The following is a 111,381-nucleotide window of genomic DNA, read 5'->3' as shown; positions in this document are numbered from 1 at the left end:
TAGCGGCAAACCTCTTCATCGGATGATGGACGGACTCAAAGACCCTAAGATATGGCTGTTGAGCTTTATCTATCTGTTCTTCACCATGGGGCTGTATGGCGTCAGTTTCTGGCTTCCCACGCTTATTCAGGCCTCCGGCGTCACCGATTCAATGCATTTGGGACTGCTGACCGCGATCCCCTATGCGTGCGCGGTGGTCAGCATGATACTGGTAGGCAGGAGTTCGGATCGTTTGAAAGAGCGCCGCTGGCACCTCGCTGTACCTGGAGTACTCGCGGCGGTGGGTTTCCTGATCAGTGCTTCGTTCCAATCAGATATCCTGATCAGCCTTCCCGCGTTGTGTCTGGCGACAATGGGCGTAATGACCACGATCTCGCAGTTCTGGACATTACCGCCTGCTATCCTGACCGGCGCCGCCGCTGCTACAGGCATTGCATTGGCTAACTCCATAGGGAGTGCCTCGGGCTTTATCAGTCCCTTTATCATGGGCACAATCAACGCGGCGACACACAACACCAGCGCGGGAATCATTATGCTCTCGGTCGTGCTGGTTGGCGGCTGTTTGCTGGTGTTTCTGGTGCCGAAAAAATTGCTCACTTACAAATAGTCGCCAGAAGCCCTCTTTGCAGAGGGCTTCTTATTTTCCGGCGCTGTCAGCCGCACACTTGTGACGGTTATTCAGAGATCGAGTAGTAGAGTACCGCTCGCCGCACGGGATACACAGCAAGTCAGAAAATCAGGCCGCTCGCTGTCATCGAGTATAAAGTCCTGATGGTCGACTTCACCCGCCAGGTAGCGCACCTTGCAGGTTCCGCACAACCCGGATTGGCAGGATGTTTCCACGGGGTAGCCAGCGGTGTTCAGCGCCTCTGCCAGGCTCTGGCCGGGACCTACTTGCAATTTCTCACCCGTGCTGGCGATCTCGGCGATGAATCCGCCGGCAATCGAACACTCGTCAATTTCCTGCTTGATCGGCGCCTTGAAATGTTCGAAATGTACCGATCCGCCAGGCCAGTGCGCCGATGCCTCCTTGCAGGCCTGCATAAAGCCCGCTGGCCCACAGTAGTAAAGCTCGTATGCACCCTCGGGACGCTTCAGGATCGAAGGGATATCCAGCTTATTGCGAGGATCCCCGCCATCGAAATGGAAACTGATGCGGCCAGATTTTGCCAACCCTTCGAGCTCTGCTTGAAACGCCGCGTATTCCGGTCCTTTTGCGCAGTAATGCATTTCGTAGTCAATGTTTTGCGCCTCCAACTGATGGGCCATCGACTTCATCGGTGTCACCCCGATGCCGCCGGCTAGAAGCACGACTTTGCCAGAGCCTGGATGCAACTCGAAATTATTCCTAGGCACGCTGACGCGCACTTTATCGCCTACCTTGATGGTTTCATGAACAGCCGCTGATCCACCGCGACCGTTGGGATCCTTCAACACCGCAATCATGTAGCGATGGCGCTCCGATGGAGAGTTGCACAGCGAATATTGACGAATAACGCCAGGACCGACGTGAACATCAATGTGCGCGCCGGCAGTGAATGGAGGCAAATTTGAACCGTCCGCAGAGACGAATTCGTAGGAGTTTACTCCGCTGGCTTCCAGCCTGATTTGTTTGACTATCAGCTCCAGATGCATTGCGGCGGTGTTATCAACAATTGAGTTCATACCTCACCTCGGCATTGCGCTGACAACTGCCGAGATAAGGCCTATCTCGACAGTTGATGTGGACTTTTTGTTATTTTTTGAAGCTCTGCTCAAGTTGTTCAAGCCGCTCTTTGACGAATGTAGCCCGCTCCTGCCCTCTCAATGGATCGGCCTCGGTAAGAATCGCCACGGTCTCTTTGGCTAATCGGCGGCGGTTGGCAACTTCCTGTTCCACGGTGTCGGCAATTGGCATCGCAAAAACGTTACCTGTGCAATAGCTATTGGGCGCTCCATTCATTGCGCGCAACCATTCGGCGAAACTCTGCGCACCTGCCGCTGGATTGGTTCCGCGAACAGCGTCACGGAGCATTTTGCGAAATGCATAGACACCGGCATCGAACTTGGTGGGATTTTCGAGTTTGTGTATAGCGATAGGTCGTTGGGAAATGATCGCCTCGTAGTCGCCAGGCGCGTATTGAGCGTTCTTGTAGATCTCGCGTTCGCGGTGATTCGGTGGAATCGGAGGAAGGTCTTCAAGCTTGTATTTGCCGAAGCGCTCAGGTCTGCGCATCGCTACTTGTCCTTCAAGAAAGTCGATGGTCTCATAACCCACCTTGCTCTTATCACCGATGCCACGCGTATCGATACCTGGCCCCATCACCCGCCAACCCAACATTTTGCTGTTCTCGTCGTCGACCGGCACAGTCCACCGGACAATGTGGAATCGACTGAAGAGCTTCTTCGCCGAGCCATCTTCGGAGGTATACGCATGCAAACTCAGATTGGGCAGTACCTGATGCTGGATGCGCAGGAACATCTTGTCGTCGTTAACCCGCCGTGCACCGGCACAGGCAAGACTGCGGCCTTGATGCACGGGTATGAACTGCATGTCAGGCGCCACTTCCATGGACGCCGCGCCGACCTCATCGAAGGTGGTGCCCTGGAAATTTTTGTTCACCACGTTTTTGGCTGAGTGCAAGGCGGTGGGGTGGAAATTATCTGCCGCGTTGTCTTGGACTTGCACCCAATTGCAATGCTGAAAGTTGCTATAAGGAACCAGCTCATCCCCTTCAGCGACGGTGAAGTTCTCCTCCCACTCGGGGAACGGCGGCTCCTCCTCTGGAGGCCCCATGTACGCGAAGACCAGGCCATGTCGCTCGAACGCCTTGTACGCACCCTGGCGTATTGAGCAGGCGTATCTTTGCGCCTCTTTTTCCTCACCGACCGGGAAAGGCACGTGCAAACAGGCGCCGTCCACGTCAAACACCATACCGTGGTAGCAACACTTGATGCCGCGCTCTTGGATAGCGCCATATTCCAACGACGCTCCCCGATGGCAACAGTGGGCATGCAGAAGACCGATCTGGCCGCTGCCATCGCGGAAGGCAACTAATTCTTCACCCATGATTTTCAGGAAGCGAGGAGTATCTGTCAGCTCCAGCGCCATACAGACCGGGTGCCAGAAACGACGCAGATATTCTCCCATCGGAGTGCCGGGGCCAGTTTCGGTCAATTCCGGGTCATGACCCGGAACGTGATTGGTGTGATAGCCGCCGTAAGCGACGAGTTTCTTGGCAATGGATGCGCCCGCGCCGCTCGATTGTTGGGCTTGGTGCTGTTCGAATTTCTCGGTCATGACCATGTCTCCGTTCTTGTTTTATCGTTGGATTTCAGGCTACGGAACTCTGTATACAGATTTTTTGAATACAACAGCGCTATTTTGCTTAGCTCTGCGGGTAGGTTATTTCCTCATCAATCAGTTAGTTATAAGCCTCGTTCAGCAAAGCGAACATCCTCGCGGATGGCTGGCTCCACGTCATCGCTGCGAGCCATGACCAACAACCGCTACCCGCCTGCTTTCCGGCAAAGCCAGGCACGGATCTTTGTCGTGGAACACGCTCAGTGGAAATCCTATTTTGTCGCTCTATTATATATACTGTGTTCTGTATACAGATATGGCATTCTTGGCCTGGGTCCCAAGATTGTCAAGCCGCCCCGTTGGAATCATTTTGGAGAACGTGGACAATGCCCATCGCAATCAAGCCAACGAAGGCATCCCTGAACGTCATGACCAAAAAGCTGCAGAGAGTTCAAGCGCGCCCGGACTATGTTGATGAGGTCTACAAAGCGCTTGTAGACGCGATCAGTGATGGCACTATGGCTCCTGGTGTTCGATTTACCCAGGAAGAGATCGCCGAACAAATGCACGTTTCCCGATCCCCCGTCCTCCAAGCCATTCGTCTGCTAAAAAAGGATGGCTTGGTTCAGGATGCTCCGGGCAAAGGAGTGTTAGTCACGCCATTGACCGTTGCCTCTATCAGTAACCTGTATTTGATAAGAGGGGCTCTGGATAGTTTGGCGGCCAAAATGGCGGCTGAAAGACGTCACCGAATGGACCCCAACATCATTGAAAACGGTCGGCGCGTTGCCCAGGGTAAAGATCTCAAGGCAATGATCGATGCTGATGTGGCATTTCATCACGACATCTATGCGGCTTCGGGAAATCCGCTTATAGCCGAGAGTGCCCAGGTCTATTGGGTGCATCTTCGTCGGGCGATGGGGACCGTGCTGCAATCTTCTGCCTCCCAGCGTCAGTCAATCTGGGACGAACATGCGGCAATCGCCAATGCAATTGCCGAAGGCGATTCGAAACGGGCTGGCGAGCTTTCCGATATTCACACCACGAAAGCGCGCGAGTACCTTGCCTCACGACTTGATGAATATTTGGGGCAGCGAGAACTCCGATACCCATAGCAGTTTTTGCTAACACCCCCCGTTACCGCTGGACAAGATTTACCGGCTGGTTCTTCACCCGTTCGCCCGCCAGTTGCGCTGCTGCCGCCAAATCCATCAGGCCACGCCCGTAGGCTTCGCCCTTGGCATAAACGCCGCTGTTGTTGGCGCTATCGAGCAACACCTCACGCAGTTGCTGGGGCGCGAGTTCGGGAAAACGGCTCTGCAAGGCGGCGAGCGCACCGCTGACCAGTGCCACGGCAGGCGAAGTCCCGGCCGTTTCCGTGTAGCCACCCTTGGCGTTGGTGGTGAGTAAACCTTTGCCGACGCCCCCATCCCCGCCCGGCACCGCGATGCACCAGCGTTCGGCCACGCCACAATAGTTGGACTTCTGATTGATGACTGTGCCGTCATTGCTCAACGCCACCACAGCGATCCAGCCTCTTTCCAGCTTTGGCAAGGCCAGGGGCAGGCCGGGTTCGGCCAAGGGTTCGCGGCGTAGTTCATTGCCCGTGGGAAAAACAAACACGGCGCCGTCGGCCACCAACTGGCGAGCGACCAGCAAGGAATCGCCCATCACCTGTTTGTAACGTGCTTCGGTGATTTGCGTGACGGGAATAGCATTGGCCCACGAGTTACTGAGGATTCGCGCCCCGGCGGCGAAGCTGTCTTTCCAGGCGTGGGCGATCTGCTCGTCAAAAAAGAACGGTTCGTTGTTGTCGCCAATGCGCATGGCGATCAGCTTGGCATCGAAGGCGATGCCGTGCATACCTTGGCCATCGCGGTTGGCGGCGACAATGCCGGCCATCTGGGTACCATGGCCGTGGGGATCGATCAGTTCAGGCAGATTGCGCACATAATCGTGGCCGGATGTGTCCAGGCGGCCCTTGAATTCGGCGAGTTCGGTATTGAGGCCTGAGTCGATGATGGCTACGCTGACGCCTCTACCAGTGCCGCCCAGTGCATAAAGTGTCGACGCCTTGACCCGTGCCAGTGCGCGTTGTGCGTTGTATTCCGGGGTTTCGAAGCGGCTGGCAAGTGACTCGATCTTGGCCGCTTGCGGATTGAGCAAGCTAGAGTCCGGTCCAGGCAGGCAGCCGCTCAGCAGCAGAAGCGCGAGGAGCAGGCCGTGACGGGCCGGTAAAGAGAGGCTGCGAGGTACCGTGTTCAAGTGAAACTCCTGTGCAAACGACAATCGTTGAACAGTCCGTGTCAACGATCAAGGACTGGGCGTCAGTCATCAACGGTGTTTCGATGTCATCGATAATGTCATGGGTGCGTTCCTCTGGATGTGTATCCGGGTATTGGTCACTGCCCCGCTGACGGCTTTGCCTGCGCGCTCAGTCTGCCGTTGTTGACGAAACTGAAGGCGAGAGCGCTGTCGCCGGTCCGTCACTGAGCACGGCGTACTCGTCACCTTCCAAGATGAAACCGGCAACTTCGCGCATGCCCAGGCGTTCATGGGCTCGCAGCGAGGCGTCGTTGTCCCGGCGGATGAAAAGAATCGCTTCCCGACCCGGATAATGCTGCTGCAGTTGCGCGTAGAGTCGGGGCAGGAGGCCCTGGCCTCTTTCCGTGGTGGCAATACAGGCGGGGCCATACACGTAGGCGTCGGGCGTGCCCGGCCACGCGCGTAGCATGGCCTGGATCGATGGCGGGGCGGGGTGTATGTCCTTCGCCGCGCTGAACAGCACGCCAACGATTGTGTCGTCGCGGGAGGCAACCACCACGGGGGCGGCGCCAAGGGCCATCTGCCTGACCTTGTCGAGCGGGAACTCCCCGGTCAGCGATCCGCCCTGGGAGGGCGAGTTGGCCTGGAGCAGTTGGGCGATGCCTTCGATGTCCGCAGCGGTAGCGAGGTGGATCCTGTACATAAGTAGTCTCCTGAGGGGAGGTGAGCCTACTGCACGGATGGCGCCCAAGCAGTCATATTACGCCCGGATTGTCGAATGGGATAACTCCAGGCATCGGCGTTTGCCCAATAACTGTCTCAAGCGCCGATTATCCAGGGTCAGCACCGCTAAGTGGGTAGTCGCACAGCTCGCGGATCGTCACGGACTTGCCAAATGTCACTGTGCAGGCTGCGTGGGCGCCGGGTTCTGTCCGACCGCCAGTCCGGCGCGGATTGCCGCCAGGGCGGCCTGATAGTAGGCCCTGCCTTCGGCCGATTCGGCAAAGGTCGAGAACTCTTCCAGTTCCGGGTCGGACAGGTCGCGATAGACATAGAGCAGGGTGTTGTCCAAGTCGTTGCCGATCTGCTGTATCAGGCGCTCGCGCTGGCCATTGAGCAGGCCCTGGGCCGCGCCCGCGCCCAACAGGCCGGGAATCATCGAACTCAGGCTGTCGGCGGCGACGCCCGCGATGGCGAGGCTGACTTCGGCACCGGCTTCGCGGGCCGGCAGGGCATTGGCCAAGTGGTTGATCAGCAGTCGGCGGGTCGCGCTGGCTTCGATATGCGGCAGGCCCTGGGCATTCTTCGCCAGTTGGTCAGGGCGGGTGGCCAACAATTCCGCCGCGACGATCTTGCGTCCCAGTGGTGACTGGAAGAACGTCAGGGCTGGCTGAGGATTGTTCAGGTTCTGGCGCAACCGGGCCTCGGCCCGCTGGTCCATGGCCTGTGGCGCAAAGCGCTGATTGCTGTTGTTGACCAGTGCCTGATAGACGGCTGGTGGCAAACTGTTGCGATACTTTTGCTGGGCGGCGCCCAGAGCATCGTTGAAATGCGCGCGTTGTTCTGGCCAACCGGCGACCTTGTACAACTGGTCGTGGCTGTCTGCCCAGGCAGGCAAGGTGCAGAGCATCAATAGCGAAAAAAGCAAACGGCGCATAGGGACTCCTGTCTACAGCCGGCTATTGTCCCGACGAGCGCGGGACTTGTCGAGAATTCGTATTGTCCCGCCAGGTGGCTCTGTCGGATTTCCAGGCGTGTCGATACTATGCGCGCCATGCAAATACCCTCTGATCATCCGCTGCTGTTACGTATCGTCGACGACCTGGCCGAACGCGGCTGGTCGCAGCAGACGCTGTTCCTGCCTGCTGATCTGACCCGGGAGTTGGCTGCCGAGTGCCGTAAACGTGCGGCCGAAGGTGAGCTGGCGCCAGCGGCGGTCGGTCGCGGGCCGGCGCAACAGGTGCGCGAAGGCATCCGCGGCGACCATATCCAATGGCTGGAGCCCGGCCAGGCAGAGCCTTGCGATCAGTATCTGGGGATAATGGATTGCCTGCGCGAAGCACTGAATCGGGGGCTGTTCCTCGGCCTTGAGGATTTCGAGAGCCATTTTGCGCTGTACCCGCCCGCCGCTTTCTATCTCAAGCATGTGGATCGCTTTCGCGATGACGACCGGCGGATGGTTTCGGCGGTGATCTATCTGAACGAAGCCTGGCTGCCGGAGCAGGGTGGTCAGTTGCGGATGTACCTGGACGGCGGCGTGGAACATGACGTGGAGCCGACCGGCGGCAGCCTGGTGGTCTTCTTGTCCGGGGAAGTGCCCCATGAGGTGCTGCCGGCGACACGCGAGCGTTTGTCGCTGACCGGCTGGTTCCGGCGTCGCGGCGATGAGCCGTTCTGATGCGCCGCAAGATCCTGGTCAGTCGCTGCCTGCTGGGGCATCGGGTCCGCTATGACGGTGGTGCCAGCGGTCCTTACGCGCAATTGGTGGCCTGGCAGGCCGAGGGCCGGGTCGTGGCGGTGTGTCCGGAAGTCGCCGGTGGCCTGCCGACTCCGCGCGCGGCGGCGGAGATTCCGGGTGGGCAGGGCGGGCAGGTGCTGGAAGGGTTGGGCCGGGTCATCACTAGCGGGGGCGAGGATGTCAGCACGGCCTTTCTTGACGGCGCCCGGCAGGCACTGGAGCTGGTACGCCAGCATGGGATCTTGATCGCGGTGCTCAAGGCCAACAGCCCGTCCTGCGGCAATCTACTGACCTACGATGGCACCTTTCGCGGTGTGAAAGTACCGGGAGAGGGCGTCACCGCAGCCTTGCTGAAGCAATCCGGCGTCCAGGTATTCAACGAGGGGGAGCTACCCGAGGCGGTAGCTGCGCTGGCGCTGCTGGACGAGAGCTGATCACGCATCAGAGCTTCGGCGGCTCGCTCGCGTCCACTCCGAACCATTTTTCCGACAATGCCATCAATCGGCCATCGGCCTTGATCCGTTGCAAGGCCCGGTCGATACTGGCCTGGAACGCCGAGTTGCCTTTCTGGAACGGGATGGATAGGGTCACGGTCGGCCCCACGGACGGACCTTCCTTGACCGGCAGACGACTGTCGCGAATGGCAAAGGGAATCAGCAAGCGGTCGCTGATTGCCGCGTCGATCTGTTTGTCGGCGAGATCCTCGAGCGGCTGCTGGGCGTTCGGATAACTGCGCAGGTCCAGCCCTTCGACTGTCCGCGCTGCCTCGACGAACTGGCTGCCTTGAGCTACACCCACGGCATGGCCCTTCAACTGCTGCAGTGTGGCCGGTGGTCGTTGTTCTTCCTTGCGCACGATCAACTGGGCGCTGGTGTAGCTATAAGGCTCGCTGAAGTCGAAACGCTCCTTGAGTTCCGGGGTCAGTGCTATGTGGTTGATGGCGATGTCGTACTTGCCACTTTCGACACCTTGCAGCAGGTCGGCGGTGTCGGTGGTGATAAACGACGGATTGACCTCCAGTTCCCTGGCCAGTAGTTCGCCCAGTTCGACTTCGAAGCCGGTCAGGCGACCGTCTTCGTTGAAGCTGAAGGGACGCATGTCACCTTCCAGGGCAATGCGCAGCTCGCCTCGGTCGTTGACGTCATCGATCAGCTCAGCTTGGGCGAAAGAGCTTGCCAGGGGCAGTAACAGCAACAGGCCAGGCAAAAAACGCATGGTCACTCCTAAATAGTTTCGAGCGGGCAATGCGCAACCGCTGCTCGTTTTGCTTTATGTTGATTGGCAAATTTGGACAACGATTTGTCCCGAAGTTGTCATAACCACCACGAAATTTTGTGGAAAAAACCGGAGAAGTGAATGAAAACTTTAGTGTCTCGCGTCGCTTTAGCCACTGTTTTGTCGAGTGCTAGCCTGCTCGCCGTCGCCGCCGACGGTATTGCGCGCACCGCCGCCCCGGAGGGGGCCAAAGTCTTTATCGTGTCGCCGAAGGACGGGGCCACCGTCGACAAGACTTTCACGGTGAAATTCGGCATGGAAGGCCTCAAGCTGGCCCCGGCCACCGACCAGACCCCAGGCACCGGCCATCATCATCTTCTGGTCGACCAAAAAGAGCTGCCAGACGCCCGCGTGCCAGTGCCCACCACCGACACGGTGATCCACTATGGCAAGGCCCAGACCGAAACCCAATTGACCCTCACTCCGGGCAAGCACACCTTGCAATTGGTGGCAGGGGACAAGCTGCACATGCAGTTCAACCCGACTGTAGCCTCGAAAGTCATCACGGTTAACGTCAAGTAAGATTTGTTCAGATAAAAAAGGAGACCCGAGGGTCTCCTTTTTTATGAGCGCTTGAGCATTTAGAACAATACGCGGGACCGGATGGTGCCGTTGATGTGTTGCAGCTTCTGTTGCGCCAGGTCCGAGTACTCGGCATCGACGTCGATCACCACGTAACCGACCTTCTCGTTGGTCTGCAGGAACTGGCCGGAAATGTTGATGCCGTTTTCCGCGAAGACCTTGTTGATCTCGCTCATCACTCCCGGAATGTTCTCGTGGATGTGCAACAGGCGATGCTTGCCAGGGTGAGCCGGCAGCGCCACTTCCGGGAAGTTCACGGACGATATCGAGGTACCGTTGTCGCTGTACTTGACCAGCTTTTCCGCCACTTCCAGACCGATATTGGCCTGGGCCTCGGCGGTGGAGCCACCGATGTGCGGCGTCAGGATCACGTTGTCCAGGCCACGCAGCGGGCTTTCGAAGATGTCGTCGTTGGAGCGTGGCTCCACCGGGAAGACGTCGATAGCCGCGCCGATCAGGTGCTGGTCCTTGATCGCGTTCGCCAAGGCGTCCAACTCGACCACGGTACCGCGTGCGGCGTTGATCAGGATGCCGCCCTTCTTGATGGCGCGGATTTCCTTTTCGCCGATCATCCACTGGGTTTCAGCGGTTTCCGGAACGTGTAGCGTGACGATATCGGACATGCCCAGCAGGTCGGTCAGGCTGGCGACCTGGGTCGCGTTGCCCAGCGGCAGCTTGGTCAGGGTGTCGTAGAAGAACACTTGCATGCCCAGGCCTTCGGCCAGGACCGATAGCTGCGTGCCGATCGAGCCGTAACCGATGATCCCCAGCTTCTTGCCGCGGATCTCAAAGGAATTGGCCGCGCTCTTGATCCAGCCACCGCGATGGCAGGAAGCGTTCTTCTCGGGAATGCCGCGCAGCAACAGGATCGCTTCGGCCAGCACCAGCTCGGCAACGGAGCGGGTGTTGGAGTACGGCGCGTTGAACACGGCGATGCCGCGCTCGCGAGCCGCGTCGAGATCGACTTGGTTGGTGCCGATACAGAAGCAGCCCACGGCGACAAGTTTCTTCGCGTGATCGAAGAGCTCCTCGGTCAGTTGGGTGCGCGAGCGAATGCCGATGAAGTGAGCATCGGCGATCTTTTCCTTCAGCTCGGCATCCGGCAGGGATTTGGTGTGGTACTCGATATTGACGTACCCGGCGGCCTTGAGGACGTCGACTGCGGATTGGTGGACGCCTTCGAGAAGAAGGAACTTGATCTTGCTCTTATCGAGAGAAGTCTTGCTCATCTGCGTAAACCTGTGTCCCGGAGAAAAAATGGCAGGGAAATGGACAGCTCGAGCTGACCCCACGGCGTAATCGCCGGCACCGCAGATCGGCCTGATAGCACGCTTCTGCGGGGGGCGTATGCTAGCATATGCGACCCGCAAACACTCATTCTGCGACGTGAAGCGTTCTCAGGGTGACCATGAAATGTTCGAGAGTTCTGTCGATGACCAATCCTGCCCTGATTGATGAGCTGAAGACCCTGGTTGAGCCTGGCAAGGTGCTGACCGATGCTGACTCCCTGAATGCTTACGGCAAGGATTGGACCAAGCATTTCGCGCCCGCGCCGACGGCCATTGTGTTTCCGAAGACTATCGAACAAGTCCAGGCCATCGTGCGCTGGGCCAACCGGCACGGTGTCGCACTGGTGCCGTCAGGCGGGCGCACGGGGTTGTCCGCCGCCGCCGTGGCCGCCCATGGCGAAGTGGTCGTGTCGTTCGACTATATGAACCAGATTCTCGACATCAACCTGACCGACCGCACCGCGGTCTGCCAGCCGGGTGTGGTCACCGAACAGTTGCAGAACCAGGCCGAAGAGCACGGCCTGTACTATCCGGTGGACTTCGCCTCGGCGGGCTCCAGCCAGATCGGCGGTAATATCGGTACCAATGCCGGCGGGATCAAGGTGATTCGTTACGGCATGACCCGCAACTGGGTGGCTGGCATGAAGGTCGTCACCGGCAAGGGCGATGTGCTGGAGCTGAACAAGGACCTGATCAAGAACGCTACCGGTTATGATCTGCGCCAACTGTTCATCGGCGCCGAAGGTACCCTGGGTTTCGTGGTCGAGGCGACCATGCGCCTGGACCGTGCGCCGAAGAACTTGACTTGTATGGTCCTCGGCACGCCCGATTTCGATTCGATCATGCCGGTGCTGCACGCTTTCCATAGCAAACTGGATCTGACCGCCTTCGAGTTTTTCTCCGACAAGGCGTTGGCCAAAGTCCTCGCTCGTGGCGATGTGCCGGCGCCGTTCGAAAGCGACTGCCCGTTCTATGCGTTGCTGGAATTCGAAGCGACCAGCGAAGAGGTGGCCAACGATGCCCTGGCGACCTTCGAGCACTGCGTGGAACAGGGCTGGGTAGTCGATGGCGTGATGAGCCAGAGTGAGCAGCAGTTGCACAATCTCTGGAAATTACGCGAATACATCTCCGAAACCATTTCCCACTGGACGCCGTACAAGAACGACATTTCAGTCACCGTGTCGAAAGTGCCGGGATTCCTCAAGGAAATCGAGGCAATTGTCGGCGAACACTATCCGGACTTCGAAATCGTCTGGTTCGGTCACATCGGCGATGGCAATCTGCACCTGAACATCCTCAAGCCGGAAAACCTGAGTAAGGATGAGTTCTTCGCCAAGTGCGCCACCGTCAACAAATGGGTATTCGAAACCGTCGAGAAGTACAACGGCTCGATTTCCGCCGAGCACGGCGTGGGCATGACCAAGCGCGATTACCTGACCTACAGCCGTTCGCCGGCCGAAATCGAATACATGAAGGCGATCAAGGCGGTGTTCGATCCGAACGGAATCATGAATCCGGGTAAGATTTTCGCGGTTTGAACCTCACGTCACGACAATCAAGCAGATCAGGAGTCGGTCAATGAGCTATCAACACCAATATGTCGACGGTACCCGCATTCACTTTCCTCTCGGCAAGGTGGTCTGCATCGGTCGTAACTACGCCGAACACGCCAAGGAGCTGGATAATCCGGTGCCTAGCGAGCCGCTGCTGTTCATCAAACCGGGCAGTTGTGTGGTGCCGATCGAGGGCGGTTTCAGCATTCCCGCCGATCGTGGGTCGGTGCACTATGAGGCAGAAATTGCCGTCCTGATCGGCAAGCCGCTGTCGACCCAGCCGAGCGAGGAAGAAGTGCTCGACGCGATTTCCGGTTTTGCCCCGGCGTTGGACCTGACCCTGCGTGACAAACAGGCGGAGCTGAAGTCCAAGGGCCTGCCGTGGGAAATCGCCAAGTCGTTCGACGGCGCCTGCGTGCTCTCGCCTTTCGTGGTCGGCAGCACTTTTGCTGATCTGACCGAGATCGGTATTCGCCTGACCATCAATGGTCAGGTTCGCCAGGACGGGATCAGCAGCGATATGCTCAACCCGATCGTGCCGATGATTCAGCACATGGCTGCGTGCTTCTCGTTGCAGGCCGGTGACGTGATCCTGACGGGCACGCCGGTGGGTGTCGGTGCGCTCCATGTCGGTGATGAACTGGTACTGGAACTGCCGGACGTCAGCAGCTTCAGCAGCAGCGTCCGCTAAACAACGGTACACGCGAGCTTTAGTGTGGGCGCAGACTTCCTGAGTAGTGTTCCCCACAGAGCTGTCAGCGGCTTCGACGCCTTTTTGCTGACAAGCCGAACTCCCGCAGAGGTCTTGATCGTTCCCACGTTCTGCGTGTGACCTGATCTCTCATTTTCTGTCTTTTGCCGTTTTTTTCACATCCAGTCTGGATAATTTCCCGGATGGTCGTTGCGTCTTGCCTACCGCGTGTTATCCAAACGTCAAAGAACAGGAAAAAGCCCTTACATGGCCCCCCCATCGTCTCCCGCCTCGTCTTCCGCCATTCGGTCCCGTTTTGCGTTGCGTTGGTATTACTGGCTGTTGTTGGTGGTCGTGATCGGGGCAGGCGTGGCGGTGCCGATGCACTGGGACGATCGCGGCGTGCTGTGGGTCAAGGAGCGCTTCGAAGCCCCTGCCGAGCGCAGGGACAGTATCTGGCTGCCGGGCTATCACGCGGTGATCGATGCCAAGCTGCTGCCGGGCATGGAGGATGACGAAGCTTCCGATGTCAGCTACAACCCGCGTACTCGGACACTGTTCTCGGTCATGGGCAAGCATCCTTTCCTGGTCGAATTGACCCTGCAAGGCGATGTCCTGCGCAAAATTCCGCTGGTCGGTTGGAACAATCCCGAAGCCGTGACGGTGCTCGAAGGTGAGCGCCTGGCGATCGTTGACGAGCGCATGCATACCCTGACTATTGTCACGGTGGAGGCCAACACCCGTGAACTGAACATCAAGGATTTCCAACCCTACGATCTGGGCCCTTCGAAGAACCAGAACAAGGCCTTCGAGGCGGTGGTCTGGGACTCCCATAACCAGCGGATACTGTTGGGCGAGGAGCGTCCGCCGGCCTTGTTCAGCCTGAAAAGCGACGGCACCCAGGTGTTTGGCGAGAAGCAGAAGCTGGCGAGCGATCAACTGGACATGCGCAATCTTTCCGCATTGGCAATCGACCCGCGTACCGGCCATATGCTGGCGTTATCGGCGGATTCGCATCTGCTGTTGGAGCTGGACGAGAAGGGAGAGCAAGTTAGTTTCATGACCTTGCTCGGCGGTTTCAACGGTTTGAAAAACACCATCCCGCGTGCCGAGGGCGTGACCATGGACGAGGACGGGACCTTGTACATGGTCAGCGAGCCGAACCTGTTCTACGTCTTCAAGCGCACGCCGCAGTAAGCTCCCACTGCGCGCCGAGACACCGGACCACGGCTAAGGTTTTCAGGCCTTCAGGGTTTTCACCCCTTCGTGGGTGCCCAGCAGCAACAGGTCCGCTGGGCGCGCGGCGAACAGACCGTTGGTGACCACGCCGACAATGGCATTGATCTGCGCCTCCAGTTCCACCGGGTGGGTGATCTGCAGGTTGTGCACATCGAGAATGATGTTGCCGTTGTCGGTCAGCACCCCTTCGCGGTACACCGGATCGCCGCCCAGCTTCACCAGTTGGCGGGCCACGTGGCTGCGGGCCATCGGAATCACTTCCACCGGCAGCGCGAAGGCGCCGAGCACGGGCACCAGTTTGCTGGCGTCGGCGATGCAGATAAAAGTCTTGGCCACGGCCGCGACGATCTTTTCGCGGGTCAGGGCCGCGCCGCCGCCCTTGATCAGGTTCAAGTGCTCGTCGCTTTCGTCGGCACCGTCGACGTAGAACTCCAAATCGCTGACGGTATTGAGTTCGTACACCGCAATCCCGTGGCTCTTGAGGCGCACGGCGGTAGCTTCGGAGCTGGCGACTGCGCCATCGAAGGCGCCTTTATGCTGGGCCAGGGCGTCGATAAAACAGTTGGCGGTGGAGCCGGTGCCCACGCCGACGATGCTTTTGTCGTCCAGCTTGGGAAGGATGAGGTCGACAGCAGCTTGGGCCACGGCCTGTTTGAGTTGATCCTGGGTCATGCGGGCTCCGAAAACGGGCAGGGTAGGCGAAAGGCCGGCATTATAAGCCTGGGCCTCGCAAAGGGGTGATCAAAACCGTGGGAACTCTGTGGTCGTTGTCGCAAGCGCTGAGTTAGACTCCTCGGTCCCTGCTCAACCCGTCAGCGAAGCTTTCCGATGCTCGAACAGTACGTCAAGAAGATCCTCACCACGCGCGTTTACGACGTTGCCGTGGAAACCCCGTTGCAGACCGCCCGCCAGCTCTCCGAACGGCTGGGCAACCAGGTCTGGCTCAAGCGCGAAGACCTGCAGCCGGTGTTCTCTTTCAAGATTCGCGGGGCCTACAACAAGCTGACCCAGCTCAGTGACCAGGAGCGCGCGCGCGGCGTGGTCACCGCCTCAGCCGGTAATCACGCCCAGGGCCTGGCCCTGGCGGCCAAAGTATTGGGGGTCAAGGCGACGATTGTGATGCCCAAGACCACGCCGGAAATCAAGGTCGAAGGCGTGCGTTCCCGAGGCGCCAAGGTGGTGCTGCACGGTGACTCCTTCCCGGAAGCGCTGGCCTATTCGCTGAAGCTGGTCGAGGAAAAGGGCTACGTTTACATCCACCCTTACGATGATCCGCACACCATTGCTGGGCAGGGAACCGTGGCGATGGAAATCTTGCGCCAGCATCCGGGGCCGCTGGACGCGATCTTCGTTCCGGTCGGCGGCGGCGGTTTGATTGCCGGCATCGCGGCCTATGTGAAGTACCTGCGCCCACAGATCAAGATCATCGGTGTCGAACCGGACGACTCCAATTGCCTGCAACAGGCCATGGCCGCCGGTGAGCGGGTGGTGCTGCCTTCGGTGGGGATTTTTGCCGACGGCGTGGCAGTGGCGCAGATCGGCCAGCACACCTTCGATATTTGCAAGGATTACGTCGACGAAGTGATCACCGTCAACACCGACGAAATCTGCGCGGCGATCAAGGACATCTACGACGACACCCGCTCGATCACCGAGCCGGCCGGGGCCCTGGGCGTGGCCGGGATCAAGAAATACGTCGAGTTGCGCAAGGTGAGCGGGCAGACCCTAGTCGCCATCGACTCCGGGGCCAACGTCAACTTCGACCGCCTGCGCCATGTTGCCGAGCGCGCCGAGCTGGGCGAAGGCCGGGAAGCGATCATCGCCGTGACCATCCCCGAGCAGCCGGGCAGTTTCAAGGCTTTCTGCGAAGCCATCGGCAAGCGCCAGATCACCGAATTCAACTACCGCTATCACACCGGGCGCGAAGCGCATATTTTTGTCGGCGTGCAGACTCACCCGGATAACGATCCGCGCAGCGCCCTGATCGAGAGCCTGAGCGGACAGGGCTTCCCCGTACTCGATTTGACCGACAACGAGCTGGCCAAGCTGCATATCCGCCATATGGTCGGCGGCCATGCGATGCGGGTCAGCGATGAAATCGTCCTGCGCTTCGAATTTCCGGAGCGTCCGGGTGCGCTGTTCAACTTCCTCAACAAGCTGGGCGGGCGCTGGAACATCTCGATGTTCCACTACCGTAACCACGGCGCCGCCGATGGGCGGGTGGTCGCGGGCTTGCAGGTGCCGACCGAAGAGCGCCATCTGGTGCCAGCCGCCCTGGCGGAAATCGGCTATCCATACTGGGATGAAAGTGATAATCCGGCCTACCAGTTGTTTCTCGGCTGAAACCCGATGCTACGCTGATGGGCAACGCTTTAAGGAAAAGATGAAATGGAAACCTTCATGGCCCTGAAACTGCTTCACAGTGTGGTCACGGTATTGCTGCTGGGCAGTGCCCTGTTCGTGGCCATCGGGCTATGGCGTGGGCGCCGGACGGGGGATGCGACGATCCTGGGCCGGCAGTTGAGAATGCCCTGGGTCCTGGCATGGGGGTTGATGGCGCTGTGCCTGGTGGTACAGCCGATCAGCGGCTGGTGGTTGGTACACTTGGGTGGTATTCCACTGAGCCAGGCCTGGCTGCTGGGTTCCAGTGTGCTCTACACCGTCGGTTGCCTGGCCTGGGCATGGCTGGTGGTGCGGCTCAACCGCCTGCGTCGGGGCGAGGTGGGCGTCAACGCGACGTTCACCCTGGCGCTGGCGATCTTCAGTGCGCTGTGTTTTGTCGCGATTGCGGCGCTGATGGGCGCCAAACCGATCTGATCGCGGAACACGGCACCGCCGCGAAGCGGCCTTCAGCCGCGCAGACTGATGACCGGCCAGCCGCGCCGCTGGGCTTCGGCCCGCAAGTTCGGATCAGGATCCACCGCCACCGGATGGCTCACCTGGTCCAGCAGCGGCAGGTCATTCATCGAGTCACTGTAGAAGTAACTGTCGCGTAGGTTGTGCCCGGTTTCTTCCAGCCAGCGGTTCAAGCGCGTTACCTTGCCTTCGCGAAAGCACGGTACATCGGTGCTGCGGCCAGTATAACGACCGTCGATCATCTCGCATTCGGTGGCGATCAAGGTCTCGACGGCCAGGCGCGCGGCAATCGGTGCGGTCAGGAAACGGTTGGTCGCGGTGATAATGACCAGCTTGTCACCGGCATCGCGATGCCGGGCCAGCAGCTCCAGGGCCTTGGGCAGCACGATGGGTTCAATGCAGTCGCGCATATAGTCGCGATGCCATTCGTCCAGTTGGGCCATCTCGGTGCGGCCGAGGATTTCCAGGCAGAAGTTCAGATACTCGGCGTTGTCCAGCGTGCCGACCAGGTAATCCTGATAGAACTGGTCGTTGCGTGCCTTGTAGGCCACCGGGTCGAGAATCCCCCGTTCGCACAGGTAATCGCCCCAAGCGTGGTCGCTGTCGCCGCCCAAAAGTGTGTTGTCCAAGTCGAATAAAGCCAGACGCATTGCGGTTACTCGCTGAAAAGCCCGTAAAAGGCCACCAGAATACGGTCTTTTCACAAGAGTGCACATAAGGTAGGAAGGCTCGTTGCTGCTTTCACAACCTTTGTGGAACAATGCGACGACATGCGTTTGCGAGGTGGTTGCCGTGATCGACCCCGATGGTTTCCGTCCTAATGTCGGGATAATTCTGACGAATGATGCCGGCCAGGTCCTGTGGGCACGCCGGATCAATCAAGAGGCATGGCAGTTTCCGCAAGGCGGGATCAATCCGGATGAAACGCCTGAAGACGCTTTGTATCGCGAATTGAACGAAGAAGTCGGCCTGGAACGTGAGGATGTGCAAATTCTGGCCTGTACCCGGGGCTGGTTGCGTTATCGTTTGCCGCAACGCCTGGTGCGTACCCACAGCCAACCGCTGTGCATCGGCCAGAAACAGAAATGGTTTCTCCTGCGCCTGCTCTCCAACGAGCAGCGAGTGCGGATGGATTTGACCGGTAAACCGGAGTTCGATGGCTGGCGTTGGGTCAGCTATTGGTACCCGTTGGGCCAGGTGGTGACATTCAAGCGCGAAGTTTATCGTCGCGCGCTCAAAGAGCTTGCCCCGCGCCTTTTAGCGCGCGACTGACACGGAGTTCGACCCCGAGCCATGCTCAATACGCTGCGCAAGATCGTCCAGGAAGTTAACTCCGCCAAGGATCTCAAGGCGGCGTTGGGGATTATTGTATTGCGCGTCAAAGAGGCCATGGGCAGCCAAGTCTGTTCGGTCTACCTGCTGGACCCCGAGACCAATCGCTTTGTGCTGATGGCCACCGAAGGCTTGAACAAGCGCTCGATCGGCAAGGTCAGCATGGCGCCCAACGAGGGCCTGGTCGGTCTGGTCGGGACGCGCGAAGAACCCCTGAACCTGGAAAACGCCGCGGGCCACCCGCGCTACCGCTACTTCGCCGAAACCGGCGAGGAACGCTACGCTTCTTTCCTCGGCGCGCCGATCATTCACCACCGTCGCGTCGTGGGCGTGCTGGTCATCCAGCAGAAAGAGCGTCGCCAGTTCGACGAAGGTGAAGAAGCCTTCCTGGTGACGATGAGCGCTCAACTGGCCGGGGTGATCGCCCATGCCGAGGCCACAGGCTCGATCCGTGGTCTGGGACGCGAAGGCAAGGGCATCCAGGAAGCCAAGTTCATCGGTGTGCCAGGTTCGCCGGGCGCCGCGGTGGGTACGGCGGTGGTCATGCTGCCACCGGCGGACCTGGATGTGGTGCCGGATAAGGCTATCAGCGATATCGACGCCGAATTGGCGCTGTTCAAGACTGCCATCGAAGGCGTGCGCAGTGACATGCGTACCTTGTCGGCCAAGCTAGCGACCCAGTTACGTCCGGAAGAGCGTGCGTTATTCGATGTTTACCTGATGATGCTTGACGATGCCTCCTTGGGCAGTGAAGTCACCAACATCATCAAGACCGGCCAGTGGGCCCAAGGCGCGTTGCGTCAAGTAGTCACCGACCACGTCAACCGTTTCGAGTTGATGGACGACGCCTACCTGCGCGAGCGAGCTTCGGACGTCAAGGACCTTGGCCGCCGGCTGTTGGCCTACCTACAGTCGGAACGCCAGCAGGCATTGGTTTATCCGGACAACACCATCATGGTCAGCGAAGAACTGACGGCGGCCATGCTGGGTGAGGTGCCGGAAGGCAAGCTCAAGGGCCTGGTGTCGGTTCTCGGTTCTGGCAACTCCCATGTCGCGATCCTGGCCCGAGCCATGGGCATCCCGACGGTGATGGGCTTGGTGGACCTGCCGTATTCCAAGGTCGACGGTATCGAAATGATCGTCGATGGCGCACGCGGCGAGGTGTTTACCAACCCGAGCGAGCTGCTACGCAAGCAGTACGCCAGCGTCGTGGAAGAAGAACGCCAGCTTTCCCGCGGCCTCGACGCCCTGCGCGAACTGCCTTGCGTGACCCTTGATGGTCACCGCATGCCATTGTGGGTCAACACCGGCCTGTTGGCGGACGTGGCCCGTGCGCAACAACGTGGTGCTGAAGGTGTAGGGCTGTACCGCACCGAAGTGCCGTTCATGATCAACCAGCGCTTCCCGAGCGAAAAGGAACAGTTGGCGATCTATCGTGAACAGCTCTCGGCGTTCCATCCCCAGCCGGTGACCATGCGCAGCCTGGACATCGGTGGCGACAAGTCGCTGTCGTATTTCCCGATTGTCGAAGACAACCCGTTCCTTGGCTGGCGCGGTATCCGCGTGACCCTCGACCACCCGGAAATCTTCCTGGTGCAGACCCGGGCGATGCTCAAGGCCAGCGAAGGCCTGAACAACCTGCGGATCCTGCTGCCGATGATTTCCGGCACCCATGAAGTGGAAGAAGCGTTGCACCTGATTCACCGGGCCTGGGGCGAAGTCCGCGACGAAGGCACCGATGTACCGATGCCGCCGGTGGGGGTAATGGTCGAGATTCCGGCGGCGGTGTACCAGACCCGTGAGCTGGCCCGGCAGGTCGACTTCCTCTCGGTCGGTTCCAACGACCTGACCCAGTATCTGCTGGCCGTCGACCGTAACAACCCACGGGTTGCCGACCTGTATGACTATATGCACCCGGCGGTGTTGCAGGCTTTGCAGAACGTGGTGCGTGATGCCCACGCCGAAGGCAAGCCGGTGAGCATCTGCGGTGAAATGGCCGGTGATCCGGCGGCGGCGGTGCTGTTGATGGCGATGGGCTTCGACAGTCTGTCGATGAACGCCACCAACTTGCCGAAAGTGAAGTGGATGCTGCGTCAGATCAGCCTGAGCAAATCGCAAGAGTTACTGGCCCAGGTGATGACTATCGACAACCCGCAAGTTATCCACAGTACCTTGCAACTGGCGCTGAAGAACCTCGGACTGGCGCGGATGGCCAATCCGGTGGTCAAGCACTGAGCGTTGTGGGAGCGCCACGGCTCCCGTTCAGATCTTCAGTTCCACCTCTCCCAGATGCCCGCCATAAGGCCCGAAACTGCGCTCCAGCAGATGCCGCGTGCCATCGGCATTGACGATCAGCGCGGTACTGGCCCGAGTGCCATAGCTCGGGCTGGCAATAAACACGCTCGATAACAGGCTCTCTGTCGCCAACCCGACGCCAGTGTCCGGCAGTTCGACAAGGGACGCCGGCGCCGGATCGCTCAGTAGGGCGAGCAGGTTTGCCGGTCGGGGATCGTTCAGGGTCTGCGACAGTGCCGCCCTGGCTTTGAGCAACTTTGGCCACGGCGTATCGAGTCCCGCATTGGACAGGCCGTAAACGCCTTCTGTCAGTTGGCGCGGCTTAGCCTCATGGGAGTTGAAATGCCACAACTGGTCAGTTGTGCCTAACAACAGGTTGAAACCAGCATATTCCTGCGATTGTGCGCAGATTTCGGCGAGATAATCGGCAGCCGCCGTTTCCCCCATGAGGAACCGAGCCACCAGTTCGCCACGGGAACGCCGGGCCGGTGGTTGATGGGGATCGCGGATATTGGTCAGCGCGGCAAAGCGCTGGCCGACGCCGACGCCGAGCCAGGTACCGCCAGCCTCCAGGTCGCGCCCGGCATGAACCTGCGGTGCTTGTGGCCATTGCGCCAGCGCCAAGCTGGGGCGGGCATAGAATTCGTCACGGTTGGCCGCGACAATCAGCGGTTGGGCATGGCCTGGGCGCCAGGCGAAGACAATCAGGCACATCAGGTGGTTCCTCGGTATTTTTGCCCACTCTACGCAGGGTCTGCGCGCTCATCCAGTAGAGAGGAGCGGCATGCTTCCGTTACCATGGCGGTCTTGTTGCGGGGGCGCTCATGGAGTTTCGGCTCTATCGGGTACTCAAGCGCATGCGCGGGCGTGCTGGCCTTTCGCCCGCTTCGGCGTGCAACTGGCGCACAAGGTGTCGCGGTTGTTGCTCAAGCGGTTGTTTGCCGGGTTATTGTTCGGTGTCGGGATAAAATCCCCGACTTGAGTCTCAGGCCCGGTTCAGTCTTTCGGGCGCAATATTGGCTTAACACGCGAGCCGCAACATGGCACGCCGGCCCGGACGCCGAGAAACCGCGTGGGCCCTGAATTTTCTACTCTATCGAGGAGTCGCAATGCTGCCTTACCCGCAGATTGACCCGGTGGCCCTGGCCATCGGCCCGCTGAAAATCCACTGGTATGGCCTGATGTACCTGGTCGGTATCGGCGGGGCCTGGCTGCTGGCCTCCCGACGCATGAACCGTTTCGACCCGACCTGGACCAAGGAGAAACTCTCCGACATGGTGTTTTGGTTGGCCATGGGGGTGATCGTCGGTGGGCGCCTGGGTTATGTGCTGTTCTACGATCTGTCGGCTTATATCGCCAACCCCACGTTGATCTTCGAGGTCTGGAAGGGGGGCATGGCCTTCCATGGTGGCTTTATCGGTGTAATGTTGGCCGCCTGGTGGTTCGGTCGACGCAATGGCAAGTCGTTCTTCGAGTTGATGGACTTTGTCGCGCCGATGGTGCCGATTGGCCTGGGGGCCGGGCGTATCGGCAACTTCATCAATGCCGAACTGTGGGGCAAGCCCAGCGATGTGCCGTGGGCGATGGTCTTCCCGCCGTTCAGCGACCCGGCGCAACTGCCACGCCATCCGTCGCAGTTGTACCAGTTCGCCCTTGAAGGCGTGGCGCTGTTCGTGATCCTCTGGCTGTTCTCGCGCAAGCCACGGCCAACCATGGCAGTGTCCGGCATGTTCGCGTTGTTCTATGGGGTCTTCCGTTTTATCGTCGAGTTCGTCCGGGTGCCGGATGCGCAGCTTGGCTATCTGGCGTTCGGCTGGGTGACCATGGGGCAGGTTCTCAGTCTACCGATGATCCTCGGTGGCCTGGCGCTGTTGTGGTTCGCCTATCACCGCCAGCCGAGCACGCCGACCACGAAAGACGCCGCGCTTTAAATTCGGATCGGGGCCTGCGGGCCCTGTATTCAAGGATGCAATAATTCATGAAGCAATATCTCGATCTGGTTGCCCACGTCATCAACAACGGCACCAAACAGGCCAACCGCACCGGCGTGAACACCATCAGCTTGCCGGGGGCGATGCTGCGTTATGACTTGCAGGATGGTTTTCCGGCGATCACCACGCGCAAGATGGCCTTCAAATCCGCCATCGGCGAAATGTGTGGCTTCCTGCGTGGTGTCAACAATGCCGCCGGGTTCCGCGAGCTGGGCTGCAAGGTCTGGGACCAGAACGCCAACGAAAACGCCCAATGGCTGGCCAACCCGTTTCGCCGGGGTGACGATGACCTGGGCGAAATTTATGGCGTGCAATGGCGCCAGTGGCCGGCGTACAAGCAGATTGCGCTGAGCAATCGCGCGGCCATTGAGCAGACCTTGAACCAGGGCTACCGGCAGATTGCCGAAGGCGAAGAAAACGGCCAGGCCTATGTGGTGCTGTACAAGGCTATCGATCAGGTGCGCCAGTGCCTCGACACCATCATCAACGATCCTGGCAGTCGACGCATCCTGTTCCACGGCTGGAACTGCGCGCAACTGGATGAAATGGCCTTGCCGCCGTGCCACCTGCTGTATCAGTTCCACCCGAATGTGCAGACGCGGGAAATCTCCCTGACCCTCTATATCCGCTCCAACGATTTGGGCCTGGGCACACCGTTCAACCTGACCGAAGGCGCGGCGTTGCTGAGCCTGATCGGTCGCCTGAGCGGTTATACACCGCGCTGGTTCACCTACTTTATCGGCGATGCCCATGTGTATGAAAATCACCTGGACATGCTCAACGAACAACTCACCCGCGAGCCGTTCCCCATGCCGAAACTGGTCATTGCCGAGCGCGTGCCGGAGTTTGCCAAGACCGGCGTGTACCAACCGCAGTGGCTGGAGCTGGTGGAGCCGGGGGACTTCTCCCTGGAAGGCTACCAGCACCATGCGCCGATGACGGCACCGATGGCGGTTTAAGCCGGGCCGAGGGAGCCATTTGGCGGGTTGGCGGCTTTATCCACTCGCCACGGCTCAGTGTCCGTGACTCCTCGCGACATGCGAATGCTCTTCAGCCGGCAGCACGCTGCCGCTGACTTCCAAGCGTCGCAAAATCCCGCACTGGTCGACATTCGGTCCTTCGCCGCAGCGCTGGCGCAGGTCGAGCAGTTGCGCTTGCAACGCCAACAACCCATCGATGCGCGCCTTGACGTGATGGATGTGCTCGTCGATTAGCGCATTGACGTTTTCGCATTGGTCCTGCGGGCTGTCGCGCAGGCTCAGCAAGCTGCGGATTTCCTCCAGCGTCATGTCGAGGCTGCGGCAGTTGCGGATAAAAGTCAGGCGCTCCACATGCGCCTGGGTATACAGGCGATAGTTGCCCTCGCTACGTGCCGGTTCCGGCAGCAGGCTTTCTTTCTCGTAATAGCGGATGGTTTCCACCGGGCAGTCGGTGAGTTTCGCCAGCTCGCCAATTTTCATCGTTCGATCTCCCAGCAGGGTGCTTGACCCTATAGTGACTACAGGGTGTTCACTTGGCAACAAGCACCTTCAGGGACGTCCCCATGAACGACTCCATTCATAGCCATCGCAAGATCAACGCCGATCACGATCACTCTTGTTGTGACGGTCATGCCCATTCGTCGGTGAAGATGCCGCCTCAACAGGCCTCTTGTTGCTCGGGTGCCGCCGCGCCAACGCTGATCAAGCTCGGCACCGCCACCAGCGCCACGGCGCGCCTCAGTCGTTTCCGTATCGAAGCAATGGACTGCCCGACCGAGCAGACGTTGATTCAGGATAAGCTCGGCAAGTTGGCAGGGGTGCAGCAACTGGAGTTCAACCTGATCAACCGCATCCTCGGCGTGACCCATGATTTGGCTTCGACCGCACCGATTGTCGAGGTTATCAATTCACTGGGGATGCAGGCCGAGCCGCTGGAGAACGGCAGCGAAACCACGGACGTATCCGCGGCCAAAAAATCCTGGTGGCCGCTGGCAGTTTCCGGGCTGGGCGCGCTGGGCGCCGAAGTGCTCCATTTCACCAGCGTAGTGCCGACTTGGGTGGTGGCCATCATCGCCTTGGTGTCGATCTTCAGCGGAGGGCTGGGCACCTACAAGAAGGGTTGGATTGCCCTGAAGAACCGCAACCTGAATATCAACGCACTGATGAGCATCGCCGTCACCGGAGCCGTGTTGATCGGCCAGTGGCCGGAAGCGGCCATGGTGATGTTCCTGTTCACCCTGGCCGAATTGATCGAAGCGCGGTCGCTGGATCGGGCGCGCAACGCCATCGGCAGTCTGATGCAGATGGCCCCGGAGCAAGCCACCGTGCGCCAGGAAGATGGCAGTTGGCTTGAGCGCGAGGTTAAAAGTATCGAGCTGGGCGCCTTGGTGCGAGTGCGTCCGGGCGAGCGCATCGGCCTGGATGGCGAGGTGGTCTATGGCCGTTCCAGCGTCGATCAGGCGCCGATCACGGGTGAAAGCTTGCCCATCGAGAAGCACCCTGGCGATAAGGTCTTTGCTGGTACCATCAATCAGTCCGGTTCCCTGGACTATCGGGTCACGGCGGTCTCGGGTCATTCGATCCTGGCGCGGATTATCCATGCCGTCGAGCAAGCCCAAGGCGCACGGGCGCCAACCCAGCGCTTCGTCGATAGCTTCTCGAAGATCTACACCCCGGCGGTGTTTGCCTTCGCCCTGGTTGTGGCGGTGATTGCGCCGCTGTTTCTGGGTGGCCTGTGGTTTGACTGGATCTATCGGGCTTTGGTGTTGCTGGTGGTCGCTTGTCCTTGTGCATTGGTGATCTCGACGCCGGTAACGATTGTCAGCGGCCTGGCGGCGGCGGCGCGCCAAGGTATCCTGGTCAAAGGTGGGGTGTACCTGGAAGGCGGTCACAAGCTCGATTACCTGGCGTTGGATAAGACCGGCACTATCACCCATGGCAAGCCAGTACTGACCGACTTCCTGGCGCTGGAGCCACTGCTGAACGAGTCGGCCCCTGCCATTGCCGCCAGTTTGGCGGCCCGTTCCGATCACCCGGTGTCCCAGGCGATTGCCCAGGATGCGCGGGAGAAACAGCTTGCATTGCGGGAAGTCGAGGCCTTTGCCGCTCTGGCCGGGCGCGGCGTGCGCGGTGAAGTCGGCGGTCGGCTTTATCATCTGGGCAACCACCGCCTGGTGGAGGATCTGGGCCTGTGCTCGCCGGCACTGGAAGACAAACTCTTCGCCCTGGAGAGGCAGGGCAAGACTGTCGTGCTGCTGCTCGATAGTTCCGGCCCGCTGGCGTTGTTCGCCGTGGCCGATACGGTCAAGGCTTCCAGTCGCGAAGCCATCCTCCAGTTGCATGAGATGGGTATCAAGACCCTGATGTTGACCGGCGACAACCTGCACACCGCCAACGCGATTGCGGTCCAGGTGGGTATCGATGAGGCGCGTGGCGACCTGCTGCCGACCGACAAACTACAGGCTATCGAAGCGTTGTACGCCAAGGGGCATCGGGTCGGCATGGTTGGCGACGGTATCAACGATGCGCCGGCCCTGGCCCGCGCCGAGATCGGCTTTGCCATGGCGGCGGCCGGCACCGATACCGCCATCGAAACCGCCGATGTCGCCTTGATGGACGACGATTTGCGCAAAATTCCGGCTTTTATTGGCCTGTCACGACAGACCGCGGCTATCCTCAAACAGAATATCGTGCTGGCCTTGGTCATCAAGGCGATCTTTCTGGCGGTAACCTTCCAGGGCCTGGCGACCATGTGGATGGCGGTGTTCGCCGATATGGGCGTTAGCCTGCTGGTGGTATTCAACGGCCTGCGCCTATTGCGCAAATAGCCGATGAGAGGCTGATGTGTCGAATGCCGAGCGACAGGCTGGTCTAACCGGGCGGCATCACCCAGGCGACAAGAAATTTCGGCCTCAGCCAGCCCGCTCATCGCGGGCTCGGCTCGCCAACCGATTGGTTGGCTGAGGCTTATCAAGCCCTATCGCTCATTGGCAGCTTTGTGCCTTGTTGTCACATGGCCTACGCATTCGCCCCCTAACATGAGCCTCATCCATTTGATGAGGTCCGTCCATGGACCACTCGATCGCCGCCGCCTCGGCCAATCCAAGCACGCCGACGAGGGCGCGCGGTGTATTGCCGTGCCGCAGGGTTGGCTTCGAGTGCCGGGACGATGGCGGGCTGTGCCTCGGCAACCGCTGTCGTTGAGCCGCTTAGGTCGAGATGAATAGCGTTACTGTGTTGGGAGAGCGTTGATGAGCGGTATCGAACACGTGCTGGACGAAGTCTTTGACCTGTACCAGCGGTTTGGCAGCACCGATTATATTGGCGAACCGGTTTCGCAGTTGGAACACATGTCCCAGGCCCCGCAACTGGCGATGGCCGAAGGCTTCGACGATGAAGTGGTGTTGGCGGCCTTCTTCCACGATATCGGGCATATCTGCCCGTCCGTCGGGCAGCCGGTGAGGAATATGGGGGGGTATGGCGTCGTCGGTCATGAACGCCTGGGCGCGGATTATCTGCGTCGGGCCGGTTTCAGCGAACGGCTGGCTCAACTGGTCGAGTATCACGTGCAGGCCAAGCGTTATCTGACATTAACCGATCCCGGGTACTACGAGCGTTTGAGCGAGGCGAGTCGCCGTACATTGGAATACCAGGGCGGCGTGATGACGCTGCAAGAAGCTCAAGCTTTCGAGCTTGACCCCTTGTTCGGCGTGAGTCTGCGGATGCGCCAGTGGGACGAACAGGCCAAGCAGCTACGGGTTCCGGTGATTGATTTGCAGGTCTTGAGAGACAAGGCGCAACACTTGCTGAGCGAGACTGTGATTCATACTACAACGCACGACGCATAGTGCTGGCTGGCGTAGTGATTATTCGGGCGTGGGATGTTCGGTGGGTCTTATAGTTGCTTTCCTTGCTGGTTGAGAGAATGGCCGCGCACTCCGGCAATGCCTTCGGGCCTGCGGGGTGCGATGAAATTCAAGTCGGATAGCGTGTTCGGCCTGATGTGTTTTCATAACTCGATCAGTGAGGTATCCCGATGGACGATAAGCAACAAGACAATGCCCCTCAGGAAATGACCCTTGAGGAAACCATGGATATACGCGGAGCCGGTTGGTTCTCCGATGCGGGGGCGTGGATGGACGGTGCGGTCGAGACGGCCAACAAATTTTTCAAGATGATTGGTTCGGCAGTCAGCTGATAGCGATTACCGATACGCTACGGGTTGACGTAGTGGCACTGGACGGGGCAGGCCGATGGCCTTGCCCCGTTTGCTCGATGCCTGGTCAATGGCGAACCTCCCCTGTACGGATTTACTTATGCTCGAGTGGGGGACGGTGTCCCCGAGGTCAGCGACCCGGCCGCTGATTTTCGGTGGAGTAACGGGTGTCTTTTTGATCGCGGTACTGGTGCTGTTGTTGGCCGGCAGCTATGTGAGAAAGGAAGAAGTGCAAGGGCGGGTGATGACCCGCGATGTGGTTCGTATCGCCAGTGAGAGGGCGGCTCATGTCGACGAGATGCTGGTCGGTTCCGGCGAGTCGGTCAAGCGTGGCCAGCCGCTGATTCGCCTGCGCACGGTGGCTCCGGAAAACTTCGAGGCCGACGGCGATCAAGCCCTCTCGGTCAGCAATATCGAACGCTTGCACAAGCTGCTCGATGAGCTGGTGGCGGAGGAAAACCTGGCCCGATCCGCTCACGCCGCCCAGCAAGACCTTCTGCAACGTCAGCTTCGTCAACTGGATCAGGACCTGGCGCTCAACAGCCGGATCGGGCAATCGATCCAGCGCCGGGTCGGCGTTGCCTTGGATGAACGACAGCGCCATGCACAATTGGCCGGCCAGGGCGCGGTTTCCGGCTCTGCCTTGGATCAGGCGGTGGTGGCGCATGAGTCTGCCCTGGAAGACCAGGCCAGCAACGAGCTGGCGCGGGCCAGCACCCAGCAGCGCAGCCTGGAGTTGCAGCAGCGTGTCAGCCAGGCGGAGCAGGACCTGGCGGCGCGCCTGGGGCAGTTCGCCCGCCAGCGCAATGAGTGGCTGGAACGTCTGGAGTTGCTGGAACAGAACCAGGGACATGTATTGCTTTCTCCCGTGGCGGGTGTCGTGGATACGGTGGCGGTATTTGCTGGCGACAGGGTCGAGGTTGGGCAGCCAATGATGCTGTTGCGTGTGGTTCAGCCTCGCCATCCTCCGCTTCGGGTCATGCTCGACGTCAACTCGTCGGCCATTGGTTTCGCCACACCCGGTACCGAGGTGATCTTGCGTTTCGATGCTTTTCCATATGAGCGTTACGGCGTTGTCAAAGGCGCTATCGTTCATCGTTCTGCCAGCACCTACAAAGCAGCGGTTCCCGACGCGGCCCATGATGATTCGCGCGAAGTGCCCACGTATCTGGTGGAGGTAAAACCGGATTTCAGTGCCGCCCACACCCGTATCCGCGAGGACTGGCTCAAGGATGGCATGACCCTCAGGGGCTCGTTGAGTCTGGAGCGCACGAGCCTGATGGAGTGGTTGTTTCTGCCCCTGCGCAAGGGGCTTGAGCGCAATCCTGGCTTTTGGCGATCCGAGCGCGCCGGAGCACCGATCACGGACGAGTCGACATGAGCCACTTCAAGTCACTATTGCGCGATGCCATGGCACGTTCCGGACAGTGGCTGCGCAAGCGTGTGCCGGTGATCTTGCAGGACGAAATATCCGAGTGTGGCCTGGCCTCCATTGCCATGGTCGCCGGCTACCACGGCAAGCACTTGGCCTTGCGTCAACTGCGACGTGATTACAGCGTGGCACGGGACGGGATGTCGCTGTTCCAGGTCATCAAGGTATCCGACGAGTTGGGTTTTACCTGTCGCCCCTTGAAAACCTTGCTCGATGGGCTCAAACAGTTGCGCACACCGTCGATCCTATTCTGGAACAATCGGCATTTCGTGGTGTTGGAAGCGGTGGGGAGAAAAGGCCTGCACCTGGTCGACCCAGCCGTGGGGCGGCGTTTCTACACCTGGGAAGAAGCGCTACCGATGTTCAGCGGGGTCGCCCTGGAAATGCTGCCGGGCCTGACCTTCACCCTTCAAGCCGGTGTCAAGGCGCCGGCATCGCTGGGTTGTGCCAGCTTACTGCGCAAGAACCCCTGGCTCTTGCGCTATTTGATTCCCATGGGGTTGCTGTCGGTGGTGGGCTATATCGGCGGTATTGCCGCACCGAAGCTGTTTTCCTTGACGATCGATGAGGTGGTCGCCAAAAACGATGAGGATTTCCTATACCTGATCCTATACGTCTTCGGCGGGATTTTTCTGTTCAAGACCGTTGCCGCCTGGCTGCGGGCGGTGCTGGACGCCCAGCTCCGGGTCGCATTGACACAGGATCTGTCGACCGGTGTCGTGGCCTGGTTACTGCGCCTGCCCTTGGGCTATTTCGAGCGTCGTGCCCCAGGCGACATCCTGCGGCGCACCCAGGCTGCGGACAAGGTGTTTCTCCCTTTCACCTCGGGATGGATGGACTTGGGCATCGATAGCCTGTTTGGCCTGGTCTTCCTGATACTGATGGCGCTGATCAATCTCAAGCTGGCGGGTCTGTCCCTGGCGTTGTGCCTGCTGTTTTTTCTCTTTCGTGGTTTGACCTTGCCGTTGATGGAAATGCGCCACAAGGCCTCCATCGAGGCCGAGACGCGGCGCAATGTCACGCTGTTGGGTGTGCTCGGTGGTATCGAGTCGATGAAGCTCTATCGCTACGAAGCGGTGAAGTTGGCGTCTTGGAGCAATCGGCAGGCGGACACTGAAACGGCCCGCGCCGGGGTCCAGCGCATGCAGGCGATGAACCAGGTGGTGCATGACGGCTTGTCCCACGGTCACTCCTTGCTGGTCAGCGCGCTGGGCGCCCTGGCGGTGTTGAACGGCGAGAACAGCATCGGCGACCTGTTTGCCTTTGTGTTGTACAAGGACATGTTCATGGCGTGTTCCTTCAAGCTGGTGGATGGCTACATGAACCTGCGGCTGGTGAAGGTTGAGCTCGGACGGCTGGATGACATCGTCGACGAGCGCCCGGAACCGTTCGAGTCCTGTGCCTACAGCAGCAGCCCGCTTGGGCAGCGCGAGGCCATTACCTCCATTCGTATGCAGAGCGCACAATTCTGCTACAGCTCGTTCGAGCGTCCGACCTTCGACAAGGTGGATTTCACCCTTGAGGGGCAAGGGGCGAAGATCGCCATTCTCGGCCCCTCGGGCTGCGGCAAGAGCACCTTCCTGAAAGTCCTGGCCGGCTTCTATCCGCTGAGTGAAGGGTCGTTGCGCATCAACGGCCAGGCCATGCGCCATTTCGGCCTGCGCCGCTATCGCCAGGGCGTGGCGTATGTCATGGCCCAGGGCGAGATTGTCGACGGCAGCCTGGTTGACAATATCGTGATGGACGATGAACTCGACGGCCCCTGGTTGCAGGCGTGTGTCGAGCAAGTGGACCTGCTCCAGTGTGTATTGCAGCTGAGCAATGGTTTCAACACGCAACTGGGTTCGGTGGGCATTCAACTGTCCTCCGGGCAGCGGCAACGCTTGCTGATTGCCCGGGCCTTGTATCGACGGCCACAGTTGCTACTGCTCGACGAACCGACGGCCCATCTGGACCGAGCCTCGCGCGATGTGGTGATCGAGACGATTCGCAACTTGCCTTTGTCCTGTGTCGTGGTGACTCATGACCGGGAGGTAGCGGCTGCCTGTGCGACGATCCTGCAGATGTCCGAGGGCCGCCTGATACCGCTGGCGATAGCGGACGCATGATGGCTCGGGGCTTGAGTGGCCAGATGAAGCGCTGGTTGTTCTGGGCGCTGCTCAAGGCCAGGCTGCGCCGCCACGGGCTGATCGTCCTGGCCCAGCTCTTTCGGGTCAATGCACTGCGGGGAGTACTGGCGCGGGTGCCCGTCGTGCTGATGAGGCTACCCCGTCGCTGGCGGGGCGTGGGCTACAGTCGCAGCTATCAGAATCTGCAACTCTTTGATTTGTGTGCCGAGCGTTGCCGCATCCTGGCCTGCCAGCACAGCGCGATCCAGCTTCAACGTGGGCTTTACCAGCACCTTTATCAGAGTCATAAACCGGCACATTTGCGAGCCTGGATCAGGTCCATCGCGTGGTCCGATCCTGGCGATCACTGGCAACGCAGCCTCAGGCGGCGGACGATCATCGCCTTGCCCCATTGTGGCGAGTACTGGATGGCTGTGGCCGGCGTGGTCGAGCGACGGACTTCGCCTACGCGTTTCATTATCCCGATCTGGAACTTCAGGGACCCGTTTACCCATGGCTCGATCAAGCATCTCGAAGGCCTTGGGCACGTGATCGAGGTTCTCGACAGCAATGATCCGAGGACGGCGCTGGCCATTGCCCGAGGTGTGAAGCGGGGCGATCAGGTGATCATTTTCTGCGATTTGCCGGTCAGTCTCGGCGGCACCCGTTTTGGCGAGCCGATGGCGGGACGGTTTTTCGGGCGCGATGCGCAGTTTGTCAAAGGCCCGCTGTTCCTGGCCTCGAAACTGGGCTGCGACCTCCTGCTGGTGGGGCATCGCGTGCGCTTGGGGCAACGGGGCGAGTTGCGTGTGCTAGAACGGATCGCCCATGGCCCTCTGGACCAGATGCTGCCGCGTTGGGCCGAAGCGCTGGAAGGTTTCCTTCGCGAAGCTCCGCAGAACTGGTTGTACCTGCCTGAGATGGAGGCTTTTTATCAGCGCCAAGCGTCCTCAAGCGAGCAGCGGCAGACGGATCTATCCACAGCCATTCGCCGCCATTGAGCGACGCCGGGCAAGTGGGCGACAAGCGTTTGGCTCAAGTGGGTTTCAAGCTGGCGTATGGCGCCGGCTCTCGTGATGTGCCTGGGTTTCCCACGAGGTTACGGGAGTTGTCGGCTGGAGCCCTGGTTGGCAATGGCCTTAGGCTGAAGAAACATTCATCGACAGGAGTCGTTATGCGTTACTTGAAAGCCATTGCCCAGGACCTTGGTCAAACCGGAAAGGCCAATACCGTATTGCTCAAATTCTACAAGGACATGCTCTGCCATCCGGACCAACAGTTGGGTATTGCTGTTGCGGTCGATCAGACGGGCGATGCCCGTGTCGATTTCGCCATGGCTGGCGACATTGACCAGGACGGCCGGTTTTCCTTGCGCGATCAGCATCTGTTCCGCGCATTCGCGGATGTTTTCCTGCAACTGAACTGGTTCAACCGGGGCGGTAATGAACAGCGTTACCTCAAGGTATTTGCCGAAAACTATCACAATGACGGCTCGCCGAATGTCGTCCAGCTGGAGTTTTATAAGGATTGTGCCGCTTCGGGGGAGCAGACGCTGGTTTACCGGGCCGCCGGCTATGACGGTGATAACGACGGCGTCTTTGAATCCTTTACCAACGGTGACATCGATGGAAACGGTATTGCCAATAAAGCCGACAAAGAACTGATCCGGGCGCTGATCAAGAGTTTTCTGGCGTTTGAGGCTTGGAGTTCTCGCTCTCGCCGCGCATAGCAGATGCAGGCGCAGATCTAACCCCGGCGCGTCTGTTTATCCTTCATCGAGCTTTCGGAGAAGCTTTTCAAGCTGCTCCTGGCGTTCGGCCTGGCTCAGCTTCGACTGTGGATTGAGCGACGACCACTGCGAATGCGCCCGGGCTTTATACAGGGCCTCGGGCAACTTGCCTTCGCGCCAATGAGTATCGGCGGGCAAGCTCACCTGGATGCTATCCATCGCCGCATGCCCGCGCGCTTCCAGGGCTTGCAGCAGTTGTCGTTGGCGCAAGGCCAGCAGGCGCAGCACACTGTCGTCGACAGTCAGTTGCCGTTGGCCCTTGAGCTTGCCCAGCAGGCGGCTGCCATAGCCGCGAGCGGTTTGCAGGGCGCCGCCGGCGAGGGCTCCGGCCAGAGCGGCGGCACCGAGGGTCAGCCCGCCCACCAGCAGGTCGATGCCGGCACCCGCCGCCGCGCCAGCGGCAATCCCGCCACCGACTTTCACGCCTAGTTGCTTGAGGGTTTCGGGGTTGAACAGATCGTCGCCCCAACGCCCATCGAGCAGCGGCAGATCCGTTGCCGCCGCATCACTGGCACGAAAGGCGTAGAGCTTGAGCAAGGCCTCGACACAACGCTGTTCGCGCTGGCGGATGGCCTGGTGTAAATCGGCGATGGCGCGGTTTTCGGCATCGGCTTCGCCGGCCACCTGGCGCCGACAGGCGGCGCAGTCGATCAGCAGCTCGGCGATCAGCCTGTTGGCGCTCTGCCGGCGGGCTTGGCGCTGGGCCTGCTGGTCGAAAATCAGCCGCTCCAGTTGCGCACGGGAGCCTTCCAGCAACAGGGCGAGGCTTTCATAGAGGCGGCGCTCGCCATCCTCTGGCGGTGCGACGCTGTCGAAGCGCACCAGGGCATGCAGCCCCAGGCGGGCCAGGGCTTCACGCCAGTCGGGCTCGCGTTGGGCGGCGCTGCTGACGAAGTTGAGCACCGGCAGCAGCGGTTTGCCGCAACGGGCGAGCACCGACAGCTCGTCGCGGTATTTGGCCAGAACCGGTTCGCGGGCATCGATCACATACAGCCCGGCATCCGACGCCAACAACTGGCGCAACACCTTGGCCTCCTGTTCGAAGCGTTGTCGGGCTTCGCTGCTGGCCAGGAAGCGGGCCACCCGCGCCGGACCGTCCAAGCGCTCACCGGGGCGGTCCAGGCGTTCGAGATAGTCGAGCAGGGCGATGGCATCTTCCAGGCCGGGCGTGTCGTACAGCTCCAGCAGGGCATCGCCGTCCACCGACAGGCGCGCACCCTCTACATGGCGGGTGGTGCTGGGACGATGGGAGACCTCGCCGAATCCCACGTCGCGGGTCAGGGTGCGCAGCAGCGAGGTCTTGCCGACATTGGTGTGGCCGACCACGGCCAGTTTCAGCGGCTTAGTCATGGCCGGTCTCCAACCAGGTGAGCGGAGCGCAGTCGGCGAAGGCCAGGTCGAGTTGGCGCAGAGCGCTGTGCCAGTCGCCGAGGCGGTCGGCATCTAGCGCTTGACCAAGCGGTGCCTGCAACAGCCAAATGCGCGTTTCAGTGGCGCTACGGGCCAGCTCGGCGATCAGCCCGAGGCTGCCGCGGTCTGGCGAGCGGCGCGGATCGCAGGCAATCGCCAAGCGGGCCGGCGGGAAGCGAGTCAGTTGTTCCAGGAGTTTTTGCCGCGACTCGCGACTGTCGAGAATACCGGCGTCCCGCACGCCCTTGGGCAGTAAGGGTGGCCAGGCGTGTTGATCGTCCAGCTCGATGGCTACCAGCAAGGCCCCGTCGCTGTCGAGCGCAGTGACCCCAGTGGTGGCGTTGTGCAATTGTTCGGGAGCGGCATCGCTGACGCCGAGGCGTTCGCTGCTGGGCATCAAGCGTTCGCGCAGGTGGGCGTAGCCGGGCAGGTTCGGATCCAGTCGCAGCGTGCGGCTGCCACTGTTCCAGCGCCACAGGCAAAATAGTCCCAGCAGCAGGCGCGGTAGCACGCCGTAGACCACCAACACCCCAACCAGCCAGCCGGCCCAGGCCTGGCGGGCGCCTTCAAGGTCGAGGGCGCCGTTGCCGCTGGCGCGAATCATCGCTTCGTTGGGCATGTCGAAGCCCAGCAGGGTCGGCAGAGCGCCGAGACCCTGGGTCAGGCTGACGAAGGTATCGCTGCCGAGGAGGGTGGTCTCCCAGACAAACCCGTAGCGGCGGGTCGCCATCAGCATCAACAGGATCACCAGTGCGCAGAGCAGGGCCAGTAGCCACAGGCCATGGACGAGCATGCCGATGGCCCAGCGGTTCAGGCGTTGGCGTTGCAGCAGCAGCGCCAGTGCCGGCACCAGTTGTACTGCCTGGGCGTCACGGGCGAGCTTTTCGCTGAGCCAGAGCCACAGCCGCCCCAGGCCAGCACCGTGTCCGCCTGCCAGCCACAGCCCCGCGAGCCAACTCGCCAACAGCAGCAGGTTCAAGCCGAGCAGGCTGCCCAAGGCCCAGAACACATTGACCGGGGCTTGCCCGTTACCCAGCGCGGCGAAGGCCAGGCCGCCGCCGCTGAACATCACCGCCACGGCGAGTACCCACAGGGCCAGGCGCGCCCCTTGCAGCCAGTGCCGCAGGGCGCGGAGCTGGCCGTCCCGTTCGGCGAGCCAGAGGGCGCGGTGTTGGATACGGGTCGCCAGGTCACCGCCGGCCATCCGGGCGCGGCGGTTGGCCTCCAGATCTTCCAGGGGGCCGGCCTGCTCTTCGCGCAGGCGCACAGTCTCGGTCAGCCAGAGACGTTGCAGGGGAGTCGGTTCAGTCACGCGCCATCCTGTTGCGGGGTTGAGCCTGAAGCATACTAGTGCCTGCCCCAGGCTGTCAGGTATCCTCGTCGCCATGAAAAATACACTCCCCCTCAGCTTGATCGCGGCTCTCGCTGAAAACCGCGTGATCGGCGTCGACAACGGCATGCCCTGGCATTTGCCGGCAGATTTCAAGTATTTCAAGGCCACTACCCTGGGCAAGCCGATCATCATGGGGCGCAAGACCTGGGACTCGCTTGGCCGGCCATTGCCGGGTCGGCTGAACCTGGTGGTCAGTCGCCAGGAGGGCCTGCAACTGGACGGCGCGGAGGTTTTTCCGTCGCTGGCAGAGGCCGTGACGCGGGCCGAGGAGTGGGCCCTGGAACGGGGCGCCGGCGAGCTGATGCTGATTGGCGGGGCGCAACTGTACAGCCAGGGCCTGGAACAGGCGGACCGCTTGTACCTGACCCGAGTAGGGCTGAGCCCCGCAGGCGATGCGTGGTTCCCGGCATTCGATCCGGATCAGTGGAGGCTGGTGTCGAACGAGCCGCACCCGGCGCTGGACGACAAGCCGGCGTTCAGCTTCGAGGTCTGGGAAAGAGTTTGAGTCCGACGGGACATGAGCGAAATTCTACGGCGATAGAGCACCTGAAGAGCGTTTCCAAAACGCCCTTCAGGATTTGTGGATGGGGCCTAGTGGCCTGTGTGGTGAGTTCTATTAGTCAATTTCGGATGCCAGAAGTCCCTGGCCGGCGTTGCTGTTCCTCGCCATAGCTGGGCTATGACTCGTCACAGCGCCTTGGCCATGAACTTCTGGCATCCGAACTTGAGCTAACGAACTTACCGTACAGGCCACTAGTTGCTGGGGCGCTGATCAGGCCTGCGCCAACTCCGCGTGCTCGTCGGCATCCAGCAGGGTCTTGTCGGTCTGCTGCATGATCTGGCTGGTGATGGTGCCGGCGACCATCGAGCCGTTGACGTTCAGTGCCGTGCGGCCCATGTCGATCAGCGGCTCCACCGAAATCAGCAACGCCACCAGGGCCACCGGCAAACCCATGGCCGGTAGTACGATCAGCGCGGCAAAGGTCGCGCCCCCGCCGACGCCGGCCACGCCGACCGAACTCAAGGTCACGATGGCCACCAGGGTCGCGATCCACAAGGGGTCCAGCGGGTTGATACCCACGGTTGGCGCAACCATCACCGCCAGCATGGCCGGGTAGAGCCCCGCGCAGCCATTCTGGCCGATGGTCGCGCCGAACGAAGCGGCAAAGCTGGCGATCGACTGAGGAGTTCCCAGGCGGCGGGTCTGCGCCTCGATGCTCAGGGGAATGCTCGCCGCGCTGGAGCGACTGGTGAAGGCAAAGGTCAGCACCGGCCAGACCTTGCGAAAGAAACGCAGCGGGTTGATTCCGGCCAGCGATACCAGCAGGCCATGGACCACGAACATCAGGCCCAGGCCGATATAGGACACCACGACGAAGCTGCCCAGCTTGATGATGTCGTGCAGGTTGGAACCGGCCACCACCTTGGTCATCAGCGCCAGCACGCCATAAGGCGTCAGCTTCATCACCAGACGCACCAGGCGCATCACCCAGGCTTGCAGGGTGTCGATGGCATTCACCACTTTCTGGCCTTTTTCGGCATCGTCCTTGAGCAGTTGCAGCGCGGCGATGCCCATGAAGGCGGCGAAGATCACCACACTGATGATCGAGGTCGGCTTGGCGCGGGCCAGGTCGGCGAACGGATTCTGTGGAATGAACGACAGCAGCAGTTGCGGGATATTCAGGTTGGCGACCTGGCCCGCGTAGTCGGTCTGGATGGCCTGCAGGCGGGTCAGTTCCTGGGTGCCGGCGACCAGACCTTCGGCGGTCAGGCCAAACAGGTTGGTCAGGCTGATACCGATCAACGCGGCGATGGCGGTGGTGAACAGCAATGTGCCGATAGTCAGAAAGCTGATTTTGCCCAGGGAAGAGGCATTGTGCAGGCGGGCCACGGCGCTGAGGATCGAGGCGAACACCAGCGGGATCACGATCATCTGCAGCAAATGTACATAGCCGTTGCCCACCAGATCGAACCAACTGATGGATGCGTTGACTACTGGGTTGCCGTCACCATAGATGGCATGCAGGCTTGCGCCGAAAACCGCCCCCAGCAGCAGGGCCAGCAGGACCTTTTTCGCCAGGCTCCAGGTGGTGTGGCGGGTTTGCGCCAGACCTAGCAATAGGGCGAGGAACACCAGCAGATTGAGGATCAACGGCAGGTTCATTGAGACTCCGAAAATAAATAGATGCCCATTACTTTTGGGTGGTAAGCCGCTAAGCCTAACCGTTTCATATATATGAATTTAATATCAAAATTGAATTTAATATATATTATTTGGAATAAGTTGATCACGCCGAGGCGAATGCCGGTGACGTGATCAGGGGACAAGCGGCGGCGCTGGGGTGAAGCTTGTGGCGCTCAGACAAGCCCGTTCGCCACAAGACTGCGCACGGCGCCAAACGCCTTGAGTGAGCAGCATTGCGGCATTGACCGGGCCTCTAATGGGTGAGGACCGCTTATGGCACCAGCTTGTCCAGCATCGCCTTGTCGCGTACCGCGCCCTTGTCGGCGCTGGTGGCGAGCAGGGCGTAAGCTTTCAACGCGGTGGTTACCTTGCGTGGACGGGCTTCCACCGGTTTCCAGCCTTTGTTGTCCTGCTCGGCACGGCGGGTGGCCATTTCCTCGTCGCTGATCAACAGGTTGATCGAGCGGTTCGGAATATCAATCAGTACCTTGTCGCCGTTCTGTACCAGGCCAATGGCGCCGCCTGCCGCGGCTTCCGGAGAGGCGTGGCCGATGGACAGGCCCGACGTCCCGCCGGAGAAACGACCGTCGGTCAGCAAGGCGCAGGCCTTGCCCAGGCCCTTGGATTTCAAGTAGGAAGTCGGGTAGAGCATTTCCTGCATGCCCGGACCGCCTTTCGGACCTTCGTAACGAATGATCACGATATCGCCGGCCTGCACTTCGTCGGCGAGGATGCCACGCACGGCGCTGTCCTGGCTTTCGAAGATCTTCGCGTTGCCTTCGAACACATGGATCGACTCGTCGACGCCGGCGGTTTTCACCACGCAGCCGTCCAGGGCGATGTTGCCGTACAGCACGGCCAAGCCGCCTTCTTGCGAGTAGGCGTGCTCGACACTGCGAATGCAGCCGTTTTCACGGTCGTCGTCGAGTGTCTCCCAACGGGTCGACTGGCTGAAGGCGACCTGGGTCGGGATGCCGGCTGGGCCAGCCTTGAAGAAGGTGTGTACCGCTTCGTCGGCGGTCTGGGTGATGTCCCACTTGGCGATGCCCTCGGCCAGGGTCTTGCTGTGCACGGTCGGCAGGTCGGTGTGCAGCAGGCCACCACGGGCCAGCTCGCCAAGGATGCTGAAGATCCCGCCGGCGCGGTGCACGTCTTCCATGTGGTACTTCTGGATATTCGGCGCGACTTTGCACAGTTGCGGCACGTGACGGGACAGGCGGTCGATATCGCGCAGGTCGAAATCGATCTCGGCTTCCTGGGCGGCGGCCAGCAGGTGCAGGATGGTGTTGGTGGAACCGCCCATGGCGATGTCCAGGGTCATGGCGTTTTCGAACGCCTTGAAGTTGGCGATATTGCGCGGCAGGACCGAGTCGTCGTTGTCGCCATAGTAACGCTGGCACAGCTCGACGATGGTCCGACCGGCCTGTAGGAACAACTGCTCGCGGTCGGCGTGGGTCGCCAGGGCCGAGCCGTTACCCGGCAGGGCCAGGCCCAAGGCTTCGGTGAGGCAGTTCATCGAGTTGGCGGTGAACATGCCGGAGCACGAACCGCAGGTCGGGCAGGCGCTGCGCTCGTACTCGGCGACCTTCTCGTCGGAGGCGCTGGAGTCGGCGGCGATGACCATGGCGTCCACCAGGTCCAGGCCATGGGCGGCGAGCTTGGTCTTGCCGGCTTCCATCGGGCCACCGGAGACGAAGATCACCGGGATGTTCAGGCGCAGGGCGGCCATCAGCATGCCGGGGGTGATCTTGTCGCAGTTGGAAATGCAGACGATGGCGTCGGCGCAGTGGGCGTTGACCATGTATTCGACGGAGTCGGCGATGATCTCGCGGCTCGGCAGCGAATAGAGCATGCCATCGTGACCCATGGCGATGCCGTCATCCACGGCGATGGTGTTGAATTCCTTGGCGACGCCACCGGCGCGTTCGATCTCGCGGGCGACCAATTGGCCCATGTCCTTGAGGTGGACATGGCCGGGTACGAACTGGGTGAACGAGTTGGCGACGGCGATGATCGGCTTCTTGAAGTCGGCGTCTTTCATCCCCGTGGCGCGCCACAGGGCACGGGCACCGGCCATGTTGCGGCCATGGGTGGATGTTTTCGAGCGGTAATCAGGCATGGAACACTCCGGGCGGCTAATCAGGTACACAAGGGGAAGTGAGCTTCTATGGGCTTCTGGTGCACACCGAAAAATAGCCGGGTGCCCGAAAACTGCCGTTGGCTTCGCGGGATCGCCGCGTGCCTGGGCTTGAGCTCATAAACCCGCCGGGGGATGACTGGCGATGAATAGCGTGATTCTACACCGCTGGCGCCCGGAAGGAACGGGCGTGGAGGTTGAAGCGCTCATGACCCGTGTGGAGGGTGGTCGGCAGGGCGCGCCAATGTAATGCCAGTGGTACAGCGAACCATCGCGAGTAATAGGCTTCGAGCGTCCAGCGCGAGCCGATGGGGCACAGTCAGCAGGCATATCTGAGTGTCGGCGCTGAATTCGACAGAGGGGTTTGAAACTGCGCGGACAGGGCGGGGAAAGACGCAAGCACTACGTCCAGAGGAAATACGCCGAGCAGGGTAATAGTCATCAGCAGAAGTATCACAAAGAACTTTTTGTGAGTTCGATGCGCATTGATAGTCGAGGTATCTTGACTGCTTGCCATGAAACGGGCCTGCGTTGGGTAAGTGCTGAATAGTAGTTTTTGCCAGAGCCCAAGCAAGCGGTATGAACGTAGGTGTATTCCTGTATGACTGTGAGATAACTCTAAAGGTGAGGGAGAGAGCGGAAGTGAGGATACTTCCGCTCTCTCTCAACGATCTTAGCTATTAGGCAACAACCGGCAAGTAATGCTCTTGATATAGCGTGTTTCCGGGATCGCCGGGTGTACCGGGTGATCCGGACCCTGGCCGCCGCGTTCCAGCAGTTGGATATTGCGGTCCAGGTGGCGGGCGCTGGTCAGCAGGATGTTCTGCAGATCATCTTCGGGCAAATGCATCGAGCACGAGGCGCTGACCAGGATGCCGTCCTTGCTGAGCAGGCGCATGGCCTGTTCGTTCAGGCGGCGGTAGGCGCCTTCGCCGTTTTTCAGGTCTTTCTTGCGCTTGATGAATGCCGGCGGGTCGGCGACGATCACGTCGAATCGCTCTTCGGCGGACTTCAGCTCCTTCAGCGCTTCGAAGACATCACCCTCGATGCAGGTCAGCTTCTCGGCAAAGCCGTTCAACGCGCCATTGCGCTCTACGCCGTCGAGGGCGAAGGCCGAGGCGTCGACGCAGAACACTTCGCTGGCGCCGAACGCCGCGGCCTGCACGCCCCAACCGCCGATATAGCTGAACAGGTCGAGCACCCGCTTGCCCTTGGCATACGGCGCCAGGCGCGCACGATTCATGCGGTGATCGTAGAACCAGCCGGTCTTCTGGCCCGCCATCACCGGTGCTTCGAATTTCACGCCGTTCTCCTCCAGCGCCACCCATTCCGGCACCAGGCCGAATACGGTCTCGACATAGCGCTCCAGGCCTTCGGCGTCACGGGCCGCCGAATCGTTCTTGAACAGGATGCCGCTCGGTTTCAGGACCTGGACCAGTGCCGCGATGACCTCATCCTTGTGTTGTTCCATGGTCGCCGAAGCGAGCTGGACCACCAGGATGTCACCGAAACGATCCACCACCAGGCCTGGCAGCAGGTCGGAATCGCCATAGACCAGACGGTAGAACGGCTTGTCGAACAGCCGTTCGCGCAAGGACAGAGCGACGTTCAGGCGGTGTACCAGCAGCGATTTGTCCAGCGTCAGCTTGGCATCGCGCGACAGCAGGCGTGCGCAGATCAGGTTGTTCGGGCTCAGGGCGACAATGCCCAGGGCCTTGCCGCCAGCCGCTTCGAGAATGGCCTGGTCGCCGGCCTTGAAGCCGTGGAGTGGAGTCGCCGCCACGTCGATTTCGTTGCTGTAGACCCACAGGTGACCGGCGCGCAGGCGGCGGTCGGCGTTGGCTTTAAGGCGTAGGCTAGGCAGGGACATGACGTCGCTCCGGGAAAAAGAGCGGAATTATAGCGGGAGTTGCCGGTCGCCGGGTTGGCATGTTTCAGGTGATTACACTGTACGTGTCATCCATTGAGTCGAACTTTTCGGCTAGAATCGCTCACTTGTCCAGGGTGTGTATTCATGTCCCAAGAACTCTCAGCCGAACAGATCCAACAGGCCTTGCAAGGCATCAGCGTACCGCCTCAACCGCAAATCATGGTGGATTTGCAGATGGAGCAGTACATGCCCGACCCGGACCTGGAGGTGATTGCCCGGTTGATCAGCCAGGACCCCGGTCTTTCCGGCGCGTTACTGAAAATCGTCAACTCGCCTTATTATGGCTTGGCCAACAAGATCGCCTCGATCCAGCGGGCGGTGAACCTGCTGGGCAGCCGTTCGGTTATCAACCTGATCAACGCACAATCGATCAAGGGCGAAATGGCCGATGAAACCATCGTCACCCTGAACCGTTTCTGGGACACCGCCCAGGATGTGGCGATGACCAGCCTGACGCTGGCCAAACGCACCGGTTCCCAGGCCATCGACGAGGCCTATGCCCTGGGCCTGTTCCACGATTGCGGGATTGCGTTGATGCTCAAGCGGTTTCCCGACTACATGACGGTGCTGGAGCAGGCCTATGCCGAGGCCGGCCCGGAACAGCGGGTGGTGGACACGGAAAACCGGGTGTTCAACACCAACCATGCGGTGGTTGGCTACTACACCGCCAAGTCCTGGCGCCTGCCGGAGCATGTGAGCAGCGCGATCGCCAACCACCACAACGCCCTGGCGATCTTCAGCGACGAGTCCAGCCATAACAGCCAGTTGAAGAATCTGCTGGCGATCCTGAAAATGGCCGAGCACATCTGTGCCTCCCACCGAGTGTTGGGCAACCAGACCGAGGACCACGAATGGCATGCCATTGGCCACCTGGTGCTCGATTATGTTGGTCTGTCCGATTACGATTTCGAGACGCTCAGGGAAAATATCCGTGAGTTGGGTGCTCCTTAGTTTCGAGCACGCTATGTCCTGACCTGGAATCACCATGCCTGAATTACCCGAAGTCGAAACCACCCGGCGCGGTATCGCGCCCCACCTGGAGGGGCAGCGCGTCAGTCGCGTGATTGTCCGCGACCGGCGCCTGCGCTGGCCGATCCCGGAAGATCTCGATGTGCGTCTGGCCGGGCAGCGCATCGTGCAGGTCGAGCGGCGGGCCAAGTACCTGTTGATCAACGCCGAGGTCGGCACGCTGATCAGCCATCTGGGGATGTCGGGCAACCTGCGCCTGGTGGAAGTCGGCATGCCGGCCGCTAAGCATGAGCATGTGGATATCGAGTTGGAGTCTGGTCTGGCCTTGCGCTATACCGATCCACGCCGCTTCGGGGCGATGCTCTGGAGTCTCGATCCGTTCAATCACCCGTTGCTGATTCATCTGGGGCCCGAACCACTGACCGAGCTGTTCGATGGCGAGCGGTTGTTCCAACAGTCACGTGGGCGTTCGATGGCGGTTAAGCCGTTCATTATGGATAACGCGGTGGTGGTGGGCGTGGGTAATATCTACGCGAGCGAGGCGTTGTTCGCCGCCGGGATCGATCCGCGTCGCGAGGCCGGGGGGATTTCGCGGGCGCGCTACCTCAGGCTGGCCACTGAGATCAAACGGATCCTGGCCCATGCCATCGAGCGCGGCGGTACCACGTTGCGCGACTTTATCGGTGGCGATGGTCAGCCCGGCTACTTCCAGCAGGAACTGTTCGTGTACGGGCGTGGCCGGGAGCACTGCAAGGTCTGTGGCAATGGCTTGCGCGAGATCAAGCTTGGCCAGCGAGCCAGCGTCTATTGCCCGAAATGTCAGAGCTGACCTGAGTTGTACGCAGACGCTATAGTAAGTCTTTGCCCTGCGTTGCCTAGCCAAAGGATAGAGCCATGACTCCGTTTCGCACCCTGGCCTTGTTGCTGGCTCTGAGTTCCGTCTTGCAGGCGCTACCGGCGTTGGCTGATGACGGGACCAGCAGCGATCCCACCTATCGAATCCAGAACCCGCCGGCCTACGCGATGATCGGCGACCTGCTGGTGGCGCGCCCGCTGCTGGTAGGCGCGACGCTGGTGGGGGCGGCGGCGTTTGTCGTGTCGCTGCCGTTTACTGTGTTCGGTGGTGTCGAGGGTGTGGGCAGGGCCGGCAAGGCGCTGGTGGTCGATCCAGGCAAGGCAGCGTTTGCCCGCTGCCTGGGCTGCACGGCGCAAGGATTTGACGATAACCACTGAGCGACGGCTGATTCAGGCCTTGCCGGTGATCTTCCGGTACTTGGCCATCAATTCGTCTTCGGTTTCCGGATGGGCTTCATCCAGCGGGATGCAATCTACCGGGCAGACCTGTTGGCACTGTGGTTCGTCGTAGTGGCCGACGCATTGGGTGCAAAGGTTCGGGTCGATGACGTAAATTTCTTCGCCCTGGGAGATGGCGGCGTTTGGGCACTCGGGTTCGCAGACGTCGCAATTGATGCAATCGTCGGTGATGATCAGGGACATGGACACTCCGGCCAGGGCGACAAGCCCGGGCAACGTAAAAACTGATGGGCCAATTGTGCCGCATCGGCGCGCGCAGTGCACGCGGACACGACAAAGCCGGCGTCAGGTTCGCCGTGGATGGCGGCTGCGCGGAGCTGCCGCCGGGGTTACCTCTTGAAGCGCAGGTTCAGGGCGTCGGCTACCGCCGGGTGGACGAACTTGGTGATATCTCCGCCCAAAGCGGCGATTTCCCGTACCAGCGTCGATGAAATGAACGAGTAACGTTCCGACGGCGTGAGGAACAAGCTCTCAACTTCCGGCGCCAACTGGCGGTTCATGTTCGCTAATTGGAATTCGTACTCGAAATCCGACACCGCACGCAGCCCGCGCAGAAAAACATTGGCGTTCTGTTCCTTGGCAAAGTGCGCCAGCAACGTGGAAAACCCCACCACTTCAACGTTGGGCAGGTGTTTGGTGACCTCGCGAGCCAGTTCTACACGCTGTTCCAGCGGGAAAAGCGGGTTTTTCTTCGGGCTGGCGGCCACGGCAATGATGACGTGGTCGAACAGGCGCGCGGCGCGTTCGACCAGATCGCCATGGCCCTTGGTAATCGGGTCGAAGGTACCTGGGTACAACACTCGGTTCATCGCGTCGTCCTGGCGGGAGTCCGTTGGGGAATCGGATGGTATCGCAGCCTATCTTGTCGGCCAAGTCAGGCGGTGCGAAAGAGAGCCCTGTAGACACCGTGAATAATCCTCTTTCTCCCGGGTTTTTCAAGCGCTCGATCAAGGCCGTGGCCGACCGGGTGAATGGGCGAGGCCCTTGCCGGGGACGCTCAAGACTTCATCTGGCACAGGGTCCTGTCGTCACTGATGTTCAGGACCAGATAGGTAGCCCATGCGACCGTATGTCATGCCGACCGTTTATCCGCTGCCGGATAGGCCGTAAAATGCCTGGCACCGCACTCTTGAAGTCAAGCTCAAATCATGGTCCCACGAATAAAAACCGGTGAGCGCATCGTCCGGAACAGCCTGGACCTGTTCAATCGGCAGGGCGAGCGCAGTGCCGGCACCGATCACATCGCGGCGCCCATGGCTATTTCGCCGGGTAATCTCTATGACCCGTTCCCCAAGGAGCAGGCGATCATCGCCATGCTGTTCGCCGAATACGAGGCACAGGTGGACAGCTTCCTGCGCCCGCTCCATGGCCGGGCAACGCTGGATAAACGGCGCCATGAGTTTTAAGTGCCGCAGGTCCAGACACCGGAGGGTGTGTATGAGCGATCATGAAAATTGTTCTTTATCCGCTGACGAGAAATGACTGATGCCTCTTGCACAATTGATCAGCGCGCAGCAACTGGCCGAGCGCCAGGCTCGCTCAGGGAGGGTGATCCTGGATTGTCGCTTCGCCCTGGAAGACCCGGACTACGGACAGCGCAGTTATGCCCAGGGGCATATCGAAGGCGCGCACTACGCCGATCTGGAGCGCGATCTCAGCGGTCCTGTGATCAAGGGCCTGACCGGTCGCCATCCATTGCCCGAGCCGGCAGCGCTGGTGCGCCGTTTGCAAGCCTGGGGCATCGACCCCGATAGCGAGATCGTGCTGTATGACGAGGGGCCCGGTATGTACGCGGCGCGCGCCTGGTGGCTGCTGGTCTGGCTGGGCAAGCGCGATGGGCTGTTCATGCTCGATGGCGGCCTGAAAGCCTGGCAGGGTGCGGGGCAGCCGTTGAGCCTGAGCCCGCCGCCAGTCGCGCGCGGAAGCCTCAGCGGCATGGCGGATCCATCCTTGCTGATCAGTGCGCAGCAACTGCAGGAGCGTCTCGGCCAAGCGTCCCTGACCTTGCTCGATGCCCGTGCCCGGCCCCGGTTTCTTGGCGAGGTCGAGCTGATCGACCCGGTAGCCGGACATATCCCCGGCGCCCAATGTGCGGCGTTCAGCGACAATCTCGGCGCCGATGGGCGGTTTCTGTCGCCCGACCAGCTCAAGCAGCGATTTGCTGGACAGTTGGCTGATCGTTCGCCCCAGGAACTAGTGGCGTACTGCGGTTCCGGGGTGGCGGCGTGCCATAACCTGTTCGCGCTGAGCCTGGCAGGTTATCCGTTGGGGACGTTATATGTTGGGTCGTGGAGCGAATGGATCACCGATCCGCAACGGGCGGTGGCGACAGGCGACTGATTACCGGAGCGGTCGATACTTATCTATATACACGCCGGACTCCCTGACGGGTCTAATCTGCGCGAGCGTGGGGAGACTTACGTCGTAAGAGCCTCTCTGATAACGCGAATACAGGAGATTTTTATGGGACAGGCCGTGTTGAATAATAAGCTCGATCCGGGATCGGTAGGGCTGGTGGGTGAAGTGGCAGGGACGCCAACCCCGACCGAACCACGATACAGCGGGCAGATGGAATCTTTGGCGAAGCACTTTGAAGCCCTGGCGAACAATAGCTATCACCAGATGCTCGCGCTGGGTCGTAGTGTGTTGCTGGACAAAAGCGTCGAGACTTGTAATGCGTTCGAGGCGCGGGCGCTCGAACTGTATCAGGCCTCCATTCAGCTTATTCAGGACGCGCTGCACCCAACCTCAATTATTTCGACTCAGGCGGAGCTTATCTTCCGTCATTTCGATGCCGGTGCGATCGATCAACTGGCCGATGAACAATTAGGGCGCTTTTCAGACAGCATTGACCAGCTGTTTAGCCTGGTCGCAGGCAGCACCTCTTTGAATATCCGTGAGTTGGGCCTGCGCCTGGTTCGCGAGGGAGGGATGAGCGATTTCGAGGGTTTTCTGGAGACGGCCGAGAAGGAGGTCGTCGAATCATTGGTCTCATTCAGCGGCGATGATGGGCCGCTGACCGATGTGCTGGATCATATCTATGCCAGGGACATAGATCTGGGCCTGGATCTGGACATAGGCGTCGCTTTGGATATGAAGACCTGGACATTGCAAGGCCCGGAGTTCAAAGAGTTGGCCGGCAGCGCCAGGGAAACCGTTGGGCCGCAGGTTGGATTGACCGATAGGCTCGATCCGGAACCGGAACCGGAATGGGTCTGGCTCGGTGCTGAGGATAACGAGGTATTGGTAGAAGTCCTGAGGCCCAATGACGCGCCCTTGCAAGACCGTGAGATTGAAATGCTGGAAGACTGGCGAGTGGATGCGGATCTCGAAGCGGAGGTTTTTGCCTGGACATATGATCAGCCGGATGGCTATTGGAGCGGGCAAGTAGCCGTGCCACTATTGAATGATATTGTCACGCCGGTTGGTTTTGTTAGTTACCATGAATTTGCCTGATCGATAGAAAGACACCGCGCGCTCCGCTCAACCTTGCTGATCTGCCAGCCACTGCGGGATCCGGCGCTCCAGGTAATAGCCCGGTTTGCGCAGGGTTCCGTCGACAAACCCGACATGCCCCCCTTTGCGCTGTAATTCGAACTCGGTGCCCGGTGCCAGCTCGCCGGGTTCCGGCAGGCTGTGGGGAAACACGAAGGGATCGTCCGCCGCTTGGATGATCAGGGTCGGCGTGCGGATTGCGCCGAGAAAGTATCGACTGGACGCGCGGCGGTAATAGTCTTCGGCATCCAGATAGCCATGCAGCGGTGCGGTCACCCGGCCGTCGAAATCCCAGAAAGTACGCATTCCCGCCAACCGCCCGAGGTTCCTCAAGGCCGCCAGGCCGTCGACTCGCCCGTCATGCTGGAACTGGCGCTGTTTGTTCTTGATATAAGCAAGCATCTCGCGCATGAAGTGCGCTTGGTAGACCTTGGAAAAGCCCTGGCCGATGCGGTCTGCACACTGATCGAGACGAAACGGCACCGAGACCGCAACTGCCGCCCGCAGGCCGCTGTGGCCGGCGCTTTCCCCCAGATGCTTGAGCAGCACGTTGGCGCCCAGCGAGTAGCCTACGGCGTACAGCGTCGCCAGCGGTCGCTTGGCCTTCAGGTGGGCGATGGTCGCGGCGAGGTCTTCACTGGCGCCGGAGTGATAGCTGCGAGCCAACAGGTTCGGCTCTCCCGAGCAGCCGCGCCAGTTCAGCGCCACGCTGGTCCAGCCCTGGTTGGCCAGGGCCTGTTGCAAGCCGACGATATACGGTGAGTGGGATGAGCCGGTGAGCCCGTGCAGGAGTAGCACCAGGGGCGTCTTCGCCTCATGAGGACCGAACCAGTCAAGGTCGAGAAAATCGCCATCGTCCAGCCAGAACCGCTCGCGTTGGCGGTCGATAACGGCCTTCTTGCGCCAGAGCGGGCCCCACAGGGTTTGCAGGTGTGGGTTGCCCAGGCCTGGGGCCGGAGTGAAGTCCTGAACGTGCGGGGGGCAGGGAAATGACGGCGACACAGGGAACTCGGAATGAAGAGGTCAGGCAGTGCCGTGAGCAAGCCGTCACGGCAACTGCACTACAAAATGCGATACTCCTAAGTTGCCACAGTCATCTGGGTTGTTGCAGCTTTTTATCCGCGGGCAACGGGGTGGGCTGGCAACTTGTCTGCGCTGGCCGGGCCGCAGGCAGCGGCTGCTGGGGAACTGTCGGGCCGGAAGTCGTCACCACCCAACCGTTAGCGTCGAAGTGGCTATTCAAGGCGGCCTTGATTCTTTCGCGTGTCAAGCGCTGCGCCTGTTCGGCGAAGTCCGTCAGGCTCAGCGGCAGGCCATGGCGGCCAATCAGAATCAGCTCCTGTAGGATGTCCGCGTTGCTTGTTCCGCTCAATACCATGTTTCCACGCATGCTCTGCTTGATGCTTTGCAGTTCCTGTTCAGTCGGGCCATCCCTGAGAAAAGCCGCGAACATTTGTTTGACCCGTTGGAGCACCGCGTCGCTGTATTGCGGTGGGATCGCAAGGTTGATGTGGAAGGGGCCATGGGCTTGCCAGTCGGTCAGTTGGGACGATACCGCGTAGGTAATACCATGCTGTTCGCGCAGCGCCTGCATCAGTCGATTATCGAAGCCACCGCCGAAGATCAGACTGGCGACATGGAGGGCAACATAGTCGGGGTGCTGGCGGGGCGGGGCGATCTGGGCGAGATCCAGTTGAAGCAGGGTGGTGGGGCGTTCCAGATGGGTTGCACCGATGATGCTGTCGCGCCGGTCGGCGTTGGCCTGTTGTGGCAACGCCGGGCCCTTGGGCAGGGCGTCGGAAATCTTCACACTGATGACTTGCGCTTGCTCCTCCGAGAGATCGCCGACCAGCAGGATAATGGCATTGCCTGCGCTGTAAGCCTTTTGATGAAAGGCCCGTAACTGCTCGGCGGTGATCTGTGCGATGCTTTCCCGAGTGCCATAGAGGGGTTGGCTATAGGGGTGTCGTGGGTAGAGCGAGGGGGCAAACCGGTGGCTGATCCCGCTGCTCAAGGCCTCATCTTGGCGCATTTGCTGGTCGATGAGCTCGCTCTTTACCCGGCGAATGGCATCTGCGGTGAAGCTGGGCTTGCTCAGGATCTCGGCCAATAGCTGCAGGGCCGGGGTGCGCACGGCGGCGTCGCTGAGGCTACGCAAGGTAAAAAAAGCATGGTCCCGATCGACGCCATTGGTGATCGTCGCTCCCAGGCTGTCGAACGCGGTCATAATCGTACTGACGTCCTTGCCTTGCGAACCTTCGTTGAGCAGGCTCAAGGTCATGGCCGCGAGGCCGTGGCGATCACCGTCGTGCCGGCTGCCCGCGGCAAAGCTGACGGCCACGTCGATCAATGGCAGGCCATGGGTTTGAACAAAGAGCACCTTGGTGCCGTTGAGGGTTTTCCAGCCACGGACCGGGAGTGAGTAGGGTGTTGGCGTTTGATGATCGAGATCGCCCAGCGATTGTAAGGGAGCGACAGTTGTTGCGTGCACCTGCGTGGCGAGAAGTGAAAGGCCGACCAGTAGAGCCAGCACCGCGTTCAACAAAGCACGATAATATTTACTCATCATGACTTTCTCCTGGGATGGCCAGGGCGACGCTGAGTCGCTCAGGAACAAAGTAGGTTTGTGCGGCTTTTTGAATATCCAGGGGCGTGACAGCCTTCAGCAGATCCTGCTCTTGCTCCTGTTGTCTCCATGACAGACCGACGCTTTCCAGGGTGCCAAGTTTCTGCGCCTGGGCTTCCACCGAATCGCGGGCGAAAACCTCTTTTGCCAGCACTCGAGTGCGCGCGCGGTCAAGTTCCAGAGCGCTGACGGGAGTTTTCTTCAGCGCTTCGAGCAGTGCCCACAGACGAGCCTGGATATCGTCCAGGCTTGGGTTGCTCTGGATGTCCAGATCGACGGCAATCGTCAACAAACCATCCCCTCGATTGAACGCCTCATAGGTGGAACGGGCCCGAGTGATCCGCTCTTCCTGGAATTTCAACTGGCTAAAGATTCGCGAGCTGGGACCGACGCCCAGCAACTCGTTGAGCAGGCGCAAGGTGTAGGCCGTATGCGGGTTGGTCGCGGTTGTCAGGCTGGGGACGTTGAAGGCCATGACCAGGCTGGGAAACTCATTGCGGGTCCGTAGCGTGATCCGCCGTTCTCCCGGCGCGTTCAACTCCAGCGGTTGGCGGGTTTCGGGAAGCTCTCGGCTTGGCACGCCGGCGAAGTAGCGACGGGCCAGCGTTTCGACCTCAGTGGATGTCACATCGCCGACCACCACCAGGGTCGCGTTATTCGGTACATACCAAGTGGCGTACCAGTCTTGTAGTTGCCGGACGCTCATACGTTCCAGGTCGTGTTGCCAGCCGACGACCGAGGTGCGATAGCCACTGGTAGTAAAGGCAATACTGCGCATCTTCTCGTCGAGCAGTTCGGCGGGGGTATCGTCGACGTTCTGCGATCGTTCGTTCTTGATAACTTCGATTTCACGCTTGAAGGCGACCGGCGACAGGTGAGCGGTACTCATCTGGTCGGCCATGATTTCCAGCGCGACACCCAGGGCATGCCGCGGCATGAGGTATTCGTAGGTGGTCGTGTCGTGGTTGGTGAAGGCGTTGATCCTGGCACCGAGGCGCTCCATGATCGGGAAGGCCTGGCCGGGGCAGACTTTGCTGCTGCCCTGGAACAGCATGTGCTCCAGCGCGTGGGAAAGACCGGAATCACCCGGCGATTCGTAGCTGGAGCCGACTTTGTACCAAAGCTGGGCAGCCACAATGGGGGCTCGATGATCTTCGCGCACAACGATTTTCAGGCCGTTGTCCAATCTGAGTTCATGGGTATCGGGTATAGGGGCGGCGAGCGCAACGGTCGGCAGCAGGAGCAGGCCGAGCGCGAGATGGCGGGTGAGTTGTTGCATCGGTAGGGGATCCTTGTGTCCTGGCGATTTTCGAAGGAACACAGTGATCCGGCTGGCGGGTGCGATGGCGGTACAGGAATAGTGATGACGGCGCGCAGATCAACGGGCCGTCATCAAGGATCGAGCTACAGGTCGGCGACGCCGCGTTGCCACAGCGCATAGTAGACCCGCCCCGACTTCTGCTCGCGGTGCAGGCGCCAGGTGCCCGGCAGGCCAAGGGTCGAAGGCGCGGTTTCGCTTTCGGTATAGATCCAGGCGTCAGCGGCCAGCCATTGGCGCTGCTCCAGCAGGGCACAGACGCCCGGTAGCAGGTTCTGGTTGAACGGCGGATCAAGGAACACCAGATCGAACGCCGTGGGCGCCTGGGTTTCCAGGTAGCGCAGGGCGTCGGCGGTGTGTACCTGGCCGACGCTGCAGCGCAGGGTGCCCAGATGCTCGCGCAGGCTCGACACCGCCACGTGACTGGCGTCCAATGCCTGGCCCATGGCGGCGCCACGGGACAGGGCCTCGAGGAACAAGGCGCCGCTGCCGGCGAACGGGTCGAGCACCTTGGCCCCGGCAACATAGGGTGCCAGCCAATTGAACAGGGTTTCGCGCACGCGGTCGGGGGTCGGACGCAGGCCAAGGACATCGGGGAAACTCAGGCGTCGGCTACGCCATTGGCCACCGATGATACGTAACTGGTTCACACCGTTATGGGGGTGCGCGGGTTTCTTGCTGGGACGTGATGAATGGGCCATTAATGCTCCGGGACCCCGAGTGGCTGTTCGACGGGTTTGTCGGTCGGCGGCGGTAGCGGCTTCTGCGGTACCGTGGGACCGGCGGTGACGACGATCATCTTGTCGACACCCAAGTGTCTGTTCAGGGCCGCCTTGACCTGCTCGACGGTCAGCGCCTGGGTCTGCTGCATGAAGTCTTCCAGGTAGTTCAGCGGCAGGTCATAGAAGCCCATGGAGCCCAGTTGGCCGACGATATCGCTGTTACTGGCGTTGGACAGCGGGAAGCTGCCGGCCATTTCACGCTTGGCGTCGTCGAGCTCCTTCTGGGTCGGACCGGACTTCAGGTAATCGGCCAGCACCTCTTCGACCAGCTTACGCGTGCCTTCGCTCATCTCGGCGCGGGTCTGCAGGTTGATCATGAAGGGACCGCGAGCCTGCATCGGGCTGAACCCGGAGTAAATCCCATAGGTCAGGCCGCGTTTTTCCCGCACCTCACTCATCAGGCGCGTGCCGAAGCCACCGCCGCCAAGGATCTGGTTGCCCAGAGACAGGGCTGGAAAGTCCGGATCGGCACGGTCGATACCCATCTGTGCGAGCAGGATGGTGGTCTGCTTGGACGGGAACTCGATATGCCCGGTGCTGGGTTGCGGGTCATGGGCCGGGGCAATTTTCGCCAGAGCCGGGCCTTTCGGCAGGGCGGCCGAGACTTGGGCGGTCAAGGCTTGGGCTTCACTGCGCGAGAGGTCGCCGACCAGGGCGATCACCACGTTGCCGGCGGCATAGGCCTTGGCATGGAACGCCCGCAGTTGCGCAAGGGTGATCGGCGGAATGCTTTTGGCCGTGCCGTCGCTGGCATGGCTATAAGGGTGATCGCCATACAGGCGCCTGGACAGGTCCTGGCTCGCCAACTTGCCGGGGTTCTGCTTCTGGAACTCGAAGCCGGCCAGCAACTGGTTCTTGATCCGCGCCAGGGAGGTGGCTGGGAAGGTCGGCTTGCCGACGACTTCGGCGAACAGTTTCAGCGCCGGTTCGCGTTTGTCGGCGGCACTGAGGCTGCGCAGCGAGGCGACCGCCATGTCTTTGTAGGCACCGTTGCCGAAATCTGCGCCGAGCCCCTCGAAGCCTTGGGCGATGGCTCCGACGTCTTTGCCGGCCACACCTTCATTGAGCATGGCGTTGGTCAGCAGGGCCAGGCCGGGGATCTTGCCATCCTGGCTGCTGCCGGCGCCGAAGGTCAGGCGCAGATTGAACATCGGCAGCTCATGGGCCTCGAGGAACAGCACCTTGGCGCCTTCGGCGGTATTCCAGGTCTGGACGTTCAAGGAACGGCGCGCCGGGGCCTTGTCGTCGAGTTCGGCGAGCGATTGCAGCTTATGGCTCGCTTTGGCTTCTTCCAGCACCTCGCTGGCCCTGGCGTCGCAGGGCGCGAGCAGGGACAGGGCCAAGCCGCCTGCGGACATGATCAGGGTCAGGCCGAGCAGGGTGAAACGAGAACCCTTGGGCTTATTCATGGGCGAGGCTCCTCGGGCAATACATGGGCGACGCTGAGGCGTTCGCGGATGAAGTAGGCGCGGGCGGCCTTTTGGATATCTTCCGGCGTCACGCTTTGCAGTTCGGCCAACTCGTCGTCCATCAGTTTCCAGGACAGGCCGACGGTTTCCAACTGGCCGATGGCGGTGGCCTGGCTGGTGATCGAATCACGCTCGTAGACCAGTCCGGCGATGACCTGGGCACGCACGCGTTCGAGTTCCTCGGCGGTGGGCGGCTGGGTCTTTAATTGATTCAGCAGGCGCCAGAGGCCGGCTTCGGTATCGGCCAGGGTTTTCTTCTTCTGCGTGTTCGGCGTTGCCGACAGGGTCAACAGGCTGTCGCCACGGCTGTAGGCGTCGTAGCTGGCCGAACCGCCGGAGATCAGTTCTTCGCCGCGTTCCAACTGGGAGGACAGACGGGCACTGTAGCCGCCGTCGAGCAGGGCGGCGATCAGCCGCAGGGCGTTGACCGCGCGCGGGTCCTTGGCGGTGGCGATGCTCGGTACGTTGAACCCGAATATCAGGCTCGGCAGTTGGGTCTTCACGTGTAGGGTAATCAGCCGTTCGCCGGGTTCGTCCAGCTCACGCGGGATCTTCGTCGGCGGCGTGTCACGCCGCGGGATCGCGCCGAAGTAGCGTTGGGCCAGCTTGCGCACCTCATCCAGGCTTACGTCGCCGACCACCACCAGGGTGGCGTTGTTCGGAACGTACCAGGACTGATACCAGTGGCGCAGTTCCTCGACCTTCATGCGGTCGAGGTCGGCCATCCAGCCAATGGTCGGCGTGTGGTAGCCGCTGGCCGGGTAGGCCATGGCCTTGAAGCGTTCATAGGCCCTGCCCATCGGCTGGTCGTCGGTGCGCAGACGGCGTTCTTCCTTGATCACTTCGATCTCGCGGCTGAACTCGTCGGCCGGCAGACGCAGGCTGGCCATGCGATCGGCTTCCAGTTCGAAGGCGACACCCAGGCGGTCACGGGCCAGGACTTGGTAATAGGCCGTGTAGTCGTCGCTGGTGAAAGCGTTCTCCTCGGCTCCCAGGTCGCGCAGGATCAACGAGGCTTCGCCGGGGCCGACTTTCTCGCTGCCCTTGAACATCATGTGCTCCAGGGCATGGGAAAGACCGGTCTGGCCTGGCGTCTCGTAGCTCGAGCCGACCTTGTACCAGATCTGCGAAACCACCACCGGGGCGCGGTGATCCTCACGGACGACGACCTTCAGGCCATTGTCGAGGGTGAATTCATGGGTCAATTGTGGGTCGGCGGCCATAGCCGCAAGCGGCAGACAAAGCGTGCCGAGCAACAGGCCAGCGGCGCGGCGTGCTAGAGCATTCATTCGTTTTTAAACCTGTAGGGCTGCCCGCTTGGTCTTAGCGTCGGCGGGCTAGGAGGTGCTAGGATACTGTGTTGCGCGCGAACAATCTGATCAAAAAGCAGTCTGTTACGCATCAGAATATTATTTGCCGAAGCGCCCCTTGGCGCGTCGCTACCTTGAGATAGCCGTCCTCCATGTTTGGTTCCAACGACGACAAGAAGACCCCAGCTGTGGCTGGCGAGAAAAAAAGCCTGTTCGGATGGCTGCGCAAAAAGCCGCAGGAAGCCGTCGTCGAACAGCCATCAGCGCTGCCTGAAGCCGCGTCGGCACCGTTGCCGACGGTTGCATCGCGGGCCGAACAACCGTCGGTCGAAACCGCCACGGCGACCGAGCCATGGCTGACCCTGCCAGTGGCCGAAGAGCCGGTAGCACTGGTTGAAAATATACAAGCCGAGCAGGTGGTGCCGCCGATTCCACCGGTGGCTGTCGCCGAAGTCGGCGCACCCACGCCGTTTGTCGCAAAACCGGAGCCGGCGCTCGCCCCCGTGGTACAGCCGGTCGTTGTCGAGGCCCCCGCGTCGGTGGCGGTTTCCGAACCCGTGGCGGTGGAAGCGGCTAAGCTCGCTGCCGAGGACAGCAAGGTCGGTTTCTTTGCCCGGCTCAAGCAGGGCCTGTCGAAGACCAGTGCCAGCCTTGGCGAAGGCATGGCCAGCCTGTTCCTCGGTAAGAAGGCTATCGACGATGAGCTGCTCGAAGAGCTCGAAACCCGGCTGCTGACTGCCGATGTCGGCGTCGAAGCCACCGGTGTGATCATCCAGAGCCTGACTCAGAAGGTCGCGCGCAAGCAGTTGACCGACAGCGATGCACTCTACAAGTCGTTGCAGGCCGAACTGGTGACGATGCTCCAGCCCGTCGAGCAGCCGCTGCAGATCGGCGCCCAACACAAGCCCTTCGTGATCCTGGTAGTCGGTGTCAATGGCGCGGGCAAGACCACCACTATCGGCAAGTTGGCCAAGAAGCTCCAACTGGAAGGCAAGAAGGTCATGCTGGCGGCGGGCGATACTTTCCGCGCCGCTGCGGTGGAACAATTGCAAGTCTGGGGCGAGCGCAACAATATCCCGGTGATCGCCCAGCACACTGGCGCCGATTCGGCGTCGGTGATCTTCGATGCGGTCCAGGCGGCCAAGGCCCGTGGCATCGATGTGCTGATCGCCGATACCGCCGGTCGCCTGCACACCAAAGACAATCTGATGGAAGAGCTGAAGAAGGTGCGTCGGGTGATCGGCAAGCTGGATGCCGACGCGCCTCATGAAGTGTTGTTGGTACTCGATGCCGGCACCGGCCAGAACGCCATCAACCAGGCCAAGCAATTCAACCAGACGGTCCAGTTGAGCGGCCTGGCATTGACTAAGCTCGATGGTACCGCCAAGGGCGGAGTGATCTTTGCCCTGGCCAAGCAGTTTGGCTTGCCGATCCGCTATGTCGGCGTCGGTGAAGGCATCGACGATTTGCGCACCTTTGAGGCCGAGCCCTTTGTCCAAGCCCTTTTCGCCGAGCGGGAGCGTTCATGATTCGTTTCGAACAGGTCGGTAAACGCTATCCGAACGGTCACGTCGGCTTGCATGAGCTGAGCTTTCGGGTGCGTCGTGGTGAATTTCTGTTCGTGACCGGGCACTCCGGCGCGGGTAAAAGTACCTTGCTGCGCCTGCTGCTGGCGATGGAGCGTCCGACCACCGGCAAATTGCTGCTGGCTGGCCAGGACCTGGGCCAGATCAGCAATGCGCAGATTCCGTTCCTGCGTCGGCAGATCGGCGTGGTGTTCCAGAATCATCAGTTGCTGTTCGACCGCACGGTATTCAATAACGTCGCCTTGCCGCTGCAGATCCTTGGGTTGTCCAAGGCCGAAGTCGTCAAACGCGTGGATTCGGCCCTCGAGCGCGTGGCATTGTCAGACAAGACCGACTTGTACCCCGGCGACCTGTCCACCGGTCAACAACAGCGCGTCGGCATTGCCCGGGCCATTGTGCACCGGCCGGCATTGCTGCTGGCAGACGAACCGACCGGTAATCTCGACCCGCGTCTGGCGGCGGAAATCATGGGGGTGTTCGAGGATATCAATCGCCTCGGCACTAGCGTGCTGATTGCCAGTCACGACCTGGCGCTGATTGCGCGCATGCGTCACCGCATGTTGACCCTGCAGCGTGGCCGCTTGATCGGCGACGGGGAGGCAGCCGTATGAGTGCAACCCGCAGTCCGAAAGTAGCCGAACGCGTGGCGCCGAAAGCCTCCGACCGACCGCCGAAGAAGAAGCGCGAAGAAGACGACGGCCCGGATTTCAGCACCCTGCTGCACGCCTGGATCGAAAGCCATCGGGCCAGCCTGCTGGACAGCCTGCGCCGCCTGGGCAAGCAGCCGATCGGTAGCTTTTTTACTTGCCTGGTGATGGCAGTGGCCCTGAGCCTGCCAATGGGCCTGTCGCTGCTGCTGAGTAATGTCGAGCGCCTGGGCGGCTCGTGGCAGCGTGCGGCACAGATTTCACTGTACTTGCAATTGGATGCCAGCCCGACGGAAGGCGAAAGCCTGAGCGAGCAGATCAAGGCCATGCCGGGTGTGGCGGATGCCGAGTTCATCAGCAAGGAAAAGGCCCTGGATGAGTTTCAGCAGCAGTCCGGGCTGGGCGAGGCACTCAAGGAACTGCCACACAATCCATTGCCGGGCGTGGTCCTGGTGACGCCGGACGAGGTTGACAAGGCGACACTGGAAGCCTTGCGCCAGCGCCTGGCCGAGTTGCCCAAGGTGCAGCAGGCACAACTGGACCTGGTCTGGGTCGAGCGGTTGGCGGCGATTCTCAAGCTGGGCGACCGCTTTGTCTTCGGCCTGACCGTGCTGCTGGTTTCTGCATTACTTTTGGTGATAGGCAATACCATTCGTCTTCATATTGAAAACCGCCGCACCGAAATCGAAGTGATTAAACTGGTTGGAGGTACGGACAGCTACGTGCGTAGGCCGTTTCTGTACATGGGCGCGCTTTATGGTTTCGGTGCGGGAATTCTTTCCTGGGGTGTCCTGGCCTTCGGCCTCAGCTGGTTGAACGAGGCGGTGGTCGGGCTTGCCGGTCTGTACGGCAGCGATTTCGCCCTGGCGGGGGTGCCGTCCGCCGATGGTCTGTCGCTCTTGCTTGGTGCCGTGCTGTTGGGGTATATCGGTGCTTGGATTGCGGTCGCACGGCATCTTCGCGAGCTGGCGCCCAAGTAATTAACGTCAAATTAATGTGTTTTTGTTGGTATTGACCGTAGTCGTGGTTCAGGGAACTTGTCTTGTGGTCCCCGGTCAATTTTCGCAGTGCTTCACTGCACGAGTCATGTGAGTCGGAGGTTTTTTCGTATGACCACTTCTTTGCAACCTGCCTATGCGCTGGTCCCAGGTGCGAACCTGGAGGCTTACGTCAATACGGTGAACAGCATTCCACTGCTGACGCCGGAGCAGGAGCGTGAACTGGCCGAGAGTCTCTATTATGAGCAGGATCTGGGGGCGGCTCGGCAGATGGTGCTCGCCCACCTGCGTTTTGTCGTGCATATCGCCCGTAGCTATTCCGGCTACGGTCTGGCCCAGGCTGACCTGATCCAGGAAGGTAACGTTGGCTTGATGAAAGCGGTGAAACGTTTCAATCCGGAAATGGGTGTGCGTCTGGTGTCGTTTGCCGTGCACTGGATCAAGGCAGAAATCCACGAATTCATCTTGCGCAACTGGCGGATCGTCAAAGTGGCGACCACCAAGGCCCAGCGCAAGCTGTTCTTCAACCTGCGCAGCCAGAAGAAGCGCCTGGCCTGGTTGAACAACGAGGAAGTTCATCGCGTGGCCGAAAGCCTTGGGGTCGAGCCGCGTGAAGTGCGCGAGATGGAAAGCCGGCTGACCGGTCAGGACATGGCGTTCGATCCGGCGGCGGAAGCCGACGATGACAGCGCGTTCCAGTCTCCGGCCAACTATTTGGAAGATCATCGCTACGATCCGGCTCGTCAGCTGGAGGATGCCGACTGGAGCGAAAACTCCAATAGCAACCTGCACGAGGCCCTGGAAGTCCTGGACGAACGCAGTCGCGACATTCTCTACCAACGCTGGTTGGCGGAAGATAAAGCCACGTTGCACGACCTGGCGCAAAAGTACAACGTCTCAGCCGAGCGTATCCGCCAGTTGGAAAAGAGCGCGATGAACAAACTCAAATTGTCGATTGCCGCGTAGCCGACGCAATAATAGTTGTGGCGTTCCGACAAGCTCGCTCGCCACACGCCGGTTGGCGCTCGGTTATAGCGTCCAGGGCGTCTTGCGTGAAGTGTTCAGTCCCGTTAGGTGGCTATTGCCACCCAACTGGCTCATTTGTTGGCGAATCCAGCCGGCACGCCGTGCCACGTAGGTGCTTGGATGGCTCGCACTCCATTTGCGGGGATTGGGCAGCACTGCCGCCAGCAAGCTGGCCTGCTGACGCGACAAGGCCGCCGCACTGACGCCGAAGTGGTGCCGCGCCGCCGCTTCGGCGCCAAACACCCCGTCATCCCATTCAGCGCTATTGAGGTACACCTCGAGAATCCGCTGCTTGGGCCACATGACTTCGATCAGCATGGTAAACCAGGCTTCCAATCCCTTGCGCAGGTAACTGCGACCGGACCAGAGAAACAGGTTCTTCGCCACCTGCTGACTGAGGGTGCTGGCGCCCCGGATCGAACCGCCACGTTCGTTATGGGCCAAAGCAGCCTGGATCGCGCCGAAATCGAAGCCCCAGTGCTCGGGAAACTTCTGGTCCTCGCCGGCCATCGCCGCTACCTTGAGGTCGTCGGAGATCTGGTTCCAGGGTTTCCAGGTGCGTTGCAGGTCGATCGGCTCGCCCTCGGTCCATGACTCGATCTTGCGCTCAATCATCAGCGCGGTGCCTGGCGGCGGCAGCCAACGCAATAGCAACACCAACAGCACGCTCGCAATAGCGAACCACTTCAAGACGATGGTGAGGCGACGGAAAAGAAAACTCAGCATGGAGATGGCTTGGCCGGGGCGTTGGAGCGGGCCATTATACAGACCCTGTGTCCCCTGAATGGAGTTCGTCATGTTGCGTGCTTTTCTGCTGCTCGCCGGATTTTTCGGCTTCACCGGTGTCGCCCTCGGCGCCTTCGCCGCCCACGGCCTGAAGAACCGCCTGAGCGCGGACTACCTGGCGATCTTCCATACCGGCGTCAGCTACCAGTTGATCCATGCCTTGGCATTGTTCGGCGTCGCCTTGCTGGCTGCGCATATCCCTGGGCGGCTGGTGACGTGGGCTGGCGCGGCGTTTACGGCAGGTATCCTGCTGTTCTCCGGCAGTCTGTACCTGTTGACCCTGACGGGTGTGAGTAAGCTTGGCCTCATCACTCCGTTGGGTGGCCTGGCGTTTCTCGGGGGATGGTTCTGCCTGGGTCTTGCCGCTTGGCGTCTGGCTTGACTGCCAGGTCCATTTGAAGACGAATGGCTTGGGTCGCCCTGGCTGATCGGGCTAGAATGCGGGCCCCTAAAAATGATGGCAGCCCGGCGCATGCACATTCAATTGAACGGCGAATCCTTTGAACTGCCCGACGGCGAAACCGTCGCGGCATTGCTGGCCCGGCTTGACCTGACTGGGCGGCGAGTGGCGGTGGAGCTGAACCTGGATATCGTCCCGCGTAGCCAGCATGGCGAGACCGCCCTGCAGGAAGGCGATCAGGTCGAAGTGGTGCAGGCCATTGGCGGCGGCTAGTGGCCTGTACGGTGAGTTCGTTAGCTCAAGTTCGGATGCCATAAGTCCATGGCCAAGGCGCTGTGACGAGTCATAGCCGGGCTATGGCGAGGAACAGCAACGCAGGCCAGGGATTTATGGCGCCGAAATGGACTCATAGAACTCACCACACAGGCCACTAGTTGTCCCTGACCCACTCTGCAAACCCTCAACCCTTCAAGAGGATTCCCGAATGAGCACTGTTCGCAGCGACAAGCCCTTCGTGCTGGCCGGTCGTACCTTCCAGTCCCGCCTGTTGGTCGGTACCGGCAAATACCGCGATATGGAAGAAACCCGGCTGGCCATCGAGGCCTCGGGTGCCGAGATCGTCACCGTGGCCGTGCGCCGCACCAACCTGGGCCAGAACCCCGGTGAACCGAACCTGCTGGATGTCCTGCCGCCGGATCGCTACACCATCTTGCCGAACACTGCCGGTTGTTATGACGCCATCGAGGCCGTGCGTACCTGCCGTCTGGCCCGTGAGCTGTTGGACGGTCACAACCTGGTGAAGCTGGAAGTCCTGGCCGACCAGAAGACCCTGTTTCCTAACGTGATCGAAACCCTCAAGGCCGCCGAAGTGCTGGTCAGGGAAGGCTTCGATGTGATGGTCTACACCAGCGACGACCCGATCATCGCTCGTCAACTGGCGGAAATCGGTTGCATTGCGGTCATGCCGCTGGCGGGCTTGATCGGCACCGGCCTGGGGATCTGTAACCCGTACAACCTGCAAATCATCCTGGAAGAAGCCAAGATTCCCGTACTGGTGGATGCCGGTGTCGGCACCGCCTCCGACGCCACCATTGCCATGGAGTTGGGCTGCGAAGCGGTGCTGATGAACTCGGCCATCGCCCATGCCCAGCAACCGATCCTGATGGCCGAGGCGATGAAACATGCCATCGTTGCCGGTCGCCTGGCCTACCTCGCCGGCCGCATGCCGAAAAAACTTTATGCCAGCGCCTCCTCGCCGCTGGATGGTCTGATCAAGTAAGAGCCATTGATGACTGAATCGAACGACACGCCAATCCAGACGGAAGAAGGCGAAGAGCGCCAGCACCGCCGCATCAAGAGTTTCGTGATGCGCGCCGGACGCATGACCGAAGGTCAGCAGAAGGGGCTGGAGCAGGGCACGCCGCTGTTCGTCCTGCCGCTGGCCGAGGCACCGGTAGATTTTGACCAGGTGTTTGGTCGCTCGGCGCCACGCTCACTGGAAATCGGCTTCGGCATGGGCCATTCCCTGCTGGAGATGGCGGCGGCGGCACCGGAGCAGGACTTTATCGGCGTTGAAGTGCACCGTCCGGGTGTCGGTGCCCTGCTCAATGGCGTATTGACCCAGGGCCTGAAAAACCTGCGAGTCTACGACTGCGATGCGATCGAAGTGCTCAACCGCTGCGTGGCGGACAACAGCCTGGATCGGCTGATGCTGTTTTTCCCGGACCCTTGGCACAAGAGTCGTCATCACAAGCGGCGCATCGTCCAGGCGTCCTTTGCCGAGCTGGTGCGCAGCAAGTTGAAGGTCGGCGGGATTCTGCACATGGCCACCGACTGGGAGCCGTATGCCGAATACATGCTGGAAGTGATGAATGTCGCGCCGGGCTATCGCAACCTGGCCGCAGATGGCCAATACGTACCGCGTCCGGCCGAGCGTCCGATCACCAAGTTCGAACGTCGTGGCGAGCGTTTGGGGCATGGGGTGTGGGATTTGAAGTTCGAGAAGCTGAGCTGAGGTGCTGAACTGGGTTTGGACCGAGTGCCTACCCAGATCGCGACTCTGTAGGAGCCGATAAGCCGATTCCTACGGTGACCAGGCTTTAACTTTTTGCCCGTTAGGGGCTGTACGAAATGTTTTCGAGCGAAGGCCAGGCAAGGCGATCCGGTTTTCAACGCCGCATGGGCGAGCGCAAACACATTTCCTACAACGCCTAGCGCCGATCCGCCACCACCCCGATCAACACCAGCACCACCAACAACACCGGTGCCAGGCTGTAGTTGTTGAACTGGCTCAGGCCTCGCACCACCCAGGGCGTGGCGTAGATCAGCGCCGCGCCGCTGCCGATCATGCACAACAGCGCCAGCAGCGGTACACGCAGGGCGCCGGCGATGCTGCCCAGGCGTTGATCGATCCAACCCTTGATATCGGCGCCAAACAGCACCAGCAGGCAGCCCACCAACGCCAGGGCAATTTCCGACAGGTTGCTGCGGCTCCAGCGTGACACCGTGGCGAGCAGGTCGAGTACCAGGTCCATGGGGTTTCCTTAGGTCAAGAAGTATTGCAGCAGGTCGTTGAGAAATAGCTGGCCACGGGCGGTCGCCGCCAGGCGTGTGGGTTCGACCTGCAACAGGCCGTTTTGTTCTGCTTCGGCCCGCCCTTCGTGCAAACGGTCGAGACTCAGTCCGGTGCGTTGCGCAAACAAGATCGCATCGACGCCCTCGGTCAGCCGCAGCGCATTCATCAGGAACTCGAACGGCAACTCGTCGTTACTCAGGGCTTTCTCCCCAGCCTGGAAACTTTTGGCCGGGTTCAGGTAGTCCTTGGGCAGGCGGGTTTTCCAGGTGCGAACGATGCGCCCGTCCGGGTGGCTGAGTTTGCCGTGGGCTCCGGCACCGATGCCGATGAAGTCGCCGAAGCGCCAGTAATTGAGGTTGTGCCGCGCCGCACGCCCCGACTGGACATAGGCCGAGACCTCGTATTGGGTATAGCCGTGTTCGGCCAGCAGGGCCTGCCCAGCTTCCTGGATATCCCACAGGGTGTCGTCCTCCGGCAGCGTCGGCGGCTGGTTCCAGAACACGGTGTTGGGCTCCAGGGTCAACTGGTACCAGGACAGGTGCGTCGGCTTCAGCGCGATGGCCTGGTGCAGGTCGCCGAGGGCGTCTTCCAGGGACTGGTCGGGCAAGCCGTGCATCAGGTCCAGGTTGAAGTTGTCAAAGCCGGCCCGGCGCGCCATGTCCGCCGCTCGCATGGCTTCGTCGCCGGTGTGGATGCGACCCAGAGCCTTGAGTTTTGCTGCCTGGAAGCTCTGGATACCAATCGACAGGCGATTGATCCCCAACTGCCGGTAGGCGACGAATTTCTCCTGCTCGAAGGTTCCTGGATTGGCTTCCAGGGTGATTTCGATATCGCTGGCGAACGGGATGCGCGCCTCGACACCCTTGAGCAAGCGCCCCAGCGCCTGGGCGCTGAACAGGCTCGGCGTGCCGCCGCCGAAGAAGATCGAACTCAGTTCACGGCCATGGACGGCCAACAGATTCTGGTCGAGGTCGGCCAGCAGCGCGTCGACATACGCTTGCTCCGGCAATACCGGGCTGGCGGCGTGGGAGTTGAAGTCGCAATACGGGCATTTGCGCACGCACCAGGGGATATGGATGTACAGCGCCAAGGGCGGCAGTTGCGCCAGGGGCGCCCGAGGAGGTTGCGCACCGCCATGGATCAGCGGTAGCGAGGAGGTCCGAGTCATTGCAGGCCCAGGCGTTGGCGCAGCAGGACCATGGCGCGGGCGCGGTGACTGAGTTGGTTCTTTTCCACGGGGTTCAGCTCGGCGCTGGAGCAGTCGCGCTCCGGTACCCAGAACAGCGGGTCATAGCCAAAGCCCCGTTCACCGCGCGCGGCAGTCAGAATACGGCCGTGCCACAGGCCTTCACAGAGAATCGGCAGTGGGTCGTCGGCGTGTCGCACCAGCGCCAGGACGCAGACGAACTGGGCGCCACGCTCGGCCTGCGGGACATCCCTGAGGGCCTCCAGCAGCTTGGCATTGTTCGCCGCGTCGCCCTGACCGTCGGCATAACGGGCCGAGTAGATCCCTGGCGCACCGCCGAGGAAGTCCACCGTCAGGCCAGAATCGTCGGCCAGCGCCGGCAAACCGCATATACGTGCGGCATTGCGGGCCTTGAGGATGGCGTTCTCGACAAACGACAGACCGGTTTCTTCCGGCTCGACACTGCTGAACTCGCCGATCGAGCGCAGTTGCACCGAATCACCGAGCATGGCCTGGAGTTCTTTGAGTTTGCCAGCGTTGTGGCTGGCCAGTACCAGTTGAGTGAAGTTCATCATTCGCCAGGGAAGAGCTCTTGGTTGAAGCTGAATTTATGCGGTTGGCCGCCGGTGGTGACGCTGATTTCGAAGGTCCGGGTTTCCTGCTGGGGAACCGGGTACTGGGCGATATAGTAGACCGCGCCCTGCTCGGTGATCTGTTTGAAGGTCAGCGGCAGGCTGGCGCTGGTCAAGTCCTTGATGGTGCCGCTGACCTGAGCGACCACGGGCTTGTTGCCCTTGAGCACCGAAATATTGATCACGCCCATCTGCTTGCCGCGCAGCAACTTCGCCGCCTTGGCAATATCCGGCTGCAGGTAGGTGGAATTGAAGGTGTTGTAGTGTACGGCGATGTCACCGAACACTTCCCGGCGCTCGCCCTTGATGATGTCCGCGGCCATGGCCGAGACGCCCAGGCAGGCAGTCAGCAGGAAAATCGCTAGACGACTCATGATCATGCTCCTTGAAGTCAGGTGATTCATACCGCGATCTTGTGTTCCAGCCTGCTGGGGCTGCTGACGCGGTAGATGCCAATCTCACCTAATAGATTAGGCCATAGCTTGCTTGCCCACCCGTGGCGGTGCTGTTGATCCACCGCCAACCGATCAATGACCTTGGCGGCACGTTCGCGACACAGCTCTTCAAAGTCCTCGAACGTGCAAAAGTGGATATTCGGCGTGTTATACCAAGTGTACGGCAGGAATTCCGAAACCGGCATCCGTCCCTTGCTCGCCAGGTACCAGCGGCAGCGCCAATGACCGAAGTTGGGGAAGGTGATAATGCACTGGCGTCCGACCCGAAGCATTTCGTCGAGGATCTTGTCCGGGTAATGCACGGCCTGCAAGGCTTGGGTCATGACCACGATGTCGAAGCTGTTGCTGGCGAAATTGCCCAGACCTTTGTCCAGATCCTGCTCGATGACGTTGATGCCGTTGGCCACGCACTCGGCAATGTTGTCGGGGTCGTTTTCCAGGCCGTAACCGGTGACTTGCTTGTTGTCGCGCAGCCAGGTCAGCAGTTCGCCGTTGCCACACCCGAGGTCGAGCACGCGGCTGCCGGCGGGGATCCACTCTTGGATGATTTCCAGGTCGGCTCTCATGGCGTTCTCACACTTCAACTCGGTTCATGTAGTTAGCGAATGCCTGCAGATAACGCGGGATCGGAATCAGGAAGGCGTCGTGGCCTTGCGGGGCGTCGATTTCCAGGTAACAGACGTCCTTGCGGGCCGCCATCAGCGCGTCGACCAGTTCCCGCGAACGGGCCGGGGAAAAGCGCCAGTCGGTGGTGAAGGACATCACGCAGAACTTGGCGCGGGCGTTGGCGAAGGTCTTGGCCAGGTCGTCGTCGAAGTTCGCCGCCGGATCGAAGTAATCCAGGGCCTTGGTCATCAGCAGGTAGGTGTTGGCGTCGAAGCGCCCGGAAAACTCTTCACCCTGATAGCGCAGATAGCTTTCGACCTGGAATTCGACGCTATGGAAGTCGTAGTTGAGCTTCTCGCTCTTGAGCCCGCGACCGAATTTTTCGCCCATGGAGTCGTCGGACAGGTAAGTAATGTGCCCGACCATCCGCGCCAGCATCAGGCCGCGCTTGGGAATCACCCCACGCTCCTGGAAGGAACCCCCATGGAACTCTGGGTCGGTGAGGATCGCCTGGCGTGCCACTTCGTTGAAGGCGATATTCTGTGCCGACAATTTCGGTGCCGAGGCGATAGCCAGACAATGGCGCACGCGATCCGGGTAGGTGATGGTCCATTGCAGGGCCTGCATGCCCCCCAGGCTGCCGCCGATCACCGCGGCCCATGAGCCGATGCCCAGGCGATCGGCGAGACGGGCCTGGCTGTGGACCCAGTCTTCCACGGTCAGCACCGGGAAGTCGGCGCCGAACGGTTTGCCGGTCTCGGGGTTGATGCTGCTTGGGCCGGTGGAACCGTTGCAGCCGCCGAGATTGTTGAGGCTGACGACAAAGAACTTGTGGGTGTCGATGGGCTTGCCGGGGCCGATGCAGCTATCCCACCAGCCGGGCTTGCGCTCGTCGGCGCTGTGATAGCCCGCTGCGTGATGATGGCCGGACAGGGCATGGCAGATCAGTACGGCGTTGCTCGCCGTGGCATTGAGGCTGCCGTAGGTTTCGTAGATCAGGTCGTAGGCGGGCAGGGAGCGACCGCAGGCCAGGGCCAGGGATTCGCTGAAATGCGCCGTTTTCGGCACGACCAGCCCGACGGAATCGTGGGGAAAGACAGTGGACATCAACCCTGCTCGCGCTTAAATGAGGCGTAAGTCTAATGAGCGGGGGAGTCAGCGGCAAGCAAAGGTCGGACTGGAGGTTATTAGGCGCCAAACAGGGGCTTGTGGCGCAGAGCTTGTGCGGCGATCCGACAAGCTCCGCTCCGACAATAAGCGCCACACTCGGGCGCCCGATCAGATCAGCCGAAACAATACTTCCGGCATGCCGCTCATCACCGCCAATGGGGGAATCACGTAGCTCTGCAGCAGTTGGATGACCAGGAACGCGAGGATCGGCGAGATATCCAGCCCGCCCAGGTTTGGCACGATCTTGCGAAACGGTGCCAGGGCCGGCTCGCTGATTTGGAACACCAGCTCAGCGGCGGGACTGTGGCTGTTCGGGGCCACCCAGGAGAGGATGACGCTGATGATCATGGCGAAGAAGAACACCTTGAGGAACAGCGAAGTGACGCCGATGATCGCCCAGATCAACAGGAGACCGATATGGCCGGTCACACCGTAGCTCAACAGCAGGATCACCGCCATCAGCAGCATCTGGACGATGATCGCCAGCACCAGCGAGGACATGTCCAGGCCGAACAGGCTCGGAATGACCCGGCGCAGCGGCTTGAGCAGCGGTTGGGTGGCTTTGACGGTGAACTGGCAGAGCGGGTTGTAGAAGTTCGCGCGCACCAGTTGCAGGATGAAACGCAGCAGAACCACCAACAGATAGAGGCTGCCCAGGGTCTGGATGACAAAAATAGCAGCGCTATTGAGTGCAAACATTAAGTGTTTCCTCGAGGATTACTGACCGAGTTGCTCGGCCATTTCAGCCGAACGCCGGGCGGCGGCGCCGAGCGCCTGTTCTACCAGGGCTTCGAAGCCACCGGCCTGGAATGTCTTGATCGCGGCTTCGGTGGTGCCGGCTGGCGAGGTCACCCGACGGCGCAGCTCGCCTGCGTCGACGTCGCTGGCGACGGCCATGTGAGCCGCACCGAGGGCGGTTTGCTGGCTCAGTTGGACGGCGACTTCACGCGATAGGCCGAGTTTCTCGCCGGCGGCGGTCATGGCCTCGATCAGCAGGAAAAAATACGCCGGACCGCTACCGGATACTGCCGTGACCGCGTCCAGTTGCTGTTCTTCGTCCAACCACAGGGCGGTGCCGACGGCGCCGAGCAAGGTCTGCGCCTGCTGGCGTTGCTCGGCGGATACTTGCCCGGTGGCGAACAGGCCGCTCACGCCCTGGCGCAGCAGTGCTGGGGTGTTGGGCATGCAGCGCACGATCGGCTGGGCGCCGAGCCAGTTGTTCATGCTCGCGCAGGTGATGCCGGCGGCAATGGACACCACCAGTTGTTGAGGTTTCAGGTTCGGGCGCAAGGCTTCGCACACGGCTTTCATGGCCTGTGGCTTGACCGCCAGCACTACCACGTCAGCGCCTTCGATGGCTTCGGCGTTGTCGGCGAACACTTCGATGCCGTGCTCGGCCTGGACCCGTGCGCGGGCCTCGGCGCCCGGATCGCTGGCGCGAATCAGCGCGGCGTCCAGACCTTCGGCCCGCAGGCCGCCAATCAGGCTGGCAGCCATGTTGCCAGCACCGATGAAGGTGATTCGATTATTGCTCATGACGGATCCTTTGAACGAGTGTGTAAGGCCATTTCAGCCCTGGCCGTAGTCGCGGGCACCAAACAGCGCGGTACCGATCCGCACCCAAGTGGCACCCTGGGTAATGGCCGACTCAAGATCATGGCTCATACCCATGGAAAGTGTGTCGAGCGGCAGGTGGAGGCTGTCCTGCAACGTCCGCACCGTGGCGAACGCGGCGTCTTGGGCTGCGCGCTCCTCGGTGGGCTCGGGAATCGCCATCAGTCCACGCAGCACCAGGTTCGGCAAGGCGCCGATGGCGGTGGCCAGGGCCGGTAAGTCCGCTGGCGTGCAGCCGGATTTGCTGGCTTCGCCGCTGACATTGAGCTGGATGCAGATATTCAACGGTGGCAGGTTGGCCGGGCGCTGTTCGGACAGGCGCTGCGCGATTTTCAGGCGATCCACGGAGTGTACCCAGTCGAAATGCTCGGCGATGGCGCGAGTCTTGTTCGATTGAATGGGGCCGATAAAGTGCCAACACAAGGGCAGATCGGTCAATTCGGCCTGTTTGCCGAGGGCTTCCTGCAGATAGTTCTCGCCGAAATCGCGCAGGCCCGCGGCATGGGCTTCGCGCACGGCGCCGGCGGGCTTGGTCTTGCTCACGGCGAGCAGGCGAATGTCGGCGGCGTTACGGCCACAGGCTTGAGCAGCAGCGCTGATACGGGCTGCAACGCAAGTAAGGTTGTCTGCTATCGTGGTCATTGAATTTCGCCAGCAGGTCAAAAGTCTGCGGCATTCTACCTGTATTGGGGAGTCTCATGGATATCACCGAGCTGCTAGCTTTTAGCGCCAAACAGGGAGCGTCGGACTTGCACCTCTCGGCCGGGCTGCCGCCGATGATCCGGGTCGATGGCGACGTGCGCCGGATCAACCTGCCGGCACTGGACCACAAACAGGTCCACGACCTGATCTACGACATCATGAATGACCGCCAGCGCAAGGACTTCGAGGAGTTCCTGGAAACCGATTTTTCCTTCGAGGTGCCGGGTGTGGCGCGTTTTCGGGTCAACGCTTTCAATCAGAACCGTGGTGCGGGCGCGGTATTTCGCACCATCCCGACGAGAGTCCTGACCATGAGCGACTTGGGCATGGGTGAGGTGTTTCGCAAAATTACCGAGGTCCCCCGTGGTCTGGTACTGGTGACCGGGCCTACCGGTTCGGGCAAGTCGACCACCCTGGCGGCGATGATCGACCACCTGAACAACAACAAGCATCACCATATCCTGACCATCGAAGACCCGATTGAATTCGTTCACGAGTCGAAGAAGTGCCTGGTCAACCAGCGTGAAGTGCACCGCGACACCCAGAGTTTCTCCGCTGCCCTGCGCTCGGCCCTGCGGGAAGATCCGGATGTGATTTTGGTGGGCGAGATGCGCGACCTGGAAACCATTCGCTTAGCGCTGACCGCCGCCGAAACCGGCCATTTGGTGTTCGGTACGCTGCACACTACCTCCGCGGCGAAGACCATCGACCGGGTGGTCGACGTGTTCCCGGCGGAGGAGAAATCCATGGTCCGTTCGATGCTTTCCGAATCCCTGCAAGCGGTGATTTCTCAGAGTCTGCTGAAAAAAGTCGGCGGTGGGCGGGTCGCGGCCCATGAAATCATGCTTGGCACCCCGGCGATCCGTAACCTGATTCGCGAGGATAAGGTGGCGCAGATGTATTCCTCGATCCAGACCGGCGGGTCCCTCGGCATGCAGACCCTCGACATGTGCCTCAAGGATCTGCTGACCAAGGGGTTGATCACTCGCGATAACGCACGCGAGAAGGCGAAGATTCCGGACAATTTCTAGTGCGGTGTTTCTGAAGCACCACACCAGGCCTGACGAAAGCTGCCCGCTCGCCAAACCGATACGATCAGCGCTGGACAACCCGCAGGTGGTTGTTCTGTTCTTTCGGGATCACTCGTTTGGCGATCGTGTAGTGGCTGTCCCAGTAGGGTTTCTTCAGCGTGTCGATAGTCACGGCCTTGCCCCGGCGCGGCGCATGGATGAATCGGTCGTTGCCCAGGTAGATGGCGACGTGGTTGACTTTGCGGCTCTTGATGTTGAAGAACAGCAGGTCGCCCGGCTTCAGGTCCTTGCGATCGACTTTCAGCCCATGGCCGGTAGCCATGGCGTTGGAGGTGCGCGGCAGATCTGCGGCGGCCACGCCGTTGAAGGCATACTTGACCAGCCCGCTGCAATCGAAGCCCTTGCTCGGACTGCTGCCGCCCCAGCGATAAGGCGTGCCCAGCACATTCACCGCACGGCTCAGCACGGTACTGCTCTGCTCGGCGTTCGGTGCTGCGGCGACAGCCGTGGTGAGCACGCTGTGGCGCACTTTGAGCGAGTTGTTGCGCTTGCCAGGCTGCCTGCTGATTGGCGCGCTGATCTCGGATAATTTGGCAACGGTTGCAGGTGACTTTGCAGTATGACCGTTGATGGATGGAAGACGTTGTTCACGATTAGTGGCCTGAGCGGCCAATGGCATCAAAAGGCAAAGGGTCAGCCATGTCTTGAAAAATGATCGCATTAAGCAAGGCTCGTATAGGATAGCGCGCAACTTTATAACAGCTTTTAGGTCATTTCTGAGGCCGTTTGTCGATTCTATACAGCGGTCAAAACTGCTTCGAGACCGCAAAAGCCGGCCCATGAGTCACGTGCAGCTCAGGCTCCACAAGGCTTTCAGCGATTTTCAGTAAGAGTCTGTTACACGTTTTGAGGCAGTAAAAAAGTCACACGAAATGACGAAAAATTTATCTATCGAGCTCAAGGAGGTCATTTATGAATAGCTATCGGCAGGATGGAGCGACGGTAGGTACCCACAATGTTCTACTCGGGTATTTGCTGTGGATTTTCGGCTTTACCGGTTCTCACCGCTTTTATTACGGTAAGCCGATCACTGGCACGATCTGGTTTTGTACCCTGGGGCTTTTGGGAATCGGTTGGCTGATCGATGTGTTCCTGATTCCGGGCATGGATCGTGATGCTGATCTGCGATTTACCACCGGGCCACTCAGCTATAACGTCGCCTGGCTGCTGTTGACATTCCTCGGCATCCTGGGTGTCCATCGGATGTACCAGGGCAAATGGTTGACCGGGCTGCTTTACCTGGTGACGGGTGGGCTGCTGGGGTTGGGCGTGCTGTATGACTTCTGGACGTTGAATGACCAGATATCGCTGAAGAACAGCGGGCGAGTCTGAAACGCACACGGGTGGCGAGCGGGTCGGCACGCCACTCGCCACGGTTGTGGTGATAGCCACGCGACAGTGTCACGCCCGGTGAGTGATCCGCCCATCCATCAAGGTATAACGCACCGTTCCCGGCAACGTATGGCCGATGAACGGGCAGTTCTCGCCACGGGACAACCAATGCTCGCCAGCCACGGTGCAGGCGCCTGGATCGAACAGCACCAGGTCCGCCGCTACCCCCACCGCCAGCTTGCCCGCCGGCAGACGCAGGGCATCGGCCGGGCCGGCGCTCAGGCGCGCGAGCAGGGTCGGTAGGTCCAGCAGGCCATCCTCTACCAGGGTCAACGCCAGCGGCAGTAGCAGCTCGACGCTGCTGATACCCGGCTCGGTCGCGCCGAAAGGGGCCAGCTTGGCGTCCCGTTCATGCGGCTGGTGATGGCTGGAAATCGCCTGTATCACCCCGGATTTCAGCGCTGCACGCAGGCCGTCGCGGTCGGCGCGGGTGCGCAGCGGCGGCTGCACGTGATAGAGGCTGGAGAAATCGATCAATGCTTCGTCGGTCAGGATCAACTGGTACAGCGCCACGTCGGCGGTAACCCGCAGACCCCGCGCCTGCGCCTGCGCGATCAGCGCCACGCCACGGGCGCTGGTCAGTTGGCTGAAATGTGCGCGTACACCGGTTTGTTCCACCAACAGCAGGTCGCGGGCCAGGGCCACCGTTTCGGCGGTTTCCGGGATGCCCGGCAAACCGAGGAAGCTGGCGGTCGCGCCTTCGTGGGCCAGGCCGCCTTCGGCCAGGTCATGGTCCTGGGAATGGAACACCACCGTCAGGTCGAAGGTCGCCGCATAATCCAACGCCCTGCACAAGGTGCGACTGTTGCGAAAACTGTCCAGGCCGTTACTGAAAGCCACGCAACCGGCATCACGCAGCGCAACCAGTTCCGCCAGTTGTTCGCCGTCCAGGCCCTTGCTCAGTGCACCGATGGGGAACACCTTGGTATTACCGGCCTCGCGGGCACGGTCGAGGATCAGTTCGGCCACGGCCGAAGTGTCCAACACCGGTTTGGTGCGTGGTGGACAACACAGGCTGGTGACACCGCCAGCGGCGGCGGCACGGGTTTCGCTGGCGATATTGCCTTTGCGGCTGTAACCGGGTTCGCGCAGGGCCACGTTGAGGTCGACCAGCCCAGGGGCGGCAACCAGGCCCTTGGCGTCGATGGTTTCACTGGCCGCGAAACCCACCGGGGCGGCGCCGATGGCAATGATCTTACCGGCCTCCAGGTGCAGATCGGTCACTTGATCCAGGCCGCTGCTTGGATCGATGACGCGGGCGCTGAGAATGCTGAGCTTCACTGGGCGTTCTCCTGCTCGAATTGGCGCTGGGCGGTCTGCCCGCTCATGGCCATGGACAGCACGGCCATGCGCACGGCGATACCATAGGTGACTTGATTGAGGATGACCGAGCGCGGACCGTCGGCCACTGCCGACTCGATCTCCACGCCGCGGTTGATTGGACCTGGGTGCATCACGATGGCATCCGGCCTGGCGCCGGCCAGGCGTGCGGTGGTCAGGCCGAACAAGCGGTAGAACTCACTTTCGCTGGGCAGCAGGCCGCCGGTCATGCGTTCACGCTGTAGGCGCAGCATGATCACCACGTCGACATCCTTCAGACCCTCGGCCATGTCGGTGTAAACCTTCACGCCGAATTGCTCGATTCCGATGGGCAGCAGGGTTTTTGGCGCGATCACGCGGATATCCGGGCAGCCCAGGGTCTTCAGCGCCAGCATGTTCGAGCGGGCGACCCGCGAGTGCAGGATGTCGCCGACAATGGCCACGGAGAGGTTTTCGAAGCCACCCTTGTGGCGACGGATGGTCAACATGTCGAGCATGCCCTGGGTCGGGTGTGCGTGCCGGCCATCGCCGCCGTTGATGATCGCCACCCGTGGGCAGACGTGCTCGGCGATGAAGTGCGCGGCGCCGGAATCGCCGTGGCGCACCACGAACATGTCGGCGGCCATGGCCTCGAGGTTGCGCAGGGTGTCGAGGAGGGTTTCACCCTTGCTTGCGGACGAGGTCGACACGTTCAGGCTGATCACGTCCGCCGACAGCCGTTGGGCCGCCAGTTCGAAGGTGGTCCGGGTGCGAGTGGAGTTCTCGAAGAACACGTTGCACACGGTCTTGCCGCGTAGCAGCGGGACCTTCTTCACCGCCCGAGCGCCGACCTCAAGGAAGGAGTCGGCGGTATCGAGGATCTCGGTGAGCAACTCGCGAGGTAAACCGTCAAGTGACAGGAAGTGGCGCAACTGGCCCTGATCATTGAGCTGCAGGGGGCGCTTGGCGTCTGGAGGCGTCATCGCTAGGGACTCTTTTTAAGTGCTTAAAGGGCCAGGTCTTGAAGTTCAAGTTGGAACGGTGCAGGGCCGGACAACTTTACCCGTTCCGTGGGCGCCAGTGACAGGGTCGCGCCCACTACATTCGGTCGGATCGGCAATTCGGCGGCGTCCAGGTCCAGTAGACAGACAAGGGTCACGCTGGCCGGGCGACCATAGTCGAACAGTTCGTTGAGGGCGGCGCGAATGGTCCTTCCACTCATCAGCACATCGTCGATCAGCACCAGGTGCTGACCTTCGATCTCAAACGGCAGCTCGGAGGGGCGCACCTGTGGGTGCAGGCCGTTCTGACTGAAGTCATCGCGGTAGAAGGAGACATCCAGGATGCCTAGCGCCGAATCGCTGTCCAGCGCCTTGAGCAACGCCTGGGCGACCCATACACCGCCGGTACGGATGCCGATATAACGTGGGGTATCGATGGCGCGTTGTTCAAGGTGGGCCTTGAGACGGATGGCCATCTGGTCGATCAGTTCGGTGGGATTGGGCAGGCTCATGGTGGCTCCTTCAAGGCCCTCGCCCGGCAAGCGCGGCGGGGGCTGAAACGGTGGGGCGTCAAACGCCTTCAGAGTTGGGGTGCAGGGTTTTCTTCGATCCAGCTTTGCAGTAACAGCTTGGCGGCGATAGCGTCCACCGGGTTATCGCGATAGGTGCCTTTCTGCCCGCCCTTGGCCAGGCGCTCACCCTTGGCCTCGAAAGTGGTCAAGCGTTCATCCTGGGTGAAAAAAGGCACGTTGTAGCGACCGTTGAGCCGGCGGGCGAATTTTTCCGCACGAGCGCACATCTCACTGGGTGTGCCGTCCATGTTCAAGGGCAGGCCGACCACCACGGCATCGGGTTGCCACTCCTTGATAAGGGCTTCGACCTGACTCCAATCGGGAATGCCGTTCTGCGCCTTGAGGGTACACAGCTCGCGGGCTTGGCCGGTGATCATCTGGCCGACGGCGACGCCGATCTGCCGGGTCCCGTAATCGAAGCCCAGCAATAGGCGGATAGTGGTCATCAGGCGTGGCCCGCCTGACTGGTGAGCAGACTGAGGTTGACGCCCAACTGGGCGGCGGCGGCGGCCAGGCGGGCATCGCTGTCGGTTTCGAAAAGGATATCGGGGGAGAACGGGCAGGTCAGCCAGGCGTTATCGGTCAGTTCGGCTTCCAGTTGCCCAGCTTCCCAGCCGGCATAGCCAAGGGCGATCAGGCTGCGTGGCGGGCCGATACCGTCGGCGATGGCGAACAGCACATCCTGGGATGTCGACAGCGCCAGGCCTTCGAGTTCGACGGTGGCCTGATAGGTCTTGCCGATTGGGTGCAGGACAAAACCGCGATCGGTCTGCACCGGACCGCCGGAGTAGATCGGCACATGCTGGCAGAGTCCTGGCGGATCGATATCCGGGCGCAACTGTTCGAGAATATCGGCCAGGTTCAGGGACTGTGGACGGTTGATAACCAAGCCCATGGCACCGTTCGCGGTGTGCTCGACGATATAGGTCAAGGTCTGCGCGAAATTCGGGTCGGCCATATGCGGCATGGCGATCAGGAAGTGATGCTTGAGGTAAGTCGGGGTGAGATTTTTCATGAACTCTAGTGTGGCGTTGGGCGGGCGAGCTGACAAGCCCGCTCACCACCGGGGCAGTGGGGACCTTGGACATAATAAAAAGAAAAGAACAGCCAAAGTGAAAAATACCGAAACAGAATGTGGTGGTTTAATTTTCCCGGACACCCCGATGGGTGGAAAATGCACCTATCGCGGCGTTTTTCATGACCGACAAGCTCAGGATGATTACCGATTGTGGCGAGGGCATTTAGGTTGCTCAAACGCTCGCCAAGTGGGGTTCGCTCTAATAACCACGGATGTCGGTGATTCAACATTCCGTACCCCGGCACGCGGACAAACAGTACTGATGCATCAATTGCTGGACAGCTTGTCGCCTCGGGCAAAACGCCAGGTGCGGATGATTTCCAGGCGGTCGATGTCCGCTAGATCGCCGGTAAAGGGCGCGAAGGGCGCCGCCAGCCTCACGATGCGCTGGGCCGCCTGGTCCAGCAGGGGTTGCCCGGACGACTCCAGCACCAGCACCTCATACAGCGAACCGTCATGGTTGATCGAGACCATCAGCCGCAGGTTGCCGTAGATCTGCTGACGCCGCGCTTCTTCGGGGTAGTTGAGGTTGCCGATCCGCTCGACCTTCTTGCGCCATTCGTCCTTGTACCAGGCTCCCTTGTCGCGCATGGTAGAAGCCGCGCTCAGGCGATGGATACGCGGACGCTTGGCGTACAACTGCTGTTCCTGGGCCAGTTCGGCTTCCAGGCTGGCGATATCGTCGGACAGTTGTGAGCTGTCGAACGTTGGCGTCTGGGCCTTGGGCGCGGCTTGCACCTTGGCTTCTTCGCGGGTGACGGTTTTTTTCGGCTTCGGCGTGACGGTGGCGACAGCCGCCTTGGGGGTGGCTTTCTCGACTTGCTGCTTGACCGGCGGCGGAGTTACCTGGTTGACGGTGTTGTCCTGGAACGGCGCGACCGAGGTGGTAGTGGGGATTGCCTTCTTGTCCAGGGTGCCGCTGCCTTGCTGGTTCTCCTGGGCGATAAAGTCGGCCTTTTTGGGCTGGGTCTCGCTCTTGAACGTGGCCAGGGTGATTTCCAGGGTCCGGCTGATCTGTTTGGGCTCGACGAAGCTGAAGCCGATGCCGAGAATCAGCGCGAGGTGGATCAAGGCCGCGATAAACAAGGTAAAACCCAGCCGATCGGCTGGACGCACGCCGGTGCGGGAGAGTTCGGAGGGCAGATCGGCGGGGAGTGTCATGACCAGAAAACCAACATCACGCGTATCAGGGCCGATGCATGATAACGCAATGTTGGTTTCATCTCGGCGGTTCTATATCAACGGCTTTTGAGCTTCTGCTCGATGGCATCCATCAGCAGGCCGCCGATGTTGGTGCCGAAGGCATTGTCGATTTCGCGAATACAGGTGGGGCTGGTGACGTTGATTTCCGTCAGGTGCTCGCCGATCACGTCGAGGCCGACGAATAGCAGGCCTTTTTCGCGCAAGGTCGGGCCGACCTGGGCGGCGATCCAGCGGTCGCGGTCGGTCAACGGGCGGGCTTCGCCACGACCGCCAGCGGCCAGGTTGCCGCGGGTTTCGCCGGCAGCCGGGATCCGTGCCAGGCAATACGGCACCGGTTCGCCATCGATCATCAGGATGCGCTTGTCACCGTCCTTGATCCCTGGCAAGTAGGCCTGGGCCATGATCTGTTGAGTGCCGAGGACGGTCAGGGTCTCGAGGATCACCGACAGGTTCGGGTCGCCAACCCTGTGGCGGAAGATCGAGGTGCCGCCCATGCCGTCCAGCGGCTTGAGGATCACGTCGCCGTGCTGGGCGGCAAACTCGCGCAGGACATCCGCCCGACGGCTGACCAGGGTCGGCGGCGTGCAGTGCGGGAACTGGGTGGCGAACAGTTTTTCGTTGCAGTCGCGCAAGCTTTGGGGCTTGTTCACCACCAGTACACCGGCGCGCTCGGCCTGTTCCAGCAGATAGGTGGAGTAGACGAATTCCATGTCGAACGGCGGATCCTTGCGCATCAGGATCACGTCCAGCTCGCCCAGGGCTGCGTCGGTCTCGGCTTCCAGCTCAAACCAGTGCTCGGGGTTGGTAAACACCTTCAAGGGTTTCATCCGCGCCCGGGCCACGCCGCCGGCATCCTGATAAAGGTCTTGCTGTTCCATGTAGAACAATGTCCAGCCGCGCTCCTGGGCAGCCAGTAACATGGCCAGCGAGCTGTCCTTCTTATAGGAAATGCTGGCGATGGGGTCCATGACAATCCCGAGACGAACGCTCATGGGCTATATCCTCTGTTGGCCGCGACGGCCGCAATGGCTTGAAAAAGGGCTGTCAGAGTGGCGCTCCGGCTGTTTGCGGTCAAGGAAAAACCGCCTGTGGCTCTGGCTCCGAGGCCGCTCATGGATTGCGGGGGGAGACTGTGCTAAAAAGGTGCGCATCCTGTACGAAGTCCCTCCACATCCAGGGTGTCGCGCCCGAAAAAAGCGGGAGCCTGTAGAAAACCAGTCGCTGTGGCGAGGGTAGAACAGATATGGAACAGCACTCCAGCGCTTTGAAAGTTATGATCATCGATGACTCCAAGACGATTCGTCGCACCGCCGAAACGCTGCTCAAGCATGTCGGTTGTGAAGTCATCACGGCCGTCGACGGTTTCGAGGCGTTGGCCAAGATTGCCGATCATCATCCGGATATTATCTTTGTCGACATCATGATGCCGCGTCTGGATGGTTATCAGACCTGTGCCCTGATCAAGAACAACAATGCGTTCAAATCGACCCCGGTGATCATGCTGTCCTCCAAGGACGGTTTGTTCGACAAGGCCAAGGGGCGCATCGTCGGCTCGGATCGGTTTTTGACCAAGCCGTTTAGCAAAGAGGAGTTGCTGGAGGCAATCAAGGCCCATGTACCGGGGTTCGGGGCAGTGGAACAAGTACGTTGACGGGTGGCCGGTGGGTCGTCCGTTTTATGAGAATAGAGGGAACACCATGGCACGCATCCTGATCGTCGATGATTCGCCGACTGAAATGTACAAACTGACCGGCATGCTGGAAAAACACGGCCATGAAGTCCTCAAAGCCGAGAATGGCGCCGACGGCGTGGCCCTGGCCCGCCAGGAAAAGCCCGACGCGGTCCTGATGGACATCGTCATGCCTGGCCTTAACGGCTTCCAGGCGACCCGCCAGTTGACCAAGGATCCGCAAACTACGGCGATCCCGGTGATCATCATCACCACCAAGGATCAGGAAACCGACAAGGTCTGGGGCACGCGCCAGGGCGCCAGGGACTACCTGACCAAGCCGGTCGAGGAAGAGACCCTGCTCCAGACGCTGAACAACGTCTTGGCCGGTTGACGGCCGACGCCCATGGCTGATTCGCAGACCGCCTTCCAGTTGCTGCTGGAAATCGACCAGCGCTGCCGGCTGCTGGCGGCGGGCTTGCCGTCCCAGGAAAACCGCCCGGATACTTGGAGTGGCATCGGTTTTCGGCTTGGCGAGCAGTGGTACGTGGCACCGATGGGCGAAGTGGCCGAGGTTCTCCATGAACCTCGCTACACCCTGTTGCCAGGGGTGAAGCCCTGGGTCAGAGGCATTGCCAACCTGCGCGGGCGATTGTTGCCGATCATGGACCTGTGCGGTTTCTTCGGCCATGAGTCGTCGGTGTTGCGCAAACAGCGACGGGTGCTGGTGGTGGAATACAAGGAGGTGTTCGCCGGCCTGCTGGTGGATGAGTTGGCGGGCATGCAGCACTTTCCCCAGGGCAGCTTGCAGATGCATTCAGCCGAGAGCCCGGAGCGGATGGTGGCACCGTTTGTACAGGGCTGTTTCGAACGAGAGCGCAATTGGTGGATCTTCAGCCCGTTTGTCCTGGCACAGGCGCCGGGCTTTCTCGATGTGGCGGCCTGACGCCATGGACGTCCGTTCAGTCTCGACGGTACAGGCGGGGAGCCTGATCGATGATTAAAGCCCACACCAGCGAGCCCCGGGGGGCTTCGCGCAGTCGTTCGCAGATCATCGCGCTGTTTATCGCGCTAATTGTGTTCATCATGTTGTTGTTTGCCAACTTCGCCTACCTGAACACTCAGTCCAACTACGACAAGCAATACATCAGCCACGCCGGCGAACTGCGGGTGTTGTCTCAGCGTATCGCCAAAAACGCCACCGAGGCGGCTTCCGGCAAGGCTGCGGCGTTCAAGTTGCTCGGCGATGCGCGCAACGACTTCGCCCAGCGCTGGGGCTACCTGAAGAAGGGTGACCCGGCCACCGGCTTGCCCGCGGCACCGTCCGTCGTGCGCAGCGAAATGTGGGCGGTGCAGCAGGATTGGGAGAGCCTGCTGAAGGACACCGACGCGATCCTCGCCAGTGAACAGACTGTGTTGTCTCTACACCAGGTGGCCGCGACCCTGGCCGAAACGGTGCCGCAGTTGCAGGTCGAATACGAAAAGGTCGTGGAAATCCTTCTGCAACGCGGCGCACCGGCGACCCAAATAGTGATGGCCCAGCGCCAATCATTGCTTGCGGAACGTATTCTCGGTGCGGTGAACACCGTGCTAGCCGGCGGGGAAGCCGCGTCCCAGGCTGCCGATGTCTTCAGGCGTGATGCGGTGCGCTTCGGTCAGGTGCTCAACGGCATGCTGCGGGGCAATGCGGCGCTGAAGATTTCCCAGGTCGAAGACAAGGACGCCCGCGCCCGTCTCGGGGATATTGCCGAACTCTTCGAGTTTGTCTCCGGCTCCGTCGACGAGATTCTTCAGACATCGCCGGAGTTGTTTCAGGTCCGCGAGTCCGCCAGCAATATCTTCAGCCTTTCGCAAACCCTGCTGGACGAAGCTTCGCAGCTAGCCAATGGTTTCGAAAACCTCGCCAGCGGGCGCTCCCTCGACACCCTCGGCGGTTATGTCCTGGGCCTGCTGGCGCTGGCCTCGATCATTCTGATCGGCCTGGTGATGGTTCGCGAAACCAACCGGCAACTGCACGAAACCGCCGAAAAAAACGAGCGCAACCAGCATGCGATCATGCGCCTGCTGGATGAAATAGAGGACCTGGCCGCTGGCGACCTGACCGTGACTGCCTCGGTGACCGAAGACTTCACCGGGACCATCGCCGATTCGATCAACTATTCGGTGGACCAGTTGCGCGACCTGGTCGCGACCATCAACCTCACCGCAGGCCAGGTGGCCGCCGCCGTGCAGGAGACTCAGGCCACCGCGATGCAATTGGCCGAAGCCTCCGAGCATCAGGCCCAACAGATCAGTGAGGCGTCCGCCGCCATCAGCGACATGGCCAAATCCATCGATCAGGTGTCGGCCAACGCCGCTGAATCCTCGGCGGTGGCCGAGCGTTCGGTGGAAATCGCCAATAAGGGTAACGAAGTGGTGCACAACACCATCCATGGCATGGACAATATTCGCGAACAGATCCAGGACACCGCCAAGCGTATCAAGCGCCTCGGCGAGTCTTCCCAGGAAATCGGCGATATTGTCAACCTGATCGACGACATTGCCGAGCAGACCAATATCCTGGCTCTCAACGCGGCGATCCAAGCGTCCATGGCTGGCGACGCCGGGCGTGGCTTCGCGGTGGTCGCCGATGAAGTCCAGCGCCTGGCCGAGCGGTCTTCCGCCGCGACCCGGCAGATCGAGACCTTGGTGCGGGCGATCCAGGCCGACACCAACGAAGCGGTCATTTCCATGGAACAAACCACCACCGAAGTGGTGCGCGGCGCTCGGCTGGCGCAGGATGCCGGGGTGGCTTTGGAAGAAATCGAAGGTGTCTCGAAAACCCTGGCGGCGCTGATCCAGAGCATTTCCAACGCGGCGCAGCAACAGACCTCGTCGGCGGGGCAGATTTCGCTGACCATGAACGTGATCCAGCAGATCACCACCCAGACTTCATCCGGCTCAACCGCCACCGCCGACAGCATTGGTAACCTGACGAAAATGGCCAGCCAACTGCGGCGTTCGGTCTCCGGCTTCACTTTGCCCCAGGCGCAAGATGCGCGTGAAATCCGGTAGTGCAAGCATGAGCGACCCGCACGACTATGTGGCCCTCGAATGGGTCAAGGGCGAAATCGCCGATACCTTGAAACAGGCCCGTCAGGCCCTGGATGCCTTCGACGAGGCAGGACGTTCGAGCCAGGACATCGGCCAGTGTCTGGCCTGCATTCACCAAGTGCACGGTAGCTTGCTGATGGTCGAGTTCTACGGCGCAGCCCTACTGGCCGAAGAAATGGAACAGTTGGTGCTGGCCATGCAGCAGGGCCGGGTCGCCGAACAAAAAGAAGCCGTGCGCCTGTTGCACCAGGCCTTCGGTCAACTGCCGTTGTACCTGGACCGTGTGCACAGCGCCCGGCGCGACCTGCCGTTGGTGGTGTTGCCGCTGCTCAACGACCTGCGCAGTGCCCACGGTGAAAGCCTGCTCTCGGAAACCAGCCTGTTCAGCCCGACCCTCCTCGAAGTCCCCCCTCTGGATGATGTGGCTCTGGCCCGTCTGGCCCCGCCGGAGCTGCCGAACTTGCTGCGCAGGCTGCGGCAGACGCTGCAGATGGCATTGGTCGGGTTGCTGCGTGAAAAGGACGATCCGATCAACTTTGGTTATATGGCCAAGGTCTTCGCTCGCCTCGAAAGCCTGTGCCGGAACGCTCCGCTAGGCCCACTCTGGCAGGTCGGCTCGGCGTTGGTCGAAGGCATTCTCAGTGGTGCTATCGGCAACAGCCCAGCCTTGCGCAGCCTGCTCAAGGATTCCGACAAGGAACTCAAGCGCTTGCTGGAACAGGGCATCGCCGGCATCAACCAGGCGGCGCCGGACGAATTGCTCAAGAGCCTATTGTTCTATATCGCCAAGGCCGAGCGGCCTACCGCGCAGATGCTGGTTCTTAAGGCGCGTTACGGCCTGGACGAGGCGTTGCCGGATACTTCCACGGTGGACGAAGAGCGCGCACGCCTTGCCGGCCCTGATCGGGATGCCATGCGTTCGGTGGTCTCGGCGCTCTGCGAAGAGCTGGTGCGGGTCAAGGAGCGGCTCGACCTGTTTGTACGCAGCGACCGCCTGCACACCGATGACCTGGCCAGCCTGCTGGCGCCGTTGCGGCAGATCGCCGATACCTTGGCGGTGCTCGGCTTCGGCCAGCCGCGCAAGGTTATCATCGACCAACTGGCGGTGGTCTTGGGCCTTGCCCAGGGGCAGCGCGAACCTAATGATGCGGTGCTGATGGATGTCGCCGGAGCCTTGCTCTATGTCGAGGCGACGTTGGCCGGGATGATCGGTACGGTGGAACCGCCAAGCCGTGAAGAAAGCCGCCTGCCGACCACTGATCTGACCCAGATTCACCGGATCGTCATCAAGGAGGCACGGATTTGCCTGCAACAGGCCAAGGATCTGATCGTCGAGTGTGTCGATGCCGGCTGGGACCGCGAGCGCCTGATGCCGCTGCCCGAGCTGGTGACGCAAGTCCGCGGCGCTCTGTCGATGATTCCCCTGAACCGTGCGGCGAGCCTGCTGGAAACCTGCAACCGCTATGTCCGCGAGCACTTGCTGGTGGACCCGACGGCGCCGTCCTGGCAACAGCTCGACTGCCTGGCCGATGCGCTGACCGGCATCGAATACTACCTCGAACGCTTGACCGAGGACCATGAGGCTCCCGGCGAACGGGAGCTGGACAAGGCCGAGGAGAGTCTCGATGCGCTAGGGTATGTGCCGGTCGAACTGGACGTGCCGTTGCTCGAGGAAGTGCTGAGCCCAAGCGAAGCCATGGTCATGCAGGGCTCGCAGGCACTGGACGATCCGCGAGTGGCGCAGTCCCTGGCCGATGTGCTGGCCAGTCCGGTCTCGGCGCTCAACCCACCGGCCCGGCAGATGCCAGGAAGCCTGTTACCGCCACCGACCGGTGAAGCACCCGTGGATGATGAGTTGCGAGAAGTCTTTCTTGAGGAAACCGAGGAAGTCCTCGATGCGCTGCGCGATTACCTGCCGCGCTGGCGCGCCGATATCGAGAGCAAATCGGCCTTGGCCGAGTTGCGTCGAGCCTTCCATACCTTGAAGGGCAGCGGACGGATGGTTCGTGCGTTGGTGCTGGCCGAACTGGCCTGGGCTGTGGAAAACCTGCTCAACCGGATTCTTGAGCGCAGCGTCGAGCCTGGGCCGGCGGCACGGCAACTGATCGCCGAGGTAGTAGCGCTGCTGCCGGAGCTGATCGCTGAGTTTGCCGCGAATGTCCAGCGCCAGCGCGACGATGTCGACTCGCTGGCGGTTTGGGCTCATGAGCTGGCGAGTTCGGATGGGGACGAGGCTGATGGCACCGACGAGATCGATGATCTCGATCCGCAGTTGCTGGAGATCTTCCGCAACGAAGCTGGCGCTCACCTCGATAGCCTCAACCGTTTTCTCGAGCAGGTCGCCGAGCACCCGCCGCTGCAGGTCAGCGATGAATTGCAACGGGCCTTGCACACCCTCAAGGGCAGCGCCTATATGGCCGGGGTCCTACCGATGGCCGAGCTGGCCGCGCCGCTCGACCATCTGACGCGGGAGCTCAAGGCCCACCTGCTGGCGCTAGGGTCGGAAGAAATCGAATTGTTGTCGCAGGCCGAAGGCTTGTTTCGTCGTGGTCTCAAGCAATTGACCGACGGTCCGCTGGCCACCATCAGCGGCGCATCGGAACTGATCCAACGGACCGAGGCGGTGCTGGCAAGGCGCCTCGACGCGCTGTTGAGCGAGCCTGGCGGCACCCAGCGAACCAAGCGCGATCCGCAACTGATCAACAACTTTCTTGCCCAGGGCATGGATATCCTGCTGGATGCCGAGAACCTGCTACTGCGCTGGCAGCAGCACCCCGGCGAGCGCCAGGAGCTCAACGACCTGCTGGACGAACTGACCGTCCTTAGCCAGGGCGCACATATCGCCGACCTGGAGCCGATGGATGAGTTGTGCGAAGCCTTGCTGGACCTTTATGGCGCCGTCGAAGAGAGCAGCCTGGCGGTCAGCGAGCGGTTTTTCCATGAGGCCCAGCAGGCCCATGAAGCCTTGATCAACATGCTCGACGAGTTGGCCGCAGGTCAAGAAATCAACCCGCAACCGGAGCGTGTCCGCGCCTTGCGCGAGTTGCTCGACGCAGCCCTTGACCCGTCCGCCACCGGGCTAATCAGGACCGACGGCAGCCGTTCCTTGAGCATCACCGAGCTGTCGACGGCCACCGCCGAGGCGGCCAGGGTTGAAGGCGCAGTGGGTCTGGATGACGAGATCGTGACGATCTTCCTCGAGGAGGCGGTGGATATTCTCGACAATGCCGGTCTGGCCTTGCTGCGCTGGCTCGAGGAACCCGACAACGCCGCGCCGCTGTTGTCCCTGCAACGCGACCTGCACACCCTCAAGGGCGGTGCGCGGATGGCCGAGATCGGCCCTGTCGGCGACCTGGCCCACAATCTGGAAAATCTTTATGAAGACCTGGTGGATCGGCGTTTCAGCCATTCCCTGGCCTTGGCGCGGTTGCTGCAAAAGAGCCATGATCAGCTCGCCGTGTTGCTGAAGCAACTGCAAGGTCAACAGCCCCTGAGCGATCCGACAGCTTTGATCGAGAATATCCGGGCGTTTCGACAGCAGGCGGGGCAATCCGAGTCCGTCGAACCCACGGGACCGGCCCAGCTGGCCGCGACGGTCGGCGATCCGGAATTACTGGAGGTGTTTCTCGAGGAAAGCTTCGACATTATCGAAAGCTCTACCGCAGCGCTACGGCGCTGGCAGGCCGACCCCTCGAGCCGCCAGGAAGTGGAAACCCTGCTGCGCGACCTGCATACCCTCAAGGGGTGCGCGCGGATGGTCGAGATTGCGCCCATCGGCGACCTGGCTCATGAGCTGGAATTTCTCTACGAAGGCGTGTCGACTCAGCTACAGCCTGGCGAGGCGTTGTTCGAATTGTTGCGCAGTGGTCATGACTGCCTGGCGCAGATGCTTGATGCGGCACGCGACGCACAACCGGTGTTGCCCGCCAATGCCTTGATTGCCGAGATACAGGCGTTTGCTCGCCAGCCTCTGGTCGCGTTGCCGGTGACGCCGGAGCCCGCGCCTTCGGTGCCGGTCAAGCGTGAGGCGGCGTTGCCCGAGGCTGAGCGTGCGCCCCAGGACATGGTCAAGGTTTCGGCGGATGTCCTGGAAGATCTGGTCAACCTGGCGGGAGAAACCTCGATCTTCCGTGGTCGCATCGAGCAGCAGGTGAATGACGCCAAAGTCGCGCTCAGCGAAATGGAAACTACTCTCTCGCGCATGCGCGATCAACTGCGGCGGATGGATAGCGAAACCCAGGGGCGGATCCTCAGCCGCCAGCAGGTGGAGGCCGAACGCCTGGGCTACGAAGAGTTCGACCCACTGGAGATGGACCGCCATTCTCAGTTGCAGCAGTTGTCCCGGGCTTTGTTCGAGTCGGCCTCCGACTTGCTGGACCTCAAGGAAACCCTGGCCGAACGCAACCAGGATGCGAAGAATCTGCTGCTGCAACAGGCGCGGGTCAATACCGAGTTGCAAGAGGGCCTGATGCGCACGCGGATGGTGCCGTTCGGGCGTTTGGTACCGCGCCTGAAACGCATTGTCCGGCAGGTCGCTGGAGAGTTGGGTAAGGACGTCGAGTTTATTGTCGGCAATGCCGAAGGCGAGATGGACCGCAATGTCCTCGAACGCATGATCTCGCCCCTTGAGCACATGCTGCGCAACGCCGTCGACCACGGCCTGGAAAGCGCGCAGGTGCGACTTGCCGCCGGCAAGCCGGAACAGGGACGGATCACTCTGGACCTGTCCCACGAAGGTGGCGACATCGTCTTCGATATCCGCGACGACGGTGCCGGGGTTCCGCTCGATGCCGTGCGGCGCAAGGCGATCAAGCGCGGGATGATCGAGGAAAACACGCCGATCAGCGACCGCGACGTGTTGCAATTCATCCTCCAGCCGGGCTTCTCCACCGCCGAGCGCATCACCCAGATCTCCGGGCGCGGCGTCGGCATGGACGTGGTCCATGAGGAAGTGCGGCAACTGGGCGGGACCATGACCATCGACTCCACCAAGGGGCAGGGCGTGCACTTCCAGATCCGCCTACCGTTCACCGTCTCGGTGAACCGCGCATTGATGGTGCAGTGTGGCGATGAGCAGTATGCGATCCCACTGAACACCGTCGAAGGTATCGTGCGGGTCCTGCCCAACGAGCTGGAGAGCTATTATCAACTGAGCCCGCCGCGTTACGAGTACGCCGGGCAAATCTACGAACTGCGCTACCTGGGCGAATTACTGCAAACTGTCAGCAAGCCCAAGTTGCTCGGCCTGAGCCAGGCCTTGCCGGTACTGTTGGTGCACTTCAACGAGCAGCGGGTGGCGCTGCAGGTGGACACCCTTGCCGGTACCCGGGAAATCGCGGTCAAGAGCCTGGGGCCACAGTTTGCCGGGGTAGCGGGGTTATCCGGCGCGACGATTCTCGGCGATGGCCGAGTGGTGTTGATTCTCGACCTGCTGGCCCATCTGCGCAGGTCTCAAACCTGGGTGCCGGTGCCACGCGCGGTGAGCGACTTGACGGTGGATTACATGCCGATGCGTTCGACGCTGGTCATGGTGGTGGACGACTCGGTCACGGTGCGCAAGGTCACCAGCCGGCTACTGGAGCGCAACGGCATGAATGTGATCACCGCGAAAGACGGCGTGGATGCGCTGACCCTGTTGCAGGAACACACCCCGGACCTGATGCTGCTGGATATTGAAATGCCGCGCCTGGACGGCTTCGAAGTGGCGACCCAGGTACGCAACCATCCGCGCCTGAAGGATTTGCCGATCATCATGATCACTTCCCGTACCGGCCAGAAACACCGAGACCGGGCCATGGCCATTGGCGTCAACGACTACCTGGGCAAGCCATACCAGGAGTCGGTGCTGCTGGAGAGTATCGCTCATTGGAGCTCTGTTCATGTATGAGCATCGAGCGAGCAGCCTGACCGGACTGATGCTGCCATTGGCTGACCGCTACCTGCTGCTGCCGAACGTCGCGGTGGCCGAACTGATCGACTACCAACGCGGCGAACCTGCCAGCGATGCGCCGCCATGGTACCTGCGGCCCATCACCTGGCGTGACCGACAACTGCCGCTGATCAGCTTCGAGGCGGCGTGTGGCGGGGCTATCGCGGTCGGCGAGCGGTCGCGGATCGTGGTCCTCAATGCTCTGGGCGGACGGGCGCAACTGAAGTTTATCGCCTTGGTGATCCAGGGCATTCCGCGCTCGTACAAGCTCGACAGCCAACTGAGCTTTGTCGATGTGCCGTTGTGCCACCTGGAAAAGGCCGCGGTGCAGGTTGCCGACCTGGTGGCGAAGGTACCGGACTTGCTGGGGTTGGAGCGCCTGGTGCTGGAGTCGGGGCTGGCCTGAGCGATGTGTGACGGCGGCAGGCGTCTTCACCAGCAATCCGACTCCCACAACGTCCGATCAATTCACAAGATTGCGGGATAACGAGTGGCCCCTCACTGAGACTGTTGTCGAAAAATTCATGGCCGAGCTTTATTCAGGCTGAATCGGCACGATCATTAACCTGGGCGTAACAATCCACCACTGGGCTTGATTGATGCACCGTCGATTCACTCCTACTGTCTACTCCACGACAGCGAACCCGTGGAGTGAGCATGACAACCGCCAATTTCCTCGACTCGCGCTGGACGCGGCGGCGTGCCGAGAAGCAGCGCCGTCTCGAACTGGTGCGGGCCCTCGCCGATGGCGTGGTGTTGCCGACCGAGAAGATCGTCACTGCCCTGGAAGCCCTGATCATGCCGGGCGACCGGGTGGTGTTGGAGGGCAATAACCAGAAGCAAGCGGATTTCCTGTCCCGCTCCCTGGTGCAAGCCGATCCGGCCAAGCTCCACGATTTGCACATGATCATGCCCAGCGTCGGTCGCGCCGAGCACCTGGACCTGTTCGAGCGCGGTATCGCCCGCAAGCTGGACTTCTCCTTCGCCGGCACCCAGAGCCTGCGTATCAGCCAGTTGTTGGAAGACGGCCTGCTGGAAATCGGCGCCATTCATACCTACATCGAACTCTATGCGCGGTTGGTGGTGGACCTGATCCCCAACGTGGTACTCAGTGCCGGCTTCATGGCCGATCGCGCCGGCAATATCTACACTGGCGCCAGCACCGAGGACACCCCGGCGCTGATCGAGCCGGCGGCGTTCAGCGACGGTATCGTGATCGTCCAGGTCAATCAGTTGGTCGATGATGTCAGCGAGCTGCCCCGGGTGGATATCCCGGCGTCTTGGGTCGACTTTGTGGTGGTGGCCGACCAGCCTTTCTATATCGAGCCGCTGTTCACTCGCGACCCGCGCCATATCAAGCCTGTGCATGTACTGATGGCGATGATGGCGATCCGTGGAATCTACGAAAAACACAACGTGCAGTCCCTCAACCACGGGATCGGTTTCAACACCGCCGCTATCGAGCTGATCCTGCCGACCTACGGTGCATCGCTGGGCCTCAAGGGCAAGATCTGCCGCAACTGGACGCTCAACCCCCACCCGACCTTGATTCCCGCCATCGAAAGCGGCTGGGTCGAAAGCGTGCATTGTTTCGGTACGGAATTGGGCATGGAGCACTACATCGCCGCCCGGCCGGATGTGTTCTTCACCGGGCGCGACGGCTCGTTGCGTTCGAACCGGATGTTCTGTCAATTGGCCGGGCAGTATGCGGTGGACCTGTTTATCGGCGCGACCCTGCAAGTCGACGGTGACGGTCATTCCTCCACCGTGACCCGTGGGCGTCTGGCTGGCTTTGGCGGGGCGCCGAACATGGGGCATGACCCACGCGGTCGCCGCCATGGCACCCCGGCCTGGCTGGATATGCGCCTCGATACCGGCGACGCGCCCCAAGCCCTGCTCGAACGCGGCAAGAAGCTGGTGGTGCAGATGGTCGAGACCTTCCAGGAGGGTGGTAAGCCGACTTTCGTCGAAACCCTCGATGCCGTGGACGTGGCGAAAAAAAGCGGCATGGCGCTGGCGCCGATCATGATCTATGGCGACGACGTCACCCATCTGCTGACCGAAGAGGGCATCGCCTATCTGTACAAGGCGCGCTCCCTGGAAGAACGCCGGGCGATGATCGCTGCCGTGGCCGGTGTCACCGCCATCGGCTTGCGGCATAACCTCAAGGATACGGCGCGGATGCGTCGCGAAGGCCTGATCGCGCTGCCCGAGGACCTCGGTATCCGCCGCACCGAGGCCCGCCGTGAGCTGCTGGCAGCCAAAAGCGTGGCCGACTTGGTGGAGTGGTCGGGTGGCCTCTACGCCCCGCCCGCCAAATTCAGGAGCTGGTAAATGCACGCCTTCAATCTGCAAGCCCAACCGTGGTTTCTGGCCGAGCGCCTGGCGGATTTCGCGGTGCGGGCGCTGATCGACGAAGCCGACCTGTCGCCCAAGCCAGCGTTGGTCGATCGGCGTGGCAACGGTGCACACAGCGATCTGCACTTGGGCTTGATGCATGCCTCGGCCCTGTCGCTGTGGCCGATGTTCAAGGCAATGGCCGAGGCGGCGATAGCCAGCCCAATTGCTGTCGACGCGGGGTATCAGGCAGACCGCACCGCGTGGATTGACAACGGTTGTGCCGCCGAGCGCAGGCAAGCCGGCTCGGCACAATATCCTGGTTTGCCAAGACCGGCAGCTTTGCCGCCTTCATCCAACGTCATCGACCTGTCGCTACGTGAGGCCCTGGGCCGTATCGGTCGTGAAGGCGAGCAGACGATGTTGCAGACCACCGGCGGGGTGAATACCCATCGCGGGGCGATCTGGGCCTTGGGGCTGCTGGTGGCTGGCGCGGCGCTGGACCCGCGCCGTGTCGGCGCCAATGCTATCACCCGGCGCGCTGCGTGCCTGGCCTTGCTGGAAGACCGTTACGCGCCTGATAGCGCCAGCCACGGTAGGCAGGTTGCCCAGCGCTATGGCGCTCGCGGTGCGCGGGAAGAAGCGCAGTCGGGCTTTCCGGCGGTGACCCGGCTTGGCCTGCCGCAACTGCGGCGCAGCCGGCTTGCCGGTCACGGCGAACAGCATGCCCGGCTGGATGCCTTGCTCGCAATGATGACCACTCTGGCCGACACCTGCGTGCTCTACCGTGCGGGCATGGCGGGCCTGCAGGCCATGCAACGGGGCGCTTGCGCGGTGCTGGCGGCGGGCGGCAGCGCCAGCCTGGCCGGACGGCGGCGCCTGCATGAATTGGATCGACAATTGTTGGCGATGAACGCTTCACCGGGCGGCGCCGCGGATCTACTCGCCGCCTGCCTGCTGATCGACCGCCTCGAACAGGAAGCCTTGTGATGGAAAAGCTGTTCTTTGAATTCCCCGCCGGGCAACCGCCAAAAGGCCGTGCGCTGGTGGGCTGCGTCGGCTCGGGCGATCTGGAAGTGCTGCTCGAGCCCGGCCACCCGGGTCGATTGTCGATCCAGGTGACGACCTCGGTGAACGGCAGCTCGGCGCGTTGGCAGCACCTGTTCGAGCGACTCTTTGCTGACCAACTGCCGCCGGCGCTGAGCATTGATATCCATGATTTCGGCGCCACTCCCGGTGTGGTTCGCTTGCGTCTGGAGCAAGGTTTCGAGGAGATCGGCCATGACTGACAGCGAGCGTTTATTGCACAAGCACAGCTTCGTCGAACTCGGTGCCCGCCAGCGTGCTCGGGCGCTGCTCGACAGCGGCAGTTTTCGCGAACTGCTCGATCCCTTTGAGCGGGTCATGTCGCCCTGGCTTGAACGCCAGGGCGTCGTGCCCCAGGCCGACGACGGTGTAGTGATCGCCAAAGGCGCTATCGACGGCCTGCCGGTAGTCATCGCCGCCATCGAAGGCGTATTTCAGGGCGGCAGCCTCGGCGAAGTGGGCGGTGCGAAAATCGCCGGGGCCCTGGAGCTGGCAGCCGAAGACAACCGCAAGGGCATTGCAACTCGTGCTGTGTTGCTGCTGGAGACCGGCGGCGTGCGGTTGCAGGAGGCCAATCTGGGGTTGGCGGCCATTGCCGATATTCATGCGGCGATTGTCGACCTGCGCCGTTATCAGCCGGTGATCGGCGTGGTGGCCGGCAGTGTCGGTTGCTTTGGCGGTATGTCCATCGCGGCGGGGTTGTGCAGTTATCTGCTGGTGACTCAGGAAGCCCGGTTGGGCCTCAATGGCCCACAGGTGATTGAACAGGAAGCCGGGTTGCAGGAGTACGACTCCCGTGATCGGCCGTTTATCTGGAGCCTGACCGGCGGTGAACAGCGTTTCGCCAGCGGCCTGGCGGATCGCTATGTGGCCGATGATGTGGCGTTGCTCCGCGAGCAGGTCGCGGGCTTGCTGGCGGCTGGGGTGCCCGACGTGCAACGCAGCCGGCAAGCGGATCGGTACCTGCGGCGGTTGACCGAATTGGATGCCGGTCCACAGATCGAGCCGGCGACGGTACGCCGTCTGTTCCAAGGAGATCGCCCATGAACGCTTATTCCCTGCGCGGTTTGCGCTGGTTTCAGGCCCTGGCGGCAGGTGCTGGCGAAGTGTCCCGCCTGGCGCCTTCACTGAAGGTCGCGGATATCGAGCTTGGCGGGCGGTCGGCTCGGTTGCTGGCAGTGGTGGCCGACCCGGCCAATCGGTTTGTCCGGGCCCGCAATGGCGAGGTCGGGTTGCTGGAAGGTTGGGGACTGGCCAAGGCCGTAGACGAAGTGATCGAGGCTGACAGCGCCAACGCGGACAAGCGCGCCCTGATCGCCATTGTCGATGTGCCGAGCCAGGCTTACGGGCGTGGTGAAGAAGCCCTGGGCATTCACCAGGCCCTGGCCGCGGCGGTGGACAGCTATGCTCGCGCTCGTCTGGCGGGACATGCGGTGATTGCGCTGCTGGTGGGCAAGGCGATGTCCGGGGCATTTCTCGCCCACGGCTACCAGGCCAACCGGCTGATTGCCCTGCGCGATCCTGGAGTGATGGTCCACGCCATGGGCAAGGCGTCGGCGGCGCGGGTGACGTTGCGCAGCGTCGAGGAGTTGGAAGCCCTGGCCGCCAGCGTGCCGCCGATGGCCTATGACATCGACAGCTACGCCAGCCTCGGACTGTTGTGGAAAACCCTGAGCGTGGAACAGATCGAACAGCCGACGGTCGCCGATGTAGCACAGGTAGAGGACTGTCTGATCGAGGCCATCGGCGATGTGGCGGCCAAGGGTACTGACTTGAGTGGACGCCTGGGCGCGAGCAATCGGGCGGCGTCCAGTCGGGTTCGGCAACTGTTGCGCGAGCAATGGTGAACGGCGATGTGTGCTGACGACGATTTTCTCCCCCACGACCTGCTCTGGGGGTTGAGCCCAGTGCAGTTGCCGGACGATGCGCCGGCCTGGGTGGGTGAGGCGCTGAGTCTCGGCCAGCCGGTGGTGGTGCGTCGGGCATTGGCGGCACCGGATCAGGTGCCGGTGGGGGTGCGCGGGGCATTGCGTGAGCAGCGTTTCGCCACGCTGCTGCCGCGAACGCTGGTCAAGCGTCGTGTACGGCCCGAAGACCTTATCGATATTGCCGATTGCGGGCGCGACTGGCCGGCATTGCAGGCGCTGCATTACCTGCGCCCCTTGCTGAATGCCTCGGGCATGGCGTGGGGAGTCGGCGGCAGTGCTGGTTTTGAATTGGCCAGCGGTTTGCCGATCCTGCATCAACAGAGCGACCTGGACTTGATCGTGCGTGCACCGCAAGCGTTGTCGCGTGGTCAGGCCGCTGGCCTGCTGCGCCAACTCGACAATCCGTTCTGTCGCGTCGACCTGCAATTGCAGGCGCCACGGGGCGCGGTGGCACTGGCGGAGTGGGCGGGCACGGCACGCCGGGTCCTGCTCAAGCGGGCCGAAGGTGCGGTATTGGTAGTCGACCCTTGGGCTGTCCGGGAGTGGGCGGCATGAGCAGCCTACTGGTATTTCCCGGCCAGGGCGCGCAACAGCCCGGCATGCTGCGGCGGTTGCCCGATGCCGCTGTCGTGCGCGATTGCTTGCGGGAAGCGAACGATGCGCTGGGCGAGCATATCGAGGAGTTGGATACGCCACAGGCCCTGGCTTCGACCCGTGCGGTCCAGCTCTGCCTGTTGGTCGCCGGTGTCGCGGCTACCCGGTTGTTGCAGGAAAACACCGCGCCGCCGCGCTATGTCGCTGGCCTGTCCATCGGCGCCTACCCGGCGGCGGTAGTCGCCGAATCACTGGACCTGGGCGATGCCGTGCGGCTGGTGAGCCTGCGTGGCGAGCTGATGCAACAGGCTTATCCTCAGGGCTATGGCATGACGGCCTTGATTGGGCTGGAGTTGGCGGCTGTCGACCAACTATTGGCTCAGGTACACAGTGAGCGCACGCCGGTCTATCTGGCGAATATCAACGCCGATAACCAGTGTGTGATCGCCGGTAGCGAGTCGGGCATGAATGCGCTGGTCGCCTTGATGAGCGGGAACGGCGCAGCGCGGCGCCTGGCAGTCAGCGTGCCGTCCCATTGTCCGTTGCTGGACGAGCCTGCCCAGGTATTGGCTGAGGCGTTTGCCAAGATATCGATGCGGGCACCGCGCTTGAGCTACCTCAGCGCCAGCAGCGCACGGCTGCTGCGCACCGCCGAACAGATCCGCGATGACCTGGCATTCAACATGTGCCGGGTGGTCGATTGGCGCGGGACCGTGCAAAGCGCCTACGAGCGTGGCGCTCGCCTGCAGATCGAATTGCCTCCCGGTGCGGTATTGACCGGCTTGGCGCGCCGGGTGTTCGAATCAGGCACCGTCATCGCCTTCGATGGTTCCCGGTTGGACAACCTCAAGGCGCTGCTGGATGAGGAGGGACGCCGTCACCGATAAACACCGGCTGCTGCTTCGAAGGACAAAAACAACAACTTCGACAATGCGATGCGAGGACGACAAAATGATTATCTACGGTGTGGCGCTGTTGGCGATCTGTACGTTGGCAGGGGTGATTCTGGGAGACATGCTCGGCGTGTTGCTGGGCGTGAAGTCCAATGTCGGCGGGGTCGGGATCGCGATGATCCTGCTGATCTGTGCGCGGTTGTGGATGCACAAGCACGGCGGCATGACCAAGGACTGCGAGATGGGTGTCGGTTTCTGGGGCGCCATGTACATTCCAGTGGTGGTCGCCATGGCCGCCAATCAGAACGTGGTCACGGCGCTTCATGGCGGGCCGGTGGCGGTACTGGCGGCGATTGGTTCGGTGGTGGTCTGCGGTTGCACCATTGCCCTGATCAGCCGGACTTACAAGGGCGAACCGTTACCGGATGAGCCAGTGGATGTGCTGCCCGTCGCTCCTGTCGCGGGAGGACGCTGATATGTGGGAACTCATCGAGAAGGGCCTGGAGCACAATGGGCTGGTCACGGCGTTCGCCTTCGTCGGCGTGGTGATGTGGGTGTCGGTGGTGGTGTCCAAGCGCCTGACCTTTGGCCGGATTCACGGCTCGGCGATCGCCATCGTCATCGGCCTGGTGCTGGCCTGGGTCGGTGGCACCCTGACCGGCGGGCAGAAAGGCCTGGCGGACCTGACGTTGTTCTCCGGCATCGGCCTGATGGGCGGGGCAATGTTGCGCGACTTCGCCATCGTTGCCACGGCCTTTGAGGTGCAGGCCAGCGAGGCGAGGAAGGCGGGGTTGATCGGTGCGTTGGCGTTGCTGCTGGGCACGGTGTTGCCGTTTATCGTCGGGGCAAGCATGGCCTGGGCCTTCGGTTATCGCGATGCGGTGAGCATGACCACCATCGGCGCCGGGGCAGTGACCTATATCGTCGGTCCGGTGACCGGTGCGGCGATTGGCGCGAGTTCTGATGTGGTGGCGTTGTCGATTGCGACAGGGTTGATCAAGGCGATCATTGTGATGGTCGGCACGCCGGTGGCGGCGCGCTGGATGGGCCTCGACAACCCACGTTCAGCGATGGTCTTCGGTGGCCTGGCGGGTACGGTCAGTGGTGTGACTGCTGGCCTGGCGGCGACGGATCGGCGCCTGGTGCCTTATGGCGCGCTGACGGCGACCTTCCATACCGGCCTGGGTTGCCTGCTCGGGCCTTCGGTGCTGTTCTTCATTGTGCGGGGTCTGATGGGCTGACCCGTCAATTCAGCCGGTTGGCATACATCCGGCATTCCGCGAGGAGCGCCAACAAATTGGGATCACGCTCCTTGGCCTTGAGGAACACCACGCCGATATGCTGTTGCAGGTGATAGTGCGCCTGCAACGGGATCAGCTTCACCCGGTTCTCGTACACCATCGCAATCCGCCCTGGCAGCAAGGCATAGCCGACGCCGGAACTGACCATGCTCAGGAGGGTGAAAATATCGTTGACCTGCATCGCCACCTTCGGTTCGAACCCTGCCTGCTCGAACACGCGGTTGCCGTCGCGGTGGGTGGCAAAGCCCTGGGTCAGCGTGATGAAGGTCATGTCCCGCAGGTCCGCCAGGTCGACTTCATCCTGTTGGGCGAAGGGCGAGTCGGCGGGGGTCGCGAGGAAAATATCATCGGCGAACAGCGGCAGATGCTCACAGTCCGGGTCGTGGGTGCTGTTATCCAGCGACACCAGGATCGCGTCCACTTCCATGTTCTTGAGCTTGTACAGCAGGTCGAAATTGGAGCCCAGAATCAGGTCGATATTCAGTTCGCTGCGGCGGATCTTCAGGCCCATGATCAGTTGCGGCACGGTCTTCACGGTCAGCGAATAGAGCGATCCGAGCTTGAAGCGTTCGGCGAAGAAACCGGCGGCCTCGCGGGTCATGCGCACACTTTCGACCACGTCTTGGATCAGTTTCTGTGCGCGCTCTTCCAGGACATAGGCGCTTTCCAGGGGGGTCAGGTTGCGGCCTTCGTGCTTGAACAACGGGCAACGCAAGGCGTTTTCCAGGGAATGGATGGCCCGGTGTACGCTGACGTTGCTGGTCTGCAACTCGGCCGCCGCCCGCGCCAGGTTGCCGGTGCGCATGAAGGCCAGGAACACCTCCAGCTTCTTCAGGGTCAACTCTTCGTCGATCAGCATGGCACCGGCTCTTTTTTGGAGGTCTCGATTGTGCCCAAGTCCTGGGGTTTTGGCTGAAGCTTTTTTCAGAACCAGTTGGCTCCCAGGGCGCTGCTCAGCAACCCGAGGGCGGTGCCGGCGATGATCAACCAGATGGCATTGACCCGGCTGAAATACACCACGGCGGCGCTGACCAGTGTCAGCAGCAAACTCAAGGTACTGGTTTCCATGCTACGAATCAGGATGTAGCTGGCGGCGAGGATCAACCCCATCGAGATCGGCAACAGGGCGCGCTTGATCCGCTGTACCCACGGTGTTTCGGTGTGTTTCTCCAGCCAACCGGCACCGAACCAGGTCAGCATCGAGCACGGCAGCAGCTTGGCCGCCAGGGCGACCATGGCGCCGGGCAGGCCCGCGGCCTGCTGGCCGATAAACACCAGGAACATGCCATTGGGCCCCGGCAGCGCTTGGGATAAGGCGAAGAAGGCGATGAACTGGGCATCGTTGACCCAGTTCATCTGAGTCACGGTGTAGCGGTGGATGTCACTCAGGGCCACGGTGTTGCCGCCGATGGACATCAATGACCAGAGCGCGCATTGGATCATCAGTTGAAACAGTACGGTCTGCATGGCTCAAGCTCGCTTGTCGACAAAACGCAGGGCAATCGACAGCGGAACACAAATCAACAGGACGCTCCATAGCGGCTGCACCAGCACGCCCATCAGGATAAAGGTCAGGCCAAAGGCGCAGTAGTTGGCGAGGTTGCGTGGCATGGCCTTGAGCAGGCGCAGGGTGGTGCCGAGCATCAGCCCGGTGGCGATCGGCATGATGGCACCGAACACCTGTTGCACCGCATCGATGTTCCACCAACGGGCGTAGGCAAAGCCCGCCAGCACGGTGATGATCGAGGGGAACAGATAGAGTCCCAGCAGCGCCACGCAAGCTCCCGGCAGACCGTGATGGCGCCGACCGTAGATGATGCTGACGTTGCCGATATTCGGTCCGGGGAAAAACTGCCCGGTGGTCAGCAGTTCGTTGAAGCCTTGTTCATCGACCCAGCGCCGACGGTCCACCATCATCTGCCGTGCCCAGGGCATCACGCCGCCGAAGCCGAACAGGCCGACCATGGCGAAGTTGTAGAAGAGTTGCCAGAGACTGGGTGACGGGAGAAGTGCGCTGGTCGGTGCGGTGGTGGGCGCCGTGACGGACATCAATGGGCTCCTTGGAACAGGTGAGGGCCGTTGCGAATTGGCAATGGGTCTTCAGTAAAACCGGTTCGGCGCTGTCACACCAGATGCCTGTCGATCAATTACCGGTCGCCGGGCATTGTCTTCCGGGCCGCGAGAGCTGAGGCCTGGTGGCCTGTGTGGCTGCTTCTGTCAGTCGATTTCGGCGCCACAAGCTCCTGACCTGCGTTGCAGAGCCTCGCCATGGACTTCTGGCATCCGCACTTGAGCTAACTAGCCGTACAGGTTATTAGTGAACAGTGTTCTGATCAATGGAGGTGAGCGGCAGATGTATCACGGGGAACGGTTCAACGCCTGGACCCACCTGGTGGGGGCGGTTCTGGCGTGCATCGGCGCCATCTGGCTGTTGGTGCTGGCGAGCCTGGATGGCAGCCCGTGGAAGATTGTCAGCGTGGCGATCTACGGCGTCACGCTGCTGGCCTTGTACAGCGTGTCGACGGTTTATCACAGTGTGCGCGGACGGGCGAAGGTGATCATGCAAAAGGTCGATCACCTGTCGATCTACCTATTGATTGCCGGCAGTTATACGCCGTTCTGCCTGATCACCTTGCGCGGGCCCTGGGGTTGGACCCTGTTCGGTATCGTCTGGGGGTTGGCAGTGCTCGGCATGCTGCAGGAGATCAAGCCACGCTCCGAAGCTCGGGTGCTGTCGATCGTGATCTATGCGGTGATGGGTTGGATTGTGCTGGTCGCTATCAAGCCGTTACTGGCAGCACTGGGCATGGTCGGCTTTATCTGGCTGGCCACGGGCGGCGCGCTGTATACCCTGGGGATCATCTTCTTTGCCCTCGATCACCGGCTGCGCCATGCCCATGGGATCTGGCATCTGTTCGTGATCGGCGGCAGTGTCCTACATTTCGTGGCGATCTCCTGGTTTGTGATCTGAAACCTTTGTGGCAGACCACTACAGGCCACTAGAAGTCACCCCACAACTGCTGGGCCAGCGCCAGCGCCACCACCGGTGCGGTTTCGGTGCGCAGAACCCGTGGACCGAGGCGCGCCGACAGGTAACCGGCCTTTGCCGCCTGCTCGACCTCGCCATCGGACAGGCCGCCTTCGGGGCCGATCAGAAACGCCAGAGTGCCCGGCTTCGGGTGGCTGGCCAGCGGCTCGGCCACCGGGTGCAGCACCAGTTTCAGGTCGGCCTCGGCCTGTTTCAGCCACTCGTTCAACAGCAGCGGCGGATGAATCATCGGCAACGTAGAGCGACCGCACTGTTCACAGGCGCTGATTGCGATCTGTCGCCAGTGGGCCAGGCGCTTGTCGGCGCGTTCGTCCTTGAGGCGCACTTCGCAGCGCTCGCTGACAATCGGTGTGATTTGGTTGACACCCAGCTCGGTAGCCTTCTGGATCGCCCAGTCCATCCGCTCGCCACGGGACAGACCCTGGCCGAGATGGATGTGCAGCGATGAATCGGCTTGCCCGGCGAAGCGTTCGGTCAGTTGGATACGCACGTGCTTCTTGCCGACTTCCAGCAGGGTGCCGAGGAATTCGCTGCCCGAGCCATCGAACACTTGCAACGCGTCGCCTTCGCCCATGCGTAGCACGCGACCGATATAGTGCGCCTGGGCCTCCGGTAGCAGGTGTTCGCCAAGGCTCAGCGGGGTGTCGATAAAAAAGCGGGACAGGCGCATTTGAAGTCTCTATTGAAAGTCGTATGCGTGAAGGACAATGATCTGTGCGTGACAAGCGCGATTGCCCGCTCGCCACAAATCTGCATGATCCTTTAGCCCGGATCACGAAAGTCCGGGTGGAAGTTGGCCGGCACCGCCACGCGGATGTCGCTGCGGGTGGCGATGTCGATGCCTTCGCTGGCGACCTCGGCCAGAAAGTCGATCTGCTCTGGCGTAATCACATAGGGCGGTAGGAAATACACCACACTGCCCAGCGGACGCAACAGCGCGCCGCGCTCCAGCGCGTGCTGGAAGACCTTCAGGCCACGGCGCTCCTGCCATGGGTAGGCAGTCTTGCCGGCCTTGTCCTGGACCATTTCGATGGCCAGGGCCATGCCGGTCTGGCGCACCTCGCCCACATGGAGGTGATCCGCCAGGTGTGCGGTGGCACTGCCCATGCGTTGGGCCAGGGCTTTGTTGTTCTCGATGACGTTGTCCTGCTCGAAAATATCCAGAGTCGCCAGTGCCGCCGCGCAGGCCAGGGGGTTGCCGGTGTAACTATGGGAGTGGAGGAACGCGCGCAGGGTCGGATAGTCGTCGTAGAAGGCGCTGTAGACCTCTTCGGTGGTCAGGCAGGCCGCCAGCGGCAAGTAGCCACCGGTCAGGGCTTTGGACAGACACAGGAAATCCGGGCGGATACCGGCCTGTTCACAGGCGAACAGGGTGCCGGTGCGACCGAAGCCCACGGCGATTTCATCGTGGATCAGATGCACGCCGTAGCGGTCGCAGGCCTCGCGCAGCAACTTGAGGTAGATCGGATGGTACATGCGCATGCCGCCGGCGCCTTGGATCAACGGCTCGACGATCACGGCGGCGACGCTGTCGTGATGCTCGGCCAGCGCCTGTTCCATGAGCAGGAACATGTTGCGCGAATGCGCTTCCCAGCTCATGCCTTGCGGGCGTAGGTAGCAATCCGGGCTAGGAACCTTGATGGTGTCCAGCAGCAGGGCCTTGTAGGTCTCGGTGAACAACGGCACATCACCCACCGACATCGCCGCCACGGTTTCGCCGTGATAGCTGTTGGTCAGTGTGATATAGCGCTTCTTTTCCGGGCGGCCACGGTTGAGCCAATAGTGAAAGCTCATCTTCAACGCGACTTCGATGCAGGATGAGCCATTGTCGGCGTAGAAGCAGCGAGTCAAGCCTTCGGGTGTCATTTTCACCAGACGCTCGGACAGCTCAATCACTGGCTGATGGCTGAAGCCGGCGAGAATCACGTGCTCCAGCTGATCGAGCTGGTCCTTGATGCGCTGGCTGATCCGCGGGTTGCAGTGGCCAAACACGTTGACCCACCACGAGCTCACGGCGTCGAGATAGCGTTTGCCGTCGAAGTCTTCCAGCCAGACGCCTTCACCGCGCCTGATCGGAATCAACGGCAGCACTTCGTGATCTTTCATCTGGGTGCAGGGGTGCCACACGACCTCGAGATCGCGTTTCATCCACTGGTTGTTCAGGCTCATTTCCACTCTCCCGCGGGCGGCTCGCGACAGGCGCGGGCAAACAATCGGCAAGCCTATGCAATGCTGGGCCGTGGGACAACCCTTTGGGGGCATTTACCCGATCCGCAGTCGACCGCTGAGCTTGTAGGGCGCAGGCTATGACGGTTTTTTGCGATTGTGGCCCTGGTAGTTCGACTAGAGGCGTTTCCCAGGCTGTTCTAGCTGAGCGGTGACCTTAATATTTTCTTAACCCACTCGTCTCAGATTTATGATCGTATTTCTCGATATTTCGAAAGTGAAATTTCCGCTTCAACTCGATAGATAAATCATTAATCTTGGACGCAATACTTGCAGGATTCGGCGATGCAGCTACGTAATTCATCTTCTCGCTACGGTGCGATCAGCATGCTTCTGCATTGGGGCGTGGCGCTGATGGTCTTCGGCCTTTTTGCGCTGGGTTTGTGGATGGTCGGTCTCGACTACTACAGCGAATGGCGCAAGGCCGCTCCGGACCTGCATAGAAGTATCGGCTTGAGCCTGTTTGCGGTGATGGTCCTGCGGCTGATCTGGCGCTTTATCAGCCCACCGCCGCCAGCCCCGTCCCATCATGGCCGCCTGACCCGCGTGAGCGCCAAGCTTGCCCACGGGGTGCTCTATCTCGCTCTGTTCACCCTGATGTTTTCCGGATACCTGATTTCCACCGCCGAAGGTGTCGGGATTACGGTGTTCAAACTGTTCGACGTGCCCGCCTGGATTTCCAGTATCCCCGATCAGGCGAATGTGGCGGGTACGGTGCATTTGTACTTGGCCTGGACGGTGGTGATCTTTGCCGGTCTCCACGGCCTGGCGGCCCTGAAACATCATTTTATCGACCGTGATGCGACCTTGACTCGCATGCTGGGTCGCGAAGCCTGATGCTCAACCTCGACTTAAAAGGAATAGAAACATGTTGAAAAAAACTCTCGCCGCTCTCGCCGTCGGTGCCGCTCTGCTGTCCGTGGGGCAGGCGATGGCTGCCGATTATGTGATCGACAAGGAAGGCCAGCACGCCTTCATCGACTGGAAGATCAGCCACTTGGGCTATAGCTTCGTTCACGGCACTTTCAAGGACTGGAGCGGTAAGTTCAGTTTTGACGCTAAGGCTCCTGAAGCGAGCAAAATTGAGGTCGAGCTGAAAACCGCCAGCGTGTTCTCCAACCACGCCGAACGTGACAAGCACATCGCGGGCAAAGATGCTCTGGAAGCGGACAAGTATCCGCAAGCCAAGTTCGTTTCCACCGCCGTCAAGTCCACTGGCGAGAAAACCGCTGACGTGACGGGTGACCTGACCCTGCACGGTATGACTAAGCCCGTGACTTTCAAGGCCACGTTCAACAGCGAGGGTCAGGATCCATGGGGTGAATACCGTGCCGGCTTCAACGGCACCACCACCCTCAATCTGAACGATTTCGGCATCAAGGGGCCGGGCCCGTTTGCCCAGACCCTGGACCTGGATATCTCGTTTGAAGGGGTGCGGACGAAGTAACCCCGAGACTGTGGCAGCAGGTGATCGGGGCTGGAGCGCCCGCACGGCTTTTGACGGGCTTCCGGTCCTTATCGCTGGCGAGCCGGCTCCCACGGTCATGCACCTATCCGCGGTGAACGGGCACCTATAATAATGCCCCAACAAAAACGCCCCCGGCTCTCACGAGCCGGGGGCGTTTTTTATCACCGATGCAAACTCAGCGATTGCGCGTCAACAGCGCCGGTTTTTCGCCACGCGGGCGGTTCGGCAACTGATCCAACTGCTCAGGCGTCAGGGAGCGATCGATCTTCGATTCCTTGTGCATGATCTTCGGCTGGTTATCGCGTGGGCCTTTGACGGCGGGCTCCTGGCGCATTGGCAGGTCATCGCGCGCTGGACGCCGACTGCGTGGCTCTTCACGCCGTGCCTGACCGTCCCGTGGCGCACCGTTGCGTGGGTTGCCGCGCTTGGCCGGCGCAGTACCGGTGCTCGCGCCGCCGCCGTTACGCGGGGCGTTCTGGCGACCCTGGGAAGCACCGCCACCACGTGCCGGGGTAGCTGGCCCCGGAGCGCCCGGACGGCGACCACGACCCTGGTTCTTCGGCGCCTGCGGCACGTAGTCGACGCGGTTGCCGAAGTTGTCGATATCGTCGTCGAGAAATTCGTCCGGAGCACGATCCGCCGCTGCGCGAGGTACCGGACGTTGCTGTTCGCGAGGCGAGTTGTCACGGGTTTTCTGCTCGCGGGCCGGACGCTCACCGCGACCGCTGGCCGCTGGTTTTTCCTTGCCACCCTTGTCCTTGCCCTTGTCTTTACGACCGCCACCACCGCCGCCGCCATTCGGGCCGTCGCCGCGTGGGCCACGTGGATTGCGTGGGTTACGTACATCCGGACGCTCGCGCACTTCCGGTTTCTCCGCTTCCACGGCACTGGCGTCAAAGCCCATCAGGTCGCCGTCGGCGATTTTCTGCTTGGTCATGCGCTCGATGCTCTTCAGCAGTTTTTCTTCGTCCGGGGCAACCAGAGAAATCGCTTCGCCCGAACGACCGGCACGACCGGTCCGACCGATACGGTGGACATAGTCTTCATCGACGTTCGGCAGTTCGAAGTTGACCACATGGGGCAACTGATCGATATCCAGGCCACGGGCGGCGATATCGGTGGCGACCAGGATCCGCACGTCGCCGGCCTTGAAGTCGGCCAGGGCCTTGGTGCGGGCGTTCTGGCTCTTGTTGCCGTGAATGGCGACGGCGCTCAGGCCGTGCTTGTCCAGGTACTCGGCCAGGCGGTTGGCGCCGTGCTTGGTGCGGGTGAACACCAGGACCTGTTCCCAGGCGCCGGCGGTGATCAGGTGCGCCAGCAGCGAACGTTTGTGGCTGGCCGCCAGGCGAAACACGCGCTGTTCGATGCGCTCTACCGTGGTGTTCGGCGGCGTGACTTCGATGCGTTCCGGGTTGTGCAGCAGCTTGCCGGCGAGGTCGGTGATGTCTTTGGAGAAGGTCGCCGAGAACAATAGGTTCTGTCGTTTGGCCGGCAGCCGTGCGAGAACTTTCTTCACGTCATGGACAAACCCCATGTCGAGCATGCGGTCGGCTTCGTCCAGCACGAGGATTTCCACGTGAGACAGGTCGACGCTGCCTTGGCCGCACAGATCAAGCAAACGACCCGGGCAGGCCACCAGTACGTCGACACCTCGGGACATGGCCTGGACCTGTGGATTCATGCCGACACCGCCGAAGATACAGGCGCTGACGAACTTCAGGTCGCGAGCATAGACCTTGAAACTCTCGTGCACCTGGGCGGCCAGTTCGCGGGTCGGGGTCAGGACCAGCACACGGGGTTGACGTGGGCCATGGCGTTGGGACTTGTCCGGGTGACCGTTGGGGAACAACCGCTCCAAAATCGGGAGGGCGAAGCCGCCGGTTTTACCCGTACCTGTCTGTGCCGCGACCATAAGGTCGCGACCTTGCAACACGGCGGGAATGGCCCGCTGTTGCACCGGAGTAGGCTCGGTATAGCCGGCTGCCTCGATGGCGCTGACTAAAGCCTCGGAGAGACCGAGGGAAGCAAAGGACATGAGTAATCCTGTTCAGTTAGGGCAAAGCCCGATGGGAATCTTGCCTGGCGCGAATGGCGTCTGGGGGCTGGACGAGCACGGCCGGCGTACAACACGGCGATTTTTCGTTCAGTCCTGAAGGACGCTATCCCGTCCGGTCCTGCTGGAACTTGAGGCTCTACGCACGGTGCGCGCGGGCCGTTGGGCGGCGCTGGTCATCGTGTCGGAATACCTGATGCAAGGTCGAGCGTCCGGGCGTGAGCCTGGCGGGAACGCCGGAGTATAACAGAGCAATCGGCGTGTGCTGCTTTCCTGCTGCTCAGCGGTTCACTGCTTTTTGCTTTCCTGGGGCATCGAGTGATTTTGCGGTCGATGCGGCTCCGGCATAGCGGGCGGTGAGCTCGGCGTAGGCCGGCTCGCGCTTGAAGCGCTTGAGTTCGGCATCGAAACGCTGCGCCAGTAGATCCATGCCGGCGTTTCGACGCAGGGCCAGGTACTGGCCACCCTGGCGAATCACCGCCGGGTACTGGGCAATCCGTTCTCGCAGATGAAACTTTTCAAGCATGCGCTGGCCGACCCGGCGGTCGGTGATCAGCAAGTCGATGCGTCCCAAGTCCAGCTTGCCGAAGTTGGCTTCATGAGTGGGCGCGGCTTCGCGTCTGAACTGGGTCGAGTGGCTGAATGGCGTGCCATAGAAGTAACCGGGAGAGGTGCCGATGGTCAGCCCCTTGAGATCATCGAGGGTGTTGAAAGGGTGCGGGCGGGCCTTGGCGTAGAAGAGCACGAACTCCACTTTGGAGAGGGGCTCATCGGGATACAACAGCGTCGCCTCGCGTTCATTGTTGTGAAGGATATCCAGGGCGCCATCGGCCTGGCCCTGTTCGAGCATCGCCAGGCAGCGCTTCCATGGCAGGAATTGCCATTCCACTTCAACGCCCAGGCGTTGGAGGACGATGGCCGTGGTTTCGTAATCGAGCCCCAGTCTCCGACCGTTCTCTTCGTAGACATAGGGCGCCCAGGGTTCGGTGACAATACGCAGTTTTTCACCTCGAGCCGCAAAGCTCAGGCAGGCGAAAAGAACGGTTGTCAGAAGCTGGGCAATGATGGGCATTACCAAAGACTACGATGGAAAGGCTTGAGATAGAAGCTTTGAAGCTCTATTTATCGGGCAACCGCAGCAGGTGTTGGCAAATAGTTTGACGACGATTACCCAAGAGCAGGTGCACGGTGGTTCGATCAAACCACTGAGTCAATTCTTCATCGGACAACGTCTTGCCCAGACGCTCTTCCAGGCTCTGTCGCGCTTTCTCCCACCAGACCGTGCCGCACGCCTGATCGAACTCGTTGGCGTGCTCATGGCAACCATAAAGGATTTCCCGGAAGAACTGACGCTGGTGTTTCGGCAAGATCCGGGTGGTTAGTTTGTTCAATAGCCTTCTTCCCCGGGGCGGACGTGGCAGGCGGTCTGTCACCTTACGGGTGTCGGCAAGGGCTTGATCGCTGACCGGGTTGCCAGCGTGCTTGTGTATCCAGGCCTTTACCTTGGCTCTGAACAATTGTTTGCGACCCCAATAGTGATGGATCAGGTCCGGGCACTCCTTGACGTTGACAGTGCGATAGGCCGCCACGGACAAGCAGAACTCTTCCAGAGTGTATGCGCCTTGGGCGAAGGGAAAGAGTTCATCCATCAGCGCTATCGAGCGGTCCAGGACGCCCACGTCTTGCCGGGTTAAACCGATGACTCCGGAATTGAGCGTCATCATCTGGTCATCGGCCAGGTTCCTGCTCCTGAGGCGCTCGGAGAGCGCCGTGTACAGGGGCAATTTCTTGTTTGCTCCATAGGTGGTGTAAAAAGCGTTGCACAGGAGGGTGCCGGGCTCCACGCGTCGGAACAGCTCAATGGGTGAGCGTCGGAAAAAGGTATCCGTGTCGATCAGTAGTGCCTGCTCGCACTCTTCGAGCACGGCGCGCAGCGCCACATGTTTAGTGCGAAAGTGATAGCCGTGGGGGCCGCACCAGCGTTTGCGCGTGACCTCTGCCAGGGCGTCGATCCGCACTGGCAGGTGCCGATAGGGCTTGGGGTTGTCGCTGAATACCCTGATATCGACTTCGGCCCCTGGGGTTTCCCGCAGGCACGCCAATGCACTGGCGATGCTGAAGACTGCTTCTTGATGGTAAGTCTCAGCCCCGAATACCAGATAAACCAGTTGCGGGCGGGTGGTGAGGGCAGCGGTGGTCATGGCAACAGGTTTCCGTGAACTGCAAGGCTGTGCATGCCCTCGGCGGTGCGAGGGCAGCTTTCTAGCGCGGCAGTCTCAGGTTGTTCCAGATCGCCAGGCTCGGTTCGGCTTGGTTCAGAGTATAGAAATGTAACCCTGGGGCACCGCCTTGCAACAAACGCTCACACATTTCACTGATCACTTGCTCGCCAAATGTCTGGATGCTCTGGCTGTCATCGCCGTAAGCCTCCAGTTGCTTGCGGATCCAGCGCGGAATTTGCGCGCCGCAGGCATCGGAGAAACGCGCCAGCTTGCTGTAGTTGGTGATCGGCATGATACCTGGCACGATCGGAATATTGACGCCCGCCGCCCGTACCCGGTCGACGAAGTAGAAATAGCTGTCGGCGTTGAAGAAGTACTGGGTAATCGCACTGTCGGCACCGGCATTGACCTTGTGCACGAAGTGTTGGATGTCGTCTTCGAAATTGCGCGCCTGCGGGTGCATTTCCGGGTAAGCGGCAACTTCGATATGAAAGTGACTACCCGTCTCTTGGCGGATAAAGCTGACCAGATCATTGGCGTGGCGCAGTTCGCCGCTGGCCATGCCCATCCCGGACGGCAGGTCGCCGCGCAAGGCGACGATACGGTGGATACCGGCGGCCTTGTACTGGGCCAGTAGGTCGCGCAGGTCGTCCTTGCTGTCGCCGACGCAGGACAAGTGCGGCGCGGCGGGAATCTTTACCTCGCTCTCAAGCTGCAACACGGTGTTGATCGTGCGGTCGCGGGTCGAGCCACCGGCACCGTAGGTGCAGGAAAAGAAATCGGGGTCGTGGCTGGCCAACTGGCGAGCAGTGGCAAGCAATTTTTCATGCCCAGCATCGGTCTTGGTGGGGAAGAACTCGAAGCTGTAGCGACGATCTTGGGACATGGTAATACCCTTGTGAACTCGTAAGCCTGTATCGGGGTGGGCTGTTAGATCGTTGTCGCGGGCAAGCCCGCCCTTACGGGGCGGGCAGGCAATCCGGCCGATCAGTAGCGATAGGCGTGCGGCTTGAACGGACCTTCGACAGCCACGCCGATGTAATCGGCTTGGGTCTTGGTCAGTTGGGTGACCACGCCGCCGAAGCCGCGCACCATTTCCAGGGCCACTTCTTCGTCGAGCTTCTTCGGCAGTACTTCAACGGTCAGGCGCTCGGCTTTCTGGGCGGGCGACAGGTTGGCGAACTTCTGGCCGAACAGGAAGATTTGTGCCAGGACCTGGTTGGCGAACGAACCGTCCATGATGCGGCTAGGGTGACCGGTAGCGTTGCCCAGGTTCACCAGGCGGCCTTCGGCCAGCAGGATCAGGTAGTCATCGTTCTGTGGGTCGAAATCGCCGTGGCCGGTGCGGTGGATCTTGTGTACCTGTGGCTTGACCTCTTCCCATGCCCAGTTCTTGCGCATGAAAGCGGTGTCGATTTCGTTGTCGAAGTGACCGATGTTACAGACCACGGCACGTTTCTTCAGGGCCTTGAGCATGTTCGCGTCGCAGACGTTGACGTTGCCGGTCGTCGTCACGATCAGATCGATTTTGCCCAGCAGGGCCTTGTCGATGCTGGCTTCGCTACCGTTGTTGATCCCGTCGATGAACGGCGAAACCAGTTCGAAACCGTCCATGCAGGCCTGCATGGCACAGATCGGGTCGACTTCGGAAACCTTGACGATCATGCCTTCCTGGCGCAGGGACTGGGCCGAACCCTTGCCCACGTCACCATAGCCGATGACCAGCGCTTGCTTGCCGGAAAGCAGGTGGTCGGTGCCACGCTTGATGGCATCGTTGAGGCTGTGACGGCAGCCATATTTGTTGTCGTTCTTGCTCTTGGTTACTGAGTCGTTGACGTTGATGGCCGGGATCTTCAACTCGCCCTTGGCCAGCATGTCCAGCAGGCGATGGACGCCGGTGGTGGTTTCTTCGGTGACGCCGTGGACTTTTTCCAGGACAGCCGGGTATTTCTTGTGCAGCAACTCGGTCAAGTCACCGCCATCGTCGAGAATCATGTTGGCATCCCAAGGCGTGCCGTCCTTCAGGATGGTTTGCTCCAGGCACCACTCGTACTCTTGCTCGGTTTCGCCTTTCCAGGCAAATACAGGGATACCGGCAGCCGCGATGGCGGCAGCGGCCTGATCCTGGGTCGAGAAAATGTTGCAGGACGACCAGCGAACTTCGGCGCCCAGGGCAACCAGGGTTTCGATCAGCACGGCGGTCTGGATGGTCATATGGATGCAACCGAGGATCTTCGCGCCCTTGAGCGGTTGCTCGGCCAGGTACTTGCGGCGCAGGCCCATCAGGGCAGGCATTTCCGATTCGGCGATGATGGTTTCGCGACGGCCCCAGGCTGCCAGGGACATATCGGCGACTTTGTAGTCAGTGAAATCTGCAGGCGTGTTGACAGCGCTCATAGAGAGCCTCCATTCGTAGTGTGCGAATGGGCGCCGTTGTGCGTTTAGTCTCCGGAGCAACTGATACGACCGGAGAACGCCCCATCCGAGCCTGACAGGTTGAGCCTGCTGCAGCGCCCCTCGGACAGGTGGCGGGAAAACGGTATCAAGAGCGGATGACCGTTTTGAATCGGCGCCGATTATAGCGGCCCGCGGCTGACTTCCCAAGAGTTTCTGTCGCTTCGATGAAGATTATTCAAGGTGATCGTAGCGGCGCTCATGGCGTTTGATCGTGTGGTCTGCCGTGCTCGGTGGTGTGATGCCGGAGTGGCTTCGGCCTTGCACCGACACACAATCGTAAGGGCGAAGGGCTGTCAAACAGCCTCCTGGCCTGCGCGGTATTTTTCGGTGGATGATCGTGAGTGGTTGGAGTCGTCGGGCAAGCGTTCTAACATGAAGGTTCAGGCTTGCCGGATAGTTTCATCCGGTGACAGCACGGTCAGGAGAGCGCATGAATTTCCACACCCGCAAATGGGTCAAACCCGAAGACCTCAACCCCAACGGCACCCTGTTCGGCGGTAGCCTGCTGCGCTGGATCGACGAGGAGGCGGCAATCTACGCGATTGTCCAGTTAGGCAACCAGCGCGTGGTGACCAAGTACGTCTCCGAGATCAACTTCGTCAGCGCCTCGCGGCAGGGCGATATCATCGAACTGGGTATCACCGCCACCGAATTCGGTCGCACGTCGATCACCCTGACCTGTGAAGTGCGCAACAAGATCACCCGCAAAAGCATCCTGACCGTGGAAAAGATCGTCTTCGTCAATCTCGGCGAAGACGGCTTGCCGACGCCTCACGGACGGACCGAGATCAAGTATGTGAAAGACCAGTTCAAGGAAGACGAGACCGACGAAAGCTGATCGCCGCCCGCACTGAACATTCCTGGCCCCCAAGTGCGGTAATAACCGTGCCTTGGGTTCCAGGAGCGGCAGGTGCGTTATTGGCCCACTGCAGTACCTGCGGCTCGCTAAGAGGGTGTAGGCAAAATAAACTAAGTGAATTGTGCCTTCGCAGGAACAGCTTTGAAATCATGCATCGAAGCGGACGACCGTGTGCGATTGCCGCGGAGCAGCGCCTGCGAGCAGGGTTGGCCGCTGACGCAGGTCG

The 111,381-nt window shown here is 61.0% G+C and carries 108 protein-coding genes, 3 pseudogenes and 1 riboswitch (1 of these 112 running past the window's edge); of the genes and pseudogenes, 58 read left to right on the top strand and 53 right to left on the bottom strand.

The genetic code is table 11. The annotated features are described in order from the left end of the window. Positions 1-607 carry the end of an MFS transporter gene (locus AWM79_RS01980; protein WP_060782024.1) on the top strand. The gene continues 710 nt to the left of window position 1, outside the view, so 607 of the gene's 1,317 nt are visible here — the last part of the coding sequence; the start codon falls outside the window, past its left edge; the stop codon is at positions 605-607. Between the two features lie 71 nt (positions 608-678). Here AWM79_RS01980 and AWM79_RS01975 read toward each other — a convergent pair whose 3' ends face one another. Then, on the bottom strand, positions 679-1,665 hold the full coding sequence (locus AWM79_RS01975; RefSeq protein ID WP_060782023.1) for a PDR/VanB family oxidoreductase: 987 nt from the start codon (positions 1,663-1,665) through the stop codon (positions 679-681). Positions 1,666-1,735: 70 nt separating this feature from the next. Then, on the bottom strand, positions 1,736-3,280 hold the full coding sequence (locus tag AWM79_RS01970; RefSeq protein WP_060783928.1) for a Rieske 2Fe-2S domain-containing protein: 1,545 nt from the start codon (positions 3,278-3,280) through the stop codon (positions 1,736-1,738). Between the two features lie 389 nt (positions 3,281-3,669). Between AWM79_RS01970 and AWM79_RS01965 the strand changes: the two genes are divergently transcribed. Then, positions 3,670-4,398, top strand: coding sequence for a GntR family transcriptional regulator (locus tag AWM79_RS01965; RefSeq protein WP_017130536.1), 729 nt, complete (start codon positions 3,670-3,672; stop codon positions 4,396-4,398). Between the two features lie 22 nt (positions 4,399-4,420). Here the strand turns inward: AWM79_RS01965 and AWM79_RS01960 are convergent, their stop codons facing one another. From AWM79_RS01960 to AWM79_RS01950, 3 genes are all read right to left on the bottom strand, one after another. Then, positions 4,421-5,548 carry a S8 family peptidase gene (locus tag AWM79_RS01960; RefSeq protein WP_060782022.1) on the bottom strand — a complete coding sequence of 376 codons (1,128 nt, stop codon included), beginning with the start codon at positions 5,546-5,548 and terminating at the stop codon, positions 4,421-4,423. Between the two features lie 169 nt (positions 5,549-5,717). Continuing rightward, on the bottom strand, positions 5,718-6,251 hold the full coding sequence (locus AWM79_RS01955; RefSeq protein WP_060782021.1) for a GNAT family N-acetyltransferase: 534 nt from the start codon (positions 6,249-6,251) through the stop codon (positions 5,718-5,720). A gap of 195 nt (positions 6,252-6,446) precedes the next feature. Continuing rightward, entirely contained in the window at positions 6,447-7,205 is a 759-nt protein-coding gene (locus AWM79_RS01950) for a DUF2059 domain-containing protein (RefSeq protein WP_017130533.1), read from the bottom strand. 108 nt (positions 7,206-7,313) lie between these two features. Here AWM79_RS01950 and AWM79_RS01945 point away from each other — a divergent pair, with 108 nt between their 5' ends. After that, positions 7,314-7,946, top strand: a complete 633-nt coding sequence (locus AWM79_RS01945; RefSeq protein ID WP_060782020.1) for a 2OG-Fe(II) oxygenase — start codon at positions 7,314-7,316, stop codon at positions 7,944-7,946. Continuing rightward, a complete protein-coding gene (locus AWM79_RS01940; RefSeq protein WP_017130531.1) occupies positions 7,946-8,440 on the top strand; it encodes a 2-thiouracil desulfurase family protein in 495 nt (164 codons plus the stop codon). Before AWM79_RS01945 ends, AWM79_RS01940 begins: the two co-directional genes overlap by 1 nt. Before the next feature lie 7 nt (positions 8,441-8,447). Here AWM79_RS01940 and AWM79_RS01935 read toward each other — a convergent pair whose 3' ends face one another. Beyond that, the gene (locus AWM79_RS01935) at positions 8,448-9,221 is read right to left on the bottom strand and encodes a transporter substrate-binding domain-containing protein (RefSeq protein ID WP_060782019.1); all 774 of its coding nucleotides are present in this window, start codon (positions 9,219-9,221) and stop codon (positions 8,448-8,450) included. A 141-nt stretch (positions 9,222-9,362) separates the two neighbouring features. On the opposite strand from AWM79_RS01935, the gene AWM79_RS01930 reads away from it, so the two are divergent. Next, on the top strand, positions 9,363-9,803 hold the full coding sequence (locus AWM79_RS01930; protein WP_026013023.1) for a DUF4399 domain-containing protein: 441 nt from the start codon (positions 9,363-9,365) through the stop codon (positions 9,801-9,803). 59 nt (positions 9,804-9,862) lie between these two features. Here the strand turns inward: AWM79_RS01930 and serA are convergent, their stop codons facing one another. Next, the gene (gene serA, locus AWM79_RS01925) at positions 9,863-11,092 is read right to left on the bottom strand and encodes a phosphoglycerate dehydrogenase (protein ID WP_017130528.1); all 1,230 of its coding nucleotides are present in this window, start codon (positions 11,090-11,092) and stop codon (positions 9,863-9,865) included. 203 nt (positions 11,093-11,295) lie between these two features. Between serA and AWM79_RS01920 the strand changes: the two genes are divergently transcribed. The 3 genes from AWM79_RS01920 (at position 11,296) to AWM79_RS01910 (ending at position 14,593) form a co-directional block, all read left to right on the top strand. Continuing rightward, entirely contained in the window at positions 11,296-12,690 is a 1,395-nt protein-coding gene (locus tag AWM79_RS01920; protein ID WP_060782018.1) for an FAD-binding oxidoreductase, read from the top strand. A 40-nt stretch (positions 12,691-12,730) separates the two neighbouring features. After that, a complete protein-coding gene (locus AWM79_RS01915) occupies positions 12,731-13,396 on the top strand; it encodes a fumarylacetoacetate hydrolase family protein (RefSeq protein WP_017130526.1) in 666 nt (221 codons plus the stop codon). A gap of 267 nt (positions 13,397-13,663) precedes the next feature. Next, complete coding sequence (locus AWM79_RS01910; RefSeq protein WP_060782017.1) at positions 13,664-14,593, top strand: SdiA-regulated domain-containing protein; 930 nt, start codon at positions 13,664-13,666, stop codon at positions 14,591-14,593. Positions 14,594-14,635: 42 nt separating this feature from the next. On the opposite strand, the gene rpiA is transcribed toward AWM79_RS01910, so the two are convergent. Beyond that, entirely contained in the window at positions 14,636-15,307 is a 672-nt protein-coding gene (gene rpiA / locus AWM79_RS01905; protein ID WP_017130524.1) for a ribose-5-phosphate isomerase RpiA, read from the bottom strand. 156 nt (positions 15,308-15,463) lie between these two features. On the opposite strand from rpiA, the gene ilvA reads away from it, so the two are divergent. Both ilvA and AWM79_RS01895 read left to right on the top strand, forming a co-directional pair. After that, positions 15,464-16,978 carry a threonine ammonia-lyase, biosynthetic gene (gene ilvA, locus AWM79_RS01900; RefSeq protein WP_017130523.1) on the top strand — a complete coding sequence of 505 codons (1,515 nt, stop codon included), beginning with the start codon at positions 15,464-15,466 and terminating at the stop codon, positions 16,976-16,978. 45 nt (positions 16,979-17,023) lie between these two features. After that, positions 17,024-17,452, top strand: coding sequence for a DUF2269 family protein (locus AWM79_RS01895; RefSeq protein WP_060782016.1), 429 nt, complete (start codon positions 17,024-17,026; stop codon positions 17,450-17,452). 32 nt (positions 17,453-17,484) lie between these two features. Here AWM79_RS01895 and AWM79_RS01890 read toward each other — a convergent pair whose 3' ends face one another. Next, positions 17,485-18,141, bottom strand: a complete 657-nt coding sequence (locus AWM79_RS01890) for a histidinol-phosphatase (RefSeq protein WP_060782015.1) — start codon at positions 18,139-18,141, stop codon at positions 17,485-17,487. Positions 18,142-18,283: 142 nt separating this feature from the next. Between AWM79_RS01890 and AWM79_RS01885 the strand changes: the two genes are divergently transcribed. Then, a complete protein-coding gene (locus AWM79_RS01885; RefSeq protein WP_026013022.1) occupies positions 18,284-18,763 on the top strand; it encodes an RNA pyrophosphohydrolase in 480 nt (159 codons plus the stop codon). Positions 18,764-18,784: 21 nt separating this feature from the next. Then, entirely contained in the window at positions 18,785-21,058 is a 2,274-nt protein-coding gene (gene ptsP / locus AWM79_RS01880) for a phosphoenolpyruvate--protein phosphotransferase (RefSeq protein ID WP_060782014.1), read from the top strand. A 27-nt stretch (positions 21,059-21,085) separates the two neighbouring features. Here ptsP and AWM79_RS01875 read toward each other — a convergent pair whose 3' ends face one another. Then, a complete protein-coding gene (locus tag AWM79_RS01875; protein WP_060782013.1) occupies positions 21,086-21,832 on the bottom strand; it encodes an NRDE family protein in 747 nt (248 codons plus the stop codon). Between the two features lie 160 nt (positions 21,833-21,992). Between AWM79_RS01875 and AWM79_RS24795 the strand changes: the two are divergent. From AWM79_RS24795 to AWM79_RS01865, 3 genes and pseudogenes are all read left to right on the top strand, one after another. Further along, positions 21,993-22,100: pseudogene (locus tag AWM79_RS24795) on the top strand (hypothetical protein); the annotation flags it as partial. Positions 22,101-22,227: 127 nt separating this feature from the next. After that, entirely contained in the window at positions 22,228-23,049 is an 822-nt protein-coding gene (gene lgt, locus AWM79_RS01870) for a prolipoprotein diacylglyceryl transferase (protein ID WP_017130518.1), read from the top strand. A gap of 47 nt (positions 23,050-23,096) precedes the next feature. Beyond that, complete coding sequence (locus tag AWM79_RS01865) at positions 23,097-24,068, top strand: thymidylate synthase (RefSeq protein WP_017130517.1); 972 nt, start codon at positions 23,097-23,099, stop codon at positions 24,066-24,068. A 54-nt stretch (positions 24,069-24,122) separates the two neighbouring features. Here the strand turns inward: AWM79_RS01865 and cadR are convergent, their stop codons facing one another. Further along, a complete protein-coding gene (gene cadR, locus AWM79_RS01860; RefSeq protein ID WP_017130516.1) occupies positions 24,123-24,569 on the bottom strand; it encodes a Cd(II)/Pb(II)-responsive transcriptional regulator in 447 nt (148 codons plus the stop codon). Between the two features lie 83 nt (positions 24,570-24,652). Between cadR and AWM79_RS01855 the strand changes: the two genes are divergently transcribed. The 7 genes from AWM79_RS01855 to AWM79_RS01830 all read left to right on the top strand — a co-directional run bounded on the left by AWM79_RS01855 (position 24,653) and on the right by AWM79_RS01830 (position 33,574). After that, on the top strand, positions 24,653-26,917 hold the full coding sequence (locus AWM79_RS01855) for a heavy metal translocating P-type ATPase (protein WP_060782012.1): 2,265 nt from the start codon (positions 24,653-24,655) through the stop codon (positions 26,915-26,917). A gap of 423 nt (positions 26,918-27,340) precedes the next feature. After that, entirely contained in the window at positions 27,341-27,937 is a 597-nt protein-coding gene (locus tag AWM79_RS01850; RefSeq protein WP_060782011.1) for a phosphonate degradation HD-domain oxygenase, read from the top strand. A gap of 188 nt (positions 27,938-28,125) precedes the next feature. Next, positions 28,126-28,287, top strand: a complete 162-nt coding sequence (locus AWM79_RS25215) for a hypothetical protein (protein WP_167375412.1) — start codon at positions 28,126-28,128, stop codon at positions 28,285-28,287. 193 nt (positions 28,288-28,480) lie between these two features. Then, positions 28,481-29,686 (top strand): HlyD family secretion protein, encoded by a 1,206-nt coding sequence (locus tag AWM79_RS01845; RefSeq protein WP_244159612.1) that lies wholly within the window; start codon positions 28,481-28,483, stop codon positions 29,684-29,686. Beyond that, positions 29,683-31,845 (top strand): peptidase domain-containing ABC transporter, encoded by a 2,163-nt coding sequence (locus AWM79_RS01840; RefSeq protein ID WP_060782010.1) that lies wholly within the window; start codon positions 29,683-29,685, stop codon positions 31,843-31,845. The genes AWM79_RS01845 and AWM79_RS01840 overlap by 4 nt, the downstream gene beginning before the upstream one ends. Positions 31,846-31,868: 23 nt before the next feature. Beyond that, positions 31,869-32,846 (top strand): lysophospholipid acyltransferase family protein, encoded by a 978-nt coding sequence (locus AWM79_RS01835; RefSeq protein WP_244159611.1) that lies wholly within the window; start codon positions 31,869-31,871, stop codon positions 32,844-32,846. 173 nt (positions 32,847-33,019) lie between these two features. Beyond that, the gene (locus AWM79_RS01830; protein WP_060782008.1) at positions 33,020-33,574 is read left to right on the top strand and encodes a hypothetical protein; all 555 of its coding nucleotides are present in this window, start codon (positions 33,020-33,022) and stop codon (positions 33,572-33,574) included. Between the two features lie 36 nt (positions 33,575-33,610). Here AWM79_RS01830 and AWM79_RS01825 read toward each other — a convergent pair whose 3' ends face one another. Both AWM79_RS01825 and AWM79_RS01820 read right to left on the bottom strand, forming a co-directional pair. Further along, a complete protein-coding gene (locus tag AWM79_RS01825) occupies positions 33,611-34,984 on the bottom strand; it encodes a GTPase/DUF3482 domain-containing protein (RefSeq protein WP_060782007.1) in 1,374 nt (457 codons plus the stop codon). Further along, positions 34,977-36,356, bottom strand: coding sequence for a DUF2868 domain-containing protein (locus AWM79_RS01820; RefSeq protein ID WP_017130508.1), 1,380 nt, complete (start codon positions 36,354-36,356; stop codon positions 34,977-34,979). Before AWM79_RS01820 ends, AWM79_RS01825 begins: the two co-directional genes overlap by 8 nt. Before the next feature lie 73 nt (positions 36,357-36,429). On the opposite strand from AWM79_RS01820, the gene AWM79_RS01815 reads away from it, so the two are divergent. Next, positions 36,430-36,942 (top strand): dihydrofolate reductase, encoded by a 513-nt coding sequence (locus AWM79_RS01815; protein WP_017130507.1) that lies wholly within the window; start codon positions 36,430-36,432, stop codon positions 36,940-36,942. Between the two features lie 267 nt (positions 36,943-37,209). On the opposite strand, the gene AWM79_RS01810 is transcribed toward AWM79_RS01815, so the two are convergent. The 4 genes and pseudogenes from AWM79_RS01810 to AWM79_RS01800 form a co-directional block, all read right to left on the bottom strand. Continuing rightward, positions 37,210-38,601: an L-cystine transporter gene (locus AWM79_RS01810; protein WP_060782006.1), complete on the bottom strand. Its 1,392-nt coding sequence runs from the start codon at positions 38,599-38,601 to the stop codon at positions 37,210-37,212. A 292-nt stretch (positions 38,602-38,893) separates the two neighbouring features. Beyond that, a complete protein-coding gene (gene ilvD, locus AWM79_RS01805; RefSeq protein ID WP_017130506.1) occupies positions 38,894-40,741 on the bottom strand; it encodes a dihydroxy-acid dehydratase in 1,848 nt (615 codons plus the stop codon). Between the two features lie 361 nt (positions 40,742-41,102). Continuing rightward, positions 41,103-41,276 (bottom strand): annotated as a pseudogene (locus AWM79_RS26020) (multidrug transporter CflA); the annotation flags it as partial. A gap of 156 nt (positions 41,277-41,432) precedes the next feature. After that, positions 41,433-42,629 (bottom strand): class I SAM-dependent rRNA methyltransferase, encoded by a 1,197-nt coding sequence (locus tag AWM79_RS01800; RefSeq protein ID WP_060782005.1) that lies wholly within the window; start codon positions 42,627-42,629, stop codon positions 41,433-41,435. Between the two features lie 144 nt (positions 42,630-42,773). On the opposite strand from AWM79_RS01800, the gene AWM79_RS01795 reads away from it, so the two are divergent. From AWM79_RS01795 to AWM79_RS01785, 3 genes are all read left to right on the top strand, one after another. Next, entirely contained in the window at positions 42,774-43,640 is an 867-nt protein-coding gene (locus AWM79_RS01795) for an HDOD domain-containing protein (protein WP_060782004.1), read from the top strand. A 34-nt stretch (positions 43,641-43,674) separates the two neighbouring features. Further along, a complete protein-coding gene (gene mutM / locus AWM79_RS01790) occupies positions 43,675-44,487 on the top strand; it encodes a bifunctional DNA-formamidopyrimidine glycosylase/DNA-(apurinic or apyrimidinic site) lyase (protein WP_060782003.1) in 813 nt (270 codons plus the stop codon). Positions 44,488-44,552: 65 nt separating this feature from the next. Next, positions 44,553-44,891, top strand: coding sequence for a hypothetical protein (locus tag AWM79_RS01785; protein WP_017130502.1), 339 nt, complete (start codon positions 44,553-44,555; stop codon positions 44,889-44,891). A gap of 12 nt (positions 44,892-44,903) precedes the next feature. Here AWM79_RS01785 and AWM79_RS01780 read toward each other — a convergent pair whose 3' ends face one another. Together AWM79_RS01780 and coaD are read right to left on the bottom strand one after the other, a co-directional pair. After that, positions 44,904-45,155 (bottom strand): YfhL family 4Fe-4S dicluster ferredoxin, encoded by a 252-nt coding sequence (locus AWM79_RS01780; protein ID WP_017124885.1) that lies wholly within the window; start codon positions 45,153-45,155, stop codon positions 44,904-44,906. A gap of 146 nt (positions 45,156-45,301) precedes the next feature. Further along, entirely contained in the window at positions 45,302-45,781 is a 480-nt protein-coding gene (coaD, locus tag AWM79_RS01775) for a pantetheine-phosphate adenylyltransferase (RefSeq protein WP_060782002.1), read from the bottom strand. Positions 45,782-46,120: 339 nt separating this feature from the next. Here coaD and AWM79_RS01770 point away from each other — a divergent pair. The 3 genes and pseudogenes from AWM79_RS01770 to AWM79_RS01760 all read left to right on the top strand — a co-directional run. Beyond that, positions 46,121-46,363 (top strand): annotated as a pseudogene (locus AWM79_RS01770) (TetR/AcrR family transcriptional regulator); the annotation flags it as partial. 94 nt (positions 46,364-46,457) lie between these two features. Beyond that, on the top strand, positions 46,458-47,312 hold the full coding sequence (locus AWM79_RS01765; RefSeq protein WP_060782001.1) for a sulfurtransferase: 855 nt from the start codon (positions 46,458-46,460) through the stop codon (positions 47,310-47,312). A gap of 123 nt (positions 47,313-47,435) precedes the next feature. Continuing rightward, positions 47,436-48,428, top strand: a complete 993-nt coding sequence (locus AWM79_RS01760; protein WP_060782000.1) for a type 1 periplasmic-binding domain-containing protein — start codon at positions 47,436-47,438, stop codon at positions 48,426-48,428. Between the two features lie 27 nt (positions 48,429-48,455). Here AWM79_RS01760 and AWM79_RS01755 read toward each other — a convergent pair whose 3' ends face one another. The 6 genes from AWM79_RS01755 to AWM79_RS01730 all read right to left on the bottom strand — a co-directional run bounded on the left by AWM79_RS01755 (position 48,456) and on the right by AWM79_RS01730 (position 55,951). Beyond that, positions 48,456-49,469 (bottom strand): hydrolase, encoded by a 1,014-nt coding sequence (locus tag AWM79_RS01755; protein ID WP_060781999.1) that lies wholly within the window; start codon positions 49,467-49,469, stop codon positions 48,456-48,458. Between the two features lie 91 nt (positions 49,470-49,560). Beyond that, positions 49,561-51,036: a M16 family metallopeptidase gene (locus tag AWM79_RS01750; protein WP_017130496.1), complete on the bottom strand. Its 1,476-nt coding sequence runs from the start codon at positions 51,034-51,036 to the stop codon at positions 49,561-49,563. After that, positions 51,026-52,372 carry a M16 family metallopeptidase gene (locus AWM79_RS01745; protein ID WP_017130495.1) on the bottom strand — a complete coding sequence of 449 codons (1,347 nt, stop codon included), beginning with the start codon at positions 52,370-52,372 and terminating at the stop codon, positions 51,026-51,028. The genes AWM79_RS01750 and AWM79_RS01745 overlap by 11 nt, the downstream gene beginning before the upstream one ends. Positions 52,373-52,497: 125 nt before the next feature. Beyond that, the gene (gene rsmD, locus AWM79_RS01740; protein WP_017130494.1) at positions 52,498-53,112 is read right to left on the bottom strand and encodes a 16S rRNA (guanine(966)-N(2))-methyltransferase RsmD; all 615 of its coding nucleotides are present in this window, start codon (positions 53,110-53,112) and stop codon (positions 52,498-52,500) included. After that, positions 53,112-54,602, bottom strand: coding sequence for a M16 family metallopeptidase (locus AWM79_RS01735; RefSeq protein ID WP_060781998.1), 1,491 nt, complete (start codon positions 54,600-54,602; stop codon positions 53,112-53,114). The genes rsmD and AWM79_RS01735 overlap by 1 nt, the downstream gene beginning before the upstream one ends. Then, a complete protein-coding gene (locus AWM79_RS01730) occupies positions 54,599-55,951 on the bottom strand; it encodes a M16 family metallopeptidase (RefSeq protein ID WP_017130492.1) in 1,353 nt (450 codons plus the stop codon). Before AWM79_RS01730 ends, AWM79_RS01735 begins: the two co-directional genes overlap by 4 nt. A gap of 173 nt (positions 55,952-56,124) precedes the next feature. Here AWM79_RS01730 and ftsY point away from each other — a divergent pair, with 173 nt between their 5' ends. The 4 genes from ftsY (at position 56,125) to rpoH (ending at position 60,169) form a co-directional block, all read left to right on the top strand. Continuing rightward, positions 56,125-57,501 (top strand): signal recognition particle-docking protein FtsY, encoded by a 1,377-nt coding sequence (gene ftsY / locus AWM79_RS01725; RefSeq protein WP_060781997.1) that lies wholly within the window; start codon positions 56,125-56,127, stop codon positions 57,499-57,501. Continuing rightward, positions 57,498-58,169, top strand: a complete 672-nt coding sequence (gene ftsE, locus AWM79_RS01720; RefSeq protein ID WP_017130490.1) for a cell division ATP-binding protein FtsE — start codon at positions 57,498-57,500, stop codon at positions 58,167-58,169. The genes ftsY and ftsE overlap by 4 nt, the downstream gene beginning before the upstream one ends. Next, on the top strand, positions 58,166-59,185 hold the full coding sequence (ftsX, locus tag AWM79_RS01715) for a permease-like cell division protein FtsX (RefSeq protein ID WP_060781996.1): 1,020 nt from the start codon (positions 58,166-58,168) through the stop codon (positions 59,183-59,185). Before ftsE ends, ftsX begins: the two co-directional genes overlap by 4 nt. Before the next feature lie 129 nt (positions 59,186-59,314). After that, complete coding sequence (gene rpoH, locus AWM79_RS01710) at positions 59,315-60,169, top strand: RNA polymerase sigma factor RpoH (protein ID WP_017124869.1); 855 nt, start codon at positions 59,315-59,317, stop codon at positions 60,167-60,169. 63 nt (positions 60,170-60,232) lie between these two features. Here rpoH and mtgA read toward each other — a convergent pair whose 3' ends face one another. Continuing rightward, positions 60,233-60,955, bottom strand: coding sequence for a monofunctional biosynthetic peptidoglycan transglycosylase (gene mtgA / locus AWM79_RS01705; RefSeq protein WP_060783926.1), 723 nt, complete (start codon positions 60,953-60,955; stop codon positions 60,233-60,235). Positions 60,956-61,025: 70 nt separating this feature from the next. Between mtgA and AWM79_RS01700 the strand changes: the two genes are divergently transcribed. The 4 genes from AWM79_RS01700 (at position 61,026) to trmB (ending at position 63,429) form a co-directional block, all read left to right on the top strand. Beyond that, entirely contained in the window at positions 61,026-61,397 is a 372-nt protein-coding gene (locus tag AWM79_RS01700) for a DUF423 domain-containing protein (protein WP_017130488.1), read from the top strand. Positions 61,398-61,487: 90 nt separating this feature from the next. Beyond that, positions 61,488-61,688, top strand: coding sequence for a sulfur carrier protein ThiS (gene thiS / locus AWM79_RS01695; RefSeq protein WP_017130487.1), 201 nt, complete (start codon positions 61,488-61,490; stop codon positions 61,686-61,688). 211 nt (positions 61,689-61,899) lie between these two features. Next, entirely contained in the window at positions 61,900-62,694 is a 795-nt protein-coding gene (locus tag AWM79_RS01690) for a thiazole synthase (RefSeq protein ID WP_017130486.1), read from the top strand. Between the two features lie 9 nt (positions 62,695-62,703). Further along, on the top strand, positions 62,704-63,429 hold the full coding sequence (gene trmB / locus AWM79_RS01685; protein ID WP_017130485.1) for a tRNA (guanosine(46)-N7)-methyltransferase TrmB: 726 nt from the start codon (positions 62,704-62,706) through the stop codon (positions 63,427-63,429). Between the two features lie 196 nt (positions 63,430-63,625). On the opposite strand, the gene AWM79_RS01680 is transcribed toward trmB, so the two are convergent. The 9 genes from AWM79_RS01680 to AWM79_RS01640 form a co-directional block, all read right to left on the bottom strand. Next, positions 63,626-63,949: a DUF3392 domain-containing protein gene (locus tag AWM79_RS01680; RefSeq protein ID WP_060781995.1), complete on the bottom strand. Its 324-nt coding sequence runs from the start codon at positions 63,947-63,949 to the stop codon at positions 63,626-63,628. Between the two features lie 9 nt (positions 63,950-63,958). Further along, positions 63,959-65,158: a radical SAM family heme chaperone HemW gene (gene hemW / locus AWM79_RS01675; RefSeq protein WP_060781994.1), complete on the bottom strand. Its 1,200-nt coding sequence runs from the start codon at positions 65,156-65,158 to the stop codon at positions 63,959-63,961. Continuing rightward, positions 65,155-65,751, bottom strand: coding sequence for an RdgB/HAM1 family non-canonical purine NTP pyrophosphatase (gene rdgB, locus AWM79_RS01670; RefSeq protein WP_060781993.1), 597 nt, complete (start codon positions 65,749-65,751; stop codon positions 65,155-65,157). Before rdgB ends, hemW begins: the two co-directional genes overlap by 4 nt. Then, positions 65,748-66,182, bottom strand: coding sequence for a DUF4426 domain-containing protein (locus tag AWM79_RS01665; RefSeq protein ID WP_017130481.1), 435 nt, complete (start codon positions 66,180-66,182; stop codon positions 65,748-65,750). The genes rdgB and AWM79_RS01665 overlap by 4 nt, the downstream gene beginning before the upstream one ends. 26 nt (positions 66,183-66,208) lie before the next feature. Then, positions 66,209-66,829: a methionine biosynthesis protein MetW gene (gene metW / locus AWM79_RS01660; protein WP_017130480.1), complete on the bottom strand. Its 621-nt coding sequence runs from the start codon at positions 66,827-66,829 to the stop codon at positions 66,209-66,211. Positions 66,830-66,836: 7 nt separating this feature from the next. Beyond that, positions 66,837-67,976 carry a homoserine O-succinyltransferase MetX gene (gene metX, locus AWM79_RS01655; protein WP_017130479.1) on the bottom strand — a complete coding sequence of 380 codons (1,140 nt, stop codon included), beginning with the start codon at positions 67,974-67,976 and terminating at the stop codon, positions 66,837-66,839. 171 nt (positions 67,977-68,147) lie between these two features. Then, complete coding sequence (locus AWM79_RS01650) at positions 68,148-68,738, bottom strand: YggT family protein (protein WP_017130478.1); 591 nt, start codon at positions 68,736-68,738, stop codon at positions 68,148-68,150. A gap of 18 nt (positions 68,739-68,756) precedes the next feature. Then, positions 68,757-69,575 (bottom strand): pyrroline-5-carboxylate reductase, encoded by an 819-nt coding sequence (proC, locus tag AWM79_RS01645; RefSeq protein ID WP_060781992.1) that lies wholly within the window; start codon positions 69,573-69,575, stop codon positions 68,757-68,759. 33 nt (positions 69,576-69,608) lie between these two features. After that, positions 69,609-70,295 carry a YggS family pyridoxal phosphate-dependent enzyme gene (locus AWM79_RS01640; RefSeq protein ID WP_017130477.1) on the bottom strand — a complete coding sequence of 229 codons (687 nt, stop codon included), beginning with the start codon at positions 70,293-70,295 and terminating at the stop codon, positions 69,609-69,611. Between the two features lie 56 nt (positions 70,296-70,351). On the opposite strand from AWM79_RS01640, the gene AWM79_RS01635 reads away from it, so the two are divergent. Further along, a complete protein-coding gene (locus AWM79_RS01635; protein ID WP_017130476.1) occupies positions 70,352-71,386 on the top strand; it encodes a type IV pilus twitching motility protein PilT in 1,035 nt (344 codons plus the stop codon). A gap of 64 nt (positions 71,387-71,450) precedes the next feature. Here the strand turns inward: AWM79_RS01635 and AWM79_RS01630 are convergent, their stop codons facing one another. Continuing rightward, positions 71,451-72,107, bottom strand: coding sequence for a C40 family peptidase (locus tag AWM79_RS01630; RefSeq protein ID WP_060781991.1), 657 nt, complete (start codon positions 72,105-72,107; stop codon positions 71,451-71,453). Positions 72,108-72,358: 251 nt separating this feature from the next. Between AWM79_RS01630 and AWM79_RS01625 the strand changes: the two genes are divergently transcribed. Beyond that, the gene (locus AWM79_RS01625; RefSeq protein WP_017130474.1) at positions 72,359-72,778 is read left to right on the top strand and encodes a TM2 domain-containing protein; all 420 of its coding nucleotides are present in this window, start codon (positions 72,359-72,361) and stop codon (positions 72,776-72,778) included. A 69-nt stretch (positions 72,779-72,847) separates the two neighbouring features. Here AWM79_RS01625 and AWM79_RS01620 read toward each other — a convergent pair whose 3' ends face one another. The 7 genes from AWM79_RS01620 to gshB form a co-directional block, all read right to left on the bottom strand. Then, the gene (locus AWM79_RS01620) at positions 72,848-74,119 is read right to left on the bottom strand and encodes a dihydroorotase (RefSeq protein ID WP_017130473.1); all 1,272 of its coding nucleotides are present in this window, start codon (positions 74,117-74,119) and stop codon (positions 72,848-72,850) included. Then, a complete protein-coding gene (locus tag AWM79_RS01615; protein ID WP_060781990.1) occupies positions 74,116-75,120 on the bottom strand; it encodes an aspartate carbamoyltransferase catalytic subunit in 1,005 nt (334 codons plus the stop codon). The genes AWM79_RS01620 and AWM79_RS01615 overlap by 4 nt, the downstream gene beginning before the upstream one ends. 23 nt (positions 75,121-75,143) lie before the next feature. After that, positions 75,144-75,650, bottom strand: a complete 507-nt coding sequence (gene pyrR / locus AWM79_RS01610; RefSeq protein WP_060781989.1) for a bifunctional pyr operon transcriptional regulator/uracil phosphoribosyltransferase PyrR — start codon at positions 75,648-75,650, stop codon at positions 75,144-75,146. Between the two features lie 68 nt (positions 75,651-75,718). Further along, entirely contained in the window at positions 75,719-76,156 is a 438-nt protein-coding gene (gene ruvX, locus AWM79_RS01605; RefSeq protein WP_017130470.1) for a Holliday junction resolvase RuvX, read from the bottom strand. After that, the gene (locus tag AWM79_RS01600) at positions 76,156-76,725 is read right to left on the bottom strand and encodes a YqgE/AlgH family protein (protein WP_017130469.1); all 570 of its coding nucleotides are present in this window, start codon (positions 76,723-76,725) and stop codon (positions 76,156-76,158) included. Before AWM79_RS01600 ends, ruvX begins: the two co-directional genes overlap by 1 nt. Before the next feature lie 330 nt (positions 76,726-77,055). Further along, positions 77,056-77,949: an energy transducer TonB gene (locus tag AWM79_RS01595; RefSeq protein ID WP_017130468.1), complete on the bottom strand. Its 894-nt coding sequence runs from the start codon at positions 77,947-77,949 to the stop codon at positions 77,056-77,058. Positions 77,950-78,026: 77 nt separating this feature from the next. After that, on the bottom strand, positions 78,027-78,983 hold the full coding sequence (gshB, locus tag AWM79_RS01590) for a glutathione synthase (protein ID WP_017130467.1): 957 nt from the start codon (positions 78,981-78,983) through the stop codon (positions 78,027-78,029). A gap of 251 nt (positions 78,984-79,234) precedes the next feature. Here gshB and pilG point away from each other — a divergent pair, with 251 nt between their 5' ends. The 15 genes from pilG (at position 79,235) to madM (ending at position 96,761) form a co-directional block, all read left to right on the top strand. Further along, entirely contained in the window at positions 79,235-79,642 is a 408-nt protein-coding gene (pilG, locus tag AWM79_RS01585; protein WP_017130466.1) for a twitching motility response regulator PilG, read from the top strand. A gap of 46 nt (positions 79,643-79,688) precedes the next feature. Beyond that, entirely contained in the window at positions 79,689-80,054 is a 366-nt protein-coding gene (pilH, locus tag AWM79_RS01580; RefSeq protein WP_017130465.1) for a twitching motility response regulator PilH, read from the top strand. A 12-nt stretch (positions 80,055-80,066) separates the two neighbouring features. Next, the gene (locus AWM79_RS01575) at positions 80,067-80,606 is read left to right on the top strand and encodes a chemotaxis protein CheW (RefSeq protein ID WP_017130464.1); all 540 of its coding nucleotides are present in this window, start codon (positions 80,067-80,069) and stop codon (positions 80,604-80,606) included. A 50-nt stretch (positions 80,607-80,656) separates the two neighbouring features. Next, a complete protein-coding gene (locus AWM79_RS01570; RefSeq protein WP_060781988.1) occupies positions 80,657-82,714 on the top strand; it encodes a methyl-accepting chemotaxis protein in 2,058 nt (685 codons plus the stop codon). 7 nt (positions 82,715-82,721) lie between these two features. Then, positions 82,722-88,640, top strand: coding sequence for an Hpt domain-containing protein (locus AWM79_RS01565; RefSeq protein WP_060781987.1), 5,919 nt, complete (start codon positions 82,722-82,724; stop codon positions 88,638-88,640). Then, on the top strand, positions 88,633-89,088 hold the full coding sequence (locus tag AWM79_RS01560; RefSeq protein ID WP_017130462.1) for a chemotaxis protein CheW: 456 nt from the start codon (positions 88,633-88,635) through the stop codon (positions 89,086-89,088). Before AWM79_RS01565 ends, AWM79_RS01560 begins: the two co-directional genes overlap by 8 nt. 251 nt (positions 89,089-89,339) lie before the next feature. Continuing rightward, a complete protein-coding gene (gene mdcA / locus AWM79_RS01555) occupies positions 89,340-91,016 on the top strand; it encodes a malonate decarboxylase subunit alpha (RefSeq protein ID WP_017130461.1) in 1,677 nt (558 codons plus the stop codon). Further along, the gene (locus AWM79_RS01550; RefSeq protein WP_060781986.1) at positions 91,017-92,009 is read left to right on the top strand and encodes a triphosphoribosyl-dephospho-CoA synthase; all 993 of its coding nucleotides are present in this window, start codon (positions 91,017-91,019) and stop codon (positions 92,007-92,009) included. Then, positions 92,009-92,308 (top strand): malonate decarboxylase subunit delta, encoded by a 300-nt coding sequence (locus AWM79_RS01545; protein WP_017130460.1) that lies wholly within the window; start codon positions 92,009-92,011, stop codon positions 92,306-92,308. The genes AWM79_RS01550 and AWM79_RS01545 overlap by 1 nt, the downstream gene beginning before the upstream one ends. After that, a complete protein-coding gene (locus AWM79_RS01540) occupies positions 92,301-93,152 on the top strand; it encodes a biotin-independent malonate decarboxylase subunit beta (RefSeq protein ID WP_017130459.1) in 852 nt (283 codons plus the stop codon). The genes AWM79_RS01545 and AWM79_RS01540 overlap by 8 nt, the downstream gene beginning before the upstream one ends. Beyond that, the gene (gene mdcE, locus AWM79_RS01535; RefSeq protein WP_060781985.1) at positions 93,149-93,952 is read left to right on the top strand and encodes a biotin-independent malonate decarboxylase subunit gamma; all 804 of its coding nucleotides are present in this window, start codon (positions 93,149-93,151) and stop codon (positions 93,950-93,952) included. The genes AWM79_RS01540 and mdcE overlap by 4 nt, the downstream gene beginning before the upstream one ends. A gap of 6 nt (positions 93,953-93,958) precedes the next feature. Then, on the top strand, positions 93,959-94,588 hold the full coding sequence (locus AWM79_RS01530) for a malonate decarboxylase holo-ACP synthase (RefSeq protein ID WP_060781984.1): 630 nt from the start codon (positions 93,959-93,961) through the stop codon (positions 94,586-94,588). After that, a complete protein-coding gene (gene mdcH / locus AWM79_RS01525; RefSeq protein ID WP_017130456.1) occupies positions 94,585-95,514 on the top strand; it encodes a malonate decarboxylase subunit epsilon in 930 nt (309 codons plus the stop codon). The genes AWM79_RS01530 and mdcH overlap by 4 nt, the downstream gene beginning before the upstream one ends. 64 nt (positions 95,515-95,578) lie before the next feature. Continuing rightward, positions 95,579-95,995 carry a malonate transporter subunit MadL gene (gene madL / locus AWM79_RS01520; protein WP_017130455.1) on the top strand — a complete coding sequence of 139 codons (417 nt, stop codon included), beginning with the start codon at positions 95,579-95,581 and terminating at the stop codon, positions 95,993-95,995. 1 nt (position 95,996) lies between these two features. After that, positions 95,997-96,761: a malonate transporter subunit MadM gene (madM, locus tag AWM79_RS01515; protein ID WP_017130454.1), complete on the top strand. Its 765-nt coding sequence runs from the start codon at positions 95,997-95,999 to the stop codon at positions 96,759-96,761. A 4-nt stretch (positions 96,762-96,765) separates the two neighbouring features. Here madM and AWM79_RS01510 read toward each other — a convergent pair whose 3' ends face one another. The 3 genes from AWM79_RS01510 to AWM79_RS01500 form a co-directional block, all read right to left on the bottom strand. Then, the gene (locus tag AWM79_RS01510; RefSeq protein WP_060781983.1) at positions 96,766-97,680 is read right to left on the bottom strand and encodes a LysR family transcriptional regulator; all 915 of its coding nucleotides are present in this window, start codon (positions 97,678-97,680) and stop codon (positions 96,766-96,768) included. A gap of 65 nt (positions 97,681-97,745) precedes the next feature. Continuing rightward, positions 97,746-98,288 carry a chromate transporter gene (locus tag AWM79_RS01505; RefSeq protein ID WP_017130452.1) on the bottom strand — a complete coding sequence of 181 codons (543 nt, stop codon included), beginning with the start codon at positions 98,286-98,288 and terminating at the stop codon, positions 97,746-97,748. Positions 98,289-98,291: 3 nt separating this feature from the next. After that, entirely contained in the window at positions 98,292-98,870 is a 579-nt protein-coding gene (locus AWM79_RS01500; protein ID WP_017130451.1) for a chromate transporter, read from the bottom strand. A 304-nt stretch (positions 98,871-99,174) separates the two neighbouring features. Here AWM79_RS01500 and trhA point away from each other — a divergent pair, with 304 nt between their 5' ends. Beyond that, positions 99,175-99,792, top strand: coding sequence for a PAQR family membrane homeostasis protein TrhA (gene trhA, locus AWM79_RS01495; RefSeq protein WP_017130450.1), 618 nt, complete (start codon positions 99,175-99,177; stop codon positions 99,790-99,792). A gap of 28 nt (positions 99,793-99,820) precedes the next feature. Here the strand turns inward: trhA and AWM79_RS01490 are convergent, their stop codons facing one another. Together AWM79_RS01490 and AWM79_RS01485 are read right to left on the bottom strand one after the other, a co-directional pair. Beyond that, entirely contained in the window at positions 99,821-100,540 is a 720-nt protein-coding gene (locus tag AWM79_RS01490; RefSeq protein ID WP_017130449.1) for a 16S rRNA (uracil(1498)-N(3))-methyltransferase, read from the bottom strand. A 92-nt stretch (positions 100,541-100,632) separates the two neighbouring features. Next, positions 100,633-102,039: an adenosylmethionine--8-amino-7-oxononanoate transaminase gene (locus AWM79_RS01485; protein ID WP_017130448.1), complete on the bottom strand. Its 1,407-nt coding sequence runs from the start codon at positions 102,037-102,039 to the stop codon at positions 100,633-100,635. Positions 102,040-102,381: 342 nt separating this feature from the next. On the opposite strand from AWM79_RS01485, the gene AWM79_RS01480 reads away from it, so the two are divergent. Further along, a complete protein-coding gene (locus AWM79_RS01480; protein WP_017130447.1) occupies positions 102,382-102,933 on the top strand; it encodes a cytochrome b in 552 nt (183 codons plus the stop codon). A 31-nt stretch (positions 102,934-102,964) separates the two neighbouring features. Continuing rightward, the gene (locus AWM79_RS01475) at positions 102,965-103,543 is read left to right on the top strand and encodes a YceI family protein (RefSeq protein WP_060781982.1); all 579 of its coding nucleotides are present in this window, start codon (positions 102,965-102,967) and stop codon (positions 103,541-103,543) included. Positions 103,544-103,739: 196 nt separating this feature from the next. Here AWM79_RS01475 and rhlE2 read toward each other — a convergent pair whose 3' ends face one another. From rhlE2 to ahcY, 5 genes are all read right to left on the bottom strand, one after another. After that, the gene (gene rhlE2, locus AWM79_RS01470; protein WP_060781981.1) at positions 103,740-105,599 is read right to left on the bottom strand and encodes an RNA helicase RhlE2; all 1,860 of its coding nucleotides are present in this window, start codon (positions 105,597-105,599) and stop codon (positions 103,740-103,742) included. 298 nt (positions 105,600-105,897) lie between these two features. Next, positions 105,898-106,689 carry a substrate-binding periplasmic protein gene (locus tag AWM79_RS01465; RefSeq protein ID WP_017130444.1) on the bottom strand — a complete coding sequence of 264 codons (792 nt, stop codon included), beginning with the start codon at positions 106,687-106,689 and terminating at the stop codon, positions 105,898-105,900. A gap of 46 nt (positions 106,690-106,735) precedes the next feature. After that, positions 106,736-107,818, bottom strand: a complete 1,083-nt coding sequence (locus AWM79_RS01460) for a hypothetical protein (RefSeq protein ID WP_060781980.1) — start codon at positions 107,816-107,818, stop codon at positions 106,736-106,738. A gap of 61 nt (positions 107,819-107,879) precedes the next feature. Then, a complete protein-coding gene (gene metF / locus AWM79_RS01455) occupies positions 107,880-108,725 on the bottom strand; it encodes a methylenetetrahydrofolate reductase [NAD(P)H] (RefSeq protein WP_060781979.1) in 846 nt (281 codons plus the stop codon). A 101-nt stretch (positions 108,726-108,826) separates the two neighbouring features. Continuing rightward, a complete protein-coding gene (gene ahcY, locus AWM79_RS01450; protein ID WP_060781978.1) occupies positions 108,827-110,236 on the bottom strand; it encodes an adenosylhomocysteinase in 1,410 nt (469 codons plus the stop codon). Between the two features lie 21 nt (positions 110,237-110,257). Then, a riboswitch (S-adenosyl-L-homocysteine riboswitch) is annotated at positions 110,258-110,364 on the bottom strand. 362 nt (positions 110,365-110,726) lie between these two features. Between ahcY and AWM79_RS01445 the strand changes: the two genes are divergently transcribed. Beyond that, positions 110,727-111,134 (top strand): acyl-CoA thioesterase, encoded by a 408-nt coding sequence (locus tag AWM79_RS01445; protein ID WP_017130441.1) that lies wholly within the window; start codon positions 110,727-110,729, stop codon positions 111,132-111,134. The last annotated feature ends 247 nt before the right edge of the window (positions 111,135-111,381 follow it).

This window comes from Pseudomonas agarici (assembly GCF_001543125.1).
Lineage (GTDB): Bacteria > Pseudomonadota > Gammaproteobacteria > Pseudomonadales > Pseudomonadaceae > Aquipseudomonas > Aquipseudomonas agarici.
Note: the sequence above shows the minus strand (reverse complement) of the source record. Positions and strands in the feature narration are given on the sequence as shown.

Excerpts from the sequence above, each read along its gene's own strand:
- AWM79_RS01795 (WP_060782004.1), top strand. The coding sequence starts at position 42,774 with ATGTCCCAAGAACTCTCAGCCGAACAGATCCAACAGGCCTTGCAAGGC.
- mutM (WP_060782003.1), top strand. The coding sequence starts at position 43,675 with ATGCCTGAATTACCCGAAGTCGAAACCACCCGGCGCGGTATCGCGCCC.
- ftsY (WP_060781997.1), top strand. The coding sequence starts at position 56,125 with ATGTTTGGTTCCAACGACGACAAGAAGACCCCAGCTGTGGCTGGCGAG.
- AWM79_RS01855 (WP_060782012.1), top strand. The coding sequence starts at position 24,653 with ATGAACGACTCCATTCATAGCCATCGCAAGATCAACGCCGATCACGAT.
- AWM79_RS01485 (WP_017130448.1), bottom strand. The coding sequence starts at position 102,039 with ATGAGCCTGAACAACCAGTGGATGAAACGCGATCTCGAGGTCGTGTGG.
- AWM79_RS01810 (WP_060782006.1), bottom strand. The coding sequence starts at position 38,601 with ATGAACCTGCCGTTGATCCTCAATCTGCTGGTGTTCCTCGCCCTATTG.
- proC (WP_060781992.1), bottom strand. The coding sequence starts at position 69,575 with ATGAGCAATAATCGAATCACCTTCATCGGTGCTGGCAACATGGCTGCC.
- AWM79_RS01850 (WP_060782011.1), top strand. The coding sequence starts at position 27,341 with ATGAGCGGTATCGAACACGTGCTGGACGAAGTCTTTGACCTGTACCAG.
- rdgB (WP_060781993.1), bottom strand. The coding sequence starts at position 65,751 with ATGATGAACTTCACTCAACTGGTACTGGCCAGCCACAACGCTGGCAAA.
- AWM79_RS01460 (WP_060781980.1), bottom strand. The coding sequence starts at position 107,818 with ATGACCACCGCTGCCCTCACCACCCGCCCGCAACTGGTTTATCTGGTA.
- AWM79_RS01835 (WP_244159611.1), top strand. The coding sequence starts at position 31,869 with ATGAAGCGCTGGTTGTTCTGGGCGCTGCTCAAGGCCAGGCTGCGCCGC.
- AWM79_RS01785 (WP_017130502.1), top strand. The coding sequence starts at position 44,553 with ATGACTCCGTTTCGCACCCTGGCCTTGTTGCTGGCTCTGAGTTCCGTC.
- mdcH (WP_017130456.1), top strand. The coding sequence starts at position 94,585 with ATGAGCAGCCTACTGGTATTTCCCGGCCAGGGCGCGCAACAGCCCGGC.
- AWM79_RS01570 (WP_060781988.1), top strand. The coding sequence starts at position 80,657 with ATGATTAAAGCCCACACCAGCGAGCCCCGGGGGGCTTCGCGCAGTCGT.
- AWM79_RS01945 (WP_060782020.1), top strand. The coding sequence starts at position 7,314 with ATGCGCGCCATGCAAATACCCTCTGATCATCCGCTGCTGTTACGTATC.
- hemW (WP_060781994.1), bottom strand. The coding sequence starts at position 65,158 with ATGACTCGGACCTCCTCGCTACCGCTGATCCATGGCGGTGCGCAACCT.
- mdcA (WP_017130461.1), top strand. The coding sequence starts at position 89,340 with ATGACAACCGCCAATTTCCTCGACTCGCGCTGGACGCGGCGGCGTGCC.
- AWM79_RS01780 (WP_017124885.1), bottom strand. The coding sequence starts at position 45,155 with ATGTCCCTGATCATCACCGACGATTGCATCAATTGCGACGTCTGCGAA.
- mdcE (WP_060781985.1), top strand. The coding sequence starts at position 93,149 with ATGAACGCTTATTCCCTGCGCGGTTTGCGCTGGTTTCAGGCCCTGGCG.
- metW (WP_017130480.1), bottom strand. The coding sequence starts at position 66,829 with ATGAGAGCCGACCTGGAAATCATCCAAGAGTGGATCCCCGCCGGCAGC.
- AWM79_RS01615 (WP_060781990.1), bottom strand. The coding sequence starts at position 75,120 with ATGACGCCTCCAGACGCCAAGCGCCCCCTGCAGCTCAATGATCAGGGC.
- AWM79_RS01910 (WP_060782017.1), top strand. The coding sequence starts at position 13,664 with ATGGCCCCCCCATCGTCTCCCGCCTCGTCTTCCGCCATTCGGTCCCGT.
- madM (WP_017130454.1), top strand. The coding sequence starts at position 95,997 with ATGTGGGAACTCATCGAGAAGGGCCTGGAGCACAATGGGCTGGTCACG.
- AWM79_RS01830 (WP_060782008.1), top strand. The coding sequence starts at position 33,020 with ATGCGTTACTTGAAAGCCATTGCCCAGGACCTTGGTCAAACCGGAAAG.
- AWM79_RS01650 (WP_017130478.1), bottom strand. The coding sequence starts at position 68,738 with ATGTTTGCACTCAATAGCGCTGCTATTTTTGTCATCCAGACCCTGGGC.
- AWM79_RS01890 (WP_060782015.1), bottom strand. The coding sequence starts at position 18,141 with ATGCGTCTGGCTTTATTCGACTTGGACAACACACTTTTGGGCGGCGAC.
- AWM79_RS01825 (WP_060782007.1), bottom strand. The coding sequence starts at position 34,984 with ATGACTAAGCCGCTGAAACTGGCCGTGGTCGGCCACACCAATGTCGGC.
- AWM79_RS01550 (WP_060781986.1), top strand. The coding sequence starts at position 91,017 with ATGCACGCCTTCAATCTGCAAGCCCAACCGTGGTTTCTGGCCGAGCGC.
- ilvD (WP_017130506.1), bottom strand. The coding sequence starts at position 40,741 with ATGCCTGATTACCGCTCGAAAACATCCACCCATGGCCGCAACATGGCC.
- pyrR (WP_060781989.1), bottom strand. The coding sequence starts at position 75,650 with ATGAGCCTGCCCAATCCCACCGAACTGATCGACCAGATGGCCATCCGT.
- thiS (WP_017130487.1), top strand. The coding sequence starts at position 61,488 with ATGCACATTCAATTGAACGGCGAATCCTTTGAACTGCCCGACGGCGAA.
- ahcY (WP_060781978.1), bottom strand. The coding sequence starts at position 110,236 with ATGAGCGCTGTCAACACGCCTGCAGATTTCACTGACTACAAAGTCGCC.
- metF (WP_060781979.1), bottom strand. The coding sequence starts at position 108,725 with ATGTCCCAAGATCGTCGCTACAGCTTCGAGTTCTTCCCCACCAAGACC.
- AWM79_RS01745 (WP_017130495.1), bottom strand. The coding sequence starts at position 52,372 with ATGCAACAACTCACCCGCCATCTCGCGCTCGGCCTGCTCCTGCTGCCG.
- AWM79_RS01760 (WP_060782000.1), top strand. The coding sequence starts at position 47,436 with ATGGGACAGGCCGTGTTGAATAATAAGCTCGATCCGGGATCGGTAGGG.
- AWM79_RS01940 (WP_017130531.1), top strand. The coding sequence starts at position 7,946 with ATGCGCCGCAAGATCCTGGTCAGTCGCTGCCTGCTGGGGCATCGGGTC.
- pilG (WP_017130466.1), top strand. The coding sequence starts at position 79,235 with ATGGAACAGCACTCCAGCGCTTTGAAAGTTATGATCATCGATGACTCC.
- AWM79_RS01915 (WP_017130526.1), top strand. The coding sequence starts at position 12,731 with ATGAGCTATCAACACCAATATGTCGACGGTACCCGCATTCACTTTCCT.
- metX (WP_017130479.1), bottom strand. The coding sequence starts at position 67,976 with ATGTCCACTGTCTTTCCCCACGATTCCGTCGGGCTGGTCGTGCCGAAA.
- AWM79_RS01530 (WP_060781984.1), top strand. The coding sequence starts at position 93,959 with ATGTGTGCTGACGACGATTTTCTCCCCCACGACCTGCTCTGGGGGTTG.
- rsmD (WP_017130494.1), bottom strand. The coding sequence starts at position 53,112 with ATGGCCCATTCATCACGTCCCAGCAAGAAACCCGCGCACCCCCATAAC.
- AWM79_RS01490 (WP_017130449.1), bottom strand. The coding sequence starts at position 100,540 with ATGCGCCTGTCCCGCTTTTTTATCGACACCCCGCTGAGCCTTGGCGAA.
- ruvX (WP_017130470.1), bottom strand. The coding sequence starts at position 76,156 with ATGACCACTATCCGCCTATTGCTGGGCTTCGATTACGGGACCCGGCAG.
- AWM79_RS01800 (WP_060782005.1), bottom strand. The coding sequence starts at position 42,629 with ATGTCCCTGCCTAGCCTACGCCTTAAAGCCAACGCCGACCGCCGCCTG.
- AWM79_RS01475 (WP_060781982.1), top strand. The coding sequence starts at position 102,965 with ATGTTGAAAAAAACTCTCGCCGCTCTCGCCGTCGGTGCCGCTCTGCTG.
- gshB (WP_017130467.1), bottom strand. The coding sequence starts at position 78,983 with ATGAGCGTTCGTCTCGGGATTGTCATGGACCCCATCGCCAGCATTTCC.
- AWM79_RS01735 (WP_060781998.1), bottom strand. The coding sequence starts at position 54,602 with ATGAATAAGCCCAAGGGTTCTCGTTTCACCCTGCTCGGCCTGACCCTG.
- AWM79_RS01480 (WP_017130447.1), top strand. The coding sequence starts at position 102,382 with ATGCAGCTACGTAATTCATCTTCTCGCTACGGTGCGATCAGCATGCTT.
- AWM79_RS01920 (WP_060782018.1), top strand. The coding sequence starts at position 11,296 with ATGACCAATCCTGCCCTGATTGATGAGCTGAAGACCCTGGTTGAGCCT.
- AWM79_RS01625 (WP_017130474.1), top strand. The coding sequence starts at position 72,359 with ATGAATAGCTATCGGCAGGATGGAGCGACGGTAGGTACCCACAATGTT.
- AWM79_RS01635 (WP_017130476.1), top strand. The coding sequence starts at position 70,352 with ATGGATATCACCGAGCTGCTAGCTTTTAGCGCCAAACAGGGAGCGTCG.
- ftsX (WP_060781996.1), top strand. The coding sequence starts at position 58,166 with ATGAGTGCAACCCGCAGTCCGAAAGTAGCCGAACGCGTGGCGCCGAAA.
- AWM79_RS01865 (WP_017130517.1), top strand. The coding sequence starts at position 23,097 with ATGAAGCAATATCTCGATCTGGTTGCCCACGTCATCAACAACGGCACC.
- rpoH (WP_017124869.1), top strand. The coding sequence starts at position 59,315 with ATGACCACTTCTTTGCAACCTGCCTATGCGCTGGTCCCAGGTGCGAAC.
- madL (WP_017130455.1), top strand. The coding sequence starts at position 95,579 with ATGATTATCTACGGTGTGGCGCTGTTGGCGATCTGTACGTTGGCAGGG.
- AWM79_RS25215 (WP_167375412.1), top strand. The coding sequence starts at position 28,126 with ATGGACGATAAGCAACAAGACAATGCCCCTCAGGAAATGACCCTTGAG.
- trmB (WP_017130485.1), top strand. The coding sequence starts at position 62,704 with ATGACTGAATCGAACGACACGCCAATCCAGACGGAAGAAGGCGAAGAG.
- AWM79_RS01875 (WP_060782013.1), bottom strand. The coding sequence starts at position 21,832 with ATGTGCCTGATTGTCTTCGCCTGGCGCCCAGGCCATGCCCAACCGCTG.
- AWM79_RS01965 (WP_017130536.1), top strand. The coding sequence starts at position 3,670 with ATGCCCATCGCAATCAAGCCAACGAAGGCATCCCTGAACGTCATGACC.
- AWM79_RS01700 (WP_017130488.1), top strand. The coding sequence starts at position 61,026 with ATGTTGCGTGCTTTTCTGCTGCTCGCCGGATTTTTCGGCTTCACCGGT.
- AWM79_RS01895 (WP_060782016.1), top strand. The coding sequence starts at position 17,024 with ATGGAAACCTTCATGGCCCTGAAACTGCTTCACAGTGTGGTCACGGTA.
- AWM79_RS01680 (WP_060781995.1), bottom strand. The coding sequence starts at position 63,949 with ATGGACCTGGTACTCGACCTGCTCGCCACGGTGTCACGCTGGAGCCGC.
- AWM79_RS01690 (WP_017130486.1), top strand. The coding sequence starts at position 61,900 with ATGAGCACTGTTCGCAGCGACAAGCCCTTCGTGCTGGCCGGTCGTACC.
- serA (WP_017130528.1), bottom strand. The coding sequence starts at position 11,092 with ATGAGCAAGACTTCTCTCGATAAGAGCAAGATCAAGTTCCTTCTTCTC.
- pilH (WP_017130465.1), top strand. The coding sequence starts at position 79,689 with ATGGCACGCATCCTGATCGTCGATGATTCGCCGACTGAAATGTACAAA.
- rhlE2 (WP_060781981.1), bottom strand. The coding sequence starts at position 105,599 with ATGTCCTTTGCTTCCCTCGGTCTCTCCGAGGCTTTAGTCAGCGCCATC.
- AWM79_RS01975 (WP_060782023.1), bottom strand. The coding sequence starts at position 1,665 with ATGAACTCAATTGTTGATAACACCGCCGCAATGCATCTGGAGCTGATA.
- AWM79_RS01970 (WP_060783928.1), bottom strand. The coding sequence starts at position 3,280 with ATGACCGAGAAATTCGAACAGCACCAAGCCCAACAATCGAGCGGCGCG.
- ptsP (WP_060782014.1), top strand. The coding sequence starts at position 18,785 with ATGCTCAATACGCTGCGCAAGATCGTCCAGGAAGTTAACTCCGCCAAG.
- cadR (WP_017130516.1), bottom strand. The coding sequence starts at position 24,569 with ATGAAAATTGGCGAGCTGGCGAAACTCACCGACTGCCCGGTGGAAACC.
- ilvA (WP_017130523.1), top strand. The coding sequence starts at position 15,464 with ATGCTCGAACAGTACGTCAAGAAGATCCTCACCACGCGCGTTTACGAC.
- AWM79_RS01505 (WP_017130452.1), bottom strand. The coding sequence starts at position 98,288 with ATGCAGACCGTACTGTTTCAACTGATGATCCAATGCGCGCTCTGGTCA.
- trhA (WP_017130450.1), top strand. The coding sequence starts at position 99,175 with ATGTATCACGGGGAACGGTTCAACGCCTGGACCCACCTGGTGGGGGCG.
- AWM79_RS01510 (WP_060781983.1), bottom strand. The coding sequence starts at position 97,680 with ATGCTGATCGACGAAGAGTTGACCCTGAAGAAGCTGGAGGTGTTCCTG.
- AWM79_RS01600 (WP_017130469.1), bottom strand. The coding sequence starts at position 76,725 with ATGAAAAATCTCACCCCGACTTACCTCAAGCATCACTTCCTGATCGCC.
- AWM79_RS01545 (WP_017130460.1), top strand. The coding sequence starts at position 92,009 with ATGGAAAAGCTGTTCTTTGAATTCCCCGCCGGGCAACCGCCAAAAGGC.
- AWM79_RS01560 (WP_017130462.1), top strand. The coding sequence starts at position 88,633 with ATGTATGAGCATCGAGCGAGCAGCCTGACCGGACTGATGCTGCCATTG.
- AWM79_RS01840 (WP_060782010.1), top strand. The coding sequence starts at position 29,683 with ATGAGCCACTTCAAGTCACTATTGCGCGATGCCATGGCACGTTCCGGA.
- AWM79_RS01750 (WP_017130496.1), bottom strand. The coding sequence starts at position 51,036 with ATGATGAGTAAATATTATCGTGCTTTGTTGAACGCGGTGCTGGCTCTA.
- AWM79_RS01465 (WP_017130444.1), bottom strand. The coding sequence starts at position 106,689 with ATGCCCATCATTGCCCAGCTTCTGACAACCGTTCTTTTCGCCTGCCTG.
- mtgA (WP_060783926.1), bottom strand. The coding sequence starts at position 60,955 with ATGCTGAGTTTTCTTTTCCGTCGCCTCACCATCGTCTTGAAGTGGTTC.
- coaD (WP_060782002.1), bottom strand. The coding sequence starts at position 45,781 with ATGAACCGAGTGTTGTACCCAGGTACCTTCGACCCGATTACCAAGGGC.
- AWM79_RS01565 (WP_060781987.1), top strand. The coding sequence starts at position 82,722 with ATGAGCGACCCGCACGACTATGTGGCCCTCGAATGGGTCAAGGGCGAA.
- AWM79_RS01730 (WP_017130492.1), bottom strand. The coding sequence starts at position 55,951 with ATGAATGCTCTAGCACGCCGCGCCGCTGGCCTGTTGCTCGGCACGCTT.
- AWM79_RS01955 (WP_060782021.1), bottom strand. The coding sequence starts at position 6,251 with ATGTACAGGATCCACCTCGCTACCGCTGCGGACATCGAAGGCATCGCC.
- AWM79_RS01665 (WP_017130481.1), bottom strand. The coding sequence starts at position 66,182 with ATGAGTCGTCTAGCGATTTTCCTGCTGACTGCCTGCCTGGGCGTCTCG.
- AWM79_RS01815 (WP_017130507.1), top strand. The coding sequence starts at position 36,430 with ATGAAAAATACACTCCCCCTCAGCTTGATCGCGGCTCTCGCTGAAAAC.
- AWM79_RS01930 (WP_026013023.1), top strand. The coding sequence starts at position 9,363 with ATGAAAACTTTAGTGTCTCGCGTCGCTTTAGCCACTGTTTTGTCGAGT.
- AWM79_RS01765 (WP_060782001.1), top strand. The coding sequence starts at position 46,458 with ATGCCTCTTGCACAATTGATCAGCGCGCAGCAACTGGCCGAGCGCCAG.
- AWM79_RS01500 (WP_017130451.1), bottom strand. The coding sequence starts at position 98,870 with ATGTCCGTCACGGCGCCCACCACCGCACCGACCAGCGCACTTCTCCCG.
- AWM79_RS01640 (WP_017130477.1), bottom strand. The coding sequence starts at position 70,295 with ATGACCACGATAGCAGACAACCTTACTTGCGTTGCAGCCCGTATCAGC.
- AWM79_RS01595 (WP_017130468.1), bottom strand. The coding sequence starts at position 77,949 with ATGACACTCCCCGCCGATCTGCCCTCCGAACTCTCCCGCACCGGCGTG.
- AWM79_RS01935 (WP_060782019.1), bottom strand. The coding sequence starts at position 9,221 with ATGCGTTTTTTGCCTGGCCTGTTGCTGTTACTGCCCCTGGCAAGCTCT.
- rpiA (WP_017130524.1), bottom strand. The coding sequence starts at position 15,307 with ATGACCCAGGATCAACTCAAACAGGCCGTGGCCCAAGCTGCTGTCGAC.
- AWM79_RS01540 (WP_017130459.1), top strand. The coding sequence starts at position 92,301 with ATGACTGACAGCGAGCGTTTATTGCACAAGCACAGCTTCGTCGAACTC.
- AWM79_RS01630 (WP_060781991.1), bottom strand. The coding sequence starts at position 72,107 with ATGCGATCATTTTTCAAGACATGGCTGACCCTTTGCCTTTTGATGCCA.
- AWM79_RS01575 (WP_017130464.1), top strand. The coding sequence starts at position 80,067 with ATGGCTGATTCGCAGACCGCCTTCCAGTTGCTGCTGGAAATCGACCAG.
- ftsE (WP_017130490.1), top strand. The coding sequence starts at position 57,498 with ATGATTCGTTTCGAACAGGTCGGTAAACGCTATCCGAACGGTCACGTC.
- lgt (WP_017130518.1), top strand. The coding sequence starts at position 22,228 with ATGCTGCCTTACCCGCAGATTGACCCGGTGGCCCTGGCCATCGGCCCG.
- AWM79_RS01950 (WP_017130533.1), bottom strand. The coding sequence starts at position 7,205 with ATGCGCCGTTTGCTTTTTTCGCTATTGATGCTCTGCACCTTGCCTGCC.
- AWM79_RS01445 (WP_017130441.1), top strand. The coding sequence starts at position 110,727 with ATGAATTTCCACACCCGCAAATGGGTCAAACCCGAAGACCTCAACCCC.